Consider the following 114516-nt stretch of genomic DNA (forward strand, 5'->3'; position numbering starts at 1 on the left):
GTCTTCGCCGGTCAGGCCTCGCTCGTGCAGCCGCAGGACGTCGCGCAGGTCGCGAGCCCCTCGATGTCGGCGATCATCCCGGTGCTCAAAGAGCAGCTCGACCTCGCCTTCACCGGCGCCCAAGATGCCGCGACCACGGTGACGAACCTGCAGTCGGGCATCGGAGCGGCCACCGGTGGCTGACACCGCGGTCGCCCGACCGCGCCTGTCGCGACAGGGCCGACCGGAGCGGGGGGAGCGCCTGCGCACCCGCCGCCCCGGCGCCCGTCGCGAGGCGCTCGCGGCGTACGGGTTCCTCGCGCCGAACTACCTGCTCCTGCTGGTGCTCGTGCTCGTGCCGCTGGTGGGGGCATTCTTCGTCAGCCTGCAGCGCACCGACGGATTCGGCGACGGCACCTTCGCGGGCCTCGACAACTACGCACGGCTCGTCGGCGACCCGCTGTTCTGGCGGGCGCTCGGCAACACCGTGCTGTTCACGCTGCTCGTGACGCCGCTGTCGATGCTGCTGGGCCTGGTCGCCGCGACCCTGCTCAACACCGCCCTGCCCGCCCGACCGCTCTGGCGCTCGCTGCTGATCCTGCCGATGGCCGTGTCGGGTGTGGCCACCGCGCTGATCGGCGTGCTCGTGTTCGACCAGAACTCCGGCATCCTGAACCGCATCCTCACCGCCGTCGGCCTCTCACCCGTCACCTGGCAGTCGGATCCGGTGCCCGCGTTCGCGACCATCGTGCTGGCGACGGTGTGGTGGCGCACGGGCTTCAACATGCTCATCTATCTGGCGGGACTCCAGGGCATCGGCCCCGACCTGTACGAGGCGGCGACCCTCGACGGTGCGAACCGGTGGCAGCGGTTCCGCAACGTCACGATCCCGTTGCTCGGGCCCACGTCGTTCTTCCTCGTGGTGCTGAACGTGATCTTCTCGTTCCAGGTCTTCGATATCGTGTTCGTCCTCACCGGCGGGGGCCCGGCAGGCGCGACGAGCGTGCTCGTCACCTACGCCTACGAGACCGGGTTCGTCACGCGCGACCAGGGCTACGCCGCCGCGATCGGAATGGTGCTCTTCCTGTTCGCCCTCGTGTTCGCCGCGGCGCAGTACCGCGCCTCCCGCACCAAGGATGTGGTCGAGTGAGTCTCGATGAGCGCCTGGATACCACGGCATCCGCGTCCCCCCTCGCCCCGCCCGCGGTGACGCCGGGTCGGCGTGCCCGCGACCGGTCGCGGCGGGGGAGTGCGATCGTGCGCACCCTCATCGTCGCAGTGGTGGGCCTCGCCGCCGTGTCGCCGCTGTACTGGATGCTCGCTGTCGCCTTCTCGTCGCGCGCCGAGCTGCTCGGGGGGCGGGAGCTGCGCCTGTGGCCGCGGGAGGTGACCTTCGAGAACTTCGAGCGCGTGTTCGCCTCGTTCCCCGTGGCGACCTGGTTCGGCAACTCGGTGGCGATCGCGGTGGTGGTGACCCTCATCTCGGTCAGCACGAGCCTGCTCGCCGGGTACGCGTTCGCGCAGCTGCGCTTCCGCGGATCGACCGCGCTGTTCTTCCTCGCGCTCGCAACGCTCGTGCTGCCCGTGCAGGTGATCATGGTGTCGCTGTTCCGCATCGTCACCGCGACCGGGCTGTACGGCACTTACTGGGCGGTGATCCTGCCCGTGTCGGCCTCGGCGTTCGGGCTTTTCCTCGCGCGGCAGTTCATGCTCGGCATCCCGCGCGAACTGATCGAGGCCGCGCGCCTCGACGGCGCCGGGCACGTGCAGACGTTCCTGCGGGTCGTGCTGCCGCTGTCGAAGCCGCTCATCGCGGTGCTGGTGTTCATGAGCCTGCTGTCGTCGTGGAACGACTTCGCCTGGCCCCTGATCGCCCTGCGCGAGAACCGCCTCTTCACCCTGCCGATCGGCCTGCTCTACCTGCAGGGCCAGTTCGGCAGCGACTACGGCGCCACGATGGCCTACGCACTGCTGAACGTGGTGCCGATCGCGATCGTGTTCCTGGTGTTCCAGCGGTACTTCGTGGCCGGCTTCGCGCGGAGCGGCATCAAGTGACCTGTCACTCATACGTATTCACGAAACACGATCGTTACCCGTATAGACGCGCACTTAGGCTTCCCTAAACGCTATGCATACGTATACGGTGTGGCCATGTCATCCACAAAGAAGCGCGCTATCGCCCTCGCCGCCACGGTGGCCGTGGGTGCACTCGCCCTCTCCGGATGCGGCGCGGGTAGCCGCACGGGGAACGAGAACGCCACCGAGGTCGCCTGCGACTACACCGCACCCGAATCCGCGACCACGGTCAACGTGCTCGCCTACAACTCCTCCGCCATCGACCCCTTCACGGACACGATGGTCTCCAGCTGCACCAAAGACGACGTCACGGTCAAGCACGACCCGATCGACTTCGGCGGCCAGGTGACGAAGACGACGGCCACTCTCTCGGGCGAGACCGGAAGCTACGACATCGTCGAGACCTACGGATTCGTCATCCCGAGCCTCGCCGTCGACGACAAACTCGTCCCGCTCGACGATCTCTTCGCCGAGTACGCCGACAAGTACGACCTGAACGCCATCAGCGAGTCGATGCGCCAGGGCATGTCGTACGACGGCAAGCTCTACGCGCTGCCGATGCAGGCGCAGATGTTCGTCATGGCCTACCGCACCGACGTCTTCGACGAGCTGGGCATCGAAGTTCCGAAGACGTTCGACGACATGATCGCCGCCGCCGAGAAGATCAAGGCATCGGGCAAGATGCAGTACCCCATCGCCCTCCCGTGGCTCGCCACGGCCGACGTCGCGACGAGCTTCCAGGCGATCATGAACTCGCTCGGAGCCGACTTCGTCACCGCCGACGGAAAGGTCACGCTCGACACCCCGGAGGCCAAGGAGGCGCTGCAGGCCATGCAGAGCCTGCAGCCCTACATGGACCCGCAGGTCACCACGTTCGACCAGCCCAAGGTGCAGCAGCAGATGTACAACGACACCGCTGCCATGTCGATCATGTTCTCGGGCCGCATGAGCGACCTGACCAAGGCCGAGAACAGCAAGCTGTCCGACTCGTTCGGCTTCGCCGCACCCCCGAAGGTCTCGGCGTCCGCGCCGTACCTGTACGACCGTCTCTCGATCGACGGGTGGTCGATCCCCTTCAACACCACGCTCGACCACAAGATGCTGTTCGAGATGATGGCGTCGGCGGTCAGCGAAGACGCGTCGAAGGCGTCGGTCCCCGCCGCGTACCCCGCTCGCGAGGGCATGGTCACGCCGGACAACTCGCCCTACGGCCAGGCGGCCAACGACTCGATCGCCGGTGCGATGCCGCCGGTCGTGTCGCCCATCCTCGCGCCGATCAGCAACGAGATCACCCCGATCGTCGCGCAATTCCTGGCCGGTGGGGTCTCGGTGGACGATGCCGCCACTCAGATGCAGGCAGCGGGGGAGAAGATCGCGGGCTGAGCCCCGGGATCATCCCACCCACGGTGTAGGAATGGGCCCCGGCCCGGTCGATGACGACCGGGCTGGGGCGCATCGAGAGGAGACGTCGCGTGAAAGCACGTGAGTTCTGGGTGCTGTTCGCCCCCAGCCTGGCCATCATGAGCGCCCTTCTGGTGTTCCCCCTTGTGCGCACCGTGCAGTGGAGCTTTGAGAACGTGCGGTACGGCGTTCCCGGAACCTTCGTCGGGCTCGCGAATTTCACGGACGCCCTCGGCGACCCCCGCTTCCATCGAGCGGTCGTGTTCACCCTGGTCGTGACCGTGGTGACCACCGCGATCCTCCCGGTCTTCGGATACCTGATCGCGATCGCGGTCAACACGCTGCGGATCTCCCGGCCCCTGGTGCTCGGCATCATGCTGGTGTCGTACGTCCTGCCGAACCTGGTCGGCGCCGTCGCGTTCTCGTGGTTATTCGACGACAACTTCGGGGGCGTGGTCAACAGGCTGATCGGCTTCCTCGGGGGCACGCAGGTGCTCTGGTTCACCGACCAGGTGCCCAACGCGTTCCTGGTGATCCTGAACACCGTGTGGCAGATGCTGCCCTTCGCGATGCTCATCATCCTGGCGGGTCTGCAGGGCGTGCCGGTCGAGCTGCGCGAGGCGGCCCGCATCGACGGGGCCAACGCGTTCCAGACCCATCTCCAGGTCATCATCCCCACGATGCGGGGGGTTCTCGGCTTCGTCTGCCTCATCACCATCATGGACGTCCTGCGCATCTTCGATGCCCTCATCCCGCTCTCCCCGCAGGCGGAGACGATCGGCAACGAGTCGATCATGCTCTACGTCTATTCCGTGGCGTTCGCCAACGGAGCCCAGGAGCTGGGCCTCGGCAGTGCCATCAACGTCCTGACCATCCTCCTCATCCTGGTCATGCTCGTCCCGTTCATCCGGGGCATCTTCAAGGAAGCGAAGGCCGCCCGATGACCCTCAGCAGCGAGGCGCTGTCCACGCGCGCCATCACCACCGGCGACATCGAGGGGAAGAACCGTCGACCCCGCCCGCGACGCCGCATCCGAGGCGTGACGGGCCTGCTCCTCGGCATCCTGTGCTTCCTCATGCTGAGCCCGTTCATCTGGATGACCCTCTCGGTGACGAAGCCGACCGACGTGGCGTTCGCGAACCCGCCGGTGCTCACGGGATACGAGCCGACCCTCAAGGCGTTCGTCGATCTGTGGGAGACCACCTACTTCGCCGACTACCTCGTCAACACCCTCTCGGTCGCGGTGATCTCGACGCTGATCGCGCTGATCATCGGCATCCCGGCCGCCTATGCCCTGTCGCGTTTCCCGAGCTACATCTCGGCCCTGCTCCTCGTGCTCGCCCTGATCTTCCGTGCACTGCCCCGCTTCGCGGTGGTGCTGCCCATGTACGACATCAGCCGTGCTCTCGGGATCTACGACACGACGTTCGCCCTGGCGATCGCGCTCGTCGCGATCAATCAGCCCTTCACGATCTGGCTGCTGCGCAACTTCTTCGCGGAGATCCCGCGTGAGCTCGATGAGGCGGCCATGATCGACGGCTGCACGCGCATCGGCATGCTGCGCCGGGTCATGATCCCGCTCATGGGTCCCGGCATCCTGACCGCCGGCATCTTCGTCTTCCTCTTCGCCTTCCAGGAGTACCTCACCGCTCTGGTGCTGACCGACACCTCGTCGAAGACCGTCCCGGTGTTCATCGCCACGCAGCTGGGACAGACTCTGCCGATGCTGCAGCAGGCGGGGGCCGCATCGATGCTCCTGACCATTCCGGTCGTGATCATCGCCTTCATCGCGCAGAAGTACCTCGTCGCCGGTCTCAGCGACGGCGCCGTGAAGGGGTGACGGATGCCGCCCGTGCCGCTCGTCCTCCTCGCGGGGATGAACTGCACGCCCGACCTGTGGACGGGATGCGGACTCGATGATGCTGTGACCCCGGTGATGGACGTCGGCGATCTCGACGCCCAGGTCGATCGCCTCCTCGCGGAACTCCCCGACACCTTCGTCATCGGGGGACTGTCGCTCGGCGCGATCGTCGCGATGGCTGTCGCGGTGCGCGCCCCCGAGCGGGTGAGCGGTCTCTGCATCGCGGCGGCGAACGCCAAGGCGCCGACCCCCACGCAACGCGTCGGGTGGCAGCGGTGGCTCGACGGCCTCGCCGCCGGCGAGACTCCGGTCGAGCTGCAGGCCGGCATCCTTCCTCTGCTCCTGTCCCCTCGGGTGCGCGCGTCGCGCCCCGATCTCGTTCAGCGCGTCCTGCGGATGGGGGAGGAGACCCCGGATGCCGTGCTGGCGGCGCAACTACGCCTGCAGGCGACGCGCATCGATCTGCGGCCTGGTCTGCGGGCGGTGCGGACCCCATCGCTGGTCATCGAAGGGGCCGACGATGCGCTGTGCCCGCCGTCGTTCCACGACGAGATCGCGGCAGCCCTCCCCGAGGTCCGGCGCGAACGACTCGACGCCGGGCATCTCGTCGCCCTCGAGCGGCCCGCGGAGTTCGGAGCCGCGGTGCATTCGTGGCGCGCGGGTCTCGGGGCGGCAGTGCGCTGAGCCGCCCGTTCAGTCGCGGGCGGCGCGGAGGTCGTGCAGATGCCTCATCAACGAGGACGCGAGGTTGTAGACGACCAGGCGGGCTCCGTCGTCGAAGGCGGCGATCGCCGCCGCGGGCGTGCCGACGATGTCCATCCGCAGCTTTCCTGCCGCGGTGATGGCGCGGTTCACCACCGCCGTGGCCTCGGCGACGGGGAGATCCTCGGGCCCCGACGAGGCCGCGAGGTCGGCGGGGCCGATCATGATCCCGTCGAGCCCGGGGGTGCGCGCGATGGCTTCGGCGGCGGCGACGCCGGCCGGCGACTCGACCATCCCGAAGACGAGGGTGTTCGCGAGATACCACTCGCGGTGCTCCTCGGCAGGCGTCTCGCCGAACCGCCCGGCGCGGCTGTACGTGGCGAAGCCCCGGGTGCCCAGCGGTGGATAGTGGGATGCGGAGACCACCGCCGCTGCCGCGACCGCGTCGTCGATGTGCGGCACGAGCACGCCCTGAGCGCGCTGATCGAGGACGCGCAGGATCATGCCGGGGTCGTCTTGGCCCACGCGCACGATGACCGGAACGTCGTGGACGGCGGCCACGGCGATGTGCTGACGGAGGGCGATCAGGTCGGCGGGGCCGTGCTCGGCGTCGATCAGCACGAAGTCGAAGCGGGCGACGGCCAGCATCTCGACCAGTTCCTCGCTCGGCATGCGCAGCAGGGCGCCGAGGAGCCGGTCGCCCGCCTCCGCCCGAGCGCGAAGGGATGCGGGACGCACGCCCCCGACGAGCGCGCTCACGCGATCATCCCCGCCGACAGATCGATGTCTGCGCCGCACATCCCCGACATCGACAGCATCGCCACTACGGCCGCCCCCACCTCGGCCTCGGTCACCATGCGTCCGAGGGCTGCCCGCGAGACGAACGCCGACTCGGCGTCGGCGACGGAGCTTCCGGAACGCTCGGCTTCCAGCCGGAAGTTGCGCGACATGCGTTCTCCGGCGACCGGGCCCGGCGACAGGGTGTTGACGTTCACCCCGCTCGGGCCGACTTCGAAAGCGAGCGTCGAAGTGAGGCCGAGGATCGCCATCTTCGACGCGGTGTAGGGCGTGCGGTGGGCGAGGGGGCGTTTACCCGACACGGATGCCACGTTGATCACGTCGCCGCGACCGCGCTCGACCATCTGCGGGAGGAACGCGCGGCACAAAAGGAACGTGCCCCGGACGTTGACGGCGAACACCTCGTCCCACTCCTGCACGCCGATGTCGGTGAGGGCGGCGACGGGCCCGGCGATCCCGGCGTTGTTCACCAGGATCGACACCTCGGTGCCGGACAGGTCGTCGCGCAGGCGTGCCACGGAATCCTCGTCGGCGACGTCGCACGTCACCGCCCGCGTGCCGGGGATCTCCGCGGCGACGGCATCGAGCTTTCGCTGGTCCCGGCCCGTGATCACGAGGTCGGCGCCGGCTGCGGCCAGAGCGCGGGCCATGGCCGCCCCGAGTCCGCTGCCCCCTCCGGTGATGAGGGCGGTGCGCCCGGCGAGAGTGGTCATCGTGCGCCCGCTCGACTGTCCTCGATCCACGGGAACGTTGCCCCGCCGTGGCGCCAGGCGCGAGCATCGCCTGATCGGGCGTGGCCTTCGAAGAGCTCCACGCGTGCCGCGCGCCCGCATACCTCGCCAAGCTTCGCGGAGGAGGCGGTGTCGGTGATCTCCTGGTAGGTGATGGTGCGCAGGTACTTGCCCACCCAGAGTCCGCCCGTGTACCGCGCGGCTCCGAGCGTCGGGAGGACGTGGTTGGTGCCGATCACCTTGTCGCCGTACGAGACGCAGGTGTTCTCTCCGAGGAAGAGCGCTCCGTAGTCGTGCATCTTCTCGAGGGCGGCGCGAGGCTCCCCCGTGAAGATCTGCACGTGCTCGAACGCGAAGGAATCGGCGAGGGCGTAGGCCTCGTCGAGGTCCTCGACCACGATCACCTGACCCCAGTCGCGCCACGCGGGCTCGGCGTAGTCGCGCGTGGACATGCCGGGGAGAAGGTCTTCGATCAGATCCATGACGCGCTCGCCGAGTGCGCGGGACATCGTGATGAGCACCGCCGGCGACTCGGGGCCGTGCTCGGCCTGGGACAGGAGGTCGACGGCCGTCAGGAAGGGGTCGGCGTCATCGTCGGCGACGATCAAGATCTCGGTGGGGCCGGCGAACAGGTCGATGCCCACCTCCCCGAAGAGCTGGCGCTTCGCTTCGGCGACGTAGGCGTTGCCAGGGCCGGCGATCATGTTGACCGGGGCGATGGTCTCGGTGCCGACGGCCATGGCGGTGACCGCCTGCACCCCGCCGAGGATGTAGATCTCGTCCGCCCCGGCCAGCTTCATCGCGGCCACGGTGGCGGCGGGGATCTCGCCGCGGATCGGCGGGGTGCACGCCACCACGCGGGGCACGCCGGCCACCTTGGCGGTGATGATCGTCATGTGCGCCGAGGCCGTCAGCGGGTACTTCCCGCCCGGGATGTAAGCCCCCGCGGCGCGGACGGGGACGTGCTTCTGTCCGAGGTGCACCCCCGGCAGCGTCTCGACTTCGATGTCGACGAGCGAATCGCGTTGCGCCTGGGCGAAGGTGCGCACCTGCTCCTGGACGAAGCGGATGTCGTCGATGACCTGCGGGTCCAGTGTCGCCATGATGCGCGTGACGTCGTCGTCGTCGAGCCGGAAGGGGCCGTCCCAGCGGTCGAACTGCGACGCGTACCGGCGTACGGCGTCGTCGCCGTTCGCGCGGATGTCGTCGATGATCGTGCCCACTCGCGCGGCGACGTCGCTCTGCGCCGTGTCGGTGAACGACTTCGTGGGCGCCTTCTTCAGGAACAGGGGCATCTTCGCGTCCTCTCGTGCATACGTATGTGCTTATCATGACTGCGTATGCACACGGGGTCAACCTTTCGCTAGACTTCAGCCCTCAGCACCTGAGTCGCCAGGGGGTTCCATGGCCGTCACGAGCAGAGACGTCGCTCGTCTGGCCGGCGTCTCCCAACCCACCGTCTCGCGCGCCCTCCGCGACGACCCCCGGGTGTCCGAAGAGACGAAGAAGCGCGTCCGCGACGCGGCCGTTCTTCTCGGCTACGTCCCGAGCGAAGCGGGGCGCGCTCTTTCGTCCGGCCGCACGAGACGGATCGGCCTGCTCGTGACCGATCTCGAGAACCAGTTCTACGCGCACATCATCGCGCCTCTGCATCGAGAGCTCGAGGCGTGTGGGTACCAGCTCGTCCTGCATACCGAGACCGCCGACGAGTCGGTCGCCGAGAGGCTCATCGCGAACGGTCTCGATGGTGTCATCCTGGCCACCACCACCGTCGAATCGGTCGTGCCGCTGCGGCTCCGCGACCGCGGGCTGCCGTTCGTCTACTTCAACCGCACCGCCGCCCTGGTCGATGCGGACGCCACCATCGTGGCGCCCGCCGCCGGGTTCGAGGTCGCCGTCGACCGGGCGCTGGCCCTGGGCCATCGCCGGATCGGGGCGGTCCTGGGTCCGCAGAACACGAGCACGGGGCGCTCGCGCGAGCTCGCCCTCCGCTCCGCGCTCACCGCGCGAGGCATCTCTCTGGATCCGGAGGCCGTGCGACACGGCCCGTTCGACACGGAAGCCGGTGATGCGGCGACGGCGGAGCTGCTCGGGTTGGCGGAAGCGCCCTCCCTCATCTTCTGCGGCAACGACGTCATGGCCTACGGTGCCCTGAACGCAGCGCGCCGGGCCGGGGCGTCGGTGCCGGACGACGTCTCGATCGTCGGCTTCGACGACCTTCCCCCCGCGTCCTGGCCGCTGATCGAACTGTCGACGATCGCGTACGACTACGTGCAGATGGCCCGAGAGGCCGCCCGTCTCATGGTGCAGCGCATCGAAGACCAGCCGTCGGAGTTCGCGCACGTGGAGTTCGCGACGACATTCATCGAGCGCCGCACGCTCGGCTCGGCGCGACGGGCCTGACCCCCCGGCTCCTCGCGCTCAGGTGCTTGCATCAGTGTTGTGCATACGCATACACTGCGGACAACACCTGCCGCGTCGATACAGACGCCTGAACTCGAAGGAGCCTCGAGTGTCTCTCGACCCGGTCGCCTACCAGCCGTACGCGGATCCCGACGACTTCATCCGCGAGGTCACGGATCTGATCTGGGTGGATCGGTCCATCAGCTTCATCCGCGACAACTACGAGCCGGACTCGATCGTCCACGGTGCCTACGGAACCTCGACGACCCGCGACGAGGTGATCGAGGGAACGCTCATGCGCATCTCGGCGACTCCCGACCGCACCGGTCAGGCCGAGGACGTCATCTGGGAGGCGCGCGGCGACGACGCCTTCCTCAGCTCGCACCTCGTGCTCTCGGGGCACCTGCAGACGTCCGAATACAGCCGCACCATCGCCAACTGTCTGTACCGCCGCGGACGGATGGTCGAAGAGTGGGTGGTGCGCGACACGCTCGCCGGCGCCCTCATCCTGCAAAGCGACCTCGATGAACTCGCTCGAGCCCAGGCCTTCCGCGGGTACAGCGGTACCTGGACGGAGCCCGCCCCCGCCGACCCCATCGCCGTGGGCGACTCCGGACCTCGGCCCGACGAATACCGCCCCGAGGTGGAGCGTGTCGTCGAGATGATCGAGACGGTCTGGAACGACCGCGACCTGCAGAAGGTCGAGCGCTTCTTCCATCGCGACCTCGTCCTGCTCACGGTGGGCAACCGCCTCGTCATCCGGCCCGAGGGATACCGGCGCGCGCTCCTGCGGTTCCTCGAGTCGTTCCCGTCGGGTCGATTCGAGATCCGCGACATCCAGACGAACTACGACGTCCGGTATGCGGGTCTGCGTGTGGCTGTGACCTGGAAGTTCATCGGCGACTACAACGGCGTGGCCAACTACGGCCCGCTCACGGGTCGGCCCGTCGACGTCCTCGGCATCTCGCAATTCACCTTCCATCAGGGCGCCCTCGTCAAAGAGGTGCGGCTGTGGGACGACATCGCGTTGCGCGCCCAGATCGCCGGAATGCGAGGCGACGAGCCCGTCGTCCTCGGAAACATCTACTGATCCAACGAAGGAAGAGAACAATGAGTACCGACCACCTCAGCCACGACACGGTCGTCGACGCAGCGGAGATCGAGCGCCGAACCATCCGCAAGAGCGATTGGGCTCCGCACAACGCCGCCTTCATCGACTGCCGCACGCCCGGCTCCGACCGCAAGCAGAACTACGCGTTCATCGGTGGCGGCGTCTCGCAGAACGCCGGCCAGGTCATCAACCTCACCGAAGAGCACGGCTTCAACACGGGCGCCGCCGGCATGCCGAACGGGATCTCCAACAACCTGCACCTCCACTTCACCGCGGAAGTCTTCGTCAACCTGGGCGGGGAATTCCGTCTTCGATGGGGGATCGACGGCAAACAGGGGGAGTACGTCAGCACCGATGGGGACATCATCTCGATCCCCACATGGATCTTCCGTGGTTTCACGAACGAGGGTCCCGACGACGGCATCCTCTGGACCGTCCTCGGTCGCGACGTGACCGGAGGCATCATCTGGGGTCCGTCGGTGCTCAAGGAAGCCGAGTCCTACGGTCTCCACCTCACCGCCGACAATCAGCTCATCGACACCGTCGCCGGCGATGAATTGCCCACGGACGTCGCCCTCATCAAGCCGATCCAGCAGCGTTACATCGACGAGCTCACCCCCTTCACCGTCGAGCAGATGCGCGAACGCGTCATCCAGCCGGGCGACCGGGTCTACAGCGCGAACGCGCTGTTGTGCGCGAGCCTTCCGGGCGGCGCGGCGGAGCTGAGCCTCGCGATCGGCTACGGCATGACGGAGGACCGCCGCCAGGTGCCCCGCATCCACGAACCGCACTCCTTCAACATGGCGTGGGTGCGAGCCGCCGCCGATGAGGGGATTCTTCGTCACCGCCACGACAAGAACCAGGCAGTGCTGGTCAAGAGCGGCCGGTGGACGGTGACGCTCAACGGCGACCCCTCGACGACCGTCGAACTCGACCCGTCCGACTCGTTCTCCGTCCCGGCCGGCGCATGGCGCACCTTCCGCTGCATCGACGCCGGGGACGCGGGAGCGGGCGAACTGCTCGTCATCAACTCCGGAGACGACCGCGTCTACCTGGAGTGGGCTCCCGAAGTCGTCGACGCCGCTCGCGACGCCGATTGGATGATCGACCCGAACGGCTACCTCGCCCCCGTCGGTGTGATGGTGACCGCGACGGAGGACGACTGATCGGCGCACGCGAACTCCGGGTCGCCGCGATCTCTCCCGCCATCCGTGTGGGCGAGGTCGCGGCGAACGTCGACCTGCTCCGCGTCGCGATGGTCGAGGCCGTCGCCTCCGGCGCGGAACTCCTGGTGGCGCCCGAACTCGCCACCAGCGGGTACGTCTTCCGCGACGCGGAGGAAGCCCGCGGCGCCTCTCTCCGCCGCGACGATCCGTTGTGGGAAGCGCTCTCCGCCGTCCTGCCCGAGGGGGTCGTCGCGGTCGTCGGGTACGCGGAAGACGCGGGGGCGCACATCTTCAACACCGCCGCCGTCCTGACGAGGTCCGGGCGCATCGCCGATTACCGCAAGGCGCATCTGTGGGGTGCCGAGTCGCGGTTCTTCGCGGCCGGTGATGCGGCCGGCGCTGTCGTGGACACCCCCATCGGAAGGCTCGGTCTAGCCATCTGCTACGACAACGAGTTCCCTGAGGTGCCCCGCCGCCTGGCGCTCGCCGGGGCCGAGGTGCTCGCTCTGCCGGTCAACTGGCCGCTCGTCGACCGGCCGGGAGGAGAGCGCGCGCCCGAGACGATCCAGGCGATGGCCGCGGCTCGATCCTCGCGCCTCGCGACCGTGATCGCCGACCGTCGCGGGTCCGAGCGCGGGGTGGCCTGGACGGGAGGGACGGCCGTCATCGACGATGACGGGTGGGTCGCCGCGGACGCGGCCGACGGAGCGGATCGCGTCTCAGCGACGCTCAGGCTCCGCCACCCCTCCGACAAATCCCTCCCGCCGCACAACGACCTCTTCGGCGACCGTCGGCCCGACCTCTACGTCTGACCCGGCGTTCACTCCGGTGCGATCCGTCCCGGATGCCGTCTCATCCGCGTGCGAAGCATCTCCTGCGCCATGCCGGCCAACCGTCCTGCGGCGGGCGAGAGGTCGGCGCCCTCCCTCCGGGCGAGCGCGATCGTGTCCCATAGCGGCTCCGCGAACGGCACCACGCGGATCTCCGCAGGAAAGGTCGCCGACTCGGCGATCGAGCGCGACACGATGGTGTCCGCCGTCCCCGACGACACCAGGCCGAGAGCGGTCTCGACGTTCTCGACTTCGATCGCCGGCTCCAGCGTGAGGCCGCGCGCGCTGGCTCGCTCGCGCAGCTGCCGACGGGTGGGGTCGTCCCACCCCGCGTACGCGTCGTACAGCACGAGTTTGGATGCCGCCACTTCGGCGAGGTCGACCGGCCCGGTCGGGGCGTCGGCACGCGCCGAGGCGAAGACGACCTCGTCGCGGAAGAGCGGAGTGATCGTCAATCCCGTCTCATCGACGGGCAGGACCAGGAGTCCCGCCTCCACTTCGCCGGCGGCGATCGACCGGGCGACGAGGGCGGAGTTGATGCCGACCATCCGCACGCGCACGCCCGGATGGCGCTCGTGGAACCGCTGGAGGAGCTCGGAGAGGTCGTAGTAGGCGGCGTTGCGCAGCACGCCGAACGTGCAGGTGCCCGCCTCGAGCGCGTTATGCGCGCGCATCGTCTCGATGCCGTGATCGATGGCGCCGACGGCCCGTTCGGCGTGCGCGCGCAGGGCCAGCGCCGACTCGGTCGGCACCAGGCGGCGCCCGCCACGGCGGAAGAGCGCCACACCGAGTTCGCGCTCGAGACGGGCGACCAGCTCCGACACGGATGCCTGACTCGTGTCGAGCTCGGCGGCTGCGGCCGTGAAAGAGCCTCGATCGAGCGCGGTGAGGAACGCGCGCAGCTGGGTAATCGTCATGAGATAAAGGTAAACCTTGTGGTTCCCATCGCATCCATCGTTCTTGTGGGGTGTCAGGCGATCTTCTAGCGTTCCCGTATGCAGTTCACTCCCGCGCTCCTCGAGCGACTCGACGGTTCCTTCCACCACCTCAAGACGCCGCTCGTCGACGCTCCCGCCGCCCAGCGCGATCCGGCCGTCATCTCGACGGTCTCGAAGATGCTCGCCGACATCCAGGGGCGCGGTCTCGATGCGGTTCTCGACTACGCGCGCACCCTCGACCGGTACGAGGGCGGTGACATCGAGCTGTCGAGCGCGCAGATCGCCTCCAGCGGAGACCGTCTCGCCCCCGATCTCCGCGCAGCGATCGAACTCGGATCGGAACGCACGAAGGCGTTCGCCGCCGAGCAGCGCGGTCGGCTGCACGATTTCGAGACCGAGCTCGTGCCGGGACTCACCACCGGGGTGCGTTACGTGCCGGTGTCCCGGGTGGGCGCTTACCTGCCCGCCGGGCGCTTCCCCCTGACAGCCAGCGCCTTCATGACGGTCGGCGTCGCGAAGGCCGCGGGAGTGCCCACGGTCATCGCCTGCACGCCGCCGCAGCCCGACGGGGGCGCGAACGACGCCGTCGTCTACGCCGCCCACCTTTCGGGTGTCGACCGGGTCTTCGTCCTCGGCGGCGTTCAGGCGCTCGCGGCGATGGCCTACGGGCTCCTCGGCGACCTCCCCGTGGACATGCTCGTGGGGGCCGGCAACGCCTTCGTGGCGGAGGCCAAGCGTCAGCTGTTCGGGACCGTCGCCATCGACCTGCTGGCCGGTCCCTCCGAGGTGGCGGTGCTCTCAGACGACAGCGCCGACCCCGAGATCGTGGCGGCCGACCTGCTCGGTCAGGCCGAGCACGGCCCCAACTCCCCGGCGGCGCTCGTCACGACGTCGGAGGAGCATGGCCGCGCCGTCATCGCCGCGGTCGAGCGCCAGCTCGAGACCCTGGCGACGGAGCCCATCGCGGGCCCTGCATGGCGCGACTTCGGAACCGTCACGGTCGCCGCCGACCGCGAGACGGCGGTCGCCCTCATGGATGATCTGGCCCCCGAGCACCTCGAAGTGATCACGATCGACGACGGGTGGTACCACGACAACCTGCGCAACTACGGGTCGATCTTCCTCGGTCCGTGGAGCACCGTCGCCTACTCCGACAAGGGCATGGCGGGAACGAATCACGTGCTGCCCACTGCGGGAGGAGCCAAGCACAGTGCCGGCCTGTCGGTGTCGCGCTTCGTCAAGCCGCTGACCTACCAGCGGATCAGCCGAGAGGCCACGCCCGATCTGGCCGAGGCCGTGCAGACGATCTCCGACTCCGAGGGCATGGCGGCCCACAGCGCGACGGCCACCATGCGTCTGGCGACATACGCGCAGGAGTGAGGGCCCGGGCGCCGCGAGCATCCACGCCGCGCGCGCCCGATCCTCCCCGCGAGCCGGGTCTCAGCCCAAGAACTCCCGCGCCGCCACGACGAGGTTCTCCACGCCGCGGTCGATCGTCGGCTGCATCACCGGCGCGAAGAAGGGGGAGTGGTTCGTCGGGATGTCGCGCTCGATCGTGCCGCCGGCGAGGGCGTCGGCGAAGGTCTGCGGGTCGACGCCTCCCCAGAACCAGAACACCAGCGGGGCACCCGACTCGCGCGCGAACCACGACACGTCTTCACTGCCGGTGAACATGCCGGGGTCGACGACAGAGCCCTCGCCGAACGAACGCCGGAACGCCTCGGTGAGGCGGGCCGTGGCATCCGCGTCGTTGATCGTGGGCGGCAGGGTGTGGTCGGTCGTGATGACGGGTTCTTTCTCGGCTCCGGATGCCGCGGCCTCGGCGCGGATGATGCGCTCGACCTTCGTCATCACGCGCTCGCGGGCCGCGTCGTCGGGGTAGCGCAGGCTCAGCTCGAGCTTCGCCTCGGCGGGGATGATGTTGTTCTTCAGCCCGGCGTGGATCGAGCCGACGGTCACGACGGCGACGTCGCGCGGGTCGACCTCGCGCGAGACGACGGTCTGCAGGCGCATGACGGTCGCGGCCGCCATGACGACCGGGTCGATCGTGGAGTGCGGGCGCGAACCGTGGCCGCCGCGGCCGTAGAGCATCACGGTGAGGCCGTCGGAGGCCGCCATCTGCGTTCCCGGGCGCACGCCGATGACGCCGGCGGGCAGGGGCGTGACGTGCTGGCCGAGCACGATGTCGGGCTTCGGGTATCGCTCGAGCACACCGTCGGCGATCATCGCCTTCGAACCCGCGCCGTACTCCTCGGCCGGCTGGAACACCGCGACCACGGTTCCCGACCACTCGTCGGTGGTCGCGACGAGTCGCTCGAGCGCGCCGATCAGCGCGGTGACGTGCATGTCGTGGCCGCACGCGTGCATCACCGGAACGGCGTTTCCGGCCGGATCGGTGCCGCGCACCGTGCTGGCGTAGGCGAGGCCGGTCTGCTCCTCGACGGGGAGGCCGTCCATGTCGGCACGCAGCCACACGACGGGTCCGTCGCCGTTGTCGATCCTCGTGACCACACCGGTGCGGCCCACTCCCTCTTCGACCTCGAGGCCCAGGTCGGCGAGGTGGCGGGCGATGATGCCCGCCGTCCGCGTCTCCTGGAACGACAGCTCGGGGTGGGCGTGCAGGTCGGTGTAGAGGCTTTCGAGGTCGACGCTCATGCCCCGAGCCTACTCAGCCGTGCGTAAAGTCGGTCAGTCGTCAAGCTGGACCTGGCGGACGATGAAGCGGTCCATGTTGGGGACGGTGAAGCCGACGTATCCACGCCGTTCCGCGTAGATAATCCCCTTCTCGATCAACGACTGGCGCGCCGGGCTGAGAGCGGACGGGATGACTCCGATGTGTTCGGCAACGGCCGATGTACTCGCCACACTGCCGCCGACATCGACGATGGCCCGAAGGTACTGTCGCTCGGCAGCGGTCGTCCGATCCCACCTCGCAGGAAAGAATCCCTGGTCGAGGTCGGCGTTCCCTTCGGCGATCCCCGCTCTGGCGACCTCGAGGTCGATGTGCCGATCCGGTGTGAGGTCCCAGACCGCCTTGCCGTACGTCTGCAAGAAGAACGGGTAACCCTGCGCCTCGTCGACTATCGCGTCGACGGCGTCTTCAGCGAACGCGACCCCCAGTTGACCAGCGGGTCGAACGACCGCCTCCTTTGCCGACGCCCTCGTCAGCGCCCCCACCTCATGGAGGGCGAAGCGTTCGGAGTATGGGCGGGCTTCGGCCAGAGTTCGCCGCAAAGTCGGCAATCCCGCTCCGATGACGAAGAACGGCCAATCGGACTGCGCTGCTTTGTGCTGAACGGCCAGGAGAGCCGTGAGGAGGTCCTGATCGAGATCCTGCATCTCATCCACGAAGATCGCGAGTGCGCTCTGGTTCTTCTGAAGAGGGAGTGCGAGGTCAGCGACCACCTCTTCGAGGTCCACCTCCATCAGTCCGGAGTTCGCGCGGTGGTCGGATGGCTCGACGCCGAGGTTGAGAGACACGCCAGCGACGGTGAGAGCGAATGAGGAGACGGTGGAGACCGCTGCTCGTACTTCCGCAACCGCGGTCCGAAATCGTGCCATGCGTCGCCCTGCCATCGCGACACCACGGGCGAGGGACTGGCGCGAGACGAGCTTCCCCGCCGAGCCGGGCCGCGCTTCGAATTGCACGGTGACCCACCCTGCTCGATCTACGTTGCGATGGAGCTCGTTGAGAAGAACCGTCTTGCCGACGCCTCGAAGTCCGTAAGTGATAAGCCCGCCGTCGTTGCGTCGCGCGCGATTCTTGGCGACCATCAGGTCCACGAGGTCGATCTCGTTCTGCCGACCAACGAGTTCCGGCGGCCGGACCCCCGCGCCGGGCCGGAACGGATTCAGTTCAGGAAGCATCGCGACAATCTATCTTTCTCTACCCTCTCTCTAGCTTATTTCTTAGATTTCACCTGCACGCTGAGGAATCCCACCCGCCGCTACCGGATGCCGCGGACCCTCGCAACCCGTCCGCTCCGGTCAGCTCGGGCGACCACGCTTTCGGCATGACCACCACACACTTCGACTACCTCATCGTCGGCGGCGGAATGGTCGCCGACACCGCCTCCCGCGGCATCCGCGAGATCGACGCCGACGGCTCCATCGGCATCCTGAGCGACGACGTCGACGAGCCCTACACGCGCCCCGCGCTGAGCAAGAAGCTGTGGACCGACGACGAGTTCACGTGGGACAAGGTGCCGCTCGGCACCGCCGACGACACCGGCGCCGACATCCGTCTGCAGACGCGCGCGACGGCGATCCGTCCCGACGCGCACGAGGTCGACGCCGACGGCGAGACCTTCTCGTACGGCAAGCTCCTCGTCGCCACCGGCGGCAAGCCCGTCCCGCTGCCGGTCGACGACCGCACGGACGGCGGGCGGGTCCTGTCGTTCCGCACGGCCGAGGACTACCGGCGCCTGCGCTCGCTCGCGAAAGACCTCGACCGCATCGTCGTGGTCGGCGGGGGCTACATCGGCTCCGAACTCGCGGCCGCTCTCGTGCAGAACGACGTCGACACGGTGCTCGTGCACACCGGCGCCGTGCTGGGCGATTCGATATTCCCGCCGGCGCTCGCCGATCGTTTCGAGAAGCTCTTCCGCGACGCGGGCGTCGAGATCGTCGCCGGGTCCAAGGTCGAGGGCGGACAGGCGGATGCCGACGGCGTGCGCCTTCAGCTCGAGAACGGCGACGAGGTGCGGGCGGATGCCGTGGTCAGCGGGCTCGGCATCGAGGTGGCCACCGACCTGGCCGAGCAGGCGGGTCTGACCGTCGACGACGGCATCGTGGTCGACGCGCAGCTGCGTGCCTCGGTCGACGACGTCTTCGCGGCGGGTGACGTGGCGAGCTACCCCGACCGGATCCTCGGCCGCCGTCGCGTCGAGCACGTCGACAACGCCAACGAGCAGGGCAAGGCCGCGGGCCGCAACCTCGCGGGCGCCGCCGAGGCCTACACGCACACGCCGTACTACTACTCCGCCGTCTTCGGCGTCCGCTACGAAGCCGTGGGCACGCTCGACTCCTCCCTCGACACGGTCGAGGACTGGACGGATGCCGATCACGGCGTCGTCTACTACCTCGACGACGACCGCGTCGTGGGCGTGCTGCTGTGGAACGTCGAAGACGCCCGCGACGCGGCGCGCGCGGTGCTGGCCGAGGCCGAGACCCTCACGCGCGACGACCTCGTGGGTCGCATCCGCTGAGACCGTCGGCCCGGACCGGTCCCGCGCGTCGCGGCCGGTCCGGGCGACTGCGTTGCGCGTTCGCCCCCGACCTGCGCCCGTACGGCCGCGACGCGGCCCGATGTGCGTGCTGTCCGGCCGGGTCTAACCTGGACGCACGCTGGGGGTTCTCCCAGCGTGCACTGCATCCAGGAGCACTCATGGCGACCGCTGAACTGCGTCTTCCCCTGTCCGTGGACCAGGCGCGCGACGCGCTGTCCGCCGCGCTGACCGACCTCGGTTTCACGGTGACCCCCACGGCATCCGGATCCCTCGACGTCTCGCGCGGGAGCCTCGGCACGACGCTCGTGGCCGGCGCCTTCGCGGGCCAGGACATGCACGTGCGATTCGACGTGCACTTCTCGGGGGCGCCCGAGGGCACCCTCGCGAGCTTCGAGCACTCCGCGGCAGGCGGATTCTTCAAGGGCGGGGCGATCGGCGCCGTCAAGGCAGGTGATGTGGTTCGCGAGGCCGCGCACTCCGCGGGGGTCCGGCTCGCCGAGCGGGGTCAGCTGGTCGGCGTTCCGCCCGTCGCTCCTCCCGGGGCATCGGGGGCGGATGCCGCGACCTCTCCCGTCCCGCCGCCGTACGCCCCCGGTGCGCAGGGTTACCCCGGCGCAGCGCAGGGCTACCCGGGTGCCGCGCAGACGACGGCCGCAGACGGCACGTACCTCGCGCCCTACCCGGCTCCGCCGGCGTCGGGCCGCACGAACGTCGTCGCGATCGTGGCGATCATCCTCGGCTTCCTCTTCCCGATCGGCGGCATCGTGGCGGGCGCGGTGGCGCTCGCCCAGGTCAAGCGCACGGGCGAGAAGGGGCGCGGGCTCGCGATCGGCGGCATCATCGCCGGCTCTGTGCTGACGGTGCTGTTCATCCTCGCGGCGATCGGGCTCTTCGTCTTCTCGGTGTTCGTCGGCGCGACGGCGGCGTCCGGCGAGTCCGGTTCGTCGACCGACCCGTTCGCCCCGCCGGTGCCGTCGGCGAGCGGTGGCGGCGTGGAGATCACGCCGAGCGACCCTTCGGCCGACGACCCGTACGCCCTTTTCGTCGGCGAATGTCTCGACGGTCTGGCGAGCGGCGTGATCGCGGACGACAGCTTCGTCGACTGCGCAGACCCGCACACCTACGAGGTCTACTCGACTTTCGCCGTTGCCGACGGGGCTTTCCCCGGTGACGATGCCCTCGGGAACGCGGCGTTCGAGGGCTGCGACGCGGAGTTCGAAAGCTTCGTCGGCGTTCCGTACGGTGATTCGACCCTCGACTGGGAGTACGTCGGTCCGACCGAGCAGACCTGGTCCGACGGAGACCGCAGCATCTCGTGCATCCTTTACGACCCCGCGGGTGAGGTCGCGGGTTCGCTCGAGGGCTCGGCGCGCTGAGCCGGGCTCTCGCCCCCGGCGGCGAGGCGGTCAGGCGGGCGGCGGGGCCGTCGAGCCGCGTTCGACGAGCTCGAACGGCAGCGTTCCGAGTCCGCGTGCGGGCTCAGCGCCGTCGAGTTCCGCCAGCACGGCGGCGGCAGCCCGCTCGCCCTGGCCGCGGGCGAACTGGTCGACGGTGGTCAGGCCGAACCACCGGCCGAGCTCGTGGCCATCGACGCCGATGATCGAGACGTCGTCGGGCACCCGCAGGCCCTTCTCGCGCGCGGCGAGGATCGCGCCGATGGCCATCTCGTCCGAGGCCGCGAACAGTGCCGTGGGGCGCTGCTCCGCGTCGAGGGCGCGCGCGGCGGCGGCGGAACCGCCCTCGATCGTGAAGTCGGCCGGGTAGACCGGTGCGTCCGCGACGCCCTCTTCGGCCAGCGCCTCTTCGAATCCCCGTCGTCGCAGGGCCGGCACCGTCGATCCGGCCGCCGTCGCGGCATCCGCCCCGATGTGCGCCACCCGGCGATGCCCCAGCGCGAGCAGGTGCGCGGTGGCGAGTCGGCCGACCGCGAGATCGTCGACGGTCAACGTCGTCAGCAGGGGGTTGGGCCCGGCGATCGCGACGATCGGCACGCCGAGCCGGCGCAGCGACGCCGATTCCTCGGCGTCCGACTCCAGGGCGATCGTGATGACGGCGTCGATCCGGCGCCGTCGCACGTGGTCGTCGAAGACGCGTCGCCGCTCGTCGCGGTCCACGCCGACGCTGTACAAGGTGATGTCGTAGCCGTGGCGGACGAGCCCGTCGGAGATGCCCGCGAGCACGGTGCTGAAGAACCAGCGGTCGAGGAACGGCACGACCACGCCGACGGCCCGCGCGCGTCCTGACGCCAGGCTCGACGCGGCCGCCGACACGACGTACCCCAGGCTCTCCGCGGCGACCATCACGCGCTCGCGGGTCGCCGCCGACACCGGCCCCCGTCCGCTCAACGCACGCGAGACCGTGGCCGTCGACACCCCCGCCACGCGGGCGACGTCGTCGATGCCGACCACGGTCTCGTGTGCTCTCGTCGAATACCGGCGGATGCCGCGGCTCAGGCCGCCGCGATCCAGACGGTCGTGTCGGTGGGCAGGGTGTCGCCGTCGAGCGGTCCGCTCGCGATGAGCACCTCGCCCGCGGGCAGCTCGACCGCGGCATCGCCGAGGTTCGCCACCACCAGGAGCGAGCCGTTGCGGAACGCCACCACGTCGTCGCCGAAGCCCTCGACCCACGCGAGCTCGCCCGCGCCCAGGTTGCGCGCGCGGCGCTCGGCCAGCAGCGACCGGTACAGCGTCAGCGTCGACGAGGGGTCGTCGACCTGCACGTCGCGCGCGAGGTCGGCCCACTCCGTGGGCTGCGGCAGCCATGACTCGCCCGTGTCGTTGAATCCGTAGGCGGGGCCATCGGCGGTCCAGGGGATCGGCACGCGGCATCCGTCGCGCCCGTAGCGCTCGCCGTTCGTGCGGAACCAGGTCGGGTCCTGCCGTGCGTCGTCGGGCAGGTCGATGACCTCGGGCAGACCCAGCTCTTCGCCCTGGTACAGGTACGACGAGCCCGGGAGCGCCAGCATGAGCGAGGTCGCGGCGCGGGCGCGGTGCAGGCCCTTCACGGGGTCGGGCTTGCCGGGCGACTGCGGGCCGATGCCCGCACCCTGCGGGTTCTCGGCCGTCAGCGCGAGGCGCGAGGCGTGGCGCACGACGTCGTGGTTCGACAGCACCCAGGTGCTGGGGGCGCCGACGGCGCCGTACTCGTCGAGCGAGTCGGTGATGACCGCGCGCAGGGCCGGTGCGTCCCAGGCGGTCTCGAGGTAGTGGAAGTTGAACGCCTGGTGCATCTCGTCGGGTCGCACCCACAGCGCCGTCTCGGCGACGGTGGGCAGCCATGCCTCGGCGCACAGGGCGCGGTCGCCGTCGTACGCGGCGAGCACCTCGTGCCATTCGCGCCACACCTCGTGCACGCCCGGCTGGCCCCAGTAGGGGACGGCGTCGGCGTCGCCGCCCATCGACCCCGCGTCGGGATCGGGCGTGTAGTCGGGCAGACCCTCGGCCTTGATGAGGCCGTGCGCCACGTCGACGCGGAAGCCGTCGACCCCGCGGTCGAGCCAGAAGCGCAGGATGTCGCGGAACTCCGCGCGCACCTCGTCGTTGGTCCAGTCGAAGTCGGGCTGGCTCTCGTCGAAGATGTGCAGGTACCACTGGCCGGGGGTGCCGTCGGCCTCGGTCACGCGCTTCCACATGCCGCCGCCGAAGACGCTCTCCCAGTTGTTCGGGGGCAGCTCGCCGTTCTCGCCCTTGCCGTCGCGGAAGATGTAGCGCGCCCGCTCGGGGCTGCCGGGGGCGGCCTTCAGCGCTTCCTGGAACCACACGTGCTGATCGCTCGAGTGATTGGGCACCAGGTCGACGATGACCCGGATGCCGCGCTCGTGCGCACCCGCGAGCATCGCGTCGAAGTCGGCGAGGGTGCCGAAGATCGGGTCGACGTCGCGGTAGTCGGCGACGTCGTAGCCCGCGTCCTTCTGCGGCGACCGCTGGAAGGGGCTCAGCCAGATGGCGTCGACTCCCAGGTCCTGCAGGTCGTCGAGGTGCGCGGTGACGCCGGGCAGGTCGCCGAGACCGTCGCCCGAGGCGTCCGCGAACGAGCGGGGGTAGATCTGGTAGATGACGGCGGTGCGCCACCACTCGGAGCCGGGAGCGGCGACGAGCTCGGCGCGCGCGTCTTCCTGCGTGAAAGTCATGACGACCACGTTAGTGCAAGCGCTTGCAGTCGCGTCAACGGGCTCCCGCTCGAGCGTCGGCCACGGGGCGGTGGGGTGAGGATCCGTCGAGCGCGGGTGAGTTGAAGGATGAGGCGACGTGCCGTGCCGAGGTCAGAGTCCGCGGCGAGACCGGTCGAAGTGCGTGATCGCGTCGGTGTAGACGCGGGTGATCCGGGACAGATGCGTGTCGAAGTCGAGGTCGGCGGCGCTCGCCCGCGCCCCATCGGTCAGCGTGGCGCGCAGGCGCGCGTCGAGGGCGACGCGCTCGAGCGCCGCGGCGAGGGCCTCCGCGCTCGACGACGCGCTCACGACGCCGTTGACCCCGTCGACCACGAGAGAGCCGGCCGCGTCGGGCGTCGCGATCACCGGGCACCCCGCGAGCAGGCTCTCCGCGATGACCAGCCCGAAGGTCTCGGGCCACTGCGAGGGGAACACCAGGGCGGTCGCGGTCGACAGCAGCGCCGCTTTGCGGGCGTCGTCCGCCCAGCCGACGTAGCTCACCGTCTCTCCGACGGCCTTCTCGACGACCGCGCGCAGCGGGCCGTCTCCGGCGATGACCAACTCGCCGTCGATGCCGGCCTGCTCCCACGCCCGCAGCAGGGTCTCGATGCCCTTCTCCTTCTGCAGCTTGCCGAGGAACACGAAGCGCGGGTGCGCCGAGGGCTGTCGATCCTCCGGGTGCGCCGCGGCGATCCAGCCGTGCGGCACGACGCGGGCGTCGATCTCCTCGAGGGCGAGGCCCAGGGCGGCGTGCCGCCGGCGCGTGCGCACGCTGGGGAAGACGACGACATCGGCATGGCGGGCGGAGCGCCACAGCACGCGCGCGCGGAGGCGTTGAACGAGGCCCAACCGCGACTGCTCGATCCCGTGGCGGACGCTGGTCGAGGTCGTGTCGACGAGGCAGTAATCGTGGGCGGTGTGCACGACCGGAGCCGCCTGCGCGCGCAGGATCGCCGACCCGACGCCCTGGAAGCGGTGCACGTGCACCACCCGGTCGGGTCTCTGCACGCGCCGCAAGGAGCGGGGCACGACGAACGCCCCCCACAGGTCGAGCGCGTGGAAGGCCACGCGCGCCGTCACCGTCGCGCCGTGCTCGTCGGGGCGGTACGGGCGCCGCACCGGCAGCTGCCGCACGACGACGCCGGAGCGGCGGGCCCGCGCGACCGTTTCGGGGTCGGTCCAGGCGGTGACGATCTCGACGCAGTCGCCTTGTCGTGCTTGCGCTGCGGCCAGGGCGAGCACGTACGACTCGGCGCCTCCGAGCGTGGCGACGAAGGTGCTCTGCACGTGGGTGATCTTCACGCGGACATCCCCTCCGGTCGCATCCGAACGCGACGGACGTTACGCGGGGGCGATCGCCATGGACCGCGGCGAGGACGCGGGCGGCGCGAGGTTCGACCGGAACCTCACCCGTTCGGGGGTCGTCCTTAACGAGCCATGGCGGGGAGCGGCTCGAGCGCGGGTCGCCCGCGCCGCTCACCACAGTGGGTCCCGTGTACGCCCAGCCGAAAGTCGAGCAAGAGACGGTGTCTGCGCGCATCGTCAGCGTGACCCCGATGGTCCCCTTCGACGGCGTGCCGCACGCGGGGGGCCAGTACTACCTCCGGCACCTGCGCGCGCTCGCCGCGCTCGGGCACCGCATCACGATCCTCGCGCCGGACAGCCCCGACAATCGCGTGGGACGCCTGGCCCTGCGCAACGAAATCCGCGTCGAGCTGCTCGCCGTGTCGACTCCCCTCGGCCGGCGCCTCGCGGACTTCTCCGACAAGCAGCAGGCGCGCCTGTTCCCCGTCCGTCCTGTCGCGCGGATCCGCCGGGCGTTCTCGGCGTCGACGGTGGCGCGGCGCCTCGTCGAGACGGCCGACGTCGTCGAGTATCAGTGGACCGAGACCGCATGGCTCGCCGCGCACCTGCCGGCTCCGTCCGCGCGCCACGTCGTCGTCGTGCACGACGTGCTGTCGCAGAGCTACGAGCGCTTCTTCGAGGCGAGCGCCGCAGCCCCCTTGCCGCAGCGCCTTCTCGCCCGGTGGCGGCGATTCATCGTCGCCCGCGACGAACGCCGCGTGTACTCGAAGGCCGATGTCGCCGTCACCTTCAGTGCGAAGGACGTCGACGTCATCCATCGCTGCGCGGGCGCTGCGGCCCCGGCGCGCGTCGTGCGACCGCCCCTCGCCGGTGTCAAGTCGGCGGAGCACGCAGACCCCGGCACCACGACGGCACCGGTCGTGCTGTTCGTCGGCGCGTTCGATCGCTCGGTCAACGCCGATGCGGCGGAGTGGGCGGCCACCGAGATCCTCCCGATCGTCCGGGCCCGTCACCCCCGGGTGCGGTTCGTCTTCGCCGGGGCCAATCCCACCCCGCGCATGCACGAGCTGGCCGCAGACCTCGACGCCGTCGAGGTGACCGGTCGGGTCGAGACACTCGATCCGTATTACGCGGATGCCGCCGCGGTGCTCGTTCCGCTGCGTTCGGGAGCGGGGGTCAAGTTCAAGACCGTCGAGGCCATGGTGCGCGGCATCCCCGTCGTGTCGACGACAGTCGGGGTCGAGGGGATCGTCGACGACCGCCTCCACGTCTTCGCCGTCGCGGATGAGGCCGAGGCCCTCGCCCGCGGGGTGATCGCCGTGCTCGACGACCCTGCGGCCGCCCGCGCCGCCGCCCGCGGCGTGCGCGCGGCGGCGCGTGCGGAGTTCTCCGCGGCCCAGTTCGAACGTTCGCTCGCGGAGGTCTACGGCTCGTGACGTCGCACCCGACTGCCGAGGCAGCCACCATCGTCCGTCCGTCGGTGGTCGGCGCCACCGTCACCTACGCCACACGAGCGCGCTCGTGCCGTGCCACGGTCGAAGCCCTGCTCGCGCAGGGGGTCGAGAGCGTGATCGTCGTCGACAACGGGTCCACCCCTGACGCCCAGCGAGAGCTGCGCGAACTCGTCGCCGAGTACGAGCCCCGTGTTCTTTGCCACCGTCTCGACCGCAACGAGGGCTCGGCCCCGGCGTTCGGTCTCGCGATCGCCCTCGCCCGCGAGGCGGGGGCCGAGTACGTGTGGCTCCTCGACGACGACAACCTCCCCGAACCGGGCGCGCTCGACAGCCTCATCGCCGAGGAGCGCCGGTTGTGGGACGCGGGCACGATGCCGTGCGCGGTGGCGCCCGTGCGCGCTCCCTCGGCCGACCCCGACGAGGTGGCCGAGACGATCGCGTCGGAGCTCTCGCGCGAACAGCCCGAGGCGAGCCGATCGTTCGCGGGGGTCGAGGCGGGCCTGTTCGCGCGGCGCGCCCTCGAGCGACTCGGCCTGCGCCGTGCGGTGCAGCGGACGGGTGGCGATCTGCCCTACGCGCCCTATGGCGGACTGCTGATGCGCATCGCGGCGACGCGGGCCATCGGTGATCCGGATGCCGACCTCGTGCTCTACGGCGACGATCTGGAGTACACCTCGCGCATCGTCGCGGCGGGCGGGCGCATCGTGCTGACCCCGCGTGCGGTGGTCGTCGACCCGCGCGGCGAGCGGTGGATGCCGCCCGGCTTCGAGGTGCTGGCGATGTTCCGTTCGACCAACGACGCGCTGCTGTATTACTCGCTGCGCAACCGGGTGCACCGCGAGCTGCGGATCGGCAAGCGCTGGTCGCGCGCCCGCGTGCTCAACGGCGCCCTCTTCGCCGCGCTGTGCCTCGTGTGCATGATCGTGACGCGGCGGAGAGACAAGGCGCGCGTCATCCGCACCGCCGTCGACGACGCGATCGCCGGCCGGCTCGGGCGCCGTGTCGAGTTCTGAGGCGCCTGGACTCGCCCGCGGGCAGGGTCTACCGCGCGCGTAGGCTGGACGGGTGCCCGACGCCACTGCCCTCGCCCGCGCTGAATCGCTCATCACGAGCATCCCCGACTACCCCAAGCCCGGAATCGTCTTCCGTGACATCACTCCGCTGCTCACCGACGCCGCGGCCCTGCGGACCGTCGTCGACGCGCTGATCGAGCCGTTCGCCGGTCGCTTCGACGCGGTCGCCGGTGTCGAGGCGCGCGGGTTCCTGCTCGCGGGCGCGGCGGCGATCGCGGCGAACGTGGGCCTCATGCCGATCCGCAAGGCGGGCAAGCTGCCCCGACCCGCGGCCTCGATGTCGTACGACCTCGAGTACGGCTCGGCGCAGATCGAGATGCACGACGACAACGCCGCGGGCGCGCGCGTGCTGCTGCTCGACGACGTGCTCGCCACGGGCGGCACGCTCCGCGCCGGCCGCGACCTGCTGCAGGCGGTCGGCAGCGAGGTCGTCGGCATCGCGACCCTGCTCGAGATCGACGGCCTCGGCGGTCGCGAGGCCCTCGGCGGCGACCTGCACTCGGTCTTCCACGTCTGAGGCCGGCCGGCCCGCGGGCCGTGCCCGCGTGCACAACTCCGGAACGTCGGCCGGGGTCGTGGGCGGATGCCGCGGTCTTCCGCGGTCGCGGAGGGGTCGGCATTCGGAATCACCGGAGTTGTGCACGGCTCGGGCGACCTGAACGAGGTCTCGAACGGCTGCGCTGCCCTGGCCCGCGGGCCGCGCCCGCGTGCACAACTCCGGAACGTCGGCCGGGGTCGTGGGCGGATGCCGCGGTCTTCCGCGGTCGCGGAGGGGTCGGCATTCGGAATCACCGGAGTTGTGTACCGCCCACGCGGCGCGTGACGGCCGCCCTCAGCCCAGGACGCTGGCGCCGAGCTCGACCGGGCTGCCCTCGATGTTGCCGACGATGCCGCGGATGACGCCGGTGCCGTCTTCGCGGCGCAGGCCGTCGTACCAGGCCTGGGTCGTGTCCACGTCGAACGCGTGCGTTTCGTGCGCGCGTTTGCGGGCGCGCAGCACCAGGTCGCCCGCACGCTCGGTGCGGATGCGCTCGTAGCGCTTCAGCGAGTCCTCGACGCCGAGAGTCGAGGTCGCGAAGACGATGCCGAGGGCGAAGCTGTCTTCGAGCGCCGAGCACGCGCCCTGACCGATGTCGGGGGCGGTGTTGTGCGCGGCGTCGCCGAGGATCGCCACGCGCCCGCGCACCCAGGTGTCGAAGGGGTCGATGTCCCAGATCTCCACGCGGTTGAGCGACTCGTCGGGGTCGATGCCGTCGAGCAGAGCGCGCACGCCGGGGGCGCCCCACGAGCCGAACGCGTGCTCAAGGGCGGCCATGCGGTCTTCGGTGACACCCGAGGGCCCGGGCACGTCGACGAAGAAATAGAAGCGGTCGCCGGCGACGGGCATGACGGCGCAGCGCTTGCCGTCGCCGACGTAGGTGGTCCACTGATCCAGCGGGCCGATGCGCGGGTCGGCCGCGACGAGACCGTTGTAGTTGACGTACCCGGAGTACCGGCGCTCGGGACGGATGCCGGCGGGCTCGGTCACGTAATCGCGCACGATCGAGCGGGCGCCGTCGGCGCCGATGAGAAGGTCAGCGGTGTCGATGGAGCCGTCGGCGAAGGTCGCGGTGACGACCCCGTCTGCCTCGGAGACCCCGGTCAGCTGGCGGCCGAGCCGGATGTTCTCGGCGCCCACGGCATCCATCATCAACTGCTGCAGATCGGCGCGCGCCACGGGGTAGGGGCGCTGCCCGGTCTGCGCGGTCACGGGGGCGAGGCTGAAGCGGCACATCTCGTCGCCGGTGTGGCCGTCGTAGTAAGCCATGTCGTCCATGCGGCCGCCGAGGGCTGCCACCTGGGCGCCGAGGCCGAGCCAGTTGAGCACCTTCACGCCGTTGGACCACAGCGACAGCGCCGCACCGACGGGGCGGTTCTCGCGCATGCGGTCGTATACGACGACCTCGTGTCCGAGCTTCTGCAGGGCCAGGGCGGCGGAGGTGCCGCCGACGCCGGCGCCGATGACGATGACCTTCATGTCGCTCCTCAGCTGCCGCGGTAGGTCGAATAGGCGAACGGGCTCAGCAGAAGGGGCACGTGCAGGTGCGCCTCACCGCCGACGGTGAAGGTCACGACGACCTCCGGGTGAAACGAGGGAACACCGCGGGCGCGGAAGTACGCGCCGGTGGCGAAGGTGAGGGTGTAGCCGCCGTCGGCCAGGAGGTCGGGGCCGAGGCTCGCCCGCCCGTCGGCGTCGGTGGTGGCGGTGTCGACCGTCGCGCCGCCGCGGTGGGCGAGCGTGAGGGTGACACCGGCGGCGGGAATCCCCGCGGTGGCGTCGAGCACGTGACTCGTCAGGTGCGTCATTCGGCGGCCTCCGGTTCGGCGAGAGCGTCGTCGGCGAAGGTGGTGCGCAGGCGCAGCAGCGCGATCTCGGCGAGCTGGCGGGTCGCCTCGATCGTCTCGGCGTCGGGGTCGTTCGACAGGCGTCGTTCGAGCTCCGCGCGCATCTCGCCGGGCGTGCGCCCCGCCGCGCGGATGAGGAAGACGCGACCGAAGCGCTCTTCGTAGGCCGCGTTGCCGGCCGCGATCGCCGCCACGTCGTCATCGGCGGCGGAGGCCATCGACCCCTGCTCGCGCCGCGACGCGGTCGCTTCAGCGCCGTCGCCCGCGACCTTCGCGCCGATGCGCGGGTGGGCGTGCAGGGCCGCCTCGAGGTCCTGCGGTGACCAGGTCGAAGCGAGGTCACCGGCGTAGGCGGCGAGGGCGTCGACGTCGGCGTAGGGGCGACCGCCGACGACGGCGTCGACCCAGCCGGGGATGTCGGCCCACACGCGGACCACCGCCGTGGCATCCGCCTCGTCGAGGGCATGGAAGTGGTGCAGGTGCATGCAGGTCACGCTAGGCCGACCGCGTTACGGCGCTGTGGCGGGATGTGTCGGCGATGTTGCTGTGGGGAACATTCCGGCCGCCGTCCACAGGTTTGGGGCGAGATCCGTCCTTTGGGGCGTGCGATTCGCGCCCCGAACGGCGGAATCCGCCCCAACCCGGGCCGCCGCGTCAGGCGTGCACGATCAACCAGTGCGCCACGGCGTCGGCCTCGCCCGTGTTGTGCAGGCGGTGCGGGACCGAGCAGGGGTAGCTGATGGCGTCGCCCGAACGCAGGATCACCCGCTCGGCCTCGAAGTCGATGGTGAGCTCGCCCGCGACGACGGTGCCGACCTCGTAGCCCTCGTGGTGGAACAGACCGTCGGCTCCGTGGGCCGAGGCTCCGGGCGGGTAGATCGATTCGAAGTAGTCGACCCCGGGCGAGGTGCCGGGGGTGAGCCGGCGGAACGACACCCCGCTGTCGAGCACGATGTCGGGCGACTGCCCGGCGCGCTGCAGCGTGAAGCCCGAGGGCCCGACGGGTTCGATCGGACGGTCGGATGCCGCGTCGAAGGCCGCCACGAGCGGAACGCCCAGTGCGTCGGTGATGGCGATCAGGCGCGAGACGCTCGGCTGCATCACTCCGCGTTCGATCTGCGACACGGCGCTGGGGGAGATGCCGAGCGACTTCGCGAGCGCCCGCGCCGAGATGCCGCGCGCCTGCCGCAGGTCGCGGATCCGTGCCCCGACGCCCGCCGAATCCGGCTCGACGGCGGTGGCTTCGGCGAGGGGCGGCTGCGACATGTCCCGAGTCTAGGGAGGCGAAAAGCGTGAAGGAGCGACTTCACACGCTCGTTACACGAGCGAAACCAGCCGGGCAGTGTGAACCCATAACTTCACATCAGAGCTCCACTCCGGCCGCGGACTCCACGTCGTGGCATCCATCGTCCTGAGAGGAATGACATGACTTCCACCCCGCTCACCGGTCCCCACGATCTCGTGGAGGCCGCCGGCCACCCCCACGGGGGCGGCAACATGAAGCCCCACTACGACGACCGTCTCGCCAACGAAGACCTGGCTCCGCTGCGGAAGCAGAAGTGGTCGAGCTACAACATCTTCGCGTTCTGGATGAGCGACGTGCACTCCGTCGGCGGCTACGTCACCGCCGGGTCGCTTTTCGCCCTGGGCCTGCAGTCGTGGCAGGTGCTCGTGGCGCTGATCGCCGGCATCGTCATCGTGCAGGTCTTCGCCAACATGGTCGCCAAGCCCAGCCAGAAGACGGGTGTGCCCTTCCCGGTCATCAACCGCGTGGTCTTCGGCATCCGGGGTGCGAACATCCCCGCGATCATCCGCGGGCTCATCGCGATCGCCTGGTACGGGGTGCAGACCTTCCTCGCGGCCGAATCGCTGAACATCGTGTTCCTCAAGTTCATCCCGGGCTCGGCAGCTCTCCTCGACGTGTCGTTCGCCGGGCTGTCGGCGCTCGGCTGGATCTCGTACGCGATCCTGTGGACCGCGCAGTTCCTCCTCTTCTGGAACGGCATGGAGGTCATCCGCCGCTTCATCGACTGGGCCGGCCCCGCCGTCTACCTCGTCATGATCGTGCTCGCTGTGTACCTCGTGTCTCAGGCCGGCATCCAGAACATCTCCTTCACCCTGTCGACGGTGCAGCTCGACTTCTGGGCCTCGATCCCGGTGATGTTCGCCGCGATCGCCCTGGTCGTGTCGTACTTCTCGGGCCCGATGCTGAACTTCGGCGACTTCGCCCGCTACGGCAAGAGCTTCGCCGCGGTGAAGAAGGGCAACTTCTGGGGACTGCCGATCAACTTCGTCTTCTTCTCGCTGCTCACCGTCATCACCGCCTCGGCCACGGTCCCCGTGTTCGGATCCCTCATCACCGACCCGATCAAGACGGTCGAGCAGATCGACACGCCCTTCGCGATCCTGCTGGGCGGGCTCACCTTCGTCACGGCCACCGTCGGCATCAACATCGTCGCGAACTTCATCTCGCCCGCGTTCGACTTCTCCAACGTCGCCCCGAAGAAGATCTCGTGGCGCGCGGGCGGCATGATCGCCGCGGTCGGCTCGACCTTCCTCATGCCCTGGAACTGGTACTCCAACAGCGACGCGATCCACTACTCGCTGGGCGTGCTGGGTGCGCTGATCGGGCCCCTGTTCGGCATCCTGATCGCCGGCTACTACTTCGCCGCGCGCCAGCGGGTGAAGGTCGACGCGATGTTCACGATGGACCCCGCCGGGCCCTACTGGTACCGCAACGGCTTCAACCCCAACGCGGTCAAGGCCGTCATCGCCGCGGGCGTGCCCACGGTGGCCATCGCGATCTTCCCGAAGCTCTTCGCCGACCTGGGGCTGTTCAACGTGTCGTGGGTGAGCGACTACAGCTGGTTCATCGGCTGCGGTCTCGGCTTCGTGCTCTTCCTGCTCTTCGAGCGCCTCGACCCTCGGGTTCCGACCTTCGACGGCGAGACCGACGGCATCTCCGACGGCACGGTCGATCAGGCGGCCGAGGCGCCGGACGGAGAGGCCGTGCCGGTGCTCGCGAACACGGCTCCGGATGCCGCAACCCCGCGCGAGACGCTCGCGTGAGGATCCTGCTCGTCAACCCCAACACCTCCCGGGCGATGACCGCGAAGATCGCGGACGCCGCCCGGGGGGTGGCGGGACCCGATGTCGACATCGACGCCGTCTGCCCGCAGGTCGGGGCGGCCGCCATCGAGAGCCACGTCGACGAGATCGCCGCGGCCGCCGCCGTGGTCGAGCTCATCGCGGCCGACCGCGACGGCCCCGACCCCGCGGACGCCTACGTCATTGCGTGCTTCGGCGACCCGGGGCTCGATGCGGCCCGCGAACTGGTCGAGGTGCCCGTGCTGGGCATCGCCGAGGCGGCGATGCACCTGGCCGCGGTGTCGGGGCGGCACTTCGGGGTGGTCACGACGCTCAGCCGCACGCTCGGGCGCGCGCACGACCTCGTCTCCCGGTACGGCATGGAGCGGGCGTGCGTCTCGCTGGCCGCGACCGGCATCCCGGTCCTGGACCTCGAAGACACGGCATCCGCCGCCGTTTCCACCATCGCCGAACTGAGCGCGGATGCCGCGGCCTCCGGCGCCGACGTCATCGTGCTCGGCTGCGCCGGCATGGCCGACCTGTGCGCCGAGCTGACCGCACGCGTGGGGGTGCCGGTCGTCGACGGGGTCGCGGCTGCGGTGGGCATGGCATCCGGGATGGTGCGCATGGGCCTGGGCACGAGCAAGCGCGATGAGTACGCGCGGCCGCCGCGCGAGTTCGCGGGCGCGGCCGGGGCCGGTCAGCTCGGGTTCGGGGCGGATTCTGTCGTTCGGGGCGGAAAATCTGCGCCCCGAACGCCGGGATCCGCCCCGAACCGCGACGACGTGACTCGCGGCGCCGAGGTGTTCGCATGAATGTTGATGACGGTTACATTCGCGAAACGCGAGGCCCTTAGCGTGAGCGGCATGAGCACACGGATCGCTGCCCGCCGGGTCTATCTCGACGGTGCGTTCACCCCCGCCACCGTCGTGATCGACGACGGACTCGTCGCGAGCATCGAGTCGTTCGACGTCTCCGCCGACACGGTCCTGCCCGCCGACGCCGTGCTGCTGCCGGGCCTCGTCGACTCGCACGTGCACCTCGACGAACCCGGGCGCACCGAGTGGGAGGGCTTCGCGACCGGAACCGCGGCGGCCGCGGCCGGAGGCGTGACCACGGTCGTCGACATGCCGCTCAACAGCTCGCCGGTGACCACCACGATCGAGGCGCTGCAGCTCAAGCGCGCCGCCGCCCGCGGCAAGCTCGCCGTCGACGTCGCGTACTGGGGCGGCGCCGTGCCCGAGAACCTCGGTTCGCTGCGGGCGATGGCGGATGCCGGGGTCGTGGGCTTCAAGTGCTTCCTGTCACCGAGCGGCATCGACGAGTTCGGTCACCTCGACCCCGAGCAGCTCGAGCGGTGTCTCGCCGAGCTCGCGGAGTTCGACGGGCTGCTCATCGTGCACGCGGAAGACCCGGCGCACCTCCACGCCGACGGAGCGCTGGGCCCGCACTACGCCGACTTCGAGGCGAGTCGCCCTCCGCTGAGCGAGCGCGCCGCGATCCAGCGCGTGATCGACGCCGCGCGGCGCACCGGGGCGCGTGCCCACGTCGTGCACGTCTCCGACGGCGGGTCGCTCGACGCCGTGCGCGCCGCCAAGGCCGAGGGCGTGCGCCTGACGATCGAGACGTGTCCCCACTACCTCACCCTCGATGCCGCGGCCGTGCCCGACGGTGCCGGGGCGTTCAAGTGCTGCCCTCCGATCCGCGGCGGCGATAACCCCGACCTGCTGTGGGCGGGCGTGGTCGACGGAACGATCGACGCGATCGTCAGCGATCACTCCCCGGCCACCGTCGCCCTCAAGGACAACCCCGACTTCGGGCTGGCCTGGGGCGGCATCGCGGGACTGCAGACCGGGCTGTCGGCGGTGCACTCCACCGCCCGGGCGCGAGGACTCGCCTTCGAGACGCTGCTGCCCCTGATGACCACCGGCCCCGCGCGCATCGCCGGGCTCGAGGGGCTCGGTGTGATCGAGGTGGGGGCTCCCGCGCACCTCGTGGCCTTCGCCCCCGACGAGCAGTTCACGGTGGATGCCGCGGCGCTGGAGTACCGCAACCCCGTGTCGCCGTGGCACGGGCAGACGCTCACCGGCGTGGTGCGCGAGACCTGGTTGCGGGGGGCTTCGGTCTACCGGCGCGGCGCCGCGGTCACCGAGCGCGAGGGCCGCGAGCTGCTGCGGGCGGCAGCGGTGGTGGAGGCGTGAGCGTGGTGGAGGGCGGCTTCGACAGGCTCAGCCACCGCGCCGGCACCCGCGCCTTCCCGATCCTGCAGCCCCACACCGGGCCGATCCCCGGCGATCACTACGTCGCCGCGACCCTCGACACCGTGCTGTGGGGGCGCCTCCCGTGCGCGACCGACGCCGCCGTGCTCGAGGTCGCCTCGGGCGAGAGCGTCACCTTCGACACCGTGAGCCACGAGGGCATCCTCGACGACCAGGGCAAAGACCCGCGCGCGTTCTTCGCGGGCCACGGCGTGCCCGCGGATCAGGTGCTCGACGATGCGGTCGAGATCGCGGCATCCGCCCTCCGAGACCCCTCCGCCGACGGCCCCCACGTGGTCGTCGGACCCGTGCACGTGCGCGGAGCGCACCCGGGCGACCTGCTGAAGATCACGGTCGAGACCCTCGTGCCGCGCGTGCCGTACGGCGTGATCTCGAACCGCCACGGCAAGGGCGCCCTAGTCGGCGAGCTGCCCCGCGGCGAGCACAACGTCAGCGTGTTCTCGGCCGTCGTCGAGCGCGACGGCATCCGCTACGGCACCCTCCCCGTGGTCGAGGGCGCCGAGCCGATCGTGTCGTACCCGCTCGCGCCGTTCCTCGGCACGATGGGCGTCGCCGTCGCGGGGGAGGAGCGCCCGCACTCGGTGCCGCCCGGAACCCACGGCGGCAACATCGACATCAACCTGCTCGTCGAGGGGACCACGCTCTTCCTCCCCGTGCAGGTCGAGGGGGCGCTGGCCTACGTCGGCGACCCGCACTTCGCGCAGGGCGACGGAGAGGTGGCGCTCACCGCTCTCGAGGCCTCGCTGCGCGCCACCCTGCGCTTCGAGGTGATCCCCGCGGATGCCGCCCGCGCGGCGTTCGGCGAGGTGACCGGACCGCTCGTGCGGACGCCCGACTACCTCGTGCCGACCGGCATGGACCCCGACCTCGACGCCGCGATGCGCGCGTGCGTGCGGTCGTCGCTGGCGTTGCTCGGCGGGCGCTGGGGCATGGACGAGCACCTCGCGTACGCCTACCTGAGCGCGGCGACCGACTTCGACATCTCGCAGGTCGTCGACATCGTCTCGGGGGTGCACGCCCGCATCCGCGAGGCCGACTTCGCGGAGGTGGCAGCCGTGGAGCCCATGCCGCTGGCATCCGCCCCCGACGCCGCCGCGGAACCCGAGTCCGTCGACGGTCCGGCGCCGCACGAAGAAGAAGGAGACGTCGCATGAGCCCCGTCCTCGCCGCCGCCCTGGCCCGTGCCGAGGCGGCTGACGCCCTGCCGTTCGGCGCCGGCTTCGACGCCGACGCCGACGTCGTGGCCCGGCCGTTCGCGCCGGGCGCTGGCGACGCTGCCCCTGCCCGTCGAGTGTCCAAAACACCCGGACGATTCTTCGGATGGTCCGGGTGTTTCGGACACTCGACGAAGCGCGGAGAGGGGCGCCGATCATGACGGATGCCACGGGGGCGACGCCCGAGCCCATTACGCCCGAGCCCGCCACGCCCGTGCCCGCCACGCCCGCGCCCGCGGCGCCCGCCGGCGCCCCGGCGATCCCCGCCGACCTGCGTGCCGCCTTCGACGCGTACGAGCGGGCGATCGTGGCGAACGACCTCGACGCGCTCGACGACTTCTTCGCTCCCGGACCCGAGACGCTTCGCGGCGACACTGCGGGCCTGCTCGTCGGGCACGACGCGATCAGCGGGTTCCGAGCCCTGCGCGGGGGAGTGCCCGCGCGTGAGATCGCCGAAATCCACTACCGCCCGCTCGGTTCCGACAGCGCCCTGCTCATGTCGGTGTCGCAGTTCGTCGGCGGAGGCCGCGGCCTGCAGACCCAGGTGTGGCAGCGCATCGACGGCCGGTGGCTCATCACGGCCGCGCACGTCACGCCCCGTACGCCGGCACTCGATCGCACGATCTGGCGGAGCGTGGGCGACCCGTTCCTGCAGGGAGCGTGGGAGGGGCCGCTGGCCGGCCTGACCGTCGCGGTGAAAGACCTGTTCGCCATCGCTGGCTTCCGCATCGGGGCGGGCAACCCGACCTACCTCGAAGAGGCACGGCCCGAAAAGGCCACGGCCCCGGCCGTCGCCGACCTGCTGCGCGCAGGGGCGTCGCTGCGCGGCATCGCGCGGACCGACGAGTTCGCCTACTCGATCGCCGGTGACAACGTGCACTACGGCACCCCGCCCAACGGTGCGGTGGTCGGCGCGCTGCCTGGCGGATCGTCGAGCGGCCCCGCGTCCGCCGTCGCCCTCGGCCACGCCGACATCGGCCTCGCCACCGACACCGCGGGGTCGATCCGCGTGCCCGCCTCGTATCAGGGGCTCTGGGGCCTGCGCACGACCCATGACCTCGTGCCCCGGCAGGGCATGCTTCCGCTCGCGCAGTCGTTCGACACGATCGGCTGGCTCACGCGCGACGGCGAGACCCTGCAGCGCGTGGCCGACTGGTGCCTCAGCTACGACGGCTCGAGCTCGACCGAGAACGTCTACGGAGCCTCGGCCGACGACCTGCCGTGGCGGTTCGTCGTGCCCGAAGAGGTGCTCGACTGCGTCGAGCCGGCGACCCGCGAGGCGTTCAGCCGACTGCTCGCCGCGCTCGCGGCATCGGACGACCCTCCCTCGTTCCGCGCGGTGCACACGGGCGATCTGGATGCCACCTTCTCGGCGTTCCGTACCGTGCAGGGCGCCGAGGCGTGGCGCAACGACGGCGACTGGCTGCGCGCGCACCCCGGCGCCGTGGGGCCGGCCGTGGCCGAGCGCTTCCGTGTCGCGTCGCAGATCACCGCGTACGACGAGGCCGCCGCGCGCGCCGAGCTCGAACCGATCGCCGCCCTCCTGGCCGAGGTCGTCGACGGTGCCGTGATGGTGTTCCCGACCGTGCCCGGTCCCGCGCCGCTACGCACCGCCGACGTCGACGCCGTGCGCGCCGCGACGCTGCGCATGACCGCGCCCGCCGCGGCCGCCGGCCTCCCCGCCGTGTCGATCCCGCTGCTGCGCGTCGGCGGCGCTCCGGTCGGCGTCTGCCTCGTCTCGCGTGCCGGCACCGACATCGCGCTCGTCCGCTTGGCTCGGCGCTTCGCCGCGCTCGCCGGGGGCATCCGGTGACCGTCTCGCGCGTCGGGCGGGCCTTCTCACGCGCCGGGCGGGCCGTCTCGCGCGTCGGGCGGGCCTTCTCGCGCGCCGGGCGGGCCGTCTCGCGCGTCGGGCGGGCCTTCTCACGCGCCGGGCGGGCCGTCTCGCGCGTCGGGCGGGCCGAACTCCGGAGAATCCGGGGACTGAGCGGCTCTCGCACGGCATCCACCCCCGCCCGGACGAGAATCTCCGGAGTTGCGCACGCCCCCTCGTTCCTTTCCCCCACCCGCCCCCGCATCACGGAGTCCTGATGTCCCACCTCCCCGGCCCGATCGACCCGCCCGCGCGCCTGCTGATGGGCCCCGGTCCCATCTCGGCCTACCCCAGCGTGCTGCGCGCGATGGGGGCGCCGCTGGTCGGCCAGTACGACCCGTTCATGACGGCGACCATGACCGAGACGCAGGAGCTGTACCGCCAGGTCTGGGGCACCGCGAACGATGCGACCCTGCTGATCGACGGCACGAGTCGCGCGGGGATCGAGGCGGCGATGGTGTCGCTCATCCGCCCGGGCGATCGCGTGCTCGTGCCGGTGTTCGGCCGCTTCGGGCATCTGCTGGCCGAGATCGCCGAGCGCGCGCTCGCCGAGGTGCACACGATCGAGGTGCCGTGGGGCCAGGTGTTCCCGGTGTCGACGATCCGCGAGGCGGTCGAGCGGGTGAAGCCGCACCTCGTCGCGTGCGTGCAGGGCGACACCTCGACCACGATGCTCCAACCGTTGGAGGAGATCGGCGAGATCTGCCGCGCCCACGGCGCGCTGTTCTACACCGACGCCACCGCCTCGCTCGGCGGCAACCCCTTCGAGATGGACGCCTGGGGCCTGGATGCCGCGACCGCCGGCCTGCAGAAATGCCTCGGCGGGCCGTCGGGGTCGGCCCCGCTGAGCCTGTCGGACCGCGCCGTCGAGGTCGTGCGCTCGCGAGCCCGGGTCGAGGCCGGCATCCGCGAAGAGGGCGACGCCTCGGCATCCGACTTCATCCGCTCGAACTACTTCGACCTCGCGATGATCCTCGACTACTGGGGCCCGCGCCGCCTCAACCACCACACCGAGGCGACGACCATGCTCTACGGCGCCCGGGAATGCGCGCGGGTGCTGCTGCTCGAGGGGCGCGACGAGGTCATCGCGCGTCACCGGCTGCACGGCGACGCGATGCTCGCAGGGGTCGAGGGCCTCGGCCTGACCGTGTTCGGCGACGTCGCGCACAAGATGACCAACGTGGTGGCGGTCGAGATCCCGGATGCCGTCGTGGGCGACGCCGTGCGCAGCGAGCTGTTGAGCGACTTCGGCATCGAGATCGGCACGTCGTTCGGGCCGCTGCACGGCCGCGTCTGGCGCATCGGCACGATGGGCTACAACGCGCGCAAAGACGCGGTGCTCACCACCCTCGCTGCCCTCGAGGCGGTGCTGCGCCGGCACGGTGCCGCGGTCGCGTCCGGCGGCGGAGTCGAGGCCGCGCAGGGCGTGTACGCGGGGGCGGGAGCGTGAGGGCGACCGGCGCCGGGCGCGGCGTGCGCGATCCCGCGACGGGTTGCGGCGGCCGCGGAGCCTGGGCATGACGGCATCCACTCGCCTTCAGGTGTCGGAAGAGCGCATCGCCTCGGCCGCGCGCCGCGTCATGGGGCGCTGCGAAGAGCTCGCCCGCGTCACCTCGACGCCCGGATCGATCACCCGCGTCTACCTCTCGCCCGAGCACGCACGCGTCAATCGCCTCGCCGCCGAGTGGATGCGCGAGCTCGGCATGACCACCCGGCAGGACGCCGCGGGCAATCAGGTCGGCCGTCTCGCTCCGGCCGGGATGCCCGATGCTCCCGCCCTCCTGCTCGGCTCGCACCTCGACACGGTGCCCGACGCGGGGCGCTACGACGGCATCGTCGGGGTGCTGATGGCGCTCGAGGTCGTGCGGCTGCTGCGCCGCGTCGACGATGAGGGCACGGCATCCAGCCCCTTCCCCTTCGCCCTCGAGGTCATCGCCTTCAGCGACGAAGAGGGAACGCGGTTCGGCAAGGCCCTGCTGGGCTCGTCGGCCGTGGCCGGTCAGTGGGACCCCGCGTGGTGGGAGTTGGCGGATGCCGACGGACTCACCCTGCGCGAGGCTTTCCGCGACTTCGGGCTCGACCCGGGCCGCGTGGGCGAGGCCGCGCGCCGGCCCGACCAGCTCGTGGCGTACCTCGAGGCGCACATCGAACAGGCGCCCGAGCTGCACCGCAGTGGCCAGGCCCTCGCGGCGGTGTCGTCGATCGCGTCGGCCCGGCGGTTCCAGCTCGTCGTCGAGGGTGAGGCGCGGCACGCGGGAGGCACGCCCTACGACATGCGGCGCGACGCCCTGCTCGGCGCGAGCGAGGCCGCGCTGGCGGTCGAGCGGATCTGCCGCGGCGAGCACCACATCGTGGGCACGGTCGGTCAGCTCGAGGCCTTCCCCGGCGCGGTCAACGTCGTGCCCGGCGAGGCGCACCTCTCGCTCGACCTGCGCGGAGAGTTCGACGCCACGCGCGACCACGTGTGGGACGAGATCTCACGCGAGCTCGACGCGATCATGGGACGCCGGAGCCTGCGCTGGCACGCCCGAGAGGTGCACAGCGCGCCCGCGGTGTTCTGCGCTCCGCTGCTGCAGGACGTCGTGCGCGCGGGCATCGGCGGCGACGCCCCCACCCTTTTCAGTCGCGCCGGTCACGACGCCATGGCGATCGGTGCGATCACCGACGTGGGCATGCTCTTCCTGCGCAACCCCGACGGCATCAGCCACCACCCCGCCGAGGACGTCGCGGGCGCCGACGTGGCGGCGGGCCTGCGTGCCCTCGCCGAGGCGGTGCTGCACCTCGGGGCGGAGGTGCGCTGAGGGGTCGGTTGCGCCCGGTTCGGGGCGTCGGTCGTGGCCCCGGGGCGCGGGGCGTGCGGGGGCGGTCGTTAGTGGGGCGGCAGAGGTGGCCCCGGGGCATGGTCTTCATCAAGCGCGACCGTCCCGCGCCCTCGGCGTGGTGGCTCGGCGTGCTCGGGGCCGTGCGCGGCATGCCTGCGGCCTACGGGCTCACGACCGAGCAGGCAGTCGCGATCGTCGGCCCGAGGTCGGTGTGGTGGACCTTGGCGTGGGTGTTGTGGTCGGTGGCGCTGACGGCCGGAGCGTTCTGGCGAGCGTGGCGGATGAAGGTGCATGAGCCTCATGTGCGTTTCACCGCGGGACGAGGTGCGTTGTGGCTGTGGGGGGCGATCGGCGCGCCGTGGGTGTACCCCTCTCTCGCGTGGGACCTCCTGCTCCACGACGTGTTCGGGGACAGCCCCCCGCGCTCTGCGGTCCCCATCGTGTCGGCGATCGCGATGCGCTGGTGGTCCGGCGCGTGCATCGCCCTCCCGGTCGCTGCCGTGTGGTCGGCGATCGTCGCGTTCAAGGAAGCGCGCAACGCCAAGGCAGCTCCGCAGCACTCGGCCCCCGGCGAGAATGGACGCATGACCTCCGCTCCCGAGATCCTCGAACTGCTCGCCTTCGCCGCCGAGCCGGGTGGAGGCAATCCGGCGGGCGTCGTCCTGGATGCCGTGGACCTCGACGCCGCGCAGATGCAGCGCATCGCCACCGACCTCGGCCACCCCGAGACCGCTTTCGTCGGTGAGCGCGACGGTCGCCGGGTCGCCGTGCGCTACTTCTCGCCCGGAGCAGAGGTGCCCTTCTGCGGACACGCCACGATCGCGACCGCCGTCGCGCTCGCCGAGGCCGAAGGCGTCGGGCAGTTCACGTTCGACACCGCGGCGGGCATCGTCGAGGTGTCGACCGCCCGCGACGCCGAGGGCCGCATCACCGGAGGTTTCACCAGCGTCGATCCCTCCACGACCGACCTCGACGCGGACGTCGCCGTCCGCCTCCTCGGCATCCTGGGCCTGCGCTCCGACGACCTCGATGAGCGGATGCCGCTCGCCCAGGCCTTCGCCGGCAACCTGCACCCGGTGGTCGCGATCGCCTCCCGCGGGACGTTCGATTCGTTCGCGTTCGACCCCGCTGCGTTGCGGATGCTCATGGACGAGCGCGGATGGAAAGGCACCGTCATCACGGTCCACGTGGAGGGCGACCTCGTCGACGGCCTCGTCGCCGAGGCGCGCAACCTCTTCCCGGTCGGCGACATCACCGAGGATCCCGCGACGGGTTCCGCCGCTGCCTCGCTCGGTGCGTACCTCCGCGACCGCCTGGGTCTCGACGCACCGTTCGCCTTCACCGTGCGGCAGGGCCGGCACATCGGGCGGCCGAGCGTGCTCGAGGTCGAGGTCCCGGCATCCGGGGGCATTCTCGTGCGGGGAACCGCGACGCCCCTCTGAGCTCCCGGTTCGGGGCGGATTTTTGCGTTCGGGGCGTGATTCGTCCGCCCCGAACGACGAAACGCGCCCCAAACCGTGCCGGCGCGCCCGGGGCCGAAGCCAGTGATGTCCTCAGCCCGTGGCCTACGCGCCGACCTCAGCTTCACCGGTTTTGGGGCAGGTTCTTGCGTTTGGGGCGTGAATTGTTCGCCCCGAATGACGAAACGCGCCCCAAATCCCCCGCCGACGCGCCTGGGCTGAAGCCAGTCGCCTCCGCAGCCCGGGACCTACGCGCCGCCCCGACGTTCACCGGTTTGGGGCGGATCCTCTCGTTTGGGGCGTGAATTGTCCGCCCCGAACGACGAAACGCGCCCCAAACCCCCGCTGGCGGGCCCCGCCGACACCGGAGCCGGAGCAAGACCCCAAACCCCGCTGGCGGGCCCGCCGGCCGCGGGCCCCACTCACTCCCCGCCCGCGAGCCTCCACACGCGGTCGCGCGAGAACGGCAGTTCGTATCCGCGGCGGCCGAGCGCGCGCGAGACGGCGTTGCCGATCGCGGCCCCGACGGGGTTGTACGGCGACTCGCTCATCGACTTCGCGCCGAACGGGCCGAGGGTGTCGTCGGTTTCGGCGAAGTACACCTCGGTGTCGGGCACGTCGGCGAACTGCGGCACGCGGTACGTGCGGAACACGGGGTTCTGCACGACGCCGTCTTCGAGCAGCACCTCTTCGTACAGCGCACCGCCGAGGGCCTGCGCGGCGCCGCCCTCGATCTGGCCGCGGCACTGCGCGGGGTTGATCACGACGCCGGCATCGGCGGACTGGATCGACTGCAGCACCTTCACCGTCCCCGTCTCGGGGTCGACGGCCACGCGTACGGCGTGCACGTTGAAGGCGAGCGAGCGGAAGTCGCCGAACTCGGCCCCGTCGGCGGTCAGGTCGTCTTCGCCCCCTGCGGCGACGATCCGCGCCCACGTCACGGTCTCGCCTGCGAATGAGATTCCGGATGCCGTGACCTCGGCGCCCGCGGCATCCGCCCCCGACAGCTCGGCGGCGATGGCGATCATCCGGCGCTTCAGCGATAGGCAGGCGCCGTACAGCGCCTTTCCGGCGACGACGGTTCCCGCGGAGGCGAACGCGCCGGTGTCGTGGCGGACCGCGTCGGTGTCGGCGGCCCACAGGTGCAGGCGCTCGAGGGGTGCCTCGAGCACGGTGGCCGCGATCTGGCGGTGAACGGTCGAGGTGCCGTTGCCGAACTCGGCCGTGCCGACCCGCAGCACGTAGGTGCCGTCGGCACGCAGGGTCGCGGTGGTGTGGGCGATGTGTCCGCGCGGCGCCATGGTGGCGATCATCGCGGCCGACATCCCTTCGCCGACGAGCCAGCCGTCGGGGGCGTCGACGCCGTTGCCGCGTCGCAGCGCGTCTTGCGCGAGGTCGAGGCACTGGTCGAGGCCGTAGCTGCCCCAAATCAGGTCTTCTTCGTACTTCTCGTCGGCGTCGGGGTGCAGCGGGTCGCCCTCGCGCACGGCGTTGATGCGCCGCAGGTCGAAGGGGTCGATGTCGAGCTCCTGCGCGAGGGCGTCCATGGCCGATTCGACGGCGAACACCACCTGTCCGAGCCCGTATCCGCGGAACGCGCCCGAGGGCGGGTTGTTCGTGTAGACCGCCTCGGCGTCGATCCACTTCGTCGGCACGCGGTACAGCGTCGTCGACTCGGCGCACGAGTGGAACAGCACGCCGATCGCGTGGTTGCCGTACGCCCCGGTGTCGCTCAGCACGTCGAGCTTCATCGCGGTGAGGGTGCCGTCGGCATCCGCCCCCAGGGTCGTGCGCACGCGCATCGGATGCCGCAGCGAGGCCCGCACGAACTGATCGGTGCGCGAGTACTCGTACGCGACCGGGCGTCCGAGGCGCAGCACCGCGAGCGCGGTGAGGTCTTCGGTGAAGAGCTCCTGCTTGCCGCCGAATCCGCCGCCCACGCGCGTCGCATAGACGCGCACGCGATCGCGCTCGAGGTCGAACACGTGCGCGAGCTCGTTGCGCACGAGGAAGGGCACCTGCGTCGACGAGCGGATCACGAGGCGACCGTCGTCGTCCATCCAGCCGACGGCGCCGTGCGTCTCGAGCGCCGCGTGGGTCACGCGCGACGAGCGCCATTCGCCCGTCACGGTGGTGTGGCTCGCGGCGAGGGCCGCGTCGATGTCGCCGCCGTGACCGGTGTGGAAGCCCGCGACGACGTTGCGGCCGGCATCCATCACGCGCTCGTCGGGTGTGCGGTCGGGGTGCAGCAGCGGGGCTCCGGGCCGGCGTGCCTCTTCGGGGTCGAACACCGCGGGCAGCACCTCGTACTCGACCTCGACGGCACGGCATCCGGCATCGGCTGCTTCGGCCGTCTCGGCGACGACCGCGACGATCCGCTGGCCGACGTGACGCACGACGTCGTCGAGCATGCGCGTGTCGTCGGGGTCGTCGGTGCGGTGTTCATGGCGGCCGGTCGAGTAGCGCACGGCGGGGACGTCGTCGTGGGTGAAGACGGCCACGACGCCCGGGATCGCCCGCGCGGCCGCGGTGTCGATCGAGACGACCCGGGCGTGGGCGTGCGGCGAGGTCACGACGCGCAGCACGAGCGGTGGACCGCCGGGCACGGGCTCGTCGAAGGTGAAGGGTTCGCGACCTTGGACGATGCGGCGGGCAGCCTCGGGGATGGCGGAGGTGCCGACGCGTCCGGTGGGGGAGGCCGGCGTGCACACCTCCTGCAGATCGGCAGGTGCAGGGGTCGAGGGAGCCGTGAGGGGCGGATCTGCAGGAGTCGTGTCGTGCCCCGCGCACGTCCCACCGCAGCCGGCGGGCGCCGCGGCCGGCGCTGCCGACCCGGTCTCGCGCACCGGACCCAGCACCGACGAGCGGATCGCCTCGCGGATCGGGCGGTACCCGGTGCACCGGCAGAGGTTGCCCTTCATGCGCCGGTCGAGGTCGCCGAGGTCGTCGGGGGTCAGGGTCGAGGCCGTCACGCTCATGCCGGGCGTGCAGAACCCGCACTGGAATCCGAAGCCGCTCGCCAGGGCCTCCTGCACGGGGTGGAGCTCGTCGCCGGGGGCCAGGCCGGCCGCAGTGGTGATCGCACGCCCCTCGAGTCGCATCGCGGGAACGATGCACGAGTGCGTCGGCGTGCCGTCGAGCAGCACGGAGCACGCGCCGCAGTCGCCCGCATCGCACCCCTTCTTCACCTCGACATGGCCGGCCTCGCGCAGCAGCGTGCGCGCGCTCTGACCGGGGCGGGGATCGACCTCGACGGGGGAGCCGTTGACCTCGAACCTCACGCGGCACCTTCCTGCAGCTCACGCGCGAAGCGCGCGCGCAGTCGTTCGGCGAGCACGACGCTCACTCCCCGACGCCAGTCGGCACTGCCGAGCGGATCGGTGTAGAAGTCGGGGGCGGATGCCACGGCATCCCGCAGTTCGCCCGCTCCGGGCACGCGCGAGAAGCGCAGCACGCGGGGGCGGCGCACCGCGGCGGTCACCACGAACACCGCGGAGCCGTCGGGGTCGACGCGGGCGGTGACGACGGCGCCGGAGCGACCGAGCTCGGCCAGCGCGATCTTCTGCAGGCCCACCCGCGACGACAGCGACCGCGCGGGGACGTCGAGGGCGCGCACGACCTCACCCGGCGCGAGCGCGTTCGCGGCGTTGTCGACCACCAGGTCGGCCACGGCCGCGCGGCGCTCGCCGCCGTCGGGCGTCCAGATGAGGGCCGTGGCATCCAGCGTCGCGAGCAAGGCGATCATCGCGCCGGCGGCGAAGGCCTGGCAGACGTTGCCGCCGACGGTGGCGGTGTTCCAGATCTTGAACGACGCGAGCAGCGCATCGGCGGCGGGGCGGGCGAGCTCGAGCGAGGTCCAGGCCGCGGGCGCCTCGCGCTCTGCCCACGCGAGCAGACGCGCGATGGTGCAGGTCGCCCCGATGCGCAGGCCGTCGTCGGTGATCTCGAGGTCGGGCCAGCCGAGGGTGGTGAGGTCGACGAAGCCGGTGGTGTCGGGCTGCGGCTCGCTCATCAGCCAGGTGCCCCCGGCCATGACGACCTCGCCGGGACGCAGCGCGAGGTCGGCGCGCGAGCGCGCGGCGCGGAATGAGGTGACGGTGGTGATGTCCACGTCAGCCCGCCAGGATCTCGCCCGACCAGCGGCCGTCGACGAGCGTGTAGTGCTGGCGCGTGCTCTGACCGGCGGGGTCGCCGCGCCAGAAGGTGAGCGTTCGCGGGCGCAGGCGGAACCCGACCCAGCGGGCGGGCGGGTCGAGCTGCGGGTGCGCGTCGTCGAACTCCGCCCACAGGCGATGACGTTCGTCGACGGGCAGGTGCGCGTTCTCGCGGGTGTTCGTCCAGGCCAACAGCTGCAGGTACCGCGACCGCTCGGAGTACACCTTCGCGGCATCCGCCGCCGAGACCTGCTCGACGGTGCCGCGCACCACGAGCTGCCGACCGATCTCGGGCCAGGCGATCGACATCGCCGCGACCGGGTTCTGGGCGAGTTCGGCGGCCTTGGCGCTCTGGGCGTCGGTGTGGAAGGTGAGGCCCTCGGTGTCGCACTCGCTCGCCAGCACGTGCCGCAGCGAGGGAAGCCCGTCGAGGCCCACGGTGGCCAGGGCGGCGAGCGGTCGCAGCTCGCTGTCGTGCGGCGGCAGCCACCGCACGAGCAGGGCGAGCGGGTCGTCGGTGAGTGCGTCGACGTCGTCGACGTCGGAACCGAACGTGGTGCCGGCCGTGATCATGGCGACCTCCCGGGGGATGGGGCAGCGGGTATCGCCGAGCGTAGGCACCGCGCATTTCGCCAATGTTGCCGTCACGAACATTCGCGGAAACACGCGGTCCCTACACTCCCGCCATGACCTCGCTGCCGCTGATCGACGCCTGCCCGAAGCGCATGGAGTACGGCCCCTGCGGGGGCGTCGGATTCGACGGCTCGTGCGAGATCGACGCCGCGCATCGGTGCGCGTTCCTGCACCGGCCGACCGTGCCGTGGACGGGGGTCGATCGCACGGTCGCCGTGATGCCCGGGTCGCGCTCGGCGGCGGCGGCAGCGACCCTGGCGGCGCTCGGGACGCGCCCGTGGGTGGTCGCCGATCTGCCCGCGCGGGCGCTGAGCGTGGCATCCATCGACTCGTGCGCCGCGATCCTCGCCGGAGAAGTGGATGCCGTGCTCGCCGGCGACGCGGGAAGCGCGCGCGTGCAGTTCCCACCCGCCTACCGCGCACACCTTCTGCAGTCACGGGGTCTGCGCGTGTGGACCGGCCTCAATATGCGCGACCGCAACCGCGTCGCGATCGAGGGCGAACTCGCCGCGCTCGCCGTGGAGGGGGTCGCCGGAGTGCACTGCGTGACCGGCGACCACACCCGCACCGGAGATCGACCGGATGCCGCGCCGGTGTTCGACCTGGACTCCACCGAGGCCGCCGCGCTCGCCCGCGCCGCGGGGCACGTCGTGTCGGTGGCAGCGTCGCCGGCCGCACCCCCGATCGAGCGGCGTGCGGCACGGCTGCGCGAGAAGCAGCGCGCGGGGGCCGACGTGTGCTTCGTCAACCATGCCGGCGGAGCCGCGCCGGTGCGCCGCTTCATCGAGGCGGCGGGCGACGGCATCCGCTACATCCCCTGCGTGCCGGTGGTCGTCGATGCCGCGTCGGCCGACCTGCTCGAGTCGTTCACGACGCTCGTGCTGCCCGACGGCTTCCTCTCGCGCGTGCGGTCGGCCCGCGACCCGCGCGCCGAGGGGATCGCCCTCGCGGTCGCGCTCGCCGAGGAGATGCTGGCCCTGCCCGGCGTCGTGGGGGTGAATCTGTCGGGCGGGCGCGAGGGCGCCGAGGAGTCGTTCGCCGAAGCGTTGGCCGAGATCGCGCGGCGCCTGCGCTGAGGCGGTGCGGCCGTTTCATCCCCGTTGAGCGTCCGAAACACGCCGCGGCCGCCGTGGAGGCGCGGCGTTTCTTGGACGCTCAAACAGGATGGGGCGCGGGGCGGAGGCGCCGGGGCGGGAGCGCGAGCGCGGGGTCAGCGCGACGCCACGCGCACCCGCGCTGTCGACCGGGCCGAGGCGACCGCGCTCGCCGCCGCCGTCACGGCCTCGGCCACCCGGTCGGTGTGGCGCAGCGAGAGGGCGTTGGACTGCGGCCGGGTGAAGGCACCCGCCTCCGGTCCCGCGGTGAAAGGACCCAGGGCGAACATCGTCGCGTGGGCCGCCCCGTCGCGACCGATCACGCGTCCGTCGGGGTCGACCTCGATGCGGCCGAGCGAGCCGGTGTAGGCGTCGTCCGCGACGTGCACTTCGCGCCCGTGTCGCGTCGCGAGCTCTCGCAGCGCCGGGTTGTCGCTGGCGGCGGCGCCGGCCGCGGGCAGCCAGGCGTCGACGAGCGCATCGGCGACCACCTCACCGGGCGCGCGAGAGGTCGTCGCGACGAAACCGCGCTGCTCGTCGAGGCGCACCGACAGGTCGGGCCCGAGGAAGCGCACCACCCCGGCATCTGCCAGGGCGAGCAGCTCTTCGAGACGGTGGGCGGGTGGCCCCGAGGCGACGTAGCTGAAGAACGCGTGCCACGTGATCGGCAGGTCGACGGCGCGCGAGCGCGCACTCCACCGTTCGGGCGGGATGTCGGCCAGAGCGAGGAACGCCCCGAGGATCGTCAGGAACAGCGCCTGGCTCGCGCTGTGATCCTGCGAGGTGCGCAGGAGTAGGTCGTCGGCCACGTGTCGGCGCACGCGGTCGTGCACGGCGTCTGCGTCGACGAAGGTCTCGTCGCCGAGCGGCCGGTCGAGGCGGGGCACGTCGAAGCGGTCGAGGGGGTCGTGGACGACCTCGCGCACGGCGCGGCGCAGGGCGTCGGTGTCACCGTCGACCTGACGCAGCGTCTCGCGGAAGGCCTCCCACGTCGTGGTGACCCGCTCGGGGTGGCCGGTGAACAGTTCGCGGTAGTGCCCCCACACGAGCTCGCGCGCGATGAGCGGCCACACGTCGTCAGTGAAGTCGACCGTGCCGGGGCGGTCGAGCAGGGCGGTGACCGCCGCGGGGGTGAGCACCTCGCGCGCGGGCGCGTCGCCCTGCAGCTGCGAGGCGACCTTCGAGCGGTACGGCACCCCGCGCCGCGAGCCCAGGTGCAGCCGCGGCTCCGCACCCGAGGGGGTGTAGATCAGGTGCCCGGCCGACGTGCGGGAGAAGCGACCCCCGCGCCCCTGGGTCAGGAGCACCACGGCATCCACCGCCGCCAATCCCATGCCGCGCACGATCACGTCGGCGCCCGGTGCGAGACGCGAGAGGTCGGCGTCGGCGGTGAAGGAGGGCTCGAGATAGGTGAAGCCCGCCGCCGCGGCCGTCGCGATCACGTCGAGGGTGGTGTTCTCGGGCGCACGGCCGGTGTGACCGAGCGCGTAGACGACGAGGTCGGCGGGCAGCCGCGTGCCGTCCGAGAGGGCGACCTCCCACCCCTCGGCGGTGTCGTCGACCCACTCGGCGCTGCCCTGGTGCCACTGCACCTCGACGCCGGGCGGCGCGATCGCGACCGTGCGCCGCCAGAACCAGTCGAGGTAGGCGCTCTGCAGGCGCCGCGTGGGAAAACCGTCGCCGCGCAGCTCGCGCACCTCGTCGGCCAGGGCGGGGTCGTCGATCGAGACGTCGGGCAGGCGCCCGTCGCGCACGCGCTCGGCCCACTCGATGAGCGACGGCCCCGATCGCACCGGACCGGCGATCAGGCAGCTGTCGTCGGTGAACACCGTCACATCGCGCGCCATCGAGTTCAGCTTGAGCAGGGCCGACTGCTCGTGACGCCAGATGCGCCCGCCACCCGGGGGGAACGGGTCGATCAACGTGATGCGCAGCGGCGGGTGCGCGTCGCGGGTGCGCCGCGCGAGCAGGCGCTCCACGAGCATCACCGCCCGCGGGCCCGCCCCCACGATCACGACGTCGGTCATCGCGCGGCTGCCTCCTGCGCGACCGGAGGCAGGCCCAGCAGGTCGTGCAGCGTCGCGCCCTCGTCGTACGAGCGCCGGTACGAGCCGCGCTCCTGCAGCAGCGGCACGACTCTGTCGGCGAATTCGTCGAGGCCGTGCGGGGTCACGTGTCCGACCACGGTGAACCCGTCGGTGGCGCGTTCCTGCACGTAGCGGTCGATTTCGGATGCCACGTGCTCCGGCGTCCCGACGAAGGTGTGCTTCGCGGTCAGGCGGATGACGAGCTCCCGGATCGACAGCTTCTCTGCGGCGGCCTGCGCGCGCAGCTGGTCGACGCGGGCGCGGATCGCGGCGTGGCGTCCGGCGAAGCCCTGCGCGGTCTCGACTCCGGTGTCGGGCTCGACGTCGGGGAGAGGCCCGTCGGCGTCGTAGCCGCTGAAGTCCCGGTTCCAGATCTGTTCGAGGTAGGTGATCGCCGTCTGCGGCCGCACCTGGGCGAGGGCGATCTCGCGCGAGCGCTCGCGGGCCTCGGCCGCCGTGTCGCCGAGCACGAAGGTCGCGGCGGGCAAGATCTTCAGCGAGTCCTCGTCGCGGCCGTGCGCGGCCAGGCGGCCCTTGACGTCGCGGTAGAACCGCTGGGCGTCGGCGAACTCGGTGTGCAGCGAGAAGATCACGTCGGCGTGCTGCGTGGCGAAGTCGCGGCCGTCGGGGGAGTCTCCCGCCTGCACGATGACCGGTCGTCCCTGCGGCGACCGCGGCACGTCGAACACCGCGTCGACGTCGAACAGGCGGGATTCGTGGCGTACCCGCGCGATGGCGTCGTCGCGCAGGAACGCGCCCGTCTCGGCATCCGCCACGATGGCGTCGTCGCGCCACGACGACCAGAGGGCCTTCGACAGGGCCGCGAACTCCGCGGCCCGCACGTACCGGTCGGCGTGGTCGAGATGGCCGCCGCGGCGGAAGTTCGCGCCGTGGAACGCGTCGGAGCTCGTCACGGCGTTCCACCCCGCGCGTCCGTTCGACAGCAGGTCGAGCGTGCCGAGCTGGCGCGCGAGCTCGTACGGCTCGTTGAAGGTGGTGTTGAGCGTGCCGACGAGGCCGATGTGCTCGGTGACCGCGGCCAGCGCCGTGAGGATCGCGAGGGTGTTCGGGCGTCCGGCGACGTCGAGGTCGTGCAGCTGTCCGCGGTGCTCGCGCAGGCGCAGCCCCTCGGCGAGGAAGAGGTAGTCGAAGAACCCGCGCTCGGCGGTGCGGGCGAAGTGCTCGAACGACGAGAAGTCGATCTGGCTGCCCGCGGCCGGGTCGGTCCACACGGTGGTGTTGTTCACGCCCGGGAAGTGCGCGGCGAGGTGGATCCGGCGACGGCTCATGCGCCGACCTCCTGTCGGGCGTAACGGCTGGTGGGGCGGGGGAGTCCGAGCCGCTCGCGCAGCGTGGGCTCTCCGGCATCGGGGGCCAGGATGCCGGCATCCGCCGCCCGCGGTGCGACGAGGCGTGCGATGCGGTCGAGGTCGGCGGGCAGGCGCGCGGGGCGCAGGCGCACGCCGTCGACCCCTGCCTCGACGAGGGCGCGGATCTCGGCGACGACGTCGTCAGCGGTGCCGACCACGACGCGGGCGTCGGTCGTCAGCGGGGCGCGCTCCTGCAGGCGGTCCCACACCGCCTGAGCCTCGGCGCGCGTTTCCTCGACGAGCACGAGCAGGTCGGCGAAGACGCGCAGGGGCTCTTCACGCTCGGGGGCGGTGAGTTCGTCGAGGATGCCGGCCACCGCCGCGGCATCCGTCGGCGTGATGAACACCAGGTCGGCATGCTCCGCGGCGAAACGGAAGGGAACGCTCTGGTGCGCCAGCGCGGTGATGAGGGGCTGCCCCTGCGGCGACCGCGGCACGATCGAGGCGCCCGTGATCGAGAAGAACTCGCCCGCGATCTCGACGTTGTGCACGCGCTCGCGGTCGAGGAACCTGCCCGACTCGAGGTCGCGCACGATCGCGTCGTCTTCCCACGAGTCGGCCAGCCGGCGGATGGCCTCGGTCACCTCTCCCGCCTCGCGGAAGGCGGCGAGCAGCGCGGGGTCGTCTTCGACGCGACCGGATGCCGGGAGCCCGGTCGGTCCGTCGGCGCGGCGCCCGAAGTTCGCGCGCTCCTGCGCGGTGGAGCCGGCGACGATGCGCACGCCCCCGCGTCCCCGGCTGACGTGGTCGAGGGTCTGCAACCCCGTGGCCAGGTGGAACGGCTCGGGGTGGGTCGTCGTGACCGTCGGCACGAGACCGAGACGCCGCGTGTGCGGGGCCAGGAACGACGCCAGCAGCACCGCATCAAGGCGCCCGCGGACGCGGTCGCGGCGGGTCTCGGCATCCGCTTCACTCGATCGTCCGCCCAGGCTCAGCGCGTCTTCGATCGTCGCGAACACGATGCCGGCGTCGTCGGCGGTGCGCGCGAGGTCACGCCAGTAGGCGGCGGAGGTGAGCTCGGTGGGTCGGGCCGTGGGCTCACGCCACGCGGCCGGGTGCCAGCCGGCGCCGTCCAGCGCGACGGCGAGGGGGATGCGGTGCGGCATCGGAGCTCCTTGGATCGGGGAGACGGTGGTCGAGGTCCCCACTGTCGCCCGGCGGCGCGGCGGGGCTCAAGGCCGGCCGTAACGCAACGCCTTGAAACGACGCGAGCGCCCGAGCGGGGGCGGACCGTAGCGCGGCGGCTCGTCGTGCGCACCTCGGCGCGGTCTTCGTGACGCCGTGCGACGCACCGTGACCGGCGATGACGGGCCGCTACGGTGCGTGTCCTCCGGGATGAGCCGGGCGGCTCGTCGTCCTACCTTCGGCGTCGTCCCCGTCTTCCCGGATGCCGCCGCATCCCGACCCGAGGAGGTCCGCTCATGAGTGCCACCCCCGTCATCGCCCCGACCACGGGCCTCGACGCCTTGCTCGACGATGTGCGAGCCGACGCGTCGCACATCGAGGTGCTCCGCCCCTCGGTCGAGACCGCCGCGTTCGCGTTCGACGCTGGCACCGCTCCGCGTCGGGCCTCCGCCGGTGACGGGCCGGCGGTCGCGTTTCCGGCGAGCCCCGCCGAGGTGCAGCAGCTCGTGCGGCTGGCCGCGCGCCACGGCGTGAGCATCGTGCCCCGCGGCGCCGGAACGGGCCTGTCGGGCGGCGCCACGGCATCCGCCGATCAGCTCGTCATCTCGACCGCCCGCCTCGATCGCATCGTCGAGGTGTCGCCCGCCGACGAGGTCGCCGTGGTCGAACCGGGCGTGCTCAACGCCGCGCTCAACGAACGCCTGGAGCCCCTCGGCCTGTTCTACGCCCCCGATCCCGCGAGTTGGCGCATCTCGACCATCGGCGGCAACATCGCCACGAACGCCGGTGGCCTGCGCTGCGCGAAGTACGGCGTGACGCGCGAGTCGGTGCTCGCCCTCGACGTCGTGCTGGCCGACGGCAGCCTCGTCTCGGTCGGCCACCGTTCGATCAAGGGCGTCACCGGCCTCGACCTGGTCTCGCTGTTCGTCGGATCGGAGGGTGTGCTGGGCATCGTCGTGGGGGCCACGGTGCGCATCCGTCCCCTGCCCGTCGCCCGTCGCACCGTCACCGCGTTCTTCTCCTCGACCGGGGCCGGGGCTGCGGCCATCGGGGCGATCACCGCGTCGCGGGTGCGCCCGAGTGTCATCGAGTTCCTCGACCAGCCCACGCTCGAGGGCATCGACGCCGCCCAGGGATCGGGCCTGCGCGATCGCGGAACTGCCCTGCTGCTCATCGAGCTCGACGGCTTCGGCATCGACGAGCAGACCGCCGAACTGACGGCGGCGCTGACGGCGGCGGGCGCGACCGTGCGGGTCGAGAACGACGCGGACGCCGAGACCCTGTGGGAACTGCGCCGCTCGGGCCGCCGCTTCGACGACGACCACTGGTTCGCCGGGGGAGACGTCGCGGTGCCGAAGTCGCGCATCGCGGAGATCTTCGCGGGATTCCCGGCGATCGCGGATCGGCACGGAGTGTCGGTGAGCGCGGTCGCGCACGCGGGCGACGGAAATCTGCACCCGGTCATCACCCTCCGCGTCCCGCCGGGGGCCGACCCCTCGCTGCCGCCCGCCGCCGTGCACGACGCCGCTGACGACGTGGTGCGCGCGGCCCTCGCCGTCGGCGGAACCGTCAGCGGCGAGCACGGCATCGGCACGGTCAAACGCGATCTCGCCGCGGAGGAGCTCGCCGTCCGCGTGCGCGAGGCGCAGCTCGCCCTCAAGAACGCTCTCGATCCCGCCGGCCTGTTCAACCCCGGCAAAGCCCTGTAACCCGAATCTCCACCGCACACACGAGGACACCCCATGACCACGCAGCCCCGCCCGTTCCGGCGCCTCATCGGCGTCGCCTCCGCCCTCACCGTCGGCGCCGTCCTGCTCAGCGGGTGCGGCGCGGGCTCGACCGACGCCCCCGCCGAGGGCTCCGCCCCGCGCACCGGCGGCGATCTGGTGTTCCTCATCGACTCGCTCGGCGCCACCTGGATCCCCAACAACAGCTCCATCTCGAGCTATCAGGGACAGATCTGGGGCAACCTCACCGACAAGCTCGTCTACGTCGACGCCGAGGGCAACCTCAGCCCGTGGATCGCGCAGAGCTGGGACGAGAACGCCGACAAGACGCAGTTCACGCTGCACCTGAAAGAGGGGGTCACGTTCTCGGACGGCACTCCGCTCGACGCCGCCGCGGTCGTGGCCAACATCGACCTGTGGGCGAAGGGGCGTCCCGACGAGGGCATCAACCGCATCGGCCTCTTCCCCTCGGCGAACTACGTGGGCGCCGAGGCGGTGGATGCCACGACGGTCACGGTGTCGTTCTCGGCACCGACGCTGAGCTTCATCCCCACGCTGGCGTACCACGGCTCGATCCTGCTGTCGCCGGCGAGCCTCGCCCTGCCCGCCGACCAGCAGGCCGACCTCACGAAGGACATCGGCAGCGGTCCCTTCGTCGTCGAGAAGGTCGCCGAGGGCGACAGCGTCGTGCTGAAGAAGCGTGACGACTACGACTGGGGCCCCGAAGCGGTCGGCCACGACGGTGCCGCGTACCTCGACACCATCACCTACAAGCAGGTCGCCGAACCGACGCTGCGCACCGCCTCGGTCGAGTCGGGTCAGGCCCAGGTCGCCTACAACGCCAGCCCCCAAGATCTCGAGGCGCTCAAGGGCGAGGGGCTCACCGTCGAAACGCCCCGCTACCTCGGCTTCGTCAACGGCTATGCGCTGAACACCTCGGTCGCGCCCTTCGACGACGTCAATGTGCGTCAGGCGGTGCAGCACGGCATCGACCGCGATCAGATCCTCTCGACCGTTTACACGCCCGACTGGCACGCGGCCGAGTCGTTCTTCCAGAGCACGGTGCCCGAGGCGACCGACCACGCCGACGCGTTCGCATACGACCCCGACGAGGCCGCACGGCTGCTCGACGAGGCGGGCTGGACGAAGGGTGCCGACGGGGTGCGCGAGAAGAACGGCCAGAAGCTGTCGTTCACGCTCTATCCCAACCCCTACCTGCAGGCCTCGCAATCGGTCGACGAGCTCGTCGACCAGCAGCTCACGAGCCTCGGCTTCGAGGTGAACCTCGAGAGCTACGACGTGCCCACCTACGGGCAGAAGGTCATCGGCAACGCGGCCGTGCCCGCCACCGAGATCACGCGCAGCTTCGTCGACGTCGGAACCGTCGCGGGTGTGCTGACCGCGCAGAAGAAGGGCGACGAGGACTGGTTCAAGGTCGGAACCTCGGATGCCACGCTGAACGACCTCGCGAATGCTCTCGCGACCGCCACCGACCGCGACGCGCGCGCGAAGGTCGCCGACGAGCTGCAGGGCTACGTGCTCGATCAGGGCTACTTCGTTCCCCTGACCCAGATCGTGCAGCGCGTGTACGTGCAGTCGCCGGAGCTGACCGGCGTCACCTACAACGGCCTCGCCTACGCGTACTACCTCGACGCCTCGCTGAACGACTGATCGCGATTCCACCCCGAGAGGAGGAGCGCATGCTGCGCACCTACGGCCCTTTCGCCCTGCGGCGCACCGGGCAGGCGATCATCGTCGTGCTCCTGGCCTACTTGTTCACGTTCGCGGTGATCAGCGTGCTGCCGGGCGACCCGATCACCACGACGCTGCGCAACCCCGACAACGGCTTCACCGAAGACGACATCGCCCGCATCGTCGCCTTCTACGGCCTCGACCAGCCGTGGTGGGTGCAGCTCGGCTCGTCGCTCGGGCGCTTCGTGGTCGGCGACCTCGGCGTCTCGCTGCGCTCGAACCTGCCCGTCGCCACACTCGTGCTCGATGCGCTCGGGTCGACCCTCGCGCTCGCCGCGGCGGCCCTCGCCGTGGCCGTGGTGCTGGCTGTGGCGATCGCGTACGGCACGCAGTTCGTCCCCGCGCGCTTCGGACAGGGCGTGCTGCGTTCGCTGCCGTCGCTGTTCCTCTCGGTGCCGAACTTCGTCATCGGTCTGCTGCTCATCCACGTCTTCGCGTTCGGGCTCGGGCTGTTCAGCATGATCGACACCGAGACGCCGTGGGGCACCTTCTTCGCGGCGGTGGCCCTCGGCATCCCGGTGTCGGCACAGCTGGCCGAGGTGCTCATCTCGTCGCTCGATCACGAGTCGCGGCAGGAGTACGTCGCCGTCGCCCGCTCGCGCGGTCTGCGCTCGGGTGCGCTGTTCCTGCGCCACCTCGCCAAGCCCTCTGCGCTGCCGAGTGTCACGGTGCTCGCCCTCATCGTGGGCGAGTTGCTCGGCGGCGCGCTCATCACCGAGGCGATCTTCGGACGCGTCGGCGTCGGCACGCTCGTGCAGTCGGCCGTGGCCGGTCAAGACCTCCCGGTGCTGCAGGCGGTCGTGTCCTTGGCCGCGGTGGTCTTCGTGGTGGTCAACCTGATCGCCGACCTCGCGTATCCGCTGCTCGACCCGCGCGTCTCGATCGCCTCGCGCGGTCGCACGCGAGCCACTCCTCCCGTGGGCCCGGCGTCCCCGCTGCGCGAGGAGGTGAGCGTCGTATGAGCGCCGCCCCCGCCCTCGCCCCGAGCGCGACGGTCGCCCGGGTGCGCGGCATCCGGTTCGCCCTGCCCCTCGACGTGATCGCCTCGTTCGTCGTCGTCGCGGTGGTGCTCGCGTGGTCGCTCGCACCGACGCTCTTCACGAGCCAGAACCCCGCGCAGGGCGTGCCCGCCGACAAGCTCCAGGCGCCGAGCGCCGCGCACCTGCTCGGCACCGACCACCTCGGCCGCGACCTGTTCGCGCGGATCGTCTTCGGCGCACAGCCCTCGGTGACCAGCGCGCTCGTCGCGGTCACGATCGGGGTGGTCGTGGGCGGGCTGATCGGGCTTCTCGCCGGCTTCCTCGGCTCGTGGACCGACGTCGTGCTCGCGCGTTTCGTCGACGTGCTCCTGGCGATCCCCGCATTCCTGCTCGCGGTGGTCATCGTCAGCTCGCTCGGTTTCCAGACCATCAACGCCGCGATCGCCACCGGCGTCTCGGCGGTGGCGGTCTTCGCCCGCGTCATGCGCGCCGAGGTGCTCCGGGTGCGCTCGTCGGTGTTCGTCGAGGCCGCGCGGCTGCAGGGCGGGTCGAGCCTGCACGTGCTGTTCCGCCACGTGCTGCCCAACGCGTCGCGTTCGCTCGTGCCGCTCGCGGTACTGCAGTTCGGACTGTCGATCCTCGTGATCGCGGGACTCGCCTTCCTCGGCTACGGCGATCCGCCCCCGGCATCCGACTGGGGACTGCTGATCTCGGCGGGCAAGAACTACCCGCGTGCGCCGTGGCTCGTCGTCTGGCCGGCGGTGGTCACGGTGGCGACGGTGCTCTCGATCAACCGAATCAGCCGCTTCCTCCGGAGGACGTCATGACCCTCTCGCTTCCCGTCCGTCCCGACCTGGTCACGCGGACCGCGCTCCTGCGCGTCGAGGATCTCTCGGTCGCCTACGGGCGCACCCCCGTGGTGCACGACGTGTCGTTCTCGATCCCGCGCGGCGGCAGCCTCGCCCTGATCGGCGAATCGGGTTCGGGCAAGTCGACGATCGCCCGCTCGGTGCTGCGCCTGCTGCCGCGGGCCACGGGCCGCGCGCACGGGCGCGTCGAGCTCGACGGCACCGACGTGCTGGGGCTCTCGGAGCGCGCCTTCCGCCCCCTGCGCGGACGACGAATCGGTTTCGTGCCGCAGGATCCGGCGCACGCCCTCAACCCCGTGCGCACGATCGGGTCGCAGGCGCACGAGGCGGCCGCCCTCGCCGGAGTCGCCGACGAGCGCGCGGCGATCCTCGAGGCGTTCGACCGCGTCGGCCTGCCCGACCCCCGCCGGGTCTACGACTCGTACCCGCACCAGCTGTCGGGCGGCATGCTGCAACGCGTGCTCATCGCGCTCGCGGTGCTGCCCGGGCCGCAGCTGCTCGTGGCCGACGAGCCCACCAGCGCGCTCGACGTGACGATCCAGAAGCGCATCCTCGACCTGCTCGGCGAGCTGCGCGACGACCTCGGCATCGGACTCCTCCTCATCACGCACGACCTGGCGATCGCCGCCGAACGCACAGACGAGATCGTCGTGCTCAAAGACGGCCGCATCCAAGAGGCCGGTGCCACGCGCGCGGTGTTCGCCGCCCCGGCATCCGCGTACACGAGGCAACTGCAGGCCGACGCCCCCGCGCTCAATCCCGACCGGTACCGGCGCGACCTCGACGACCGCGGGGTCGACGCGTGGACGACCGACACCGCTTCGACCCGCATCGAGGTGCGCGAGGTGTCGAAGAGCTTCGTCGTCGACGGTGCCGCGCGCCCGGCGGTGTCGGGGGTGTCGTTCCGCGTGCCGCCCGGAACCACGCACGCGCTCGTCGGAGAATCCGGCTCGGGCAAGACGACCACCGTGCGGTTGCTGCTCGGGCTCGACACCCCCGATGCCGGCGAGATCCGCGTCGACGGCGAGCCGGTCATCGGACGCACGCCGGCCCAGCTGCGCGGCATCCGTCGCCACCTGCAGCTCGTGTACCAGAACCCCTTCACCTCGCTCGATCCCACGTGGAGCGTCGGGCGCATCGTGCGCGAGCCGCTCGACCGCTATCGGGTCGGCACGCGTGCCGAGCGGGTGACCGCGGTCGCCGAGGCACTGGATGCCGTGGGCCTGTCGACCCATCTCGCCCGGCGTCGCCCCGATGCCCTGTCGGGCGGTCAGCGCCAGCGCGTCGCGATCGCCCGGGCCCTCGTGCTCGAGCCCGACGTCATCGTGCTCGACGAGCCGACCAGTGCCCTCGACGTGACCGTGCAGGCCGGGGTGTTCGACGTGTTGCGCCGCCTGCAGCGCGAGCGGGGGCTCACTTACCTGTTCGTCTCGCACGACCTCGCCCTCGTCCGCCAGATCGCCGACACCGTCTCGGTGCTGAAGGACGGCCGGGTCGTCGAGGCCGGCCGCGTGGCCGACGTGCTCTCGCACCCGCGCGAGGCGTATACCCGCGCCCTCATCGACGCCATCCCGTTCCGCGACCCCCGGAGTTCCCGATGACCCTTCTCTCCCCGTCCTCCCGTCCCGCGCTCGTGCAGGCCTTCACCGCGCCGAAGGGTTTCGGCGACCAGACGCTGCGCGATCGTCGCCCCGATGCGATCGAGCTTCTCGGCGGCATCCCGGATGCCACGGTGCTGCCCACCGCGGAGCTCGCCGAGGCGACGGCCCGCGTGCTCTCGCGCCCCGGTGCCGCGTCGCTGCAGTACTCCCGCACCGAGGGGATCCCGGCGCTGCGAGAGTGGATCGCCGCGCGCGAGGGCGTCGCGGTGGACCGCGTACTCATCACCAACGGCGGCTTCCACGGCTTGGCGCTCGCCGTGCAGACCGTGCTGGAGCGCGGCGACCTCGTCGCGGTCGACAACCCCGTGTTCCCGCTGTTCCTGCGAGGGCTCGAGCTGGTCGACGCGCGAGTCCTCCCCATCCGCGTCGGGTCTGCGGGACTCGACATCGACGAGCTCGAGCAGCGCCTGCGCGAGGGAGCCCGACCCGCCGCGGTGTACACCGTGCCCGAGTTCCACAACCCCTCGCAGTCTTCGCTGCCCACGGCGAAGCGTCGCGAGCTCGTCGCGCTCGCCGAGCGCTACGGCTTCACGGTCTTCGCCGACGACCCCTATCGCGAGCTGCGGTTCCACGGCGAGGCGGAGTCGGTCGCGCCGTTCCACGACTCCGACCACGTCATCCACGTGAACACCTTCACCAAGACCCTCGGGCCCGGCCTGCGGCTCGGGTGGGTCGTGCTGCCGGAGCGATTGATCCCGGATGCCGTCGCCCTCCGCAGCCGCCAGGACTCGCACTCGTCGACGTTCGTGCAGGGCGTGGTCGCCGAGTTGCTGACCATCGACGAGTCGCTGTTCGACCGCGTGCTCGGCCGGGCCCGTGACCTGTACCGCTCGCGCGCGCACACTCTGGCGGCTGAGCTCTCGGCATCCGGCTTCTTCGACGTCGCCGTGCCGGACGGTGGACTCTTCTTGTGGCCGCGCCTGACCGATGACCGCATCGACGGCGACCGGCTCGCCGCCGACGCGAGCGCCGAGGGCGTGGAGTACCAGCGCGGGTCGTTCTTCGCCTCGGGCCCGGGCACCGATGCCGACCGTCACCTGCGTCTCGCCTACGGCGACACATCGGAGGAGCTGCTGCGCGAAGCGGCGGCGCGGCTCGCACGGGCGGTGGCGCGGCAGCGCTGAGCGCGCGCGGCACCCGTCCACCCGGCGGTGGTCCCTCAGGGTGCGGTCGGTGCCCACCCCAGCAGCGGCCCGAGTCGCCCGGCGATGTCTTCGAGGATCTGCACGTAGTCGTCGGGCGCGAGGGCGAACGGCAGGGCGAAGGCCACCTCGTCGACCTCGGGGAACGCGCGCGACGACAGCAGTCGCTCGGCGATCTGCTCCGAGGTGCCGACGAGGTCTTCGGCGAACAGCATGCCGCGCGGGCCCTGGGGGACTCCGACGCGCCCACGCCGCGAGTCGGCATACGCCTCGTAGCGGCGACGCTGCTCGGGCGTGGCCGAGTCGGTGGGCACCACGACGAGCCCCTGCGAGACGCGGGCGGCTTCGCCGTCGCGATGCGCGTCGCGGTAGCGGCGGATCTGCGCGTACTGCTCGGCGTCGAAGTCGGTCGACTCGACCGCCTGGATCACGCTGCTGGTGAGCAGGTGGAAGCCGTTCTCGGCCGCCCACGTCGTCGAGCCGGGACTGCCCGCGCCGTACCAGAGCCGATCGGCCAAGCCCGCGGCGTGCGGCTCGACCCGCTCGGAGTACTCCTCGATCCCCTCGGTCCCCGCGAACGGACTGGCCTGCTCGCCGGCGAGGAAGCGGCGCAGCCGCACCAGACGCTCGTAGCCGAAGTCCTCGCGGTCGGCGGTGTCGGGGTACAGCGCTGGCGCGACTTCGTCGAGGCGCCGCGGCGGCCCGACCGAGAACCCGGGCTCGAGACGCCCGCCCGACAGCACGTCGACGGTCGCGAGGTCTTCGGCCAGGCGCAGCGGATTCTCCCACCCGAGCGGGATCACCGCCGTGCCCAGGCGGATGCGACTCGTGCGCTGTGTGGCGGCCGCGAGCACCGCGACGGGAGACGAGATGCCGTACTGCAGATGCCGGTCGCGCAGCCAGGCGCTGTCGAAGCCGAGGCTCTCGCCGCGTTCGATGATCGACAGCGTCGTCTCGTGTCCGGCGCGCGGATCATCTCGGTCGAAGAGGCCGATGGTGAGGAAGCCGAGGGAGCGCAGCGGGCGGGTCATCTGGTCACGCTAACCGGGCGCGCGGCCTGGAGCGCAGAAGTCGGTCATTCGCCGTCACGGGGTCGCTCAGGAGGGTATGGACCCCGCGGGAATTCCGTATTGCGTTTTTCCCATGGCAAGCGAGGAGTCGATCAACGGGGTCCCCGTCTCGGACGAACAGATCGGCGCCTGGGCAGATGAGGCTGAAGCGGGTTTCGACGTCGAAGCGCTTAAGCGCCGCGGGCGAGGTCGCCCGGGACGCGGCGCCGAACCGTCGCAGATCATCGCGCTGCGGCTGACCGCGGAAGAACTGGCCGCGCTCGACGCGCAAGCCGCGCGAGCGCACCAGTCTCGTTCCGAGCTGATCCGTGCTGCGATCGCCGCGTACGCTGCGTGACGATCCACGACTCAGCGCGCAAGCACGAACTTTCGCCTCAGGACATCATTCAGGCCGCCACGTGGCCGCTGTGGGTGGAGGATCTCGACGACGACTCGCCCGCCCGGCAGCTCCGTCTCGGTTTCGACCGGGAGGGCCGATTGATCGAAACCGTCGTGCTCACCTTCGACAGCGGGAACGAGCTCGTCATCCATGCGATGAAGGCACGACCGCAGATGCTCGACCTTCTTCCGTGACTCGCGCCGTCACGCGGGTGTCCGCACCGCCGCGAAGCGATTGCGACGCCGCAGCGCGAAGCCCAGCTTCTCGTACGCCGCGATGGCGTTGACGTTCGCCGCGGCGGCGTGCAGCAGAGCCCGGTCGCCGCGCTGCTGGATGTGGAAGGCCACGTCGAGCACGAGTCGTGAGGCGAGGCCCTGCCGACGGTGATCGGCGTCGACCGCGACCGCGCTGATCTCGGTCCAGCCGGTGGGGTGCAGGCGCTCACCGGCCATCGCCACCAGTCGTCCTTCCCGACGGATGCCGATGTACCGCCCCAGCTCGTAGGTGCGGGGCCGGAATGGGCCGGGCTGATTGCGCTCGACGATCGCGATCATCTCGGCCGCGTCGTCGGCACCGAGCTCGATCGCCTCGTCATCGGGGCGGGTCTGCAGGGCCGGCGTCTCGACGAGCTGCACGCCCTCGCCGCCGCCCACGTACTCCCAGCCCTCGGGGATCGCACCCTCGTAGCCCGACAGGCCCACGTCGGCACCCGGTCCGACGAGGTCGCGGAGGGCGTCCCACACCCCCGGTTCGTCCCACGTGCGCACGGCCACGAACGGCGCGACATCGGACGGATATCGGCGGACGAGGTCGCCGCCGATCGCGAACGAGGCGTGCGGGCCGGCGAGCGAGTGCCACGCCGCGTTGTCGAGCACGGTGGCGTCGGCGTGGGGGATGTCGAGTGTCGAGGGGGAGGTCACCGTGACACTCTGCGCCGACTCCGCCCGGGGTGCAACTCGGCTGTCGTCGGGCGCAATGCGGGGCCGACCGCGACCCGTGTTACCGGGCGTTTCCGGTGCAACCCTGCGCCGCGCGGCATCCGGAAATACTGGGGAGATGACCGCCGCGCAGACGACCTGGACCATCGAGAACGTCGACTGGAACGACGCCTCGGCGGTCGCGCTGCGTGAGGCGATGGATGCCGAGATCTCACCCCGATACGCGGAGATCTTCGCCGCCTTCGACGAGGCGACGGCCGACCGGCTTGCCCGGGACTTCGCCGTCGACCCCGCCACGATCGTGGAGGTCGTGCTCGTGCGCGCCGTCGACGGCGAGGCGGTCGGCCATGCCGCGCTGCGCGCCCTCGGCGCGGAACTCGAGGTCAAGCGCGTGTACGTCTCCCCTGGCGCGCGGGGGCGCGGGGCGAGCCGAGCGCTCATGGCGGAACTCGAGCGCCTCGCCGCGGCACGGGGCGCATCACGGCTCATCCTGCAGACGGGCGACCGCCAACCCGAGGCCATCGCGCTGTACGAGCGAATCGGCTACGCGCCCATCGAGGTCTTCGAGCCGTACATCCGGTTCGTCGGCTCGCGCTGCTTCGCCAAGGACCTCCGCCCGTGAGCGCGGAGCGGATCGACGTCGCCGTGGTCGGCGCCGGCGCGATGGGCGCGGCCACGGCGTGGCACCTGGCCCGGGCCGGTCGCGAGGTCAGCGTGTTCGAGCAGTTCGAACCCGGTCACGTTCGCGGCGCCTCGCACGGAGCCTCGCGCAACTTCAACGTCGCCTACGTCGAGCCCGAGTACCTCGCCTGGCTCCGCGACGCCGAGGTGTTGTGGCGCGAGCTCGAGGCCGAGGCGGGCCAGCCCCTGCTGACAACCACCGGTATCGTCACGCACGGGCCCGGCGTCGACCCCGTGGCGACGGCCGCCGCGATCTCGGCGGCCGGGCTCGCGGCCGAGGTGCTCGACGCGTCGGAGGCCTCGCATCGGTGGCCCGGCCTGCGCTTCGCGGGACCGGTGCTGCATAACGCCGGGGCGGGTCGGTTGCACGCCGACGAGTCGGTCGCCGCGTTCCTCGCGGGAGCCGCCCGTGCCGGGGCGCGCATCCACTGGAACACCGCCGTCACCGACATCGAGGTGCGCGGCGACGACGACGTGCGCTTCACCGTGACGGATGCCGAGGGCACTCGGCGCCTGCACGCGCGGCGTCTCGTGTGCACCGCCGGCGCGTGGACGGCGAAGACCCTCGCCGGAGTCCCGGGTGTTTCGCTCCCCGCCCTGCGGGTGACACAGGAGCAGCCGGCGCACTTCCGCGCCCGCGACGAGACGGCGCACTGGCCGGGCTTCAACCACCACCCGTCGGCGGACGATCCCGCGACGGCGTGGTTCGCGGCGCCCGTCTACGGAATGCTGACGCCCGGTCAGGGGGTGAAGGCCGGGTGGCACGCGGCGGGTCCGGTCATCGACCCCGACCACCGCAGCTTTGTGCCCGACCGCGACCTCACCGCGGCGCTCGCCCGGTACGCCGCGGAGTGGCTTCCCGGGGTGGATGCCGCGGACTTCACCGAGATCACGTGCACCTACACCTCGACGGTCGACGCCCGCTTCGTGCTCGAGCGCACGGGTCCGATCGTCGTCGGAGCGGGCTTCTCCGGCCACGGGTTCAAGTTCACGCCCGTCGTCGGCCGCACTCTCGCCGCCCTCGCGGGCTGACATCCGGCCTGCCGCCGGAGCGGGGTCGGGCGAACGCATCGGATGCGGATCCCTGGGCGCCTGACATCCGATTCCGTCGCCGGTCGAAAACCCCGCCCGTCAGAGGTCGTACCCGAACGCGCGCAGGTCGAGCCAGCGACCGGGTTCGACCTCGATCGGGTCCTCCCGCTCGGTCAGGCGGCGGAAGCCCATCTTGAGGTAGAGCGCGTGCGCGCCGAGCATCTCCGGGCCGCTGTTCATCACCACGCGGGTCGCGCCGCGATCGCGGGCGAGGCCGAGCACGTGTCGCGTGAGCAGCTCGCCCACGCCGCGGCCGCGCGCCGACGGTGCCACGGCGAGCTGGCGGAAGTCGAGCTCGCCCTCGCGGGCCAGGGGCGAGAGTCGCTCGCCGGGCCGCGGCGTCCACACCGTGCCGACGATTTCGTCGCCATCGAGGGCGACCCACACCTCGCCGTACTCCACGCGGCCGGCGACGTCGGCGAGCGAGGCGAGGTACGCCTCCGAGAGCCCGTCGTAGCTGACGCGATAGGCCTCGGCGGTGATCCGCCCGGCCTCCGCGTATTCCTGCGGGGCGACGAGGCGGACGGTGAGGGTCGTGGTCATGGCATCCATTCTTCTCCGGTGAACGCACGGCACGGCCCGGTCGAAGAAGACCGGGCCGTGCGCGGGCCCTCAGGACTTCGGGAGTCCCGGCGGGTTGATCTGCGAGGTCGAGATGCCCTCGAAATCGAGGTTCCAGGCCTTCAGCACCTCGGCGTACTTCCCGTTCGCGATGAGGTCGTTCAGCACGATCTGCACCGGCTCGACGAGGCCGTTGCCCTTCTTGGTGCCCGCGGCGATGTCGGCCTGCAGGGGGTAGCCGCCCGGAACCACGCCGACGACCTTCGTCTCACCCGTGTCGCGCGCCGCCCACGCGGCGGTCGCGTTCGGACCGAAGGTCGCGTCGACGCGGCCCGAGAGCAGGGCGAGGGTCGCCGCGGCGTTGTCGTCGTAGTACTGCAGGTCGGCCGGGGCCTTGCCGGCGGCGGAGAGCTCCTGGTTCCAGCTGAGCAGCACCTTCTCCTGGTTGGTGCCCGAGCCGACGACGATCTTCAGCCCCGAGATGTCGTCGGCGGTCTTGATCTTCGCGATCGAGCTGTCGGCGCGCACGGCGAAGCCCAGCAGGTCCTGCCGGTAGCTCGCGAAGTCGTAGAGCTCTTTGCGCTCCTCGGTCACCGTGACGTTGGCGGTGATGAGGTCGTACTTCCCCGATTGGATGCCGAGGGGCCAGTCCGCCCACGCCACCACGACCGGGTTGTACTCCAGGCCGAGACCTTCGGCGATGAGCGAACCGATGTTGGGTTCGGTGCCCGACGGCAGCGTCTCCCCCTCGGGCACATAGCTCAGGGGAGGGGTGAACGCGCCCACCGCGACGGTGAGCTTGCCCGGCTTGATGGGGGTGAAGCCACTCGCCTTCAGGGCCGCGACGGCGTCGGGCACGGCGTCGGTGTGCACCCATTCCGCGGGGGCATTCGTGGCGGATGCCGAGCGCTCGGGCGCCGCGACCGCCTCGGTCGGTCGGGTGAGGCCGATGGTGACGCCGACGCCGACGACGGCGACGAGGGCTGCGGCGATCACGCCGAGGGCGATCCCCTGCTTCTTGCTGAGTGCCATGCTGTATCTCCTTGTGAGGGTGTGGATGCCGCGGCATCGGTGTCGCGTCGAGGGGCCGGGTGGTGAGGTGGGGCGATGTGAGTTCGGGTTGCGAGGTGGCTGAGCCTGTCGAAGCCGCCGGGGTGCGGTGGGTTCGGGTTGCGAGGTGGCTGAGCCTGTCGAAGCCACCGGAACACGGCGGACGCGTCAGCCGAGCACCTTCGCGACGAAGTCGCGGGTCCGCGCATGCCGCGGTCGGGTGAGCACCTCGTCGGGCGTCCCCTGCTCGACGATGCGTCCCTCGTCGAGGAAGACCACGCGGTCGGCGACCTCGCGGGCGAAGCCGATCTCGTGCGTGACGATCACGAGCGTGGTGCCGAGCTTCGCGAGGTCGCGGATGACGTCGAGCACCTCGCCCACGAGCTCGGGGTCGAGGGCGCTCGTCGGCTCGTCGAACAGCAGCACCTTGGGCTGCAGGGCGAGGGCCCGGGCGATCGCGACGCGCTGCTGCTGACCGCCCGACAGCTGCCGGGGGTAGGCATCGGCCTTCTCGGCCAGGCCCACCCGGTCGAGCAGGGCGAGGGCGAGCTCGCGCGCCTCGCTCTTGCCCAGGCGCTTGAGAGCGAGCGGCGCCTCGGTGATGTTCTCGAGCGCCGTGAGGTGCGGAAAGAGGTGGAAGTTCTGGAACACGATTCGACAGGCTCAGCCACCTCCCTACCCAGGTCCCTGAGCCTGTCGAAGGGACCGGAACCCGCGCGGACCGGTGGTGGCTTCGACAGGCTCAGCCACCTCCGAACCCAGGTCCCTGAGCCTGTCGAAGGGACCGCGACCCGCGTGGACCGGTGGCTTCGACAGGCTCAGCCCCCTCCCTACCCAGGTCCCTGAGCCTGTCGAAGGGACCGGAACCCGCGCGGACCGGTGGTGGCTTCGACAGGCTCAGCCACCTCCCCGACCGCGACCCGCGTGGACCGGTGGCTTCGACAGGCTCAGCCCCCTCCCCGACCGCGACCCGCGCGGACCGGTGGCTTCGACAGGCTCAGCCACCTCCCCGACCGCGACCCGCGCGGACTGCTGGCTTCGACAGGCTCAGCCACCCCCGCCCTCAGGCGTCGCGCAGGATCCGCGCCGTCACCCGCGTCCCGAAGAACAGGGCCTCCACCGGCACGCATTCGTCGGCCGTGTGGAACTGCCCGAACACGTCGAAGTCGGCGGGCACGCGCAGCGGCACGAAGCCGTAGCCCCGGATGCCGAGACGACTGAGGTGCTTGTTGTCGGTGCTCGCGGGCAGCAGGTACGGCACGACGGTGCCGTCGGGGTCTTCGGCGGTCACGGCGTGCTGCAGCACGTCCATCAGCCGCCCCTCGGCCGGAGCCTCGATCGCCGGGATGTACCGCGACCACGCGATCTCGATGTCGTCACCGACGACGGCCGCGAGCTCGTCGCGCAGCGCGTCCGCCTGGCCGGGCACCACGCGCACGTCGAGCGTCGCGCTCGCCGAGGCGGGGATGACGTTGATCTTGCCGCCGGCCGTGAGCACGGTCGGCGAGACCGTGTTGCGCGCTCCCGCGTCGATGACGGATGCCGAGAACCCCAGGCGAGACAGATCGTCACCGTCGAGGGGCTCGCCGCTGGCGCGTCCGTAGACCTCGAGGAAGCGCTCGAGCGTCGCGGTCCGCACGACGGGGAAGCGATGTGCGCCGACCGCGGCCACGGCCCGTGCGAGGCGCACGACCGCGTTGTCGGCGGTGGGTCGGGATCCGTGCGCCGCCGCTCCGCGGGCGGTCAGCGTGGCGACGGTCACGCCCTTCTCCGCGGTCGCGACGAGGTACGCACGACGGTCGTCGGGCAGGGGGATCGAGAAGCCGCCCACCTCGCTGATCGCCTCGGTCGCCCCGGCGAACAGCTCGGGGCGGTTCTCGACGAGCCACCGCGCGCCCCAGACGCCACCGGCTTCCTCGTCGGCGAAGAAGGCGAAGATCAGGTCGCGCCGCGGAACGATCCCGTCGCGGCGGAGCGCCCGGGCGATGGCCAGCAGCATGCCGGCGAAGTCCTTCATATCGACGGCCCCGCGACCGTAGAGCAGGCCGTCGTGGATCTCGGCGCCGAACGGCGGGTGCGTCCAATCGTCGGCGTCGACCGGGACGACGTCGAGGTGCGCGTGGGCGACGAGGGCGCCGGCATCCGGATCCGAACCGGCCAGCCGGGCGACCACGCTCGCGCGCCCCGGGCGGGGCTCGACCAGGACCGTCTCGTACCCGACCTCGTCGAGGCGCTGCTTCACGAAGAGCGCCGCGCGGGTCTCGCCGTCTCCGATGGTGGCGGCGTCTCCGGTGTTGACGCTGTCGATGCGGATCAGCGCACGGATGAACTCCAGCGCCTCGATCTCGAGGGGACCCGGCGCGGAGGGAGAGACGTCTGTCATGGTCAGTGCTCGTGCGGGCGGGCGTCCTCGCCGAGCTTGAAGGCGAGGCGACCGTGGGCGTAGCCGCCTCCGGCGCGGATGGCGGTGGCGACCCACGCGGCTTCGGCGAGTTCGGCCTCGGTCGCTCCGGCCGTGACGGCGTTCTGCGAGTGTCCGTCGATGCAGTACACGCACTGGGTGGTGATGCCGACGGCCAGGGCGATCAGCTCGCGGTACTTCAGCGGGATCGCGCGCCCTTCGGGGGCGAACACGGCCTGATCGAACGCGGCGAACGCGGCGAGGATGTCGGGGGTCTCGGTCTTGTACACCTTGGTGTACGTCTTGTCGGCGGTGCGGTCGAAGTACTCGGACATGCTCGCTACCGTAACCACGCGCACCGCGTGCGAGCGGGAGAGCGGTCACGCGGGGTCACAGACACGGGCTCCGCTCAATGCATGATCATGCCGCCCGTGACGTTGATCGCCTGCCCGGTGAGGTACCCGCCCGCGGGGGAGGCGAGGAAGTGGGTGACGCCCGCGACGTCTTCCGGCACGCCGAGGCGGCCGAGCGGCGACTTCGCGCTCCACGCCCGCACGTCGTCCTCGGAGCGGGTGTCGGCGCCCATGTCGGTGAGCACGTAGCCGGGGCAGACGGCGTTGACGCGCACGCCGTGGCATCCCCATTCCTGCGCGCCGGCGCGGGTGAGGGCGACGACCGCGGCCTTCGACGCGGCGTAGTGCCCCTCTCCGCCGCCGCCCTGCTTGGCGGCCATGCTGGCGATGTTCACGATCGTGCCGCCGCGCGCTTCGAGCATGAGCGGGGCGACCGCCTGCATCGTCACGAGGGTCGCGCGGGCGTTGATGTCGAGCACGAGATCCCAGTCGTCGACGGTGATGTCGAGCAACGACACGTGCTGGAACACCCCCGCGCAGTTCACGAGCACGTCGACCCCGCCGAGCGCGGTGATCGCCTCTCCGACCGCGCGGCGCGTGTCGAGGGGGTCACGCAGGTCGACGGAGAAGTAGGCGGATGCCGCGCCGTCGGTCGGGGCGCGACGATCGAGCACCGCGACTCGGGCTCCATCGGCCGCGAATCGGGCGACGATGGCGGCGCCGATGCCTCCGGAGCCTCCCGTGACGATGACGCGCTGCGACATGACGCTCCTCCCGCGGGCGTCGGGTCGCCCTGGCGGTCACCGTACGCCCGGCGGCGAACGCGGCGGCGACGGCGCTGTTTCGCGGGCGTAACGCTCGTCAGGTCCGATCCAGCAGCCGCCACACCGCCGCGGCGTCCACCTCGAGGCGCGCGTCGGTGCCGCGGGTGCGCCACGCGTCGCGATCGAAGACGTAGGCGCGCTCGACCTCCAAGACGTACAGGCGTTTGCGCGCAGTCCTGACGATCGCCGCGACCTCGTCGTCGAGTGCGGCGGCGGTCACGGCGTCGCGAGCCAGACGCGCGGCCAGCACCTCGCGCACGGCCGCCGGGTCGGCATCCGCCTGCCTCGCCCGGAACGACAACTGCACCCCGTCGGCGTCGGCGAGCCCCGCGGAGGAGTCGTACACGACCCCGGATGCCGCGCCCGAGGCCGCGATCGCCCGCGCATGCCGCGACGCGAGGTCGGACTCGACGTACAGTCCGCCCGGCAGCAGGCGGTACTGGGCGGCGGCGGTCCAGGGCCCGACGGCATCGGCCGTGCCGATCACGACGAACCGCTGCGCGGCGAGGATCGCGGCGGCGCGCTCTTCGGGGGAGGTCATGCGCTCATGCTGGAGGCGCGGGGCGACATGGATGTTTCGGCGGGGTGAAGCTTCGTCGCGAGAGCCGATCCCTCGGCATCCGGCGTCTTACGCTCGGGGCAGCGCCGCCTGCGGCGCCCGTGAGCCCCGACCCGCAGGAGACCCGTGAGCGTCCACCCCGCCATCACCGACGCCGCCGTGCGCGCCCACCTCGAACGCCTGGCGGCTCAGGCGGGCACGATCCCATCGGGGGCGACGGATGCCGACGGCGATGACGCCGCGCGGATCGCCGAGCTGCGTGCGAACCCGTCGTGGGTGCGTTCACCCGACGACGCGACGCTCGAGTCGATCGACCTCGACGCCGACGGTCTCGCCCTGCGCCTCTACAGCCCGCGCGCCGGCCACCGCGGAACGCTCGTCTTCGCCCACGGCGGAGGATGGGTCGCCGGCGACCTCGACAACAACGACGCCCTGTGCCGCGCCCTCGCTCTCGCGACCGGAACTCAGGTGCTGAGCGTCGACTACCGCCTCGCGCCCGAGCATCCCTTCCCGGCCGGGCTCGACGACCTCGACCGCGCGCTGCGCTTCGCCGCGACGGGGGCCGACGGACTCATCGACCCCGCCCGACTCGGCGTCGCCGGACACAGCGCGGGCGGCAACCTCGCGGCGGCGCTCGCCCTGCGCTCGCGCGATGGCCGAGCTCCCGGCATCCGCGTGCAGGTGCTGCTGTGCCCCGTGCTCGACGCCCCGAATCCCGAGCGCCCGAGCTATCGCGCGCACACCGAGAACCTGCCCCTCACCGCGCGCGGGATGCAGTGGTACTGGGGGCTGTACGTTCCGGATGCCACGCGCCGGGTGCCCGTCGACGCAGCGCCCCTGCGGGCCGCGGTGCTCGGCGGTTCGGCGCCGGCCGTGATCGTCGCGGCCGCCGTCGACCCCTTGTCGGACGAGGCCGAGGAGTACGCCGACCGGCTCGCGGCCTCGGGAGTACCGGTCGAGTTCGTGCGGCGCGAGGGGGCGCCGCATCTGTTCCTGGTGTTCCCCTCGACTCCCGCGCGCGACGAGGTGCTCGCGCAGGTCGCCCCGGCTGTGCGGGCGGCGTTCGCGTGAGGGCCTGACCTCGTCCCACTTTCGGCGGGGTCATGTCCCACTTTGTGCGGTCTGGGGCCCGTTCGGCCAGCCATTTTCGGGACATGGGTGTGCTCCGGCCGCCCCGCAAACAACCCGCCCCACGCCCGGAACACCGCGGAAACACGCCATTGTTACCGTCATCAACATGTCGCTCCTGGTCACCAACGCACGTCTCATCACGGTCCCCGCGGGCACCGACGACCCCGGCTACATCGAGCGCGGCTACATGCTCGTCGAGGACGGACGCATCATCGCGATCGGCGCCGGAGACCCCGCGCCGGGCACGACGGCCGACGAGATCCTCGACGTCGACGGCAAGTTCGTCGCCCCGGGCTTCGTCTCGTCGCACAGCCACCTCTTCACGAGCGGCTCGCGCGGGCTCGGCGTCGACCAGACGCTCTACGGCTGGTGCACGTCGATGTTCAGCGTGCTCAACAACGCCTCGCCCGACCAGATCTACTGGGCCACGCTGCACGGCTCGCTCGACTTCCTCGCCAACGGCGTGACCACGGCGTACAACTTCACCGACCCGCTCCTGCCGTGGGAGCCGATGGTCGAGGGCAAGCGCGCCGACGGTGGCGGGCAGCTCCGCGATCACGCCTGGCACACCCGGCAGGCCGACGGATGCCACGACGCGGGGCTCCGCTTCGTCGACTCGATCGCTCTCGATGCCACCGTCGGCACCGACGAAGAGATCTTCGCGCGGTTCGAGGCCTCGCTCGATCACGTGCTCGCGATGGATCCCGACATCGCCCTCGGCGCCTCGATCATGGGCCAGGTGCAGTGGTCGACGCGTCCCGACGCCGCCGAGATCGAGGTCGCCGTCATGGACCGCTTCGGCGTGACCAACCAGGCGCACTTCCTCGAGACCTACGAGGCGATCGAGCACCAGCAGACGAAGTTCCAGCTGTACAAGAACGCCGGAGCGCTGCGTCCGGGCATGATGTTCGGCCACTTCATCCAGACCACGCCCGAGATCATCGCGGATGCCGCCGCGGGAGGCGCATCCATGTCGTGGCAGCCCGCGTCGAACGGGCGCCTGGCGTCCGGCATCGCCCATGTGCCCGAGATGCTCGAGCAGGGCATGAAGGTCGGCATGGGCCTCGACGACCAGGCCTGCACCGACGTCGCCGACCCGTGGCAGAACATGCGCATGGGCATGTTCATGCAGCGCGCCCGCACCCACGACCCGCTGTCGATGATGCCCGAGCGCGTGCTGCGCCTGCACACTCTCGGCGGGGCCGAGATCATGGGCGTCGACGACCGCGTCGGCAGCCTCGAGGTGGGCAAGTTCGCCGACTTCGTGGTCGTCGACCCGCGCACTCCCGATATCGGACCGCTGTGGAACCCCGTGCGCAGCTACGTGCTCGCCTGCGGCCTGCGCAACCTGCAGCAGGTCTACGTCGGCGGAAAGCTCGTCAACGACCGGGGCGTCTCGACCAACCCGCTCGCGGTCGAGGCCTCGCGCGTGCTGCACGAGGAGCTGCCCGCGCTGGCCGAGGAGTTCGGCGTCATCCTCTGACCCCGCGCCTTTCCTGCTGAGTGTCCACGACACGCCGCGTCCCGCGCGCCGGTCGTCCGGGTTTCCTGGACGCTCAGAGGCCTGCGAGCACCCGCGACCCGCGCCCGCCCTCGCGCGCGAGGCCGCGCCGTGACAGCGTGGGAGCATGCGCAGACGCATCGCGGGGCTCGACGTCCACACCTCCGTCGACGACGTCGCGGGGCTCGATGTGCTGTTGTGGCACCACGGGTCGCCGCAGACCGGCGCGATCCTGCCGCCGGTGCAGCGGGCGGCTGACGCGCACGGGCTCGCCGTCGTCTCCGTCGCCCGGCCCGCCTACGCCGGGTCGCCGCGTCAGCCGGGCCGCACCGTCGCCGACGTCGCCGCGGGGCTCGTTCCGGTGCTCGAGGCCCTCGGTGTGGCATCCGTCGTCTCGGTCGGCGCGTCGGGCGGAGGCCCGCACGCCCTCGCGTGCGCGGCGGCGATGCCGGAGCTCGTCGGCCAAGTCGTGACCTTCGCGAGCCCCGCGCCGTTCACCGACGACGAGGCGTGGTTCGCCGGCATGCAGGCGCCGGGCGGGCTGCGGTCGGCCGTCGAGGGCGAAGGCTCCCGCCGCCGTTTCGCCGAGACCGACGAGTTCGATTCCGAGCAGTTCGTGGATGCCGACTTCGCGGCCCTCCAGGGCGAATGGGCGTCTCTGGGAGTCGACGCCGGCGCGGCCGAGGCCGACGGGCCCGAGGGTCTCATCGACGACGACCTCGCCTTCACCCGACCCTGGGGTGTCGCGCTCGCGGAGGTCTCGGCATCCGTGCTGCTCGTCCAGGGCGAGCGCGACCGCGTCATCCCTCCCGCTCACGCCCGGATGCTTGAGGCTTCCCTCCCGCACGCGACGCTCGACCTCCATCCCGACGACGGCCATGTCTCGGTGCTCCGTCATCTGGAAGCCGCGTTGGCTCGTTGAGTGTCCAGAACGCGCCGAGTGCAGAACGGCGTCAGGGGTTCAGGCGGCTCACCTGGTCGACGATCGTCAGGCGTGACGAGAGCGTGTCGGCCGCGGCGCCCATCGTCGCCGACGCCGCACCGAACACGAGCAGGGCGATGACGATGAACGTGGGCAGCTGACGCCTGCGACGGGTCAGGGCGGTCACGGCGAGCGTGACGACCACGGTCAGGATCGCGATCGTCTGCCCGGCGACCGTGGCGAACGCCATGCGCATGGCGCTCTCGTGCGTGAGGGGACCCCAGCTGTTGAAGATGATGTTCAGCGCCATCGGGATCAAGATCACCCCGACGATCAACACCAGGCCACGGCTGACACGCGACCGCGAAACCTGCGGCGCATCCAGCGGCTGAGCGACGGTCTCGGCATCCATCGCCTCACGCTATCGGCGCGCTGTGCGGCCGCACCACGTTTCGTCGCGAATCGGCCCGTCGATCCCGCTAGCGCTGCGGCGGAAGGGTGAACTCCGGCGGGAAGACGTTGTCGGAGACCACGCCGTTCTGGTCGCCGACGCTGAAGATGGTGTGCGCGTCGAGGTTCAGGGTGTCGCCCGCGTACAGCCCGTTGTTGTCGCGGCGGGCGTGGTTCACGATCAACAGCCAGTCTTCGGCCACGCAGAACCGCGCCGCGATGGTCGAGAACACATCGCCGGGAGCCACTCGGTACGCTACCGGAACACCCTCGGCGTTCAGCACCGCTTCTCCCGAGGCGGTGTCGAGCAGGCCGCGGTCGACCGGGATCTCGAGCGTCTTCCCGCCCAACTGCTCCGGATCCGCCGGATCGGCCACGGCGTGCACCGGAGCCACTGCGTCGCATGGCCTTGCATCGACGAGCGGCGCGGGCGTCGACGGCGTCTCGGGGGTCGCGCGGGCACTGGCTGACGGGCGGACCGCATCGATCAGCGGCCCGGGCGGCGGCGTGCACGCCGTCAGGATCACCGCCAGCACGCCGATGCCGATCGTCGTCGCCGTGCGCTGCGCCCCCATGCGTCGAAGTGTACGGGCGCGGTTATCGTGCTCGCCTCTCCCAGAGTTGAGACGGCGCCTGAGCGGGTTTCGGTGCCATGGGGTGCGTGGGCGGCCTTCCGCACCTCCGCGGGTGAAATGGTCGCTGTCTCATCCTGGCTACGGGTACCGTCCTCACCGACGAGTGCGGAGGAAGCCATGAAGGATCGAATTCTGTCCGTCACGCTCTTTCTGATGTCGCTCGGTCTGAGCGCACTCGTCTGCGTGACCGTGCCGTTCATCGTGTTCTCCGCGCTCGGTGCGGACGTCCCGGACTTCAGGCCCGCCGTCGTCGTGGTTCTTCTCGCGCTGGCGGTTGCCGGCCACATCTTCGTCGCCGTCCGGCTTGCCCGATCGAGAACCGCGGAGGTCGATCTGCAGCCGGGGTCGGGCGATCACGCCTGGCCGCACACCGAGACTGCATCTCGCTGACATCCCGGTTGCAGCCTGCAACGGACTTGTCAGCGAGATGCAGTCTCGCGCGACTTGGAACGCGCGACCCGCAGCAGCGCCTCGCCCACCGCGGCGATCGCCGCCGCGCTCGCCAGCGACACCGCGATCGTGACGAGAGCGGCGGCGGGTCCCGTCGAATCGAGGGCCGCCCCGGCGATCACGCCGCCGATCGGCACGCCGAGCGACATCGCCGCGGTCGGATAGGCGAGGGTCTCGGTCACCCGGCCCTCGGGGGCGCGGGCGGATGCCACGAGGATGCCCGACACCATCACCGGCGACACCGCGAGCCCGAGCAGCAGGATCACCCCGAACAGCACCGGAGCAGAGCCCTGCGCGAACGGCAGGGCGAGGGCGACGGCGAAGGCCAGCGCCGCGAAGAGGATGTACCGCGCGGCGGGGGAGAGCTTCCACGTGCGGGCTCCGGTCACGACGGACCCGATCGCGATCGCCACGGCCAGGGCACTGAACGCCGGGCCCGCGAGCCACGGCCGTTCGCTCAGCTCGGCCCACCCGACGAGGCTGACGTCGAAGGCCCCGAAGACTCCGCCCAAGGCGATGCAGGCCACAGCGATCGGAATGACCCCGGCGGGAGGCAGCACGATGCCGCGCCGCGGGGCGTGCGGCGCCGGAGCTGGCTGCGTGCCGCGCTGCGCGGCGAGCCACACGCCTCCGATGAGCCCGAGCCCGAGCGAGCCGAGAACCGCCACCGCGGGGTCGACGGCGGCGGCAACGGCGGTGATCGCGGGCGGCCCCGAGATGAACACCATCTGGTCGGCGATCGTCTCGAGGGCTAGCGCGGGTGTCCGCTGCGCCGGCGGGGCGAGCACGGTCCACCGTGCGCGGACGGCCGAGGTGAGGTCGGGGGTCGCCGCCCCCGTGACGAATGCGGCCACGAGCCACGTCCAGAACGGCGCATCGGTGAGCACGAGGACGAGCAGGGCGGATGCCGCGAGCACGAGGCATCCGAGTGACACCATGATCACGCGGGCCTGGCCGTGGCGGTCCATGCGCGACGACCACAGGGGTGCCGCGATCGCCATGCCTCCGACGAGGGGTGCGACGACGAGCCCGGCCGAGGCGAAGCTGCCGGTCGCGGCCGACACCAGCAGGATGATGCCGAGCGACAGCGTCGCGCGGGGGAAGCGCGCGAGGATCCCGGCGGCGACGAAGCTGCGGGCCCCGGGCAGGCGCAGCACCTGGCCGTAGGCGTGGACGCCCTGGCCGGTCTCGGCGGCGACGCTCATGCGCGCACCGCCGAGACCGCGGCATCCGGAATCGGATCCGACCCGGGCGCTGCACAACTCCTGCAGAACGGGCCTGCCGGGCCGAATACTTCAGGGAACCGCCGCATATGCAGGAGTCGTGCCCGCCCCGAGCGACTCACGCGGTGTAGTCGAATCGGCTGATCTCCTCGAGCGCTTCGACGACGAACGACACGCTGTCTTCGAACAGCTGCGCTCCGTGGGCGGCGTTCGCGCCGGTCGGGTCGCCGAGCACCCCCGTAGGACCGAAGTCGTTCGAGAGCCACCCGAAGGTCACGGGCTTGCCGTTGAAGCCGATGTGGCGGAAGTCGCCGATGTGCGCGGGCACGGTGGCCTCGAAGGTCGACGGATCGACGAGTTCGGGACGCAGGTGCATGATCATGCTCGTCTCGCCGTGACCGGCGTGGATGCCCGTGCCGTGCTCGTCGGGTCCGCCGTCGGTGCCGTCGAACGAGGGCACGCGGGCCGCGGGCATGAAGAACGTGCGCAGGCCGAAGCGGCGACGCAGCTCGCGGTTGGCGACGTTGAGCAGGGCGACGTTGCCGCCGTGGCCGTTGAGGAACACCAGCGTGCGGGCGCGGGTGGTCAGCAGCGACCGGCCGATGTCGACGATCGTCTGCATCATCGTCTCGGGCGTCAGCCACAGGGTGCCCGGCGCCCAGGAGTGCTCGTCGGACTTCGTGATCGACAGCGTCGGCAGCTGCCACACGTCGAGGCCTTGCGCGGCGGCGCGCGCGACGGCGGCGGTGGCCGAGGCCTCGGCCACGATGGCATCCGTCGCCAGGGGCAGGTGCGGGCCGTGATGCTCGATCGCGCCGGTGGGCAGCACGATGATGGACTTATCGGTGAGGGCCTCGGCGGCCGCGGGGCCGCTCAGTTCGGCCAGCAGACGGGTCATGAGATGATCGCTCCCTTGCGCGCTCCGGTGTAGTCGGGGTTGAGCTTGCCGGGGTTCAGCAGGCCGTTCGGGTCGGTGAGGGCGGCGGTCTCGGCGGTCTGCTCGACGTTGAAGTCGACGTTCCACTGGTGCGGGTTGTGCACGCCGACACCGATCGCGTTGAGCTCGGCGATGCCGCGGTACACGTCTTCCTCGCTCACGTAGGGGGCCGCGAGCATGCCGATCGGGAAGGCCTTCGTCGACTCGATGTGGAGCTTGCCGCCCGCGAACACCGACTCGACGGCCTCGATGTCGTCGGCCAGCGGAGCGCCCGCGACCTCGAGGTGGAACACCTCGTGCGGCTGGCTCTTCTGGTACCACTCGATGGGGTGGTTGTAGCTGAGCATCGACAGGCGGATGCTCGCCTGCGGGCCCTCGCGCACCGCCTCGACGCGGCCTCCCGCACCCTCGATGATCGCGGTGACTTCGTCGATGAGCGAGGCGTCGATGATCGCACGCAGGCTCGAGCGCCCCTCGGGGATCGCCTCGTCGGCGGGAAGGGCCGCCGAGATCTCGACGCCGTCGCCCGAGACCAGGCGCGGGGTCGGGGTGAGGTTGCCGATCGTCTGCACGACCGAGAGGGTGCCGGCGAAGTCGGGGAAGCTCGCCCACAGCCCTCGCCACTCACGCAGGGGCTCGAGGCGGACGGTCGCGCGCACGATCACGCCCGCGGTGCCGTAGTTGTGCACGTACTTCTGGGCCTCGTCGCCCTCGACGTGGAGGATCTCGGCGCTGCCGTCGGCGTGCACGACGTCGAGGGCGGCGACGAAGCCGCGGTCGTTCGAGCCGTGCTCGATCGACCCGGTGCCGCCGGATCCGCCGGAGAGGAAGCCGCCGATCGTCGACTGCGCGGTCGAGGGGTACATCCACAGGGCCTGGCCGCTCGCCCACGCGGCCTGCTCGAGCATGACCATCGGGGTGCCGGCTTCGGCGGTGATGAAGCCGTCGCCGACCTCGACGATCGCCTTGGCGCGGGTGGTGTCGATCACGAGACCGCCCTGCATGGGGATCGCCTGGCCGTAGTTGCCGGTGCCCTTGCCGCGCACCGTGATCGGCACCCCGTGTCGCGCGGCGGCGGCGACGGCGGTGGCGATCTGCCCGGCATCCGCGGCGAAGACGACGAGGTCGGCCAGGCCCAGCGGAAGCTTCGCGGCGATGATCGGCGACATCGGCGAGCCGTCGACGCTGGCGCGTTCGCGCACGCGCGGTTCGGTGCTCACGGCCGCGGGGCCGAGCAGGTCGAGCAGTTCGTCCTCGAGGGAGAGGACGCGGGTGGCGGTGTCGCTCATGGGGGTGTCTCCGGGTGGAACGATGGGGCGGATGCCGAGGGGTTTGGGAGGTGGCTGAGCCTGTCGAAGCCACCGGGTGTGTTGCGGGGTTGCGGTCGGGAGGTGGCTGAGCCTGTCGAAGCCACCGGGTGTGTTGCGGGGTTGCGGTCGGGAGGTGGCTGAGCCTGTCGAAGCCACCGGGCGTGATGCGGGGTCGCGGTCGGCAGGTGGCTGAGCCTGTCGAAGCCACCGATCTCCGCTGGGCGCGGTCCCTTCGACAAGCTCAGGGACCTGGTTCGGCGTGATGCCGGGTTCGGGCCCTTCGACAAGCTCAGGGACCTGGGTTCTCAGGGACCTGGGTTCGGCGACCGGCGGCCCGGCCCGCACGAGGCGGACCGGGCCCGGCGGGTCAGAACGAGATCGAGGAGTCGATGAACTCGTTCGTGTACAGGTCGGCGGGGGTGTAGCCCGATGCCGGCGGGGTGCCGAGGTCGGTGTACACCTTGCTGGCCTTGGAGAAGAAGTCCGCGAAGCGGGCGTCGTCGAAGTTGCCGTAGGTGGAGTCGGGGCCGTCACCGACGAGGCCGAGGTCGACCTGCGTCTTGACCGAGTAGTCGGCCACGCCCTGGGTGTAGGTCCAGCCGGTCGCGTACTCGTCGACGAGCTTCAGGATGAGGTCGTTGGCGGCCTTCGGGTCCTTGTAGTAGTCCACGCCGGCCTTCTGCAGCACGGGCACGAGCTTGCTGAGGCAGGGCGACAGCTCGTCGAATTTGTCGGCCTTGACCGACATCGACGACTGGTACGTCTGCCATCCGGCGTCGTGGATCAGCGCGAAGTCGACGGGCTTGCCCCACGCCGACACCTCGTTCTGGTACACGTACGGCTCGGCCGAGGCGAAGCCCTGCTGCATGTCCTTGCCGCCGGCGGCGACGAAGTTCGACGGGGTGCCGTCGTACGAGCCGTCGAGGATCGCCGAGTCGGCCAGGCCCGCGCTCTTGAGGTACTCGATGTAGGCCGAGCCGTCGAAGTAGCGCCACACGCCGCCGGTCGCCGTCAGGGCGCCCTTGACGTCGTCGATCGTCTTGACGTTCGGGTAGGTCGCGGGGTCCCACATGACCATGGTCGGGCTGATGTCGAGCGGTGCGAACACGGCCTTGGTGGGCGTGGTGCCCGAGAGCTGGATCGCCTCGTCGGTGCTGACGTAGCCGAGGGTGATCTTGTCGTCCTGGTACATCTGGGCCGACACGGTCTGGAAGCCGATCGCGGGACCACCGGCGCGGATCTCGAGGTTGACGCCGGTGTATCCGCCGTCCGCCATGAGCGGGCCGGTGACGGCCTTGGTGTTGGCGTCGATCGTGTAGTTGTCCTTGATCATCTCGTAGAGGTGACCGTGCTCGGCTTCGGGGTTCCAGTCGGTCTGCACGACGATGGTCGAGGGGCAGTCGGCCGACAGGTCGACCGAGCCGATCGCCATGTCGGTGGCGGCGGGGGCGCTTTCCGCTGCGCTGCCGGCGCAGGAAGTCAGCGTGAGGGCGATCGCGACGGCGCCGGTGACGGCGGTGCCGCGAAGAAGGGTGGAGCGCTGCATGCTGGTTCGCTTTCTGTGACGGGTGGAGCTCTCGGGTGCGGGTGTTTTCGGGTACTCCGGATGCCGCCTCCCGCACTCTCGCGCGGGAGGGGCTGTGGCATCCGGGATCTGGGGGCCTAGAGGGTGCTGTCGTACCAGCGGCCGACGGCCACTTTCGACAGCCAGCCGAACAGGGCGAAGATGACGACGCCGAGGAGGCAGGCCGCGAGAATTGCGGCGAACAGCTCGGCGCTCTGCAGGCGCGACTGGTAGTTGGAGATGAGCGAGCCGATGCCCGGCTCGCCGCGGCGGAAGAAGTAGTCGCCGACGATCGCGCCGATGACCGACAGGCCCGCCGAGGTGCGCATGCCGACGAAGATCGAGGGCAGCGCTGCGGGGAGGGTGAGCTTGGTGAGTACCGTCCACTTGTTCGCCTTCTGCAGGCGGAACAGCTCGCGCTGCGACTTGTCGACCGACTGCAGGCCGAACAGGGTGTTCGACACCATCGGGAACAGCGCGATGAGCACGCAGACGATGACGCGGGCGAGGAACTCGTAGCCGAACCAGAAGCCGACCAACGGCACCAGGGCGAGGATCGGGATGCACTGGAGCATCACGGCGTAGGCGTAGGTCGAGCGCTCGACCCAGCGGGCGAGCGACATGGCGATGGCCCAGCCGATGCCGATGACCATCGCGATCGCGAGGCCGGTGAGGGCGACGCCGGTGGTGCGGAACAGCGCCACCCAGATGTCGGCACCCACCTGCGGGTCGAAGAAGCCCAGGGTGAACATCTCGTGCGGCATGGGCATGAGAAAGCCCTTGCCCGAGGCGGCCAGCGCGATCGAGATGCCGTACCAGGCGCCCAGCAGCACGACCAGCACGCCCAACGGCGGCAGGATCATGGCGACGCGCGCACCGAAGCCGCGGCGGCGGGTCGCCGTGGTGCGGGGTGCGGGCGGCTGGACGGGCGGAACGGATGCCGTGGGCTCCGACGTCTCGGTGACGACGGGTTCTGCAGACGTGGTGCTCATGAGTGTCCTTCCCGGAGGGCGTGGGAGACCTCGCCGACGAGCTTGGCGAATTCCGCGGTGTAGCGGATCTCGGGGTCGCGGGGCATGTCGAAGGGGACTTCGAAGGTGTCGACGAGGTGGCCGGGGCGACCCGACATCACGACGACCTTGGTGGAGAGGTAGATGGCCTCGGAGACCGAGTGGGTGATGAAGAGTCCGCCGAACTTCTGGGCGACGAAGATCTTGAGCAGCTCGTCGTTCAGACGCTCGCGGGTGATTTCGTCGAGGGCGCCGAACGGCTCGTCGAAGAGGAACAGTTCGGGGTCGAGCGTGAGCGAGCGCGCGAGCGAGGCGCGCATCTTCATGCCGCCCGACATCTGCTTGGGCAGGTGCTTCTCGAAACCCTTGAGGCCGACGAGCTCGATCGCCCACTTCGCCTTGGGGGTGCGCACGCGCTTGGGCTGCCAGTTGAGCTCGGCCAGCAGCTCGACGTTGGCCTGCACGTCGCGCCAGGGCAGAAGCGTGGCGTCCTGGAAGACGTAGCCGATGCGGTCGGTGGCGACGGAGGCGGTTCCTTCGCTCGCGGTCTCGAGACCCGAGGCGATGCGAAGCAGGGTCGACTTGCCGCAGCCCGAGGGGCCGACGACGCTGACGAATTCGCCGCGTTCGACGGTGAGGTCGACGCCGGAGAGGGCGGTGGTGCCGTTGGGGAACGTCATGGCGACGTTGCGGAAGTCCAGCAGAGGGGCGGTGGATGCCGCGACGTCTGCGGGAGCGGGGGAGGCCAAGGTCACGGGGGCGCTCGCTTTCCGTTCGGGTGGTCAGGAGGCCGTCGCGGGCGCGGCGGTCGGGGTGGGGACGGCGGTGACGGTGGTCACCGTGGTGCGGCTCACGAGTCGCCCCCGGTGGAGCACGACGCGGTCGGCGTCGGCGAAGGCCACGGCGTCGCCGAGGGAGGCGGCGCGCACGGCGACGAGGTCGGCGCGGGCGCCGGCCACGGGTCCCGCGAAGGGGAGGTTCATGACGTCACGGGCGCCCACGGTCACGGCGTCGAGGGCGTCGGCGGGGGCCAGGTGGCCGGCGGCGACGAGCAGCGAGGCGGTCTCGAGGTGGTCGCACCGGCCGACGGGGTTGAAGGGGTCGCGCACGTTGTCGGCTCCGGCGGCGACGCGAACGCCCGCGGCCTTGAGGCGGCCGATCGGGGCGATGCCGCGCGGCACGGCGTGGTCGGCCTCCCATCCCTGCAGGTACAGGTTGGTGATGGGCAGGGCGATCACGCCGATGTCGGCCGCGCGCACCTCGTCGGCCAGCGCGGCGAGGTCGGTGGCCGGCATCATGCTGAGGCGCACGCAGTGACCGGCGGTGCACGGGCGGTCCCACCCGGCGACCAGGCGGGCGTACGCGGTGAGGGTGTCGGCGCCGGCGAGGCTCTCGTCGGTGTGCAGGTCGAGACCCACGTCGCGACGACGGGCGAGCGCGATCAGCCGCTCGAGGTCGGCGATCGGGTCGTCGGCCAGGTGGGGTGCGCCTCCGACCAGGTCGACTCCCGCGTCGAGGGCCGCCTCGAACACGGCATCCGGGATGTTCGGACCCCCGAGGGCGACGAGCTCGATGTCCATGAGACCGTCGAGCTCTTCGCGCAGGCGCACCAGGGCGCGCACGCCGACCAGAGCGTCGTCGCCGCGCAGCAGATCGACGTGCGTGCGGACGGAGGTGATCCCGGATGCCAACATGCGCACCGCCGTGGAGCGTGCGCGCCGCAGCGTGTCGTCCTCGTCGAGGGTCGCCGCAAAGGCGTGCCAGCTCTCGATGGCACGCTCGAGGTCGCCGAAGGCGGGCTGGATGGCGTCCCACGACTGCGACTTGTCGAGGTGGGCGTGGGGCTCGGCGCCCGCGGCGGTGACGAGGTAGCCGTCGAGGTCGAGCACCTCGCCGTCGGTGTCGGGGAGGGGGCTGCCGGCGGGAACCACCGCGAGCACCTCGTCGCCGTCGAGCGCGATGTCGACGAGCGCGCCCGAGGTCAGGCGCACGCCGCGCAGTGCGGCGATCGAGACGGGTGGAGCGGCAGACACGAGGGCCTCCGGAGAAGTCGAGAAGACAAGCGCAAGACGGGAGCCACATCAGTGGGGCCGAGCCGCTTGTGGCGGCTGCGTCAGTGTTGGTGTGACCAACATCCGGCGATGATCCGATGCTAGGAACGATGCGTTTCCGCTGTATTTCCCCCGCATGACCCTCTCGACAAAGTTGTCGGACAGGCGGGGCTCTCCCCAGGTGGCTGAGCGTGTCGAAGCCTCCGGGCGCGGCTGTGGGCACCGGTCCCTTCGACAGGCTCAGGGCCCTCGGTACAGCGCGGGACCTCGACCCAGGTGGCTGAGCGTGTCGAAGCCTCCGGGCGTGGCTGTGGGTACCGGTCCCTTCGACAAGCTCAGGGACCTCGGTACAGCGCGGGACCTCGACCCAGGTGGCTGAGCTTGTCGAAGCCTCCGGGCGCGGCTGTGGGCGGCGATCCCTTCGACAAGCTCAGGGACCTCGGTACAGCGCGGGACCTCGACCCAGGTGACTGAGCGTGTCGAAGCCTCCGGGCGCGGCTCTGGGCGGCGGTCCCTTCGACAGGCTCAGGGACCTCGGTACAGCGCGGGGCCTCGACCCAGGTGGCTGAGCCTGTCGAAGCCTCCGGGGTCAGCTGTGGGTACCGGTCCCTTCGACAGGCTCAGGGACCTCGGTACGGGCTCAGGGACCTCGGAACGGGCTCAGGGACCTCGGAACAGGCTCAGGGACCTCGGTGCGGGCTCAGGGACCTATGGCCCTACAGTTCGAGCGTGATCCGCGGGCAGGCCGCGCGCGAGACGCACGGCATCATCGTGCGGTTGGCGTCCTGCTCCTCGGGTGACAGCACCGAGTCGCGGTGCTCGATGTCGCCGTCGATGACAGCGACCTCGCACGTTCCGCACGTGCCGACGCGGCAGCTGGAGGGCACGACGATGCCCTGCTCCTCCACCACGTCGAGGATCGAGCGCTCGGGCGGGACTGTCACTGTGAGGCCCGACATCATCAGGTCGACCTCGAACGGCTCCGCCCACACCGGCGGGCCGAGCACCTTGGCCTCGAAACGCTCGACGTGCAGGCTCCCGCGCGGCCAGCCGGCCATGGCGGCATCCAGTCCCTCGAGCAGCCGAGCGGGCCCGCACGCGTAGACGACCTCGCGCGCGACGGGGGTGGCGAACCGCGCACCGAGGTCGAGGCGGCGCCCCTCGTCGGCGGCGAAGACCTCGACGCGATCGCCGTAGCTTTGCTCGAGCTCGTCGACGAACGCCATCGTGCGCCGTGAGCGCCCGGTGTACAGCAGGGTCCACGTCGTTCCCGCGGCCTCCGCCGCCTCGAGCATGGGCAGGATCGGGGTGATGCCGATGCCCCCGGCGACGAAGACGTACGACCGCCCCGCGGTGGGGGCGAAGAGGAAGTGGTTGGCCGGTCCCCGCACGCGCAGGGTCTCTCCGACCTGTGCGTTCTCGTGCAGCCACACCGAGCCCTCGCGCTCGCGCAGCACGCCGATGCGCCACGTGCCGCGGGCGGTGGGCGACCCGCACAGCGAGTACTGGCGCTCGATGCCGCCCGGCAGCACGACGTCGATGTGCGCCCCGGGTGACCAGTGCGGCAGGGTGCCGGTCGCGCGCTCGAGGTCGAGCACGATCACGCCGTCGGCGGCGTCGCGCCTCTCGCGGACCACCGCGTCGAAGGTCACCCCTGCACTCACGAGAACTCCTGTTCGCTAGACGTCGGTCGCGTCGTCGGCGCCGTCGCCGTGCACGACCTCTTTGACGATGAGAAGGCGGTAGGTGCGCCCGCCGGGCGAGTGCCAGCGGTGCGGTGTGCCCGACCGGCAGTAGACGGAGTCGCCGACGTGCAGCGTGCGCTCGCCGAAGGGACCGAACGAGATCACGACCGAGCCCTCGAGCACGGTGAGGAACTCGTCTTCGTCGTGAACGTAGTGATCGCCGGGCTGATCGTTCGAGCCGGTGAACTCCAGCGGTTCGAAGCGCCGGGGTCCCTCGGCCAGCAGGCGGGCGGTGCCCTCGGCGTAGGGGCCGACGACGCCTTCACCCGCGGCGACGAACGAGGGCTGCGCGTCGTGGTCGGCGCGCGGGGGCTCCGAGGCGGCGATCAGTTCGACGCGGCTCGTGCCGAGGGCGCGGGCGAGCCTCTCGAGGCTGGCCATGCTGGGGCGGGCGAGGCCGCGCTCGAGCTGGCTGAGGAAGGGGTGCGACAGGGTGGCCGCTTCGGCGAGCTGGGTGAGGGTGAGGCCGCGCGCCTTGCGGAGTCCGCGCAGGTGGGCGCCGAGGCGCTCTTCGCTCGTGGGCGTCGTCTCGGCGGAAATCGCGGGGGCCATGGTCGTCATCGTCCCACCCTCTCGAACAGCCGGGCGACGATCTCGGCCTCGTCGGCGTCGACCAGTCGCGCCTCGTCGACGACGACCCGACCGCCCACGATCACCGTGCGCGGTCGGCGCCCGGGCGCAGCCCACAGCAGTCCGGCGATCGGATCGGCCACGCCCGCGTCGGCGACTCCCGACACGTCCCAGACGCACACGTCGCCCGCCGACCCGGGGGTGAGTCGGCCCAGTTCGGGTCGGCCGAGTCCGTCGGCCGAGCCCGCCGTCGCCATCGTCAGAACCTCGGATGCCGGCAGCTGCGGGCCCACCAGGGCCGAGACCTGCATCGCCAGGCGCGCATCGGCCAGCAGATGCCCGGCGTCGTTGCTGCCGCCGCCGCTCGTGCCGAGGCCCACCGGGATGCCGGCGTCGAGCAGGCGTCGGACAGGGGCGACGCCCCAGCCCATGGGCACATCGCAGCCGGGGGCGTGCGTCGCCGTGACTCCGGCGGCCGCGAGGCGCGAGATCTCGTCGGCGGTGACGTCGCACAGGTGAGCGAGCGTCACATCGGCATCCACCCACCCCCAGTCCTGCAGCAGGTCGATCGGCCGCCGGCCGTAGCGCTCGAGGGCGACCTCGACGTCGACGACCTCGTTGGCCTGGGTGCGGCGCCGCAGTCCGTGGCGTCGCGCGACCTCGCCGAGCAGGTCGAAGGTCTCGCGCGGGTCGCTGTGCACGCCGGCCGGGCCCACGGCGACCTGCAGCATGCCGTCGATGCTGACCCCGTCGGGGCGTTCGGCGACGAGGGCCTCGACGATCGCTTCGGCAGAGGCGGCGGCCTCTTGGGGGTCGTCGCGAGCGGCGCCGCGCACGAACACGAGCCGGGCCCCGAGGTCGGCTGCGGCGGCGGCCGCGGCGCGTGCCATGCCGACGTGGTCGGCGCCCTCCGGCCACGTCAGGTGGTGGTCGGCGACCGTGGTCACTCCGCTCAGCAGGGCCTCGGCGAGACCCGCGCTCGCCGCGAGTCCGGTCAGTTCGGGGTCGACGCCCGCGGCACCGTAGGCCGCGGCCATCGCGGGCAGCCACTCGCGCATCGGGAGGCCGCGCGTGCCCGGCAGCGTGCGGAACGCCGTCTGCAGCAGGTGGTGGTGGGCGTTGACGAGTCCGGCCGTCACCACGCAGCCCGTGGCGTCGATGATGCGCGCTCCGGTGGTGTCCGCGGACTCGACCACGATCCCGTCGTCGATGACGACGTCGCCGGTGCGCACGCGACCGGGTCCTTCGAGCACGGCGACCGCGCCCGTCACGACGACGATGCTCACGCGATCCTCACCGCGCACGAGGCGGCGACCGCCTCGGCATCCGTGTCGCTGACGGCGTGGAGGTGCGGCCCGCGTCCTTCGCGGAGCGGGCGGGCGCTCGCCTGGTTGCGGCTCGCGACGATCTCGGCGATCACCGACAGGGCGGTCTCTTCGGGCGTGCGTCCGCCGAGGTCGAGGCCGAGGGGGGAGTGCAGCCGGGCGAGCTCCGCGTCGGTCACCCCCGCCGCGCGCAGCAGCGCCGCGCGTCGCGCGACGGTCGCCCGCGCGCCCATCGCGCCGACGAAGCCCACCGGCATGCGCAGTGCGGTGGCGAGGGCGGGGACGTCGAGGCGTTCGTCGTGGGTGAGCACGCAGACGGCGGTGCGCTCATCGACGTCGTCGAGCGCGGCGAGGAACTCGTGGGGTGCGGCGACGACGAGCTCGCTCGCGTCGGGGAAGCGCTCGGCCGTCACCAGCAGCGCCCAGTCGTCGCAGACGGTCACGGCGAAGCCCGCCGCGGCACCCAGCCGGCAGAGCGCCGCGGCGTGCTCGCCCGCGCCCAGGACCAGCAGGCGGGGGAGCGCCGGCCGGTGCAGCACGAGGGGGTCTCCGTCGAGGGTGAGGTGCACGGTGGCTTCGCGTCCGGCGCGTGCGGCCTCGAGGGCGGGCAGGGCGGACGCCTCGACCGGGTAGGCGACGACGTCGACGGCCCCGCCGCATGCGAGCCCGGCCGCGATCGGGGTGACGGTGCCGTCGTCGGTGAAACCGAAGCGCGCGCGACGCACCGAGCCGGTGCGCAGAGCGTCGAGGCCGAGCATGACCGCGTCGTTCTCGACGCACCCGCCCGAGATCGATCCGATCACGCGCGCGTCGCGGGTGACGGCGAGCGTCGCCCCCACTCCGCGCGGTGCGCTGCGCACGACAGCGGTCACCGTGACCGCCGCGACGGGCACGTCGGCCGCCAGCAGCGGCACCAGATCGGCGGCCAGTTCGAGCATGTCGGCGACGGTAGTCGGGGCGTGTTTCGCGCACGCTACGCTGTCGTGACCATGGCCACCGACCCTCCCGTGCCGACGTCGGGGCTCGTGCTGGCGGCCGGTGCCGGGCGGCGCTTCGGCGGCCCCAAGGCCCTCGCGCGCACCTCCGCAGGCGCCCCGTGGCTGGCCCTCGCGGTGCGTGCCCTCGTCGAGGGTGGATGCCGCGAGGTCGTCGTCGCACTCGGCGCGGCGGCCGACGAGGCGGCCCCCCTCGTGCCCCCGAGCGCCCGGATCGTACGGGTCGACGACTGGGCCACGGGCATGGCGGCGTCTCTGCGCGCGGGGCTCGGAGCGCTGGCATCCGGAACCTCGACCGCCGTCGTCGTGCTGCCCGTCGACACTCCGGAGGTGTCGCCCGCGGCAGTGGCGCGTCTCGCCCGACGGGCCGCGCCCGACGCCCTCGCGCAGGCGACTTACGAGGGCGCGCCGGGGCATCCGGTGCTGCTCGGCCGAGCGCACTGGGCGCCGCTGGCGGCGTCGGTCCGCGGCGACATCGGGGCGCGGCCGTACCTCATCGCGCAAGACGCCGAGCTCGTGGAGTGCGGCGACCTGTGGTCCGGGCGCGACCACGACACGCGCTGACCGGCCTCGTCGAGGCCGCTGTCCGATGCCTGCGCCGGGCCGAAAATCACGCTCAGGTCACGGTGTGCGTAATTTTGACGTGGCTATAGACAAAACCCCACCGGGTGGATATTTTTTCGGAGCCGTCATAATTCGACGGGTCACACAGCCGGGACGACGACGTACCCGATCCGACGCCGGGGAGGGCGCGGGTACGACCATGAGGGTCCCTGCAGTTCAGAGAGGAACGCAGATCACATGCTGAAGAAAATCTTGACCGGAGCGGCCATCGCCGCTCTCGCGGTGGGTCTCGGAGCCTGCAGCTCCACCCGTCCGGCCGACGGCGGCGGCGCCGCTGCCTCCGGCGGAACCGGAGAGTGCAACGTCGGCATCGCGATGCCGACCCGCAGCCTGGAGCGCTGGATCAACGACGGCGAGCAGCTGCAGAAGAAGCTGACGGATGCCGGCTGCACGGTCGACCTGCAGTACGCCGACAACAAGACCGACCAGCAGATCAGCCAGATCCAGAACCAGATCTCGGGCGGCGCGAAGATCCTCGTGATCGCCGCGATCGACGGCTCGACCCTCGGCCCGGTGCTCGAAGAGGCCAAGTCGCAGAACGCCACCGTCATCGCCTACGACCGTCTCATCAACGGCAGCGAGAACGTCGACTACTACGCCACCTTCGACAACTACAAGGTCGGCACCCTGCAGGGCCAGTTCATCGAAGACCAGCTCGGCCTGAAGGACGGCAAGGGCCCCTTCAACCTCGAGCCCTTCGCCGGCAGCCCCGACGACAACAACGCCAAGTTCTTCTTCGCCGGTGCGTGGGACGTGCTCAAGCCCTACGTCGACAGCGGCAAGCTGGTCGTCCCCAGCGGTAAGTCGCCCGCGAACGACGACGCGTGGGCGTCGATCGGCATCCAGGGCTGGGCGTCCGACAAGGCCCAGGCCGAGATGGACAACCGTCTGTCGTCGTTCTACGGCGACGGCAAGAAGGTCAACGTGGTGCTCTCGCCCAACGACAGCCTGGCCATCGGCATCGAGGCCTCGCTGAAGTCGGCCGGCTACACCGCCGGTGCCGACTACCCGATCATCACGGGTCAGGACGCCGACAAGGCCAACGTCAAGGCGATCCTGGACGGCACGCAGTCGATGACCGTCTGGAAGGACACCCGCGCGCTGGGTGACCGCGTCTTCACGATGATCCAGGAGATCAAGGACGGCAAGACCGTCGAGGTCAACGACACCAAGACCTACGACAACGGCAAGAAGGTCGTGCCCTCGTACCTGCTGACGCCCGAGGTCGTCGTCAAGGACGACGTGCAGTCCAAGCTCATCGACTCGGGCTTCCTCAAGGCCTCCGACGTCGGGCTCTGATCCACTCTGCGGCGGGGCGGGTTCGCCCGCCCCGCCGCTCCCCGTGCCGCCTTCGGGCGGCGGAGCAGTAGAGCCGCCTGCGGGCGGTGGAGCCGAACAGCCGCCCGGAGGGGCGGGAGAGGGACACACCATGACCGAACCGATCCTGCGTATGTCGGGGATCTCGAAGTCGTTCAACGGCGTGCCGGCCCTGGCCGACGTGTCGATCGACGTGTACCGGGGTGAGGTGCACGCCGTCTGCGGCGAGAACGGCGCGGGCAAGTCGACGCTCATGAAGGTGCTGAGCGGCGTCTACCCGACCGGCAGCTTCGACGGGACGATCACCCTCGAGGGCGAGCAGATGGCCTTCCGCTCGATCAACGACAGCGAGGCCGCCGGCATCGTCATCATCCACCAGGAGCTGGCGCTGAGCCCGTACCTCTCGATCGCCGAGAACATCTTCCTCGGCAACGAGAAGTCGCGCCGCGGCGTCATCGACTGGAACGCCACCAATACCGCCGCCGCCGAACTGCTCAAGCGCGTGGGTTTGCGCGAGAACCCGGCGACGAAGATCTTCGAGCTCGGCGTCGGCAAGCAGCAGCTCGTCGAGATCGCCAAGGCGCTGGCCAAAGAGGTCAAGCTCCTCATCCTCGACGAGCCGACCGCCGCGCTCAACGACGACGACTCCGCGCACCTGCTCGACCTCATCGACCAGCTGCGCGCGCAGGGCATCACCTGCATCATCATCAGCCACAAGCTCAAAGAGGTGCTGCGAATCTCGGACCGCATCACCATCATCCGCGACGGTCGCACGATCGAGACGATGATGCGGGACGACCCCGAGACCGACGAGGGGCGCATCATCCGCGTCATGGTCGGTCGCGACCTGAACAGCCTCTTCCCGCCGCGCGAGCCCGACATCGGCGAAGAGCTGTTCCGCGTCGAGAACTGGACCGTTCACCACCCGGTCGACACCGAGCGCGTGGTCATCGACGACGCCTCGTTCATGGTGCGCGCGGGAGAGATCGTCGGCTTCGCCGGTCTCATGGGCGCCGGCCGCACCGAGCTCGCGATGAGCATCTTCGGGCGCATGTACGGCACCGGCATCTCGGGCGAGGTCTACAAGAACGGTAAGGCCATCGACGTGCGCACGGTCGACGCCGCGATCAAGCACGGCATCGCGTACGCCACCGAAGACCGCAAGAAGTACGGTCTGAACCTCATCGGCGACATCCAGGTCAACGTCTCGGCATCCGCCCTCGCCCGTCTCGCGCGCCTGGGCGTCGTCGACCGGTACCGCGAGTACAAGGTCGCCGATTCGTACCGCTACAAGATGAACATCAAGGCGCCCAGCGTCGCGGCGATCACGGGGCGGCTCTCGGGCGGCAACCAGCAGAAGGTCGTGCTGTCGAAGTGGATGTTCACCGGACCCGACGTGCTGATCCTCGACGAGCCGACCCGCGGCATCGACGTGGGTGCGAAGTACGAGATCTACGGAATCATCAACGAACTCGCGGCCCAGGGTAAGGCCGTCATCGTCATCTCGTCGGAGCTGCCCGAGGTCATCGGCCTCTCCGACCGTATCTACACCATCTCCGAGGGACGCATCACGGCCGAGGTCAGCCGCGACGACGCGACCCAGGAGACGCTCATGCGGCACATGACCGCCGGAAGGAACTGAGAGCAATGGCCACCGCATCCACCCAGACGGTCGAGGCGCCGACGCAACCGGGGCCGCGCCGTCGCGGCATCCTGTCGCGCATCAACTTCCGTCAGTTCGGCATCCTCGCCGCACTCGTCATCATCATCGCGCTGTTCCAGGTGCTTACCGGCGGTCGCCTGCTGCTGCCGGGCAACGTCAACAACCTCATCCAGCAGAACGCCTACGTGCTGATCCTCGCGATCGGCATGGTCATGGTCATCATCGCCGGGCACATCGACCTCTCGGTCGGCTCCGTCGTGGCCATGGTCGGCGCGATCGCGGCGATCGCGATGAACCAGTGGGGTCTGCCCTGGTACCTCGCGGTCGTCCTCTCGCTCGTCGTCGGCGCGATCGTCGGCGCGTGGCAGGGATTCTGGGTCGCGTTCGTCGGCATACCCGCCTTCATCGTCACCCTCGCCGGCATGCTGCTGTTCCGCGGTCTCACCCTGGTGCTGCTCACCGGCGGTACGATCAGCGGTCTCCCCGACAGCTTCACGGCGATCGGGGCCGGCTGGCTGCCGCCGTTCCTCGGCTACCTCGGCAACTGGGACGCCCTGACGCTCCTGCTGGGCGCGCTCGCCAGCGTGCTGCTCATCGTGCAGCAGCTGCGCACCCGTGCGACACTGCGCCGACTCGAGCTGCCGCGCGAGGTGGCGTGGTCGTTCTGGCTGAAGAACGCCGCGGCCGTCGTCGTGATCATGGCCGCAGCCTTCACGCTCGCGACCTACAACGGCACCCCGATCGTGCTGATCATCCTCGCCGTGCTCGTGCTGGCGTACACGTTCGTGCTCAACCGCACGACCTTCGGTCGGCACATCTACGCGATGGGTGGAAACCTGTTCGCCGCCGTCATGAGCGGTGTGAAGACGAAGTGGGTCAACTTCTTCATTTTCGTGAACATGGGCGCCCTCGCCGGTCTCGCCGCGGTGGTCAGCACCGCCCGTGCCGGAAGCGCGGTCGCCGCGGCCGGACAGAACTACGAGCTGGATGCCATCGCGGCGGTCTTCATCGGAGGCGCGGCGGTGCAGGGCGGGATCGGCACCGTGGTCGGCGCGGTCGTCGGTGGCCTGGTGATGGGCGTGCTCAACATGGGTCTGTCGATCCTCAGCGTCGATGCCGCCTGGCAGATGGCCATCAAGGGAATCGTGCTGCTGTTGGCCGTCGCGTTCGACATCTTCAACAAGCGGCGCAACGGCGGTGCGTGATCGGATGGGGAGCGCGGCCCCGGGGCCCGCTCCCCATCCGCTCGACTGCTTTCCGCCTCGCCGCTTCGTGATGCGATGATGGGGGAGGTGCGACCCTCATGACCCCCGCCGTGTTCGAGCCCGCAACCCCGCTCGCGCCGCCGACTGGCCGTACGACGAATGATCTGATCCGTCAGCAGAACCTCGCGTCCGTCCTCTCGCTCCTTCACTCCCGGGGTGCTCTCTCGCGCGCTCAACTGGGTGCGACGACCGGTCTGAATCGCTCGACCGTCACCGGTCTGGTGATGGAGCTGACCGAGCTGGGCCTCGTGCGCGAGGCCCCCGGAGGCGAACGCACCGGCAAGGTCGGGCGCCCGACGCTCGACATCGAACCCGAAGACCACGTCGCCGCCCTCAGCGTCCGCGCCGAGCCGCACGCGGTGACCGTCGCCCTGGTCGGTCTCGGCGGCGTCGTGCACGCGCGCCTGCGCCACGACACCGCGAGCGCCCCCTCGCCCCGGCGCTTCGTGCAGATCGTCGCGTCGTCGGTCGAGGCGATGCGCGCCGACATCGACCGCCACTACCGCGTGGTCGGCGCGGGTCTCGCGGTGCCGGGTCTCGTCAACGCCAACGGCTCGGTGCTCGTCTCACCGACCCTCGGCTGGAGGCGGGATCCCGTCTCGGCCCGCCTGAGCGACGAGCTCGGCATGCCGGTGACCGCGGGCAACGACGCCAGCATCGGCGCCCTCGCCGAGTCGCGCTTCGGTGTCGGAGTGGGGGTCGGCAACCTGCTCTACCTCGGCGGCGCGATGCACAGCATCGGCGGCGGCCTGATCATCGACGGAACGCTGCTGCGCGGCACGTCGGGCTACGCCGGCGAGCTGGGGCACACCGTCGTCGACCCGCGAGGACGCGCGTGCGTGTGCGGTCGTCGGGGGTGCCTCGAGGCCGAGGTGAGCCTCGACCTGCTCGAACCCCTGCTGGGCCGTCGCAAGCTCGACGAAGACGAACTCGACGTCGAGCTCGGCGTCGCCCGCAATCCCCGGGTGATGACGGAGGTGACCCGTCAGGTCGAGATGCTCTCGCTCGCCCTGACCAACTTCGTCAACGCCTTCGCTCCCGAGACCGTCGTGCTCTCGGGCTATCTCGGCGCCCTGCTCTCGGTGAGCCGCGAGCGCCTGGCCGACGCGGTACGGGTACACCCTCTCGGCGCCGAGGGTCGCACGATCCGCCTCGAGCGCGCGCATCTGCGCTCGCGCCTCATGCTGGTGGGACCCGCCGAGCTCGCCTTCGCCGACCTGCTGTCGAACCCGGCCGGCTTCCGCGGCTGACCCGCGCTTCCAGAGGCCTGTCGAGCGTCCGAGAAACGCCGCGTGCGGTCGGGTGGAACGGCGCGTCCTGGACACTCAACCGGAGGCGGCGCGGCTCAGCCGCCGAGCACCACGTTCTCGGGCTCCTCGCCGCGCAGCAGGTGATCGATCTGGCGGCGCACCAAGCGCGCCATGCGGGGGTGCATGGCATCCGCCGCCCCTCCCACGTGCGGGGCGATGAGCACGCCGTCGAGGCTCCACAGCGGGTGGTCGGCGGGCAGCGGCTCGGGGTCGGTGACGTCGAGCGCCGCGCGGATGCGGCCACGGCGCACGTGGTCGACCAGGGCATCGGTGTCGACGAGCGGACCGCGGCCGACGTTGACGACCAGCGCCCCGTCGGGCAGCGCCGACAGGGCTTCGTCGTCGATGACGTGCCGGGTCGCGTCTCCGCCGGGGAGCGAGGCGATGAGCACGTCGGTCTCGGCGAGCACCTCGTACACCTTGCCGAGGGGGAAGACCTCGACCTCGTCCTGCAGGCGGCCGTGCGAGGCGACGGCGCGGAGAGACACCTCGAACGGCTTAAGCCGCGCCGCGATCGCACGCCCCACGCCGCCGAAGCCCAGCAGGGTCACGCGCTGGTCGGCGAGGCCGGTCGCCCCGCCGCCGAGCCAGTCGCTGCGATCCTGCGCGCGCACGAACTCGGGGATCCGCCGCTGCGCGGCGAGCGTCAGCGCGACGGCGAGCTCCGCGGTCGCGGTCTCGTGGACGCTCGAGGCGTTGGCGAACCGGATGCCCTCGGGCAGGCGCCCCTCGACGTTGTCGTACCCGATCGACTGGCCCTGCACGAGGCCGACCTCGATCTCGGACAGGCGCTCGATCACGCCGTCCATGCCCATGTAGGGCGGCACCACGATGTCGAAGCGGTCGTGCGGGGCGGGCCCGGTCATGTCCCAGACGACGACCTCGACGCCGTCGGGAAGCGCGCCCAGGTCGTCGCGGAGGCGGTCGGTGGGCACGGAGACGAGGAGGGCAGTCGAGGGGGTCACGACAGCGACGCTACCTCCGGAGTCGCGGCGGGCTGCGGTGCTTGCGCCCGGCGGCCGATGTGCACTCCCACCGGCACGTCGTAGGCGAGGTACTCGGCGAGCAGGGCATCGGCTCGGTGCTCGAACAGGCGCCGCGAGAGCGCGGCGGCGAGCTTCGTCGCCCCGCCCACGAGTCCCGGGATCTGGTGGCTCAACATGCCCTGGCTGATGCGCGCGCCGTGGTTGAACATGTGGATCCGCGACAGCGCCGACCGCTCGGGTGACGTGCGGCTGACGAGGCCGAAGTCGTCGTCGAGGTAGGGGAACGCCGCCAGGCCGGGGTTCTGCGCCACGGCCTCGGGCGTGAGGCGGTCGCTCCACAACGCGGCATCCGGGGCCACTTCCACCAGCTCGGGGCGCTGGGCGAGGTCGGCGGCGATCCCGGTGGCGGCGAACACGACGTCGTAGTTCCGGATGCCGTGCGGCGTGGTCACCGCGATGTCGCTGCCGGTCCACTCGACGTGCTGCCACGGCGACGAGGTGACGAAGCGGAAGGAGTCGAACGCATGGGCACGCCAGAGGGCGTTCTGCGTGGCGGGCTGGTCGACGGCCGAGAGGTGCACGTTGAACTCCCACTTCTGCGCGTCGGTGAACGAGCCGTAGTTCTCGATGAGGCCGGCGAACTCCATCCACCGGTACGGGCTCACCTGGGGCATCGCGGGGCGGCGCATGTGCACCTCGACGCTGGCCGCGCCGTGCTCGAGCGCGGTCGCGGCGTTGTCGAACGCGCCCGTCCCCGCCCCCAGGACGCCGATGCGCAGGCCCGCGAGGGCGTCGAAGTCGATGTCATCGTGCGTGTGGAAAACGCGGTCGGCGGGGAGCGATCGCAGCAGCGGCGGAAGGTGGCGGCCGCCGGCGCCCTCGATGCCCGTGGCGAGCACCACGTGTCGAGCGGTGAGGGTCCAGTCGCCGTCGGGCCCGGTGAGATCGAGCTGCAACGGGTCGTCGGCGCCGGCCGTGCGCAGCGCGGTGACCCGCGTCGAGCCCACCGTCAGAACCGACGACACCTCGCGGTACCACTGCAGAAATCCGTGCCACGCAGTGGTGGGGAAGTACTCGAGGGCCTCCCACGCCTCGACCCCGTACACGGCCTCGAACCACGCCCGCGGGCTCACGGCCGGGGTGCCCCACGTGGGCCACGCGATGTCCTTCGGCGTGCGCAGGGTGTGCATACGGGCATAGGTGGTCCAGGGGCCTGTCGCGTCTGCGGGGGCGGCGTCGATCACCACGACGTCGTCGATCCCGCGGCGGCGCAGGCCGCGCGCGAGCACGAGACCCGCTTGGCCCGCGCCCACGATCACCACGGGGTGCACCCCGTCGCGCTCGCCGACCCACGAACGTCCGTCTCCGGCGCTGAGGGCGCTCTGGTGCGCGGCCTCGCGTTCGAGGGCGGCGAGGCGCGCCGCGGCGTCGGGCAGGGGGCTCAGCACGCTCACTCCCCGACGATCACGACGCGCACACCGTAGGCGTCGTCGAGGCGGTGGTTGTGGTGGTCGCTGACGTTGGTGTCGTCGAGCTCGAGGTTGACGAAGTCCATGCTCGGCTCGGCGAAGAAGGGGCCCGCGTGCCAGGTGCCCTTGCGCATCGTGATGGCGGTGCGCGGCGGGATGCGGAACGCCCGCAGGTCGTCGAGCGTCGGCTCCTCGATCCCGGGGGCGGCGACGGCGATGGTCCACTCGACGTCGCCGACGGCCATGAGCGTCTGCGTGGTCTCGAGGTGGCGTGTCACGCGCACGAACTCGGGCGCTTTGTCGTCGAGGTGCATGAGGTAGAAGCGGGGAATCCCGTTCGAGACGTCGAGCACGGCCTCTTCGGCGGTGAACGGGGTGCCGTCCTCCATGGGGGTCAGCAGCACGCCGAACGGCTCGAAGGCCGAGGCGGTGAGCGGCTCCGCCGACAGGTGGCGGGTGGTGAGGGTGTCGGTCATGGGGTCCTCGCTTCGCGTCGGGTGGATGCTGCGAGGCTACGCTTGTCCGACAAGTGGCGGGACTGCTTGTCGGACAAGTTCACCGAGCGGTTACACCCGTGAAACGCTCAGCCCCGGTGCACGCGGCGGATCAGGGCGTTGCGCAACCCCGCGGGGGCGGGCAGCTGCACCTCGCGCGACCAGTACCCCACGCGGTCGTCGGCGCCGTACCCGCAATACGTCATCTCGATGACCGGCAGGCCCGGCCGGGTCTGCAGGGCCTCGGCGCGCTCGGCGTCGAGGGCCACGGCATCCACCCACATCGTCTCCCACGCCACCTGCACGCTGTTGCCGGCCTCGGCCAGGTCGAACACCGGCAGGTGCGGGTCGAGGTCCGCCTCTCGGGTGACCGGGATGAGGTCTTCGGCGAGGGCGTAGGGCCGATCGTCGACGCTCCACATCTTCACCGTGCGCAGCACCTCGGTCCCGTCGGGCAGGTCGTCGGAGCGGGAGGGGGCGGATGCCAGCGTGCGGCGCTCCGCCGACACCACCTGCAACCGCGGCTCGTACCCCGCCGCGCGGATCGACAAGGAGTGGTCGAACTGCTCGTCGATGCGGCGTCCCACCTCGGGCAGGCGCCGGTTGGCGGTGGTGCGGGTGCCCTGCGTGCGGTGGACGTAGCCGCGCTCCTCGAGGCGGATCAGCGCCTCGCGCACCGAGGCGCGGCTCGCGCCGGTCAGCTCCGCCAGGCGCGGCTCCGACGGCAGCGTGTGGTCATCGGTGTTCCAGAGCGCCAGGATGCGGTCGATGACGGGATCTTGATCGGGTGCGCGCACACGCCCATCTTCTCCGATCGGCGCGAGAGCGAGGTCACGGCGACGGCGACCGCAGGGCGACCAACGCGTCGGCCCGGCTCGAGACGCCGAGCTTGCCGTAGATCGACCGCACCTGCGACTTCACCGTGTTGACCGAGACCCCTCGTCGCTGCGAGATCTGCGTCAGCGAGAGGTCGGAGAGCAGCATCCGGGCGAGCTCGCGCTCGGCGGCGGTGAGGTCGATGCGTCGCTCCTTCTGCGAGGGTGCCGTGGGCAGGGGGAGGGCTGCGCGGGCGGAGTCGACCATCACCCGCAGGGCCGGTCGTTCCGCCTCGACGAGGTCGAGGAGGCGCTCGGCCTCGCCGCTGAGGATGAGCAGGAACGAGATCTTCGAGCCGCCGGTGCGTTCGATGAGGGTGAGGGCGGATGCCATGCTCGCAGCGGCCCGCTTCTCCTGGCCCAGGCGCAGCAGGGCGACCGCGCGCCGGCTCAACAGCGCCGACAACGGGGAGAGGCAGTGGTCGTCCATCGCGACGCAGGCGTCGGTGGAGTCGATGAGCTCCTGGTCGCGCCCGAGCTGCAGCAGCACGGTGGCGCGCTGCGATTCGAAGCAGATGGCGTGGCCGGGGTGACTGACCCGATCCGCGATCATCGCGAGGGCCTCGCCGTACTCGCCCTGCACGGTCAGCAGACCGCTCGTCATGCTCACGAGTCGTTCACGCATGAGCCGGTAGCTGCGGGTGCGGCCCGAGCCGTGCAGTAACTGCCGTGCCTTCGCCAGGGCGATCGCGATGTCGCCCTGCAACCACCGGCCGACCACCCGCATGACGCCGGCGGAGAACCGCCAGTAGGGGTCGTCGGGTCGCGCCCGCTCGAGCTCGTCGGCGCTCGAGAGCAGGGGAGCTGCGTCTGCGTGTGCCACCCCGATCAGCGACTCCGCGAACAGCAGGCCGTGCGAGATCTCGCTCGCATCCCACCCCTCGCCGTGGAACAGCCCGCGTGCTTCGGCGACGATCCCGCCCGCCTCACCGAACTCGCCATTGATCGCCAGGGCCTCGGCGTGGGTGGCGAGGGCGCGGTACCTGTCGCCCGGCGAGTCGGCGAACAGCAGCGCCTCGGCGGCGTAGCGGGCCGCCACCTGGGGGCGGCCGATGGCGTTCAGATACTCGGCGGCGCTCGTGAGCAGTTCGGCGCGCGCCGAGGCCGGGAGCGACGCGGGCCGGGTGAGCCGTGCGTCGTCGAAGTAGCGCTCGATGAGCGCGATCCCCTCGCCGAGGGCGTCGGTGCGGGCGCGCGCGACCAGGGCCGCCGAGAGCAGTCGCGCCTGCGGCTCCGTCCACGCCCGCGGAGCGGGGCCCAGGTCGACCTCGGCCAGCAGCGCGAGGTGCCTCAGCAGGGGGACGCCGTTGCCGGGGGCCAGGCGCGGTGACACATGGACGGCAGCGGCGCGGACGGCCGCGGTACCGCCGCCGTCGTTCTCGCTCATCCCGCCCCCGTCGCGCGTGGGGCCGCTTGTTCTCCCCCGAACCCTTCGAGATTACGTCGTCGGCGGGGGTGAGCGGGTCAGACGGAGGCGTTCACCACGGCCGCGATCGCCGAGGTGAAGAAGCCGAGTCCGTCGACGCCCGAGCGCATCGCCGCGGAGGTGCCGGGGCCGAAGCCCGGTTCGACCGCGTGCTCGGGGTGAGGCATGAGGCCGACGACGTTGCCGCGTTCGTTGGTGAGGCCGGCGATGTCGTCGAGAGAGCCGTTGGGGTTGACGCCCAGGTAGCGGAAGGCGACCTGGCCTTCACCGTTGACGCGGGCCAGGGTCTCGGCATCCGCGATGTATCCGCCGTCGGCGTTCTTCAGCGGGATGACGATCTCGTCGCCCTCGGTGAAGTCGCTCGTCCACGCGGTCGACGCGTTCTCGACGCGCAGGCGCTGGTCGCGGCGGATGAACTGCTGATGCGCGTTGCGGATGAGACCGCCGGGCAGCAGGTGGGCCTCGACGAGCATCTGGAAGCCGTTGCAGATACCGAGCACGGGCATGCCCTTGGCGGCGGCGTCTTTGACCTCGGCCATGATCGGCGCAAAGGCGGCGATGGCGCCGGCGCGCAGGTAGTCGCCGTAGCTGAAGCCGCCCGGCAGCACGAGGGCATCGACGCCCCGGAGGTCGTGCTCGCCGTGCCACAGCGCGACGGGCTCGCCGCCGGCGAGGCGGATGGCCCGCTGGGCGTCGCGGTCGTCGAGCGACCCGGGGAAGGTGATGACCCCGATGCGGGCCGTCATTGCACGACCTCGATGTTCACGACGTCTTCGATGACCGCGTTCGACAGCATCTCGTCGGCGAGCTCGCGCGCACGCGCCAGAGTGGCCTCGTCGACCTCGCCCTCGACGGTGAGCTCGAAGCGCTTGCCGATGCGCACGTCGGAGAAGCGGGTCTCACCGAGCCGCGACAGGGCGCCGGCCACGGCCTTTCCCTGGGGGTCGAGAAGCTCGGCCTTGGGCATGACGTCGACGACGATGGTGGGCACTTCAGCTCCAGATGTCGGGTGGCGTTGTGACGCCCAGTCTACGGGAGGCCCCGGTCGTCCCCGTCGCACTGCGCGGAGGCTCTCCAGCCCCGTGGGTGAATTCCGATAACGATCCGGATGCTTTCGCTTGACCTCATGGGAGCGATCCCATAGCGTCGAGTCTCGATCGGTGAGAGCGCTCCCAAACATTGTGCGGGAGCATCCCACAGCACCGGTCCGCACCCACCACAAAGGAGTGATCTGTGAAAAACCGCGCCCTGCGTCGTGTGGCCCTCGTCGCCGCCGTCGCCTCCACCTCCGCCCTCGTCCTCGCCGGCTGCTCCGGCGGAGGCGCCGCCTCGGGCGGCGACGGACAGGTGACCCTCACCGTCGCCACCTTCAACGACTTCGGATACACCGACGCGCTCCTGAAGGAGTACACGGACGCGCATCCGAACGTGAAGATCGTGCACAACAAGGCGGCGACCAGCAACGACGCCCGTGCCAACTACTTCCAGAAGCTCGGCAAGACCGGCCTCGCCGACATCGAGGCGATCGAGGTCGACTGGCTGCCCGAGGTCATGGAGTACGCCGACCTGCTCGCCCCCGTGCCCGACGACCTGAAGAGCCGCTGGCTCGACTACAAGGTCAAGGCCGCGACCAGCACCGACGGCAAGCTCATCGGGTACGGAACCGACATCGGCCCCGAGGGCGTCTGCTACCGCTCCGACCTGTTCGCCGCCGCGGGCCTGCCGACCGACCGTGAAGAAGTCGCGAAGATGCTGCAGGGCGACTGGTCGACCTACTTCGCCGCGGGAGACAAGTACGTCGCCGCCACCGGCAAGGCCTTCTTCGACTCCGCCGGCGGCACCTACCAGGGCGCCATCAACCAGGTCGAGGACGCCTACGAGAACCCCGCGAACGGCGAGATCACCGCCACCACGAACCCCGAGGTCAAGAAGATCTACGACGAGGTGCTCAAGGCGAGCGCCACGCAGTCCGCGCACCTGGGCCAGTGGTCCGACGACTGGATGGCCGGGCTCTCCAATGGCGCCTTCGCCACCATGCTCTGCCCGGGCTGGATGCTCGGTGTCATCGAGGGCAACGCCCCCGAGGTCAAAGGCTGGGACATCGCCAACGTCTTCCCCGGCGGCGGCGGCAACTGGGGCGGCTCGTACCTGACCGTTCCCGCGAACGGCAAGAACGTCGCGGCCGCGCAGGAGCTCGCCGACTGGCTGACGAGCCCCGACACCCAGATCAAGGCGTTCGAGAACGCGGGCACCTTCCCGAGCCAGACCGAGGCGCTCAAGAACGAGACGCTGCTGAGCAACAAGAACGCCTACTTCAACGACGCCCCGGTCGGCCAGATCCTCACCGATCGCGCCGAGGCCGTGAAGGTGTCGCCGTACAAGGGCAAGTTCTACTTCCAGATCAACGACGCCATGCAGAAGGCGCTGACGCGAGTCGAAGACGGCACTCAGGATGCCGCGACCTCGTGGCAGCAGTGGGTGACCGAGGTCGACGCCCTGAAGTGACCGACGCGGGCGGATGCCGGGGGCTGCAGCAGCGGCCCTCGGCATCCGTCCCTCGTCTCGAGGAGGAGACACCATCGTGACAAGCACACTCGAACGGCCCACCCGGTCGGCCTCGGCGCCCACCGGCGCACGGCAGCCGCGACGCATCGGCTTCGGCCAGCGGCGCAGTGCGTGGGACCTGAAGTTCTCGCCGTACCTCTACATCTCGCCGTTCTTCATCCTGTTCGCGATCACGGGCCTCTTCCCCATCGCCTACACGGCCGTGATCTCGTTCATGGACTGGGATCTCGTCCGCAACTCGGGCCACTTCATCGGCTTCGACCAGTACACGTGGGTGCTCTCCCAGCCCAAGTTCTGGGTCGCGCTGCGCAACACCTTCAGCATCTTCCTGCTCTCCAGCGTCCCGCAGCTCATCCTCGCGATCTTCATCGCGGCGATGCTCGACCAGAACATCCGCGCGAAGACGTTCTGGCGCATGAGCGTGCTCATCCCCTACGTCATGGCTCCGGTCGCGGTGGCCCTCATCTTCAGCAACATGTTCGGCGACCAGTACGGCGTCGTGAACACCACGCTGCAGAACCTCGGTCTTCCCGCCGTCCCGTGGCACTCCGACGCCCTCGCCAGTCACGTCGCGATCGCCACGATGGTCAACTTCCGCTGGACCGGCTACAACACCCTGATCCTCCTCGCGGCGATGCAGGCGATCCCGCGCGAGTTCTACGAGGCGGCCACGGTCGACGGCGCAGGCAAGGCGCGTCAGTTCTTCTCGATCACCCTGCCGAGCCTCAAGCCGACGCTCATCTTCGTGATCATCACCTCCACCATCGGCGGTCTGCAGATCTTCGACGAGCCCCGCATGTACGACCAGTACGGCACGGGCGGCGCCGACAACCAGTGGCTCACCGTGACGCTGTGGCTCTACAACATCGGATGGGGCGAGTGGAACTTCGGCCGCGCGGCCGCCCTCGCCTGGATCCTCTTCATCATCATCTTGGCCATCGGCGCGATCAACATGTTCGTGACCCGTTCGCTCGTGCGCGACGAAGGCGGTCGCGACCAGCGCTCCCGCCGCGAGCGCCGGGCTCAGGCGCGCGCTGCGAAGCAGCGTCTCGAGGCCGATGCCGATCGCCGTTCCACCCCTCGAAAGGAGGCGCGGCGATGACCGCCGTCACCCCGGCCCCCGTGCCCGTGATCGACCGCGACCTGCCCGCACGTGGGCGTCGCCGCCCGCGACCGGTGCGCGGCTCCCGCCCCGGCTGGATCGTCTACGCGAGCCTCGCTGCGGTCCTGTTGGCCAGCATCTTCCCGTTCTACTGGTCGCTGCTGATCGGATCGGGCGACGCCTCCACGGTCCGCGACCCGAACATGTCGTGGATCCCGGGCGGCAACTTCTTCGCCAACGCCGCGGCGGTCATGGGCGACCCGGCCGTCAACTTCTGGCCGGCGCTCCTGAACTCCATCATCAGTTCCGCCCTCATCGCGGCATCCGTCGTCTTCTTCTCGACCCTCGCGGGCTGGGCGTTCGCGAAGCTGAAGTTCCGCGGCGGTCCCTGGCTGCTGCTGTTCGTCGTCGGCACGATGGCGGTTCCGATGCAGCTGGGCGTGGTGCCGCTGTACATCCTGTTCAGCGAGCTCGGGTGGACCGGACAGCTGGGCGCCATCATCATCCCCGCGCTCACGAGCGCGTTCGGGGTGTTCTGGATGACGCAGTACCTGCGTCAGGCGGTGCCCGACGAGCTCATCGAGGCCGCTCGCGTCGACGGCGCGACCTCGTTCCGCACGTTCCTCACCGTGGGCGTGCCGGCGGCGCGCCCCGCGGCCGCGATGCTCGGACTGTTCACGTTCGTCAGCGCGTGGAACAACTTCTTCTGGCCGTTCATCGTTCTCGACCGCCAGAACCCGACGCTGCCGGTGGCCCTGTCGCTGCTGCAGTCCAACTACTTCGTCGACTACTCGAAGGTCCTCGCGGGCGTGCTGCTGTCGACGATTCCGCTGCTGGTCTTGTTCGTGTTCGCGGGCAAGCAGCTGGTCAGTGGCATCATGCAAGGGGCGGTCAAGGGATGACCCTTGCGCCCACGGAAGGAACCCGAACCATGTCCGACGCCCGAGCCTTCCCCCAGGGCTTTCTCTTCGGTGCCGCCACGGCGGCCTACCAGATCGAGGGGGCGGCGTTCGAAGACGGCCGCACCGCGTCGATCTGGGACGCCTTCAGCCGTGTTCCGGATGCCGTGATCAACGCCGACAACGGCGATGTCGCGTGCGACCACTACCACCGCTATGCCGGCGACGTGCAGCTGATGAAGCAGCTCGGCCTGCAGACCTACCGCTTCTCGACGTCGTGGTCGCGCGTGCGCCCCGACGGCGGAGCGCTCAACCCGAAGGGCGTCGACTTCTACAAGCGTCTCGTCGACGAGCTGCTGGGCGCCGGCATCCTGCCCTGGCTGACCCTCTACCACTGGGACCTGCCGCAGGCGCTGCAGGATCGCGGCGGCTGGACCGTGCGCGAGACGGCCGACCGCTTCACCGAGTACGCGCTCGACATGCACGACGCCCTGGGCGACCGCGTCGACGTGTGGACGACGCTCAACGAGCCGTGGTGCTCGTCGTTCCTCAGCTACACCGCCGGTGCGCACGCTCCGGGCCACTACTCGCAGGCCGAGGGCATGCTCGCCGCGCACCACCTGCTGCTCGGGCACGGTCAGACCGTGCGGGAGCTGCGTGCGCGCGACGCCTCGCTGAACCTGGGGATCACGCTGAACCTCACGGTGGCGGATGCCGTCGACCCGGCCGATCCCGCCGACCTCGACGCCGCGCGGCGCATCGACGGGCAGTTCAATCGGTGGTTCCTCGACCCGGTGTTCCGCGGCACCTACCCGGCCGACATCATCAAGGACTTCCGAGACACCGACGCCGAGGCCGTCGCGCGCTGGCAGGAGGCCGTGCAGCCCGGCGACCTCGACGTCATCTCGACGCCCATCGACTCGCTCGGCGTGAACTACTACCACGGCGAGTACGTGGGCGGCACGCCCCCCGAGGTGGACCCGCCCGCCGGCGATGCGCCCACCCCGCGCCCGATCGGCAAGCCGTTCCCCGCCAGCGAGAACCTGTACTGGCACGACCGTGGCCTCTCGCGCACCAACATGGGCTGGGAGGTGCAGCCCGAGGGGCTCACCCGCCTGCTCGAGCGCGTGAGCGACGAGTACGCGGCCGAGGCCGGCGTGGCGCTGTACGTCACCGAGAACGGCGCCTCGTACGACGACGAGCCGGTCACCGAGGCGGGCGAGACCCGCGTGCACGACGCCGAGCGCGTCGAGTTCGTCGAGGCGCACCTGGGAGCGGTGCTGGATGCCGTGGACAAGGGCGTCGACGTGCGCGGCTACTTCTACTGGTCGCTCATGGACAACTTCGAGTGGGCCTGGGGCTACGCCAAGCGCTTCGGCATCGTCTACGTCGACTACGCCACGCAGGAGCGCACGATCAAGGACTCGGGGCTGGCGTACGCGCGGGTCATCGCGCAGCGCGCGCTGGAGCCTGCCGTCGTCCGCTGAGTCGGAAGAGCGAGGGCCCGGCCACCCACCCAGGGAGCCGGGCCTTCGTTGTCGGTGCCAGCTGATGCAGCGTCGTGATCCGGCCTCGCGCGTGGTCATGGGCCAGAGACATACGGTGTAAGTTTGGCCTGTTCCCGTACCCGGGTGTCGCTGCGCGCAGCGCTCTCGCCCGCAGTACGCTCGCACTATCGCGGGGCCGGTCACCACCGGCACCCGTGCAGAAGCCGTCTCACCGGCCCCCGAAGGAGGGAAGCGTTGGATCTCGCACCCGCGCGGGGCGCCGCCACGATCGAAGAGGTCGCCGCGCGCGCCGGAGTGTCGCGCTCGACCGTGTCGCGCGTCGTCAACGGCTCCACCGCCGTCTCGCCATCGGCGCTCGAGGCCGTGCGTCGAGCGATCGACGAGCTGCAGTACGTGCCCAACCGCGCGGCGCGCTCGCTCGCGAGCAGGCAGACCCGCGCCATTGCGCTGGTGATCCCCGAGCAGACCGACCGTTTCTTCGGCGACCCGTTCTTCGCCTCGATCGTCGCAGGCATCGGCGAGGTGATCGGCGAATCCGACTACATCATGAACATGCTGATCGCGAGCGACGACGCCAGCGCCAAGGCGCTCGGATACCTGCGTAGCGGCAGCGTCGACGGCGCGATCGTCGCCTCGCACCACACCAGCGACACCTTTCTCGACCGGGTCGCCGACGTCGTGCCGGTCGTTTACGGCGGACGCCCCGCGCGCATCCGCTCGGACGATTACTACGTCGACGTCGACAACGTCGAGGGCGGCCGACTCGCGACGGCCTACCTGATCGAGCGCGGACACCGGCGCATCGCCACGATCTCGGGACCGCCCGACATGCCCGCGGGCATCGACCGTCTGAAGGGCTTCCATGCCGCGATGACCGAGGCCGGCGTGACCCCCGTGGCCGTCGAGAACGGCGACTTCACCGAGTCGGGCGGAGCGAGTGCGATGACCCGCGTGCTGTCGGCGGGCGAGAGGCCGGACGCCCTCTTCGTCGCGAGCGACCTGATGGCGCGCGGCGCCTACGAGGTCTTGCGCGAGAAGGGCATCGAGCCCGGTCGCGACATCGCCGTGATCGGCTTCGACGACTCGGCCGTGTCGACCGCGGTCTCGCCGGCGCTGACCACCGTGCGTCAGCCCTCGCTCACGCAGGGGCGGCACATGGCATCCGTTCTGCTCGACATCCTCGCCGGGCGGCCCGCCGTGCACGCCACGATCCTGCCCACGGAGATCATCGAGCGCGCCTCGGCGTGACCGTCACGCCCACTCGGCGGTGTCGGGGTCGATGCCGTGCGCGCGGGCGCTCGCCTCGATCGCCTCACACAGCCACGTGGCCAGGCCCGGACGCACGCGGTCGTAGTGCGCGGTGAATCGCTCGTCGGCCACGTACATGTGCCCGAGGTGCACGTGCATCTGCCGCGAGACCGGGTAGAACGCCGACAGGGCCTCGCGGTGACGCTCGACGAGGGCGGCCGCCGTCGCCTCTTCGGGGCGGATGCCGGCGGCCATCGCCGCGCCCAGCTCGGCCTCCACCCCGGCCAGCGTCGACGTGACCGCCGCCCAGTCCTCCGCTCCCCGCGAGGCGGAGCGCTCGGCCGCCTGCTGCCACTGCGGCGACGAGCCGTGGGCGTCGCGCGCCTCGGCCGGCCAGTCGGTGTTCCAATCGGGGCCGAAGACCGCCCTCTGCTCGTCGGGCGAGAGCAGGACGCCGTGCTTCTGGGCCTCGATCATGCGGCCGAGGTCGTCGTCGAGTTCGCGGAGCTGGTCGATCCGCTGCGCGAGCTGCGCCCGCTGCACCCGCAACTGCGCCGAGACGTCGTCGCCGGGCTCGTCGAGCACCGCGCGGATGGCCTCGAGATCCAGGCCCAGTTCGCGGTAGACGACGATGCGGCGCAGGCGTTCGAGGTCGGCATCCGTGTACAACCGATAACCGGCGGCCGAACGCGCGGCCGGACGGGCCAACCCGATCTCGTCCCAGTGGTGCAGGGTCCGCACCGTCAGCCCGAGCTGCGCAGCGGTCTCGCCGACCGGCAGCCCGTCTCGTGTCATGGCGTTCATCATGCCGACAAGGCTGCGCCCTCACGTCGCGTGAGGGTCAAGCCGTCCGTCACGAGAACAGGGGATGTCACGAGAACAGGAGGTTCCGGCCGACATCGTCCTGTTCCGGGCGCGGAGCCTGTTCTCGTGACGACGCCGGGCGCGGACGCCGCTCAGCGGGCGTCGGGCAGCGGCCGCTGGTACACGTCGGGGATGTCGTCGCCGTCGGCATCCACCTCTTCGTCCTGCTCCAGCTGCTTGTAGCGGCGGTTGCGCACCAGCAGTACGGCGGAAGCGAAGACGGATGCCAGGAGCGAGGCCGCCATGATCGCGATCTTCGCGTCGTCGGTGTGCGGAGAGCCCCCGGGGAAGCTCAGCTCGGCGATCAGCAGCGACACGGTGAACCCGATGCCGGCGAGCAGGCCGACCCCGGCGAGGTCGATCCACTTCAGCGCCGGGTCGAGGCGCACCTTCGTCACGAGGGTGAGCACGCGCACGCCGAGCAGGATGCCGATCGGCTTTCCGAACACGAGACCGGCGACCACGCCGATGGTCACGGGGTCGGTGAGCGCGCGCATGATGCCCTCGCCCCCGCCGACGGCGACACCCGCGGCGAAGAACGCGAAGATCGGCACCGCGATGCCGCTCGAGAGCGGGCGGAAGCGGTGCTCGAATTGCTCGGCGAGGTCCATGCCGTGGTGCTCGGGCTGACGCCGCGAGGCGGCGACGGGGATGGTGAAGGCCAGGGCGACACCGGCGATCGTGGCGTGCACGCCCGACGCGTGCAGGAACGCCCACGCGGCGAAGCCGATCGGCAGCAGGACGACCCACGCGCCCCACGCGTGGCGCGCGAACCAGGCCCGCGCCCGGTGCGCGATGACGCCGTAGATCACGACGAGCACCGCGAACACGGCCAGGGGCAGCAGCGAGATCTCGCTGGTGTAGAAGATCGCGATGATCGCGATGGCGATGAGGTCGTCGACCACCGCGAGGGTCAGCAGGAAGATGCGGAGCGGCCCGGGCAGGTGCGAGCCGACGAGGGCGAGCACGGCGACGGCGAACGCGATGTCGGTCGCGGTGGGGATCGCCCATCCGGCCAGCAGGCTCGGCTGCGTGTGCACGATCGCGACGTAGATGAGCGCCGGAACCGCGACGCCCGCGAACGCCGCCGTGACCGGGACGATCGCGGTGCCGAAGCGGCGCAGGCTGCCGCTCACGATCTCGCGCTTGAGCTCGAGGCCGACCATGAAGAAGAACACCGCGAGCAGACCGTCGGCCGCCCACGTTCCCAGGCTCAGGTCGAGGTGCCACGGCTCGTAGCCGATGCGGAAGTCGCGCAGCGCGAAGTAGGCGTCGGATGCGGGGGAGTTCGCCCAGATGATCGCGATGATCGCGGCGACGACCAGCAGCATGCCGCCGACGGATTCGCGGCGGAGCAGCGTCGTGACGCGGTGGACTTCGCGGTAGCCGGGCCAGCTCGGCGCGCGGGTGGTGTCGTGGCTCATGAGGCCTCCTGAGGGGTCGATCGACGAAATGTCGACCAGACTTCCCGACGCACCGAGACCCAGTTTACCGTGGCGCCGCTCGTGCCTCAGGCGGTGCGACGGAACGTGACCACATTGCGCGTCGAACGGAGGTCGTCGGTGCGGCCGTAGGCGAAGTGCCCCCATGCCGTGCGCATCAGCACGCCGGTCCGGTCGAGGTCCGCCGCGGTTGCGCCGGCATAGGGGGCGAGACCGGATGCCGCGTTCTCGGAGCCGAAGACGAAGGGCACCTCGATCGCGTGCGAGGAGCCGAAGGGATTGCGCGGCGCCCGCCAACGGAAGGTGAAGCGCACGACCTCGCCGCCGGAACGCTCGTACGCGCGCGCGAAGGCGCGGGCGGGGCCGCTGTAGACCCAGGTGGTCAGTGCGCGATCGACGAGGGAGACCACCCGAGGACCGAGCACGGGGACCCTCGATGCTCTGCGCAGAGCGGGAACGAGGGGAAGGAAGAGGCGTGCCTCGTGAGCGGTCGTTCCGATCAGCAGCGGAATGCTCGGGGCGACGTGCGCCCATCGCTCGCGCATCCCGTTCTCGTCCGGCAGAGGATCCTGACCCGCCTGGGGTCCGAACGCCATCAACGCGACCGGGCTCTTCCGGGCCGCCCGGGCCACCGCCGCCTGCGCCACCTCGAGGTCGAGGCCGTCGCCGTCGACCAGCGTCTCGTCGAGAGCGGCGTTCATCGCCGCGCCGATCCCCGCGCGACCGCGGATGGTGCGCAGGGGAGCGCTCTGCACGATCGCTCGTGAGAACAGCGAGGCGGCACCGTCGACCGTCATCAGATGCAGCACGGCATCGGCCCCCGCCGACTGGCCGAAGGCCGTCACCCGCGCCGGGTCGCCCCCGAAGGAGGCGATGTTGGCTTGCACCCACCGGAAGGCCGCGAGCTGATCCAGCAGCCCGAGATTGGCGGGTCGTCCCACGCCGTCGCCGACGTAGCCGAGGACGCCGAGTCGGTAGGTGACGGTGACGACGATCACGCGTTCCTGGAGGACGAGCGCGCGGGGGTCGTACAGGGGCAGATCGCCCGCTCCGCTGACGTACGACCCGCCGTGGATCCACACCATGACGGGCAGGGGCTCGTCCGCGGCGCCGTGATCGGCGGGGAGGGTGACGGTCAACCGCTGGCAATGCTCGCTCTGCGGGAGCCCGCCGGTCTGGTCGCCGATGACCTCGAACGCCTCGGTGGGCACCTGGGGGCAGGCGGGCGAGGCCTCGAAGGCGGGGAACGGATCGCTGCCGAGGTGCGAGAGCGCGCGCGGCTTCTCGAATCGGTCCGCGTGAGCGTAGGGCACGCCCGCGGCGCGCACGATGTCACCGTCGACGACGGCTTCGATCTCGCCGACGGATGTCATGAAGACGCGGGTGCGCCGACCGTGAGATGTCATGTCCCGTGTGCGACCGAGCCGTCAGCTCGGGTCGCCGCCCAACGGGCCGACGGCGGGGATCGGACCGCCGTCGTCGGCGCCGGTCTTGCGGGCGCGGGCGATCGCGTTGCCGAGGTGGTAGATCAGCAGTGCCGCGACCGAACCGAGCACGATCGCGCCGAGCTGGAAGTCGCCCCACTGCATCGTGAACCCGGCGATCGCGAGCACCAGCGCGACCGCGCCGGTGTACTGGTTGACCGGACGCGAGAAGTCGACGCGGTTGTCGACCCAGATCTTGATGCCGATGATGCCGATCAGGCCGTACAGCGCGGTCGTCACGCCACCGAGCACGCCCGGCGGGATGGTGTTGAACACCGCGCCGACCTTGGGCGAGAGGCTCAGCACGATCGCGGTCAGACCGGCGACCCAGTACACCGCGGTGGAGTAGACGCGGGTCGCCGCCATGACGCCGATGTTCTCGCCGTAGGTCGTGGTGCCGGAGCCGCCGAAGGTTCCGGCGAGGGTCGTGGCGACACCGTCGGCGATGAGGGCGCGACCGGTGGAGCGGTTGGCCGTGGCATCCGTCATCGCCGCCACACCCCGCACGTGACCGACGTTTTCGGCCACGAGCACCAGCACGACGGGGAGGAACATCGCGATGACCGACCAGGTCGCGGGCGTCGTGAAATCGGCGAACTGGAAGGTCGGCAGGCCCACCCAGGGCGCCTGGGCGACGGCATCGAAGTCGATGAGCGTCTCACCCGAGACGGCCTGGATGATCACGGTCGCGACGTAGCCCACGATCACGCCGAGGAAGATCGAGATGCGTCCGAGGAAGCCGCGGAACAGCACGCTGAACAGGATCACCGCGACGAGGGTGATCGTGCCCGGCAGGGGCTGCAGCTGGAAGTTCGACCACGCGACGGGCGCGAGGTTGAAACCGATGAGGGCGACGATCGCGCCGGCGACCACCGGCGGCATGACCTTGTCGACCCAGCCGAGGCCGGCGAACTGCACGATGACGCCGATGACGGCGAGAAGCACACCCACGGCGACGATGCCCGCGAGCGCCGAGCCCGTGCCGGCCATGGTCGTGGCGGCGGTGATCGGCGCGATGAACGCGAACGACGACCCCAGGTAGCTGGGGAGGCGGTTCTTCGTCACGAGCAGGAACAGCAGCGTGCCGATGCCGGAGAACAGCAGCGTGGTCGAGACCGGGAACTTCGTCAGCACCGGCACGAGGAAGGTTGCGCCGAACATCGCGATGACGTGCTGGAGGCCGATCGCGACCGTCGCGCCCCAGTTCAGGCGTTCGCCGGGGGCGACGACGGCCCCGGGCTCGACCGTGCGGCCGTTGCCGTGCAGCTTCCAGCGGAACATGTGTCTCCTTGGGGGATGTGGTCGGGGGGGCCCTTCGACAAGCTCAGGGACCGTGGGCGGCTCAGGGACCGTGGGCGGCTCAGGGACCGCGGGCGGCTCAGGGACCGGGTTGCGGCTCAGGGACCGGTTGCGGTTGCGGTGAGGCTGTCGAAGCCTCCGCGGGCGCGGGTCAGGCGCCGGTGAGCAGGCCGAGCAGCGTCGCGTAGCGCTCGCGCGTGCGCTCGACGATCTCGTCGGGAAGGGTGGGCGGCTCGCCCTGCTTGTCCCAGTTCTGGGCCAGCCAGTTGCGCACGATCTGCTTGTCGAAGCTCGCCATGCGCTCCGCGGGGGTCGTGCCGGTGCGCCAGGCCTCGGCATCCCAGTAGCGCGAGGAGTCGGACGTGAGCACCTCGTCGGCGAGGGTCAGCACGCCCGCGTCGTCGAAGCCGAACTCGAACTTGGTGTCGGCGAGGATCAGGCCGTGCGCCTCGGCGGTCGCGGCGGCGCGGCGGTAGATCTCGAGCGAGAGGTCGCGCAGGGCGGCGGCCGTCTCGGCACCGACGAGCTCGACCGAGCGCTCGAAGGTGATGTTCTCGTCGTGCTCGCCCATCGGCGCCTTGAAGGCGGGCGTGTAGAGAGGCTCGGGGAGGCGGTCACCGTCGTTCAGGCCCTCGGGCAGACGGATGCCGCACACCGTGCCCTCCGCCTGATACTCGGCCCAACCCGAGCCGGTGAGGTAGCCGCGCACGACGCACTCGATCGGCTGCATGTCGAGGGAGCGGACGAGCATCGCGCGCCCCCTCACGGCATCCGGGATCAACGACACCGGGTCGTCGCCCCGCAGCGTGTGATCGGCCGCCAGATGGTTCGGGATCGCCCGACCGCCGTCGGCTCCGGCGAGCTGGTCGAACCACCACAGGCTGAGGGTGGTCAGCAGTTCGCCCTTGCCCGGGATGCCGGGGGAGAGCACATGGTCGAAGGCGCTCACGCGGTCGCTCGCCACGACGAGGAGGTGCGCGGGGGTGGCGTCTGCGGCGGTGTCGGCGGGGACGTAGAGGTCGCGCACCTTGCCGGAATAGACGTGGCGCCAGCCGGGAAGCTCGAGCGGGGGAGCGGTGGTCACCCGCTCATTATCGCGGGTGCGACCGGCCGCCCACGACGGCGCGGAAGGCTGATTCTGTCACAACGCCTCCGGCGACGCCTGCCCCCCGAGCGCGGCGGACCCGTTGACTACCCTCGGAGGAATGACCGATGACTCCCCCCGAACCTCGGTAGCCATCGACCCCCACGCGGGGAGCAGGCACTCCACCATCCGCGGGTGGGTCTTCTGGCCCGCCGCCGCGATCGCCCTCGCCTTCATCGCGTTCGCGATGCTCTTCCCGGCTGCCGCCGAAGCGACGTTCGGCGCCGTGCAGACCTTCATCGTCTCGGCGTTCAACTGGTACTACGTGCTGATCGCGGCCTTCTTCGTCGTCTTCGCGCTCACCATGGGCTTCAGTCGCTTCGGCAACATCAAGCTCGGGCAGGACGACGACGAGCCGGAGTTCTCGACCATGTCGTGGTTCTCGCTGCTGTTCGCCGCGGGCATGGGCATCGGCCTCGTCTTCTACGGCGTGAGCGAGCCGCTCAGCCATTTCATCGAGCCGCGGCCCGGCGTGGAGGGCACTCCCAACCAGCTCGCGCAGCAGGCGATGTCGCAGACCTTCCTGCACTGGGGAGTTCACGCGTGGTCGATCTACGTCGTGCTCGGTCTCGCCCTCGCCTACGCGTTCCACCGCCGTCGCCGGCCGCGAACCATCCGCTGGGCGCTCGAGCCGATCCTGGGTGCGCGTCTCGTGCAGGGCGGCTGGGGCAACGCGATCGACGTCGCGGCCCTCGTCGGCACCCTCTTCGGCGTGGCCACCTCGCTCGGCCTCGGTGTCATCCAGATCAGCGCGGGTCTCGACTACCTGGGCGTCGTCTCGCCGTCGGTCATCAGCCAGGCGATCATCGTCGGCATCATCACCGGATTCGTGCTGTTCTCGGTGCTGTCGGGCGTCGGCAAGGGCATGAAGTGGCTGTCGAACAT

At 71.0% G+C, this 114516-nt stretch carries 103 protein-coding genes and 1 pseudogene (2 of these 104 cut by a window edge); 51 read left to right on the forward strand and 53 right to left on the reverse strand.

Annotated elements, in window-relative coordinates; all coding sequences use genetic code 11:
• From LPW41_RS02220 to LPW41_RS02250, 7 genes are all read left to right on the forward strand, one after another.
• On the forward strand, positions 1-183 hold the end of the coding sequence (locus LPW41_RS02220) for a sugar ABC transporter substrate-binding protein (RefSeq protein ID WP_230704000.1). 1119 nt of this gene lie to the left of the window's left edge; 183 of the gene's 1302 nt are visible here — the last part of the coding sequence; the start codon falls outside the window, past its left edge; the stop codon is at positions 181-183.
• On the forward strand, positions 176-1129 hold the full coding sequence (locus tag LPW41_RS02225) for a carbohydrate ABC transporter permease (RefSeq protein WP_230704001.1): 954 nt from the start codon (positions 176-178) through the stop codon (positions 1127-1129). Before LPW41_RS02220 ends, LPW41_RS02225 begins: the two co-directional genes overlap by 8 nt.
• A complete protein-coding gene (locus LPW41_RS02230; RefSeq protein WP_230704002.1) occupies positions 1126-2034 on the forward strand; it encodes a carbohydrate ABC transporter permease in 909 nt (302 codons plus the stop codon). Before LPW41_RS02225 ends, LPW41_RS02230 begins: the two co-directional genes overlap by 4 nt.
• A gap of 96 nt (positions 2035-2130) precedes the next feature.
• Positions 2131-3438, forward strand: a complete 1308-nt coding sequence (locus LPW41_RS02235) for an ABC transporter substrate-binding protein (protein WP_154096926.1) — start codon at positions 2131-2133, stop codon at positions 3436-3438.
• A gap of 89 nt (positions 3439-3527) precedes the next feature.
• On the forward strand, positions 3528-4400 hold the full coding sequence (locus tag LPW41_RS02240; RefSeq protein ID WP_230704003.1) for a carbohydrate ABC transporter permease: 873 nt from the start codon (positions 3528-3530) through the stop codon (positions 4398-4400).
• Positions 4397-5296, forward strand: a complete 900-nt coding sequence (locus LPW41_RS02245) for a carbohydrate ABC transporter permease (protein ID WP_154096924.1) — start codon at positions 4397-4399, stop codon at positions 5294-5296. Before LPW41_RS02240 ends, LPW41_RS02245 begins: the two co-directional genes overlap by 4 nt.
• 12 nt (positions 5297-5308) lie before the next feature.
• Entirely contained in the window at positions 5309-6001 is a 693-nt protein-coding gene (locus LPW41_RS02250; protein WP_230704004.1) for an alpha/beta fold hydrolase, read from the forward strand.
• A gap of 9 nt (positions 6002-6010) precedes the next feature.
• Here LPW41_RS02250 and LPW41_RS02255 read toward each other — a convergent pair whose 3' ends face one another.
• Genes LPW41_RS02255 through hisD (LPW41_RS02265) form a run of 3 tightly spaced genes read right to left on the reverse strand, consistent with a single transcriptional unit; the run spans position 6011 to position 8843 of the window.
• Complete coding sequence (locus tag LPW41_RS02255; protein WP_230704005.1) at positions 6011-6778, reverse strand: HpcH/HpaI aldolase/citrate lyase family protein; 768 nt, start codon at positions 6776-6778, stop codon at positions 6011-6013.
• Positions 6775-7530, reverse strand: coding sequence for an SDR family NAD(P)-dependent oxidoreductase (locus LPW41_RS02260; RefSeq protein ID WP_154096922.1), 756 nt, complete (start codon positions 7528-7530; stop codon positions 6775-6777). Before LPW41_RS02260 ends, LPW41_RS02255 begins: the two co-directional genes overlap by 4 nt.
• A complete protein-coding gene (gene hisD, locus LPW41_RS02265) occupies positions 7527-8843 on the reverse strand; it encodes a histidinol dehydrogenase (protein WP_230704006.1) in 1317 nt (438 codons plus the stop codon). Before hisD (LPW41_RS02265) ends, LPW41_RS02260 begins: the two co-directional genes overlap by 4 nt.
• 109 nt (positions 8844-8952) lie before the next feature.
• Between hisD (LPW41_RS02265) and LPW41_RS02270 the strand changes: the two genes are divergently transcribed.
• The 4 genes from LPW41_RS02270 to LPW41_RS02285 all read left to right on the forward strand — a co-directional run bounded on the left by LPW41_RS02270 (position 8953) and on the right by LPW41_RS02285 (position 13040).
• Positions 8953-9951, forward strand: coding sequence for a LacI family DNA-binding transcriptional regulator (locus tag LPW41_RS02270; RefSeq protein WP_187358429.1), 999 nt, complete (start codon positions 8953-8955; stop codon positions 9949-9951).
• A gap of 109 nt (positions 9952-10060) precedes the next feature.
• On the forward strand, positions 10061-11041 hold the full coding sequence (locus tag LPW41_RS16975) for an ester cyclase (RefSeq protein ID WP_154096919.1): 981 nt from the start codon (positions 10061-10063) through the stop codon (positions 11039-11041).
• Between the two features lie 20 nt (positions 11042-11061).
• Positions 11062-12228, forward strand: coding sequence for a cupin domain-containing protein (locus LPW41_RS02280; RefSeq protein ID WP_154096918.1), 1167 nt, complete (start codon positions 11062-11064; stop codon positions 12226-12228).
• Positions 12120-13040: a nitrilase-related carbon-nitrogen hydrolase gene (locus LPW41_RS02285; protein ID WP_262346250.1), complete on the forward strand. Its 921-nt coding sequence runs from the start codon at positions 12120-12122 to the stop codon at positions 13038-13040. The genes LPW41_RS02280 and LPW41_RS02285 overlap by 109 nt, the downstream gene beginning before the upstream one ends.
• 8 nt (positions 13041-13048) lie before the next feature.
• Here LPW41_RS02285 and LPW41_RS02290 read toward each other — a convergent pair whose 3' ends face one another.
• Positions 13049-13975: a LysR family transcriptional regulator gene (locus LPW41_RS02290; protein ID WP_154096916.1), complete on the reverse strand. Its 927-nt coding sequence runs from the start codon at positions 13973-13975 to the stop codon at positions 13049-13051.
• 78 nt (positions 13976-14053) lie between these two features.
• Between LPW41_RS02290 and hisD (LPW41_RS02295) the strand changes: the two genes are divergently transcribed.
• Entirely contained in the window at positions 14054-15376 is a 1323-nt protein-coding gene (hisD, locus tag LPW41_RS02295) for a histidinol dehydrogenase (protein WP_154096915.1), read from the forward strand.
• A 60-nt stretch (positions 15377-15436) separates the two neighbouring features.
• On the opposite strand, the gene LPW41_RS02300 is transcribed toward hisD (LPW41_RS02295), so the two are convergent.
• Complete coding sequence (locus LPW41_RS02300) at positions 15437-16651, reverse strand: amidohydrolase (protein ID WP_230704007.1); 1215 nt, start codon at positions 16649-16651, stop codon at positions 15437-15439.
• A gap of 33 nt (positions 16652-16684) precedes the next feature.
• Entirely contained in the window at positions 16685-17863 is a 1179-nt protein-coding gene (locus LPW41_RS02305; RefSeq protein ID WP_230704008.1) for an ATP-binding protein, read from the reverse strand.
• Positions 17864-18009: 146 nt separating this feature from the next.
• Here LPW41_RS02305 and LPW41_RS02310 point away from each other — a divergent pair, with 146 nt between their 5' ends.
• A complete protein-coding gene (locus tag LPW41_RS02310; protein WP_230704009.1) occupies positions 18010-19203 on the forward strand; it encodes an NAD(P)/FAD-dependent oxidoreductase in 1194 nt (397 codons plus the stop codon).
• Between the two features lie 179 nt (positions 19204-19382).
• Entirely contained in the window at positions 19383-20600 is a 1218-nt protein-coding gene (locus tag LPW41_RS02315; RefSeq protein WP_154096911.1) for a DUF4190 domain-containing protein, read from the forward strand.
• A gap of 30 nt (positions 20601-20630) precedes the next feature.
• Here the strand turns inward: LPW41_RS02315 and LPW41_RS02320 are convergent, their stop codons facing one another.
• The 3 genes from LPW41_RS02320 to LPW41_RS02330 form a co-directional block, all read right to left on the reverse strand.
• Positions 20631-21632: a LacI family DNA-binding transcriptional regulator gene (locus LPW41_RS02320; RefSeq protein ID WP_144830534.1), complete on the reverse strand. Its 1002-nt coding sequence runs from the start codon at positions 21630-21632 to the stop codon at positions 20631-20633.
• A 41-nt stretch (positions 21633-21673) separates the two neighbouring features.
• Positions 21674-23353: a glycoside hydrolase family 13 protein gene (locus tag LPW41_RS02325; RefSeq protein WP_144830531.1), complete on the reverse strand. Its 1680-nt coding sequence runs from the start codon at positions 23351-23353 to the stop codon at positions 21674-21676.
• Positions 23354-23485: 132 nt separating this feature from the next.
• Positions 23486-24676, reverse strand: a complete 1191-nt coding sequence (locus LPW41_RS02330; protein ID WP_230704010.1) for a glycosyltransferase — start codon at positions 24674-24676, stop codon at positions 23486-23488.
• Positions 24677-24900: 224 nt separating this feature from the next.
• On the opposite strand from LPW41_RS02330, the gene LPW41_RS02335 reads away from it, so the two are divergent.
• The 3 genes from LPW41_RS02335 to LPW41_RS02345 are packed head-to-tail and all read left to right on the forward strand — an operon-like array spanning position 24901 to position 27723.
• The gene (locus LPW41_RS02335) at positions 24901-26115 is read left to right on the forward strand and encodes a glycosyltransferase (protein WP_230704011.1); all 1215 of its coding nucleotides are present in this window, start codon (positions 24901-24903) and stop codon (positions 26113-26115) included.
• Positions 26112-27146: a glycosyltransferase gene (locus LPW41_RS02340; RefSeq protein ID WP_230704012.1), complete on the forward strand. Its 1035-nt coding sequence runs from the start codon at positions 26112-26114 to the stop codon at positions 27144-27146. Before LPW41_RS02335 ends, LPW41_RS02340 begins: the two co-directional genes overlap by 4 nt.
• 52 nt (positions 27147-27198) lie before the next feature.
• Positions 27199-27723 (forward strand): adenine phosphoribosyltransferase, encoded by a 525-nt coding sequence (locus LPW41_RS02345; protein WP_154096905.1) that lies wholly within the window; start codon positions 27199-27201, stop codon positions 27721-27723.
• Positions 27724-28038: 315 nt separating this feature from the next.
• Here LPW41_RS02345 and hpxO read toward each other — a convergent pair whose 3' ends face one another.
• The 4 genes from hpxO to LPW41_RS02365 all read right to left on the reverse strand — a co-directional run bounded on the left by hpxO (position 28039) and on the right by LPW41_RS02365 (position 30857).
• On the reverse strand, positions 28039-29223 hold the full coding sequence (hpxO, locus tag LPW41_RS02350; RefSeq protein WP_154096904.1) for an FAD-dependent urate hydroxylase HpxO: 1185 nt from the start codon (positions 29221-29223) through the stop codon (positions 28039-28041).
• Between the two features lie 8 nt (positions 29224-29231).
• Positions 29232-29552, reverse strand: a complete 321-nt coding sequence (gene uraH / locus LPW41_RS02355; RefSeq protein ID WP_230704013.1) for a hydroxyisourate hydrolase — start codon at positions 29550-29552, stop codon at positions 29232-29234.
• A complete protein-coding gene (gene uraD / locus LPW41_RS02360) occupies positions 29549-30076 on the reverse strand; it encodes a 2-oxo-4-hydroxy-4-carboxy-5-ureidoimidazoline decarboxylase (RefSeq protein WP_144830511.1) in 528 nt (175 codons plus the stop codon). Before uraD ends, uraH begins: the two co-directional genes overlap by 4 nt.
• Before the next feature lie 169 nt (positions 30077-30245).
• Positions 30246-30857: a helix-turn-helix domain-containing protein gene (locus tag LPW41_RS02365; protein ID WP_144830508.1), complete on the reverse strand. Its 612-nt coding sequence runs from the start codon at positions 30855-30857 to the stop codon at positions 30246-30248.
• Between the two features lie 159 nt (positions 30858-31016).
• On the opposite strand from LPW41_RS02365, the gene LPW41_RS02370 reads away from it, so the two are divergent.
• The 8 genes from LPW41_RS02370 (at position 31017) to LPW41_RS16980 (ending at position 42308) form a co-directional block, all read left to right on the forward strand.
• Positions 31017-32660, forward strand: coding sequence for an NCS1 family nucleobase:cation symporter-1 (locus LPW41_RS02370; protein WP_230704014.1), 1644 nt, complete (start codon positions 31017-31019; stop codon positions 32658-32660).
• A complete protein-coding gene (locus LPW41_RS02375; protein WP_230704015.1) occupies positions 32657-33493 on the forward strand; it encodes an aspartate/glutamate racemase family protein in 837 nt (278 codons plus the stop codon). The genes LPW41_RS02370 and LPW41_RS02375 overlap by 4 nt, the downstream gene beginning before the upstream one ends.
• Positions 33494-33544: 51 nt before the next feature.
• Complete coding sequence (gene allB, locus LPW41_RS02380; protein WP_230704016.1) at positions 33545-34879, forward strand: allantoinase AllB; 1335 nt, start codon at positions 33545-33547, stop codon at positions 34877-34879.
• A 2-nt stretch (positions 34880-34881) separates the two neighbouring features.
• Complete coding sequence (locus tag LPW41_RS02385) at positions 34882-36111, forward strand: acetamidase/formamidase family protein (protein ID WP_230704509.1); 1230 nt, start codon at positions 34882-34884, stop codon at positions 36109-36111.
• Between the two features lie 217 nt (positions 36112-36328).
• The gene (locus LPW41_RS02390; protein WP_230704017.1) at positions 36329-37984 is read left to right on the forward strand and encodes an AtzH-like domain-containing protein; all 1656 of its coding nucleotides are present in this window, start codon (positions 36329-36331) and stop codon (positions 37982-37984) included.
• A gap of 277 nt (positions 37985-38261) precedes the next feature.
• Positions 38262-39494, forward strand: coding sequence for an alanine--glyoxylate aminotransferase family protein (locus LPW41_RS02395; protein WP_230704018.1), 1233 nt, complete (start codon positions 38262-38264; stop codon positions 39492-39494).
• A 67-nt stretch (positions 39495-39561) separates the two neighbouring features.
• Positions 39562-40845, forward strand: a complete 1284-nt coding sequence (locus LPW41_RS02400) for an allantoate amidohydrolase (RefSeq protein ID WP_230704019.1) — start codon at positions 39562-39564, stop codon at positions 40843-40845.
• 98 nt (positions 40846-40943) lie between these two features.
• Entirely contained in the window at positions 40944-42308 is a 1365-nt protein-coding gene (locus LPW41_RS16980; RefSeq protein WP_308071662.1) for a PhzF family phenazine biosynthesis isomerase, read from the forward strand.
• Between the two features lie 440 nt (positions 42309-42748).
• On the opposite strand, the gene LPW41_RS02410 is transcribed toward LPW41_RS16980, so the two are convergent.
• Genes LPW41_RS02410 through LPW41_RS02420 form a run of 3 tightly spaced genes read right to left on the reverse strand, consistent with a single transcriptional unit; the run spans position 42749 to position 47053 of the window.
• Entirely contained in the window at positions 42749-45607 is a 2859-nt protein-coding gene (locus LPW41_RS02410; protein ID WP_230704020.1) for a molybdopterin-dependent oxidoreductase, read from the reverse strand.
• Entirely contained in the window at positions 45604-46437 is an 834-nt protein-coding gene (locus LPW41_RS02415) for an FAD binding domain-containing protein (protein WP_144830487.1), read from the reverse strand. The genes LPW41_RS02410 and LPW41_RS02415 overlap by 4 nt, the downstream gene beginning before the upstream one ends.
• A 1-nt stretch (position 46438) precedes the next feature.
• Positions 46439-47053 carry a pyridoxal 5'-phosphate synthase gene (locus LPW41_RS02420; RefSeq protein ID WP_144830484.1) on the reverse strand — a complete coding sequence of 205 codons (615 nt, stop codon included), beginning with the start codon at positions 47051-47053 and terminating at the stop codon, positions 46439-46441.
• A 113-nt stretch (positions 47054-47166) separates the two neighbouring features.
• On the opposite strand from LPW41_RS02420, the gene LPW41_RS02425 reads away from it, so the two are divergent.
• Positions 47167-48189 carry a methylenetetrahydrofolate reductase C-terminal domain-containing protein gene (locus LPW41_RS02425; RefSeq protein WP_144830482.1) on the forward strand — a complete coding sequence of 341 codons (1023 nt, stop codon included), beginning with the start codon at positions 47167-47169 and terminating at the stop codon, positions 48187-48189.
• A gap of 134 nt (positions 48190-48323) precedes the next feature.
• Here LPW41_RS02425 and LPW41_RS02430 read toward each other — a convergent pair whose 3' ends face one another.
• From LPW41_RS02430 to LPW41_RS02440, 3 genes are read right to left on the reverse strand one after another with little or no spacing between them, the layout of a single operon-like run.
• Positions 48324-50234: an FAD/NAD(P)-binding domain-containing protein gene (locus LPW41_RS02430; protein WP_154096896.1), complete on the reverse strand. Its 1911-nt coding sequence runs from the start codon at positions 50232-50234 to the stop codon at positions 48324-48326.
• Positions 50231-51583 (reverse strand): NtaA/DmoA family FMN-dependent monooxygenase, encoded by a 1353-nt coding sequence (locus LPW41_RS02435; RefSeq protein WP_230704021.1) that lies wholly within the window; start codon positions 51581-51583, stop codon positions 50231-50233. Before LPW41_RS02435 ends, LPW41_RS02430 begins: the two co-directional genes overlap by 4 nt.
• The gene (locus LPW41_RS02440; protein ID WP_230704022.1) at positions 51580-52770 is read right to left on the reverse strand and encodes an LLM class flavin-dependent oxidoreductase; all 1191 of its coding nucleotides are present in this window, start codon (positions 52768-52770) and stop codon (positions 51580-51582) included. Before LPW41_RS02440 ends, LPW41_RS02435 begins: the two co-directional genes overlap by 4 nt.
• Positions 52771-53085: 315 nt before the next feature.
• Here LPW41_RS02440 and LPW41_RS02445 point away from each other — a divergent pair, with 315 nt between their 5' ends.
• From LPW41_RS02445 to LPW41_RS02470, 6 genes are read left to right on the forward strand one after another with little or no spacing between them, the layout of a single operon-like run.
• On the forward strand, positions 53086-54498 hold the full coding sequence (locus LPW41_RS02445) for an FAD-binding oxidoreductase (protein WP_144830470.1): 1413 nt from the start codon (positions 53086-53088) through the stop codon (positions 54496-54498).
• 33 nt (positions 54499-54531) lie between these two features.
• Positions 54532-56187, forward strand: a complete 1656-nt coding sequence (locus LPW41_RS02450) for an ABC transporter substrate-binding protein (protein WP_154096893.1) — start codon at positions 54532-54534, stop codon at positions 56185-56187.
• A 29-nt stretch (positions 56188-56216) separates the two neighbouring features.
• Positions 56217-57230 (forward strand): ABC transporter permease, encoded by a 1014-nt coding sequence (locus LPW41_RS02455; RefSeq protein ID WP_154096892.1) that lies wholly within the window; start codon positions 56217-56219, stop codon positions 57228-57230.
• Positions 57227-58075 (forward strand): ABC transporter permease, encoded by an 849-nt coding sequence (locus tag LPW41_RS02460; protein WP_230704023.1) that lies wholly within the window; start codon positions 57227-57229, stop codon positions 58073-58075. Before LPW41_RS02455 ends, LPW41_RS02460 begins: the two co-directional genes overlap by 4 nt.
• Complete coding sequence (locus tag LPW41_RS02465; RefSeq protein WP_154096890.1) at positions 58072-59718, forward strand: ABC transporter ATP-binding protein; 1647 nt, start codon at positions 58072-58074, stop codon at positions 59716-59718. Before LPW41_RS02460 ends, LPW41_RS02465 begins: the two co-directional genes overlap by 4 nt.
• The gene (locus LPW41_RS02470) at positions 59715-60902 is read left to right on the forward strand and encodes a PLP-dependent aminotransferase family protein (protein WP_230704024.1); all 1188 of its coding nucleotides are present in this window, start codon (positions 59715-59717) and stop codon (positions 60900-60902) included. The genes LPW41_RS02465 and LPW41_RS02470 overlap by 4 nt, the downstream gene beginning before the upstream one ends.
• Before the next feature lie 35 nt (positions 60903-60937).
• On the opposite strand, the gene LPW41_RS02475 is transcribed toward LPW41_RS02470, so the two are convergent.
• Complete coding sequence (locus LPW41_RS02475) at positions 60938-61951, reverse strand: LLM class flavin-dependent oxidoreductase (protein WP_230704025.1); 1014 nt, start codon at positions 61949-61951, stop codon at positions 60938-60940.
• 112 nt (positions 61952-62063) lie between these two features.
• Here LPW41_RS02475 and LPW41_RS02480 point away from each other — a divergent pair, with 112 nt between their 5' ends.
• Both LPW41_RS02480 and LPW41_RS02485 read left to right on the forward strand, forming a co-directional pair.
• Positions 62064-62327: a ribbon-helix-helix protein, CopG family gene (locus LPW41_RS02480; protein WP_144830450.1), complete on the forward strand. Its 264-nt coding sequence runs from the start codon at positions 62064-62066 to the stop codon at positions 62325-62327.
• On the forward strand, positions 62324-62563 hold the full coding sequence (locus LPW41_RS02485) for a toxin (protein WP_230704026.1): 240 nt from the start codon (positions 62324-62326) through the stop codon (positions 62561-62563). Before LPW41_RS02480 ends, LPW41_RS02485 begins: the two co-directional genes overlap by 4 nt.
• 9 nt (positions 62564-62572) lie before the next feature.
• On the opposite strand, the gene LPW41_RS02490 is transcribed toward LPW41_RS02485, so the two are convergent.
• A complete protein-coding gene (locus LPW41_RS02490) occupies positions 62573-63289 on the reverse strand; it encodes a GNAT family N-acetyltransferase (RefSeq protein WP_144830445.1) in 717 nt (238 codons plus the stop codon).
• A 136-nt stretch (positions 63290-63425) separates the two neighbouring features.
• Between LPW41_RS02490 and LPW41_RS02495 the strand changes: the two genes are divergently transcribed.
• A complete protein-coding gene (locus LPW41_RS02495) occupies positions 63426-63929 on the forward strand; it encodes a GNAT family N-acetyltransferase (RefSeq protein ID WP_230704027.1) in 504 nt (167 codons plus the stop codon).
• Positions 63926-65020 (forward strand): FAD-dependent oxidoreductase, encoded by a 1095-nt coding sequence (locus LPW41_RS02500; protein WP_230704028.1) that lies wholly within the window; start codon positions 63926-63928, stop codon positions 65018-65020. The genes LPW41_RS02495 and LPW41_RS02500 overlap by 4 nt, the downstream gene beginning before the upstream one ends.
• 99 nt (positions 65021-65119) lie before the next feature.
• On the opposite strand, the gene LPW41_RS02505 is transcribed toward LPW41_RS02500, so the two are convergent.
• The 7 genes and pseudogenes from LPW41_RS02505 to LPW41_RS02535 all read right to left on the reverse strand — a co-directional run bounded on the left by LPW41_RS02505 (position 65120) and on the right by LPW41_RS02535 (position 70810).
• Entirely contained in the window at positions 65120-65623 is a 504-nt protein-coding gene (locus LPW41_RS02505; protein ID WP_144830436.1) for a GNAT family N-acetyltransferase, read from the reverse strand.
• A gap of 69 nt (positions 65624-65692) precedes the next feature.
• Positions 65693-66673, reverse strand: a complete 981-nt coding sequence (locus LPW41_RS02510; RefSeq protein WP_230704029.1) for an ABC transporter substrate-binding protein — start codon at positions 66671-66673, stop codon at positions 65693-65695.
• Between the two features lie 186 nt (positions 66674-66859).
• Positions 66860-67345 (reverse strand): annotated as a pseudogene (locus tag LPW41_RS02515) (amino acid ABC transporter ATP-binding protein); the annotation flags it as partial.
• 409 nt (positions 67346-67754) lie between these two features.
• On the reverse strand, positions 67755-69074 hold the full coding sequence (locus LPW41_RS02520; RefSeq protein ID WP_230704030.1) for a M20/M25/M40 family metallo-hydrolase: 1320 nt from the start codon (positions 69072-69074) through the stop codon (positions 67755-67757).
• A gap of 2 nt (positions 69075-69076) precedes the next feature.
• The gene (locus LPW41_RS02525; protein WP_230704031.1) at positions 69077-69427 is read right to left on the reverse strand and encodes a carboxymuconolactone decarboxylase family protein; all 351 of its coding nucleotides are present in this window, start codon (positions 69425-69427) and stop codon (positions 69077-69079) included.
• A gap of 74 nt (positions 69428-69501) precedes the next feature.
• Complete coding sequence (locus LPW41_RS02530) at positions 69502-70209, reverse strand: SDR family NAD(P)-dependent oxidoreductase (protein WP_230704032.1); 708 nt, start codon at positions 70207-70209, stop codon at positions 69502-69504.
• 97 nt (positions 70210-70306) lie between these two features.
• Positions 70307-70810 (reverse strand): pyridoxamine 5'-phosphate oxidase family protein, encoded by a 504-nt coding sequence (locus tag LPW41_RS02535; RefSeq protein ID WP_230704033.1) that lies wholly within the window; start codon positions 70808-70810, stop codon positions 70307-70309.
• A gap of 144 nt (positions 70811-70954) precedes the next feature.
• Between LPW41_RS02535 and LPW41_RS02540 the strand changes: the two genes are divergently transcribed.
• From LPW41_RS02540 to LPW41_RS02550, 3 genes are all read left to right on the forward strand, one after another.
• Positions 70955-71899 carry an alpha/beta hydrolase gene (locus tag LPW41_RS02540; protein WP_230704034.1) on the forward strand — a complete coding sequence of 315 codons (945 nt, stop codon included), beginning with the start codon at positions 70955-70957 and terminating at the stop codon, positions 71897-71899.
• Between the two features lie 166 nt (positions 71900-72065).
• Positions 72066-73442 carry an amidohydrolase family protein gene (locus tag LPW41_RS02545; RefSeq protein WP_154096880.1) on the forward strand — a complete coding sequence of 459 codons (1377 nt, stop codon included), beginning with the start codon at positions 72066-72068 and terminating at the stop codon, positions 73440-73442.
• A 145-nt stretch (positions 73443-73587) separates the two neighbouring features.
• Positions 73588-74382 carry an alpha/beta fold hydrolase gene (locus LPW41_RS02550; RefSeq protein WP_154096879.1) on the forward strand — a complete coding sequence of 265 codons (795 nt, stop codon included), beginning with the start codon at positions 73588-73590 and terminating at the stop codon, positions 74380-74382.
• A 31-nt stretch (positions 74383-74413) separates the two neighbouring features.
• Here LPW41_RS02550 and LPW41_RS02555 read toward each other — a convergent pair whose 3' ends face one another.
• Both LPW41_RS02555 and LPW41_RS02560 read right to left on the reverse strand, forming a co-directional pair.
• The gene (locus LPW41_RS02555; RefSeq protein WP_154096878.1) at positions 74414-74794 is read right to left on the reverse strand and encodes a hypothetical protein; all 381 of its coding nucleotides are present in this window, start codon (positions 74792-74794) and stop codon (positions 74414-74416) included.
• Positions 74795-74861: 67 nt separating this feature from the next.
• Positions 74862-75407: a LysM domain-containing protein gene (locus LPW41_RS02560; protein ID WP_230704035.1), complete on the reverse strand. Its 546-nt coding sequence runs from the start codon at positions 75405-75407 to the stop codon at positions 74862-74864.
• A 177-nt stretch (positions 75408-75584) separates the two neighbouring features.
• Between LPW41_RS02560 and LPW41_RS02565 the strand changes: the two genes are divergently transcribed.
• Positions 75585-75857, forward strand: a complete 273-nt coding sequence (locus LPW41_RS02565; protein ID WP_230704036.1) for a hypothetical protein — start codon at positions 75585-75587, stop codon at positions 75855-75857.
• A gap of 29 nt (positions 75858-75886) precedes the next feature.
• Here LPW41_RS02565 and LPW41_RS02570 read toward each other — a convergent pair whose 3' ends face one another.
• The 11 genes from LPW41_RS02570 to LPW41_RS02620 all read right to left on the reverse strand — a co-directional run bounded on the left by LPW41_RS02570 (position 75887) and on the right by LPW41_RS02620 (position 88590).
• Positions 75887-77122 (reverse strand): MFS transporter, encoded by a 1236-nt coding sequence (locus LPW41_RS02570; RefSeq protein WP_230704037.1) that lies wholly within the window; start codon positions 77120-77122, stop codon positions 75887-75889.
• 136 nt (positions 77123-77258) lie between these two features.
• Positions 77259-78038 (reverse strand): creatininase family protein, encoded by a 780-nt coding sequence (locus LPW41_RS02575; RefSeq protein WP_154096874.1) that lies wholly within the window; start codon positions 78036-78038, stop codon positions 77259-77261.
• Complete coding sequence (locus LPW41_RS02580) at positions 78035-79366, reverse strand: FAD-binding oxidoreductase (RefSeq protein WP_144830399.1); 1332 nt, start codon at positions 79364-79366, stop codon at positions 78035-78037. Before LPW41_RS02580 ends, LPW41_RS02575 begins: the two co-directional genes overlap by 4 nt.
• A 388-nt stretch (positions 79367-79754) precedes the next feature.
• On the reverse strand, positions 79755-80933 hold the full coding sequence (locus LPW41_RS02585; protein ID WP_154096872.1) for an ABC transporter substrate-binding protein: 1179 nt from the start codon (positions 80931-80933) through the stop codon (positions 79755-79757).
• Between the two features lie 116 nt (positions 80934-81049).
• On the reverse strand, positions 81050-81943 hold the full coding sequence (locus tag LPW41_RS02590) for an ABC transporter permease (protein ID WP_230704038.1): 894 nt from the start codon (positions 81941-81943) through the stop codon (positions 81050-81052).
• The gene (locus LPW41_RS02595) at positions 81940-82716 is read right to left on the reverse strand and encodes an ABC transporter ATP-binding protein (RefSeq protein ID WP_230704039.1); all 777 of its coding nucleotides are present in this window, start codon (positions 82714-82716) and stop codon (positions 81940-81942) included. Before LPW41_RS02595 ends, LPW41_RS02590 begins: the two co-directional genes overlap by 4 nt.
• Positions 82717-82743: 27 nt before the next feature.
• Positions 82744-83994 carry an amidohydrolase family protein gene (locus LPW41_RS02600; RefSeq protein WP_144830391.1) on the reverse strand — a complete coding sequence of 417 codons (1251 nt, stop codon included), beginning with the start codon at positions 83992-83994 and terminating at the stop codon, positions 82744-82746.
• Positions 83995-84728: 734 nt separating this feature from the next.
• On the reverse strand, positions 84729-85676 hold the full coding sequence (locus LPW41_RS16985; protein WP_230704040.1) for a PDR/VanB family oxidoreductase: 948 nt from the start codon (positions 85674-85676) through the stop codon (positions 84729-84731).
• 15 nt (positions 85677-85691) lie between these two features.
• On the reverse strand, positions 85692-86318 hold the full coding sequence (locus LPW41_RS02610) for a helix-turn-helix domain-containing protein (protein ID WP_144830385.1): 627 nt from the start codon (positions 86316-86318) through the stop codon (positions 85692-85694).
• Positions 86315-87613, reverse strand: a complete 1299-nt coding sequence (locus LPW41_RS02615; protein ID WP_187358426.1) for an amidohydrolase family protein — start codon at positions 87611-87613, stop codon at positions 86315-86317. Before LPW41_RS02615 ends, LPW41_RS02610 begins: the two co-directional genes overlap by 4 nt.
• Positions 87610-88590: an XdhC family protein gene (locus LPW41_RS02620; RefSeq protein ID WP_144830383.1), complete on the reverse strand. Its 981-nt coding sequence runs from the start codon at positions 88588-88590 to the stop codon at positions 87610-87612. Before LPW41_RS02620 ends, LPW41_RS02615 begins: the two co-directional genes overlap by 4 nt.
• A 51-nt stretch (positions 88591-88641) precedes the next feature.
• On the opposite strand from LPW41_RS02620, the gene LPW41_RS02625 reads away from it, so the two are divergent.
• The 5 genes from LPW41_RS02625 to LPW41_RS02645 all read left to right on the forward strand — a co-directional run bounded on the left by LPW41_RS02625 (position 88642) and on the right by LPW41_RS02645 (position 94766).
• Entirely contained in the window at positions 88642-89211 is a 570-nt protein-coding gene (locus LPW41_RS02625) for an NTP transferase domain-containing protein (protein ID WP_186325432.1), read from the forward strand.
• A 237-nt stretch (positions 89212-89448) separates the two neighbouring features.
• On the forward strand, positions 89449-90570 hold the full coding sequence (gene chvE, locus LPW41_RS02630; protein WP_144830380.1) for a multiple monosaccharide ABC transporter substrate-binding protein: 1122 nt from the start codon (positions 89449-89451) through the stop codon (positions 90568-90570).
• A 130-nt stretch (positions 90571-90700) separates the two neighbouring features.
• Positions 90701-92230, forward strand: coding sequence for a multiple monosaccharide ABC transporter ATP-binding protein (gene mmsA / locus LPW41_RS02635; protein ID WP_230704041.1), 1530 nt, complete (start codon positions 90701-90703; stop codon positions 92228-92230).
• A gap of 5 nt (positions 92231-92235) precedes the next feature.
• A complete protein-coding gene (gene mmsB, locus LPW41_RS02640) occupies positions 92236-93456 on the forward strand; it encodes a multiple monosaccharide ABC transporter permease (RefSeq protein WP_144830375.1) in 1221 nt (406 codons plus the stop codon).
• A 98-nt stretch (positions 93457-93554) separates the two neighbouring features.
• The gene (locus LPW41_RS02645; RefSeq protein ID WP_144830372.1) at positions 93555-94766 is read left to right on the forward strand and encodes an ROK family transcriptional regulator; all 1212 of its coding nucleotides are present in this window, start codon (positions 93555-93557) and stop codon (positions 94764-94766) included.
• A gap of 95 nt (positions 94767-94861) precedes the next feature.
• Here the strand turns inward: LPW41_RS02645 and LPW41_RS02650 are convergent, their stop codons facing one another.
• The 7 genes from LPW41_RS02650 to purS all read right to left on the reverse strand — a co-directional run bounded on the left by LPW41_RS02650 (position 94862) and on the right by purS (position 101067).
• A complete protein-coding gene (locus LPW41_RS02650) occupies positions 94862-95791 on the reverse strand; it encodes a 2-hydroxyacid dehydrogenase (protein ID WP_230704042.1) in 930 nt (309 codons plus the stop codon).
• On the reverse strand, positions 95788-97266 hold the full coding sequence (locus LPW41_RS02655) for an FAD-dependent oxidoreductase (RefSeq protein ID WP_230704043.1): 1479 nt from the start codon (positions 97264-97266) through the stop codon (positions 95788-95790). The genes LPW41_RS02650 and LPW41_RS02655 overlap by 4 nt, the downstream gene beginning before the upstream one ends.
• Positions 97263-97757, reverse strand: a complete 495-nt coding sequence (locus tag LPW41_RS02660; protein WP_230704044.1) for an ureidoglycolate lyase — start codon at positions 97755-97757, stop codon at positions 97263-97265. The genes LPW41_RS02655 and LPW41_RS02660 overlap by 4 nt, the downstream gene beginning before the upstream one ends.
• A 107-nt stretch (positions 97758-97864) precedes the next feature.
• Complete coding sequence (locus LPW41_RS02665) at positions 97865-98572, reverse strand: GntR family transcriptional regulator (protein WP_230704045.1); 708 nt, start codon at positions 98570-98572, stop codon at positions 97865-97867.
• 34 nt (positions 98573-98606) lie between these two features.
• Positions 98607-100037, reverse strand: coding sequence for a LuxR family transcriptional regulator (locus LPW41_RS02670; RefSeq protein WP_144830360.1), 1431 nt, complete (start codon positions 100035-100037; stop codon positions 98607-98609).
• Between the two features lie 77 nt (positions 100038-100114).
• The gene (gene purQ, locus LPW41_RS02675; protein WP_144830357.1) at positions 100115-100822 is read right to left on the reverse strand and encodes a phosphoribosylformylglycinamidine synthase subunit PurQ; all 708 of its coding nucleotides are present in this window, start codon (positions 100820-100822) and stop codon (positions 100115-100117) included.
• A complete protein-coding gene (gene purS, locus LPW41_RS02680; protein WP_144830354.1) occupies positions 100819-101067 on the reverse strand; it encodes a phosphoribosylformylglycinamidine synthase subunit PurS in 249 nt (82 codons plus the stop codon). Before purS ends, purQ begins: the two co-directional genes overlap by 4 nt.
• A gap of 242 nt (positions 101068-101309) precedes the next feature.
• Here purS and LPW41_RS02685 point away from each other — a divergent pair, with 242 nt between their 5' ends.
• From LPW41_RS02685 to LPW41_RS02705, 5 genes are all read left to right on the forward strand, one after another.
• On the forward strand, positions 101310-102581 hold the full coding sequence (locus tag LPW41_RS02685; RefSeq protein ID WP_144830351.1) for an ABC transporter substrate-binding protein: 1272 nt from the start codon (positions 101310-101312) through the stop codon (positions 102579-102581).
• A gap of 76 nt (positions 102582-102657) precedes the next feature.
• A complete protein-coding gene (locus tag LPW41_RS02690; RefSeq protein WP_230704046.1) occupies positions 102658-103743 on the forward strand; it encodes a carbohydrate ABC transporter permease in 1086 nt (361 codons plus the stop codon).
• Positions 103740-104645: a carbohydrate ABC transporter permease gene (locus tag LPW41_RS02695; RefSeq protein WP_154096865.1), complete on the forward strand. Its 906-nt coding sequence runs from the start codon at positions 103740-103742 to the stop codon at positions 104643-104645. The genes LPW41_RS02690 and LPW41_RS02695 overlap by 4 nt, the downstream gene beginning before the upstream one ends.
• 29 nt (positions 104646-104674) lie before the next feature.
• Positions 104675-106129, forward strand: coding sequence for a glycoside hydrolase family 1 protein (locus tag LPW41_RS02700; RefSeq protein ID WP_230704047.1), 1455 nt, complete (start codon positions 104675-104677; stop codon positions 106127-106129).
• A 255-nt stretch (positions 106130-106384) separates the two neighbouring features.
• Positions 106385-107398, forward strand: coding sequence for a LacI family DNA-binding transcriptional regulator (locus tag LPW41_RS02705; RefSeq protein WP_144830339.1), 1014 nt, complete (start codon positions 106385-106387; stop codon positions 107396-107398).
• A gap of 3 nt (positions 107399-107401) precedes the next feature.
• Here LPW41_RS02705 and LPW41_RS02710 read toward each other — a convergent pair whose 3' ends face one another.
• From LPW41_RS02710 to LPW41_RS02730, 5 genes are all read right to left on the reverse strand, one after another.
• On the reverse strand, positions 107402-108193 hold the full coding sequence (locus LPW41_RS02710) for a MerR family transcriptional regulator (protein WP_230704048.1): 792 nt from the start codon (positions 108191-108193) through the stop codon (positions 107402-107404).
• Positions 108194-108354: 161 nt separating this feature from the next.
• Positions 108355-109686, reverse strand: a complete 1332-nt coding sequence (nhaA, locus tag LPW41_RS02715) for a Na+/H+ antiporter NhaA (protein ID WP_230704049.1) — start codon at positions 109684-109686, stop codon at positions 108355-108357.
• An 86-nt stretch (positions 109687-109772) separates the two neighbouring features.
• On the reverse strand, positions 109773-111077 hold the full coding sequence (locus tag LPW41_RS02720) for a carboxylesterase family protein (RefSeq protein ID WP_230704050.1): 1305 nt from the start codon (positions 111075-111077) through the stop codon (positions 109773-109775).
• 54 nt (positions 111078-111131) lie between these two features.
• A complete protein-coding gene (locus LPW41_RS02725; protein ID WP_144830327.1) occupies positions 111132-112469 on the reverse strand; it encodes a uracil-xanthine permease family protein in 1338 nt (445 codons plus the stop codon).
• Between the two features lie 169 nt (positions 112470-112638).
• A complete protein-coding gene (locus LPW41_RS02730; RefSeq protein ID WP_230704051.1) occupies positions 112639-113571 on the reverse strand; it encodes a phosphoribosylaminoimidazolesuccinocarboxamide synthase in 933 nt (310 codons plus the stop codon).
• A gap of 121 nt (positions 113572-113692) precedes the next feature.
• On the opposite strand from LPW41_RS02730, the gene LPW41_RS02735 reads away from it, so the two are divergent.
• Positions 113693-114516, forward strand: the start of a protein-coding gene (locus LPW41_RS02735; RefSeq protein ID WP_230704052.1) for a BCCT family transporter. Its footprint extends 931 nt past the window's final position; only the first 824 of its 1755 coding nucleotides appear in the window; it begins with the start codon at positions 113693-113695; the stop codon falls past the right edge of the window.

It is taken from the genome of Microbacterium sp. JC 701, from assembly GCF_021026215.1.
GTDB classification, from domain to species: domain Bacteria; phylum Actinomycetota; class Actinomycetes; order Actinomycetales; family Microbacteriaceae; genus Microbacterium; species Microbacterium algihabitans.

Excerpts from the sequence above, each read along its gene's own strand:
- LPW41_RS02270 (WP_187358429.1), top strand. The coding sequence starts at position 8,953 with ATGGCCGTCACGAGCAGAGACGTCGCTCGTCTGGCCGGCGTCTCCCAA.
- hisD (WP_230704006.1), bottom strand. The coding sequence starts at position 8,843 with ATGCCCCTGTTCCTGAAGAAGGCGCCCACGAAGTCGTTCACCGACACG.
- LPW41_RS02440 (WP_230704022.1), bottom strand. The coding sequence starts at position 52,770 with ATGCCGCACCGCATCCCCCTCGCCGTCGCGCTGGACGGCGCCGGCTGG.
- LPW41_RS02525 (WP_230704031.1), bottom strand. The coding sequence starts at position 69,427 with ATGTCCGAGTACTTCGACCGCACCGCCGACAAGACGTACACCAAGGTG.
- LPW41_RS02325 (WP_144830531.1), bottom strand. The coding sequence starts at position 23,353 with ATGACTTTCACGCAGGAAGACGCGCGCGCCGAGCTCGTCGCCGCTCCC.
- hisD (WP_154096915.1), top strand. The coding sequence starts at position 14,054 with ATGCAGTTCACTCCCGCGCTCCTCGAGCGACTCGACGGTTCCTTCCAC.
- LPW41_RS02575 (WP_154096874.1), bottom strand. The coding sequence starts at position 78,038 with ATGACCCGTCTGCTGGCCGAACTGAGCGGCCCCGCGGCCGCCGAGGCC.
- LPW41_RS02700 (WP_230704047.1), top strand. The coding sequence starts at position 104,675 with ATGTCCGACGCCCGAGCCTTCCCCCAGGGCTTTCTCTTCGGTGCCGCC.
- LPW41_RS02710 (WP_230704048.1), bottom strand. The coding sequence starts at position 108,193 with ATGACACGAGACGGGCTGCCGGTCGGCGAGACCGCTGCGCAGCTCGGG.
- LPW41_RS02545 (WP_154096880.1), top strand. The coding sequence starts at position 72,066 with ATGTCGCTCCTGGTCACCAACGCACGTCTCATCACGGTCCCCGCGGGC.
- LPW41_RS02475 (WP_230704025.1), bottom strand. The coding sequence starts at position 61,951 with ATGACCCGCCCGCTGCGCTCCCTCGGCTTCCTCACCATCGGCCTCTTC.
- LPW41_RS02435 (WP_230704021.1), bottom strand. The coding sequence starts at position 51,583 with ATGAGCCGTCGCCGGATCCACCTCGCCGCGCACTTCCCGGGCGTGAAC.
- LPW41_RS02620 (WP_144830383.1), bottom strand. The coding sequence starts at position 88,590 with ATGCTCGAACTGGCCGCCGATCTGGTGCCGCTGCTGGCGGCCGACGTG.
- LPW41_RS02450 (WP_154096893.1), top strand. The coding sequence starts at position 54,532 with ATGACCACGCAGCCCCGCCCGTTCCGGCGCCTCATCGGCGTCGCCTCC.
- LPW41_RS02590 (WP_230704038.1), bottom strand. The coding sequence starts at position 81,943 with ATGAGCACCACGTCTGCAGAACCCGTCGTCACCGAGACGTCGGAGCCC.
- LPW41_RS02660 (WP_230704044.1), bottom strand. The coding sequence starts at position 97,757 with ATGACCGACACCCTCACCACCCGCCACCTGTCGGCGGAGCCGCTCACC.
- LPW41_RS02430 (WP_154096896.1), bottom strand. The coding sequence starts at position 50,234 with ATGACCGACGTCGTGATCGTGGGGGCGGGCCCGCGGGCGGTGATGCTC.
- LPW41_RS02370 (WP_230704014.1), top strand. The coding sequence starts at position 31,017 with ATGACTTCCACCCCGCTCACCGGTCCCCACGATCTCGTGGAGGCCGCC.
- LPW41_RS02315 (WP_154096911.1), top strand. The coding sequence starts at position 19,383 with ATGGCGACCGCTGAACTGCGTCTTCCCCTGTCCGTGGACCAGGCGCGC.
- uraD (WP_144830511.1), bottom strand. The coding sequence starts at position 30,076 with ATGCACCTGCACCACTTCCATGCCCTCGACGAGGCGGATGCCACGGCG.
- LPW41_RS02460 (WP_230704023.1), top strand. The coding sequence starts at position 57,227 with ATGAGCGCCGCCCCCGCCCTCGCCCCGAGCGCGACGGTCGCCCGGGTG.
- LPW41_RS02695 (WP_154096865.1), top strand. The coding sequence starts at position 103,740 with ATGACCGCCGTCACCCCGGCCCCCGTGCCCGTGATCGACCGCGACCTG.
- LPW41_RS02390 (WP_230704017.1), top strand. The coding sequence starts at position 36,329 with ATGACGGATGCCACGGGGGCGACGCCCGAGCCCATTACGCCCGAGCCC.
- LPW41_RS02505 (WP_144830436.1), bottom strand. The coding sequence starts at position 65,623 with ATGACCACGACCCTCACCGTCCGCCTCGTCGCCCCGCAGGAATACGCG.
- LPW41_RS02455 (WP_154096892.1), top strand. The coding sequence starts at position 56,217 with ATGCTGCGCACCTACGGCCCTTTCGCCCTGCGGCGCACCGGGCAGGCG.
- LPW41_RS02395 (WP_230704018.1), top strand. The coding sequence starts at position 38,262 with ATGTCCCACCTCCCCGGCCCGATCGACCCGCCCGCGCGCCTGCTGATG.
- LPW41_RS02625 (WP_186325432.1), top strand. The coding sequence starts at position 88,642 with ATGGCCACCGACCCTCCCGTGCCGACGTCGGGGCTCGTGCTGGCGGCC.
- LPW41_RS02720 (WP_230704050.1), bottom strand. The coding sequence starts at position 111,077 with ATGACATCCGTCGGCGAGATCGAAGCCGTCGTCGACGGTGACATCGTG.
- nhaA (WP_230704049.1), bottom strand. The coding sequence starts at position 109,686 with ATGAGCCACGACACCACCCGCGCGCCGAGCTGGCCCGGCTACCGCGAA.
- LPW41_RS02365 (WP_144830508.1), bottom strand. The coding sequence starts at position 30,857 with ATGTCGCAGCCGCCCCTCGCCGAAGCCACCGCCGTCGAGCCGGATTCG.
- LPW41_RS02420 (WP_144830484.1), bottom strand. The coding sequence starts at position 47,053 with ATGATCACGGCCGGCACCACGTTCGGTTCCGACGTCGACGACGTCGAC.
- LPW41_RS02610 (WP_144830385.1), bottom strand. The coding sequence starts at position 86,318 with ATGACGACCATGGCCCCCGCGATTTCCGCCGAGACGACGCCCACGAGC.
- LPW41_RS02725 (WP_144830327.1), bottom strand. The coding sequence starts at position 112,469 with ATGTTCCGCTGGAAGCTGCACGGCAACGGCCGCACGGTCGAGCCCGGG.
- LPW41_RS02535 (WP_230704033.1), bottom strand. The coding sequence starts at position 70,810 with ATGACCTCCCCCGAAGAGCGCGCCGCCGCGATCCTCGCCGCGCAGCGG.
- allB (WP_230704016.1), top strand. The coding sequence starts at position 33,545 with ATGAGCACACGGATCGCTGCCCGCCGGGTCTATCTCGACGGTGCGTTC.
- LPW41_RS16980 (WP_308071662.1), top strand. The coding sequence starts at position 40,944 with ATGGTCTTCATCAAGCGCGACCGTCCCGCGCCCTCGGCGTGGTGGCTC.
- LPW41_RS02530 (WP_230704032.1), bottom strand. The coding sequence starts at position 70,209 with ATGTCGCAGCGCGTCATCGTCACGGGAGGCTCCGGAGGCATCGGCGCC.
- LPW41_RS02550 (WP_154096879.1), top strand. The coding sequence starts at position 73,588 with ATGCGCAGACGCATCGCGGGGCTCGACGTCCACACCTCCGTCGACGAC.
- LPW41_RS02305 (WP_230704008.1), bottom strand. The coding sequence starts at position 17,863 with ATGCTTCCTGAACTGAATCCGTTCCGGCCCGGCGCGGGGGTCCGGCCG.
- LPW41_RS02555 (WP_154096878.1), bottom strand. The coding sequence starts at position 74,794 with ATGGATGCCGAGACCGTCGCTCAGCCGCTGGATGCGCCGCAGGTTTCG.
- LPW41_RS02645 (WP_144830372.1), top strand. The coding sequence starts at position 93,555 with ATGACCCCCGCCGTGTTCGAGCCCGCAACCCCGCTCGCGCCGCCGACT.
- purQ (WP_144830357.1), bottom strand. The coding sequence starts at position 100,822 with ATGACGGCCCGCATCGGGGTCATCACCTTCCCCGGGTCGCTCGACGAC.
- LPW41_RS02235 (WP_154096926.1), top strand. The coding sequence starts at position 2,131 with ATGTCATCCACAAAGAAGCGCGCTATCGCCCTCGCCGCCACGGTGGCC.
- LPW41_RS02260 (WP_154096922.1), bottom strand. The coding sequence starts at position 7,530 with ATGACCACTCTCGCCGGGCGCACCGCCCTCATCACCGGAGGGGGCAGC.
- LPW41_RS02495 (WP_230704027.1), top strand. The coding sequence starts at position 63,426 with ATGACCGCCGCGCAGACGACCTGGACCATCGAGAACGTCGACTGGAAC.
- LPW41_RS02585 (WP_154096872.1), bottom strand. The coding sequence starts at position 80,933 with ATGCAGCGCTCCACCCTTCTTCGCGGCACCGCCGTCACCGGCGCCGTC.
- LPW41_RS02580 (WP_144830399.1), bottom strand. The coding sequence starts at position 79,366 with ATGAGCGACACCGCCACCCGCGTCCTCTCCCTCGAGGACGAACTGCTC.
- uraH (WP_230704013.1), bottom strand. The coding sequence starts at position 29,552 with ATGACGCACCTGACGAGTCACGTGCTCGACGCCACCGCGGGGATTCCC.
- LPW41_RS02290 (WP_154096916.1), bottom strand. The coding sequence starts at position 13,975 with ATGACGATTACCCAGCTGCGCGCGTTCCTCACCGCGCTCGATCGAGGC.
- LPW41_RS02565 (WP_230704036.1), top strand. The coding sequence starts at position 75,585 with ATGAAGGATCGAATTCTGTCCGTCACGCTCTTTCTGATGTCGCTCGGT.
- mmsB (WP_144830375.1), top strand. The coding sequence starts at position 92,236 with ATGGCCACCGCATCCACCCAGACGGTCGAGGCGCCGACGCAACCGGGG.
- hpxO (WP_154096904.1), bottom strand. The coding sequence starts at position 29,223 with ATGAAGGTCATCGTCATCGGCGCCGGCGTCGGCGGCACCTCCGCCGCC.
- LPW41_RS02560 (WP_230704035.1), bottom strand. The coding sequence starts at position 75,407 with ATGGGGGCGCAGCGCACGGCGACGACGATCGGCATCGGCGTGCTGGCG.
- LPW41_RS02670 (WP_144830360.1), bottom strand. The coding sequence starts at position 100,037 with ATGAGCGAGAACGACGGCGGCGGTACCGCGGCCGTCCGCGCCGCTGCC.
- LPW41_RS02465 (WP_154096890.1), top strand. The coding sequence starts at position 58,072 with ATGACCCTCTCGCTTCCCGTCCGTCCCGACCTGGTCACGCGGACCGCG.
- mmsA (WP_230704041.1), top strand. The coding sequence starts at position 90,701 with ATGACCGAACCGATCCTGCGTATGTCGGGGATCTCGAAGTCGTTCAAC.
- LPW41_RS02510 (WP_230704029.1), bottom strand. The coding sequence starts at position 66,673 with ATGGCACTCAGCAAGAAGCAGGGGATCGCCCTCGGCGTGATCGCCGCA.
- chvE (WP_144830380.1), top strand. The coding sequence starts at position 89,449 with ATGCTGAAGAAAATCTTGACCGGAGCGGCCATCGCCGCTCTCGCGGTG.
- LPW41_RS02400 (WP_230704019.1), top strand. The coding sequence starts at position 39,562 with ATGACGGCATCCACTCGCCTTCAGGTGTCGGAAGAGCGCATCGCCTCG.
- LPW41_RS02425 (WP_144830482.1), top strand. The coding sequence starts at position 47,167 with ATGACCTCGCTGCCGCTGATCGACGCCTGCCCGAAGCGCATGGAGTAC.
- LPW41_RS02520 (WP_230704030.1), bottom strand. The coding sequence starts at position 69,074 with ATGACAGACGTCTCTCCCTCCGCGCCGGGTCCCCTCGAGATCGAGGCG.
- LPW41_RS02480 (WP_144830450.1), top strand. The coding sequence starts at position 62,064 with ATGGCAAGCGAGGAGTCGATCAACGGGGTCCCCGTCTCGGACGAACAG.
- LPW41_RS02570 (WP_230704037.1), bottom strand. The coding sequence starts at position 77,122 with ATGAGCGTCGCCGCCGAGACCGGCCAGGGCGTCCACGCCTACGGCCAG.
- LPW41_RS02245 (WP_154096924.1), top strand. The coding sequence starts at position 4,397 with ATGACCCTCAGCAGCGAGGCGCTGTCCACGCGCGCCATCACCACCGGC.
- LPW41_RS02280 (WP_154096918.1), top strand. The coding sequence starts at position 11,062 with ATGAGTACCGACCACCTCAGCCACGACACGGTCGTCGACGCAGCGGAG.
- LPW41_RS02310 (WP_230704009.1), top strand. The coding sequence starts at position 18,010 with ATGACCACCACACACTTCGACTACCTCATCGTCGGCGGCGGAATGGTC.
- LPW41_RS02470 (WP_230704024.1), top strand. The coding sequence starts at position 59,715 with ATGACCCTTCTCTCCCCGTCCTCCCGTCCCGCGCTCGTGCAGGCCTTC.
- LPW41_RS02445 (WP_144830470.1), top strand. The coding sequence starts at position 53,086 with ATGAGTGCCACCCCCGTCATCGCCCCGACCACGGGCCTCGACGCCTTG.
- LPW41_RS02300 (WP_230704007.1), bottom strand. The coding sequence starts at position 16,651 with ATGAGCGTCGACCTCGAAAGCCTCTACACCGACCTGCACGCCCACCCC.